This is a genomic window from Streptomyces iranensis (genome assembly GCF_017874715.1).
In the GTDB taxonomy this organism is placed as follows: Bacteria; Actinomycetota; Actinomycetes; order Streptomycetales; family Streptomycetaceae; genus Streptomyces; species Streptomyces iranensis.
In genome coordinates this window covers 1-114,725 of record NZ_JAGGLR010000032.1, presented here as the reverse complement: position 1 = coordinate 114,725, position 114,725 = coordinate 1, and the positions used below count along the sequence as shown (strand labels likewise).

Below are 114,725 nucleotides of genomic sequence, written 5' to 3'. Positions count from 1 at the left end.
AGTGGTGTGGTTCGGCGCCTCAGGATTCGTCAACGCCTTCGGTACCGGGTTCTTCTACCCCTTCGCGCTCCTGTTCTTCGCCCAGCTGTCGGGCCTGTCGCTGAGCACGGTGGGGGCGGTGCTCACCATCACCGCGCTTGCCGCGCTGCCGGGACTGCCTGCCGTCGGTGTGCTCATCGACAGGTTCGGGCCGCGCCGGGTGCTCATCGGGGCGGCTGTGCTGCGCGCCGGCTGCTTCGTGGGCTTTGTCTCGATGCACGGCATTGTGCCGCTTGCTGTGTTCAACATCGCTTTCGCCGTGGGCAACCGTGCCGAACAGGCCGCGGTCCTGCCTCTTGCGGTGGGGCTGGCCGGGGAGGGGCAGGCGGGCCGGTGGCTGGCTCTGTCCCGGGTGGTCTTCAACGCCGGCATCGGGGCAGGCGCTCTGGTGGCGGGGCTGCTGGTGGTGGATTCACCCTCGGGATTCGCCGTGCTCGGCGTGGCCAACGCGGCCAGTTTCGCCCTGACGGCCCTGCTTTACCTGCGGCTTTCCCCCCGGGTACCGCCTACAGAAGCCGCGGCGCGGGAGGCGGGGGGCGCCGTGCGCGGCCGCCCGTGGCGCGATACCCCCTTTCTGTACGTAGCGGGCGCCAATGCTGTCCTGCGGACATCGATTCTGGTGGTGGAGACCGCGCTGCCGGTCTTCGTCCTGCGTGAACTGGCCCTGCCCCCATGGACGGTGAGCCTGCTCTTCATCGTCAACACCGCCTTGCTCACGCTGCTGCAACTGCCCGTCAGCCGCTTCCTGGAACGTTTTTGTCCCGGTCCGGTACTGGCTGTGGGAGGGTGCGCCTTCGCCGCGCTGTATGTGACGGTGGTGGTGGTCGGGTCCGCTCCCGGTCCGGTCCGGCTCTGGGCCCTGCTGGCGGCCATGACCGTGTACACGCTGGGGGAGATGGCGGTCTCGCAGGCCGGTCTGGTGATGCTGACAAGTCTTCCTCCGCAGCCCGAGCTGGGCAGCTACATGGCCTTCAACCAGCTCTTCGCCGGGGTGGGTGCCGCGCTTGCCCCGTTTGTGGCCGCGGTTCTGCTGGAGAGTTTCCCGGCTGTGCTGTGGTGGGCTCTGACCGCGATGAGTGTCCTGGCGGCCCTGCTCATCCTCCGCCTCCCGCGGCGTTTGACCGCACAGCCGGGGGAGACCATCTCCGGGTGAGTGTCACCGGAGGAGCCCGGGGCCACCGGGTTTCTCCCGCCACCGGCTGAATCGGGGGTTCGGCGCCGGCGGACAGCTCCCTTCCCCTCTCCTGCCACCACCCCGCCCCCCCCGGGGGGGCGCCGCGCGACTGTGTTCCGACGCACCAGGAAAACAGGAGGTTCTTCCATGACAGGCAGGCCACGGCACATGCATCTCTTTCTCGTCATCGGCAACGTCGGCCAGCATCATGGCGCGTGGCGCGAGGCGGGCAGCGGCATCGAACTGGCCGACTCGGTCGATTTCCACGCCGAGGTGGCGCAGCGGGCCGAGGCCGCGAAGCTGGATGCCGTCTTCATCGCCGACCACCTGGCGATGCTGGGCCGGGAGGCGCACGCACCGGCGCAGCATCTGGAACCGGTGACCGTGCTCTCCGCCCTGGCCATGGTCACGGAATCGATCGGTCTGGTGGGTTCTGCCAGCACGACGTTCAACGAGCCCTTCAACGTGGCGCGCCAGTTCGCCTCACTGGACCATCTCAGCCGGGGCCGGGCCGGCTGGAACATCGTGACCTCGGCGTTCGGCGAGGAGAACTTCGGCTCCGCCCCCCTCCCCTCGCACGCCTCCCGCTACGAACGCGCCGGGGAATTCGCGGAGGTGACCAAGGCACTGTGGCGCAGCTGGGACGCCGACGCCTTGGCGGCGGACCGGGAATCGGGGGTGTATGCCAGGTCGGAGAGGGTGCATCCGGTCAACTTCCGGGGCAGACACCTGACGGTGGCCGGGCCACTGAACATTCCCCGGCCGCCGCAGGTGCACCCCGTGCTGGTGCAGGCCGGGACGTCCGCCGACGGCATGGCCTTCGCCTCCCGGCATGCCGAGGTCGTCTTCTCGGCGCATCAGGGACTGCCCATGGCCAAGCGCTACTACGACGAGATCAAAAGCGGTGCCAAGCGGCTGGGCCGCGACCCGGACTCGATCAAGGTCCTGTTCGGCCTGAGCCCGATACTCGGTGACACCCACAGCGACGCCCGGGAGCGGCAGCACGCCCTGGCCGGCCTCCTCAACACCGGCTACGCCAAACAGCTGGTGGCCTTCCAGCTCGGCGGGATCGATCTGAGCGCCTACGGTCTGGATGAGAAGCTGCCGCTGGAGGTCCTGCCGGATCCGGGGACGATCAACCGCAGGCAGGGCCGCTTCGATCTCTACCGGCAGTTGATCGAGGACGGGGAGACCCTGCGGCGTCTGACCGAGATCGAGGCCACCGCGGCGGGGCTCCAGGTGGCCGTCGGCGACGTGGAACACATCGCCGACGAGATGATCACTTATTTCGAGGCCGGCGCGGCCGACGGCTTCATCCTCATCCCGCCCTCGCAGCGGGTGGACGGACGCCGTCTGCTCAGCGAGGTCATCCCCCTGCTGCAGGAGCGGGGGTATGCCCGCGCGGCCTACCGGGGCACGACCCTGCGCGAGCATCTCGGCCTCGCCCGGCCCTGAATGCCACCGGTGCCCGGCCCCGCCTCCGCGGCCGGCCGGGCCGGCCGGGCCGCTCTACCCCGGGGCCGGCGCGTAGGTGATGATCTCGACTTCCTCCAGGGTCGCCATTCCTTCCTCGACCAGTTCTGACAATTGAGGAACGAAGCGGCGGATCCGGTCTTCGGTATCGACGATGACCACTGCAAGCGGCAGTGAGTGCGACAGCGAGAGCAGCCGGGAGGTGTGCACGATGCCATCCGCGCCGTAGCCTTCTATGCCGCGCAGCACAAGAGCCCTGGATAATCCGCTCTCCCGGGCCCGCCGCACGATCTCGTAGTACAGGGGCCGGTGGTTCCACACGTCGTCATCCCTGGCGAAAATCGTCAGCTTGAGTCCACGGCTGGCTGATGGCATGACTTGCTCTATCCTTTGCGCTGCGATGAGTCGGCGATCCGGTCCGGCGGCTCAACACGCAAGGCGTTCCGAGTCATGCCCCGACGGGTGGAGATCCAGTCCGGATGGACATCCGGCGAAGTCCACGGCCTTCGTCAATTTATCAACGCCTGGTGATCACCGCAATGCCCCGGGTAACCGCATGGAGTCCGCCGCGCTTTGGCAGCCGGTATCCCTCCGGTGAGCCGGCCGCGCCCCGGGGACATTCCGAACCGGGCCGTATCTCCTGCACGGTCCTCCGCCTGCCCGGCGCGTCATGTTACGCGGCTGCTGGTTTGGCCCGTGAATACCTCTGCGGGCGGCGGCGGTACGCAAGCGTACCGGGCCGGCGCCGCCGCAAAGGTGCGAAAAACGGATAGTGCCGGGTCGTAAATCGGATTGAGGAAGGTGATCCGGCGGGATAGTGTCGCCCCTCAGCGGGGGAATTTGTCATGCCCCGGCCGTCGTAGATCTCATCCCCAACCGAGGGAGACAGCGATGACCACGAATACGCCTACAACCGGTGTCCGTACGCTCGACCAGGACGCATTCGACCGTCATCTCAAGGAATTCTCCGAGAACGCCCCCATCCTCGAGTACTCGCAAGCGTTCCGCCGGGAAGGTTACGTCAAGCTCACCGGTCTGGTCTCGGCGGATCTGTTCGCCGAGGTCGTCAGCGAAGTGGGCGACCTGCTGGACCAGCACGCCCAGCGTATCGACATCGAACTCAAAGAGACCGGGAATTCGCCGCGCAGGATGCACACGGTCAGCGCGGCCGACATCGCCCGCGACTCCCGGCTCATTTCCGCGATTTACGACTCCGCGAGCATCCGCGACACGCTGGGCCGGATCGCCCAGGCCGACGTGCGGCCCTGCCCCTGGGAGGGCGAGAAGTACGTCATCATCCGCCAGGACCAGCCGGGCGACACCCATGGATGGCACTGGGGGGACTTCAGCTACACACTGATCTGGATCATCCAGGCGCCCGGCCCCGAGGTGGGCGGGATGCTGCAGTGCGTGCCGCACACCAACTGGGACAAGCAGAACCCGCGGGTGCACGAGTACCTCCAGAACCACCCCATCCGCACCTACGCCAACGCCACCGGCGACCTGTACTTCCTGCGTTCGGACACCACCCTCCACCGGACGATCCCGCTCAGCAGGCCGGCCACCCGCATCATCCTCAACACCTGCTGGGCCAGCACCGCCGACGTCGAACGTCCCACCACACACGAAACCATGGACGCGATGTTCTCCTCCTGACCGTCGCACGAGGGGGGATACTCCTTGAGCACCACTCCTGAACTGCACAGCGGCACGGACCTGCGGGAACTGGTCATATCCCTGCTGGCCGGGGACGAGGACGCCGCCACGGTCAACGCCCGTGCAACCGACACGGTCTACCGGGCCGAAATCCGCACGGCGGCCGCGGATTTGGCCCATGCGGCCTTCACCCGCGGCGACCGCGCCGCGCTGCACACCGCGCACTGGGTACTGGGCGACATCTACGACCGGTGTTTCAGCCTGCCGCCCATCGACCAGATCGACTCCCTGCTGACCGAGATCCTGGACGACATCCGGAGCACCCTGGAAAACGCCATGCTGGCGGACCTGCGCGGAAAGACGGACACAAGCGCACTGGCCTCCGCACCCCAGGACCCGGAATCCTTCCTGCCCTGGTACCGGAACTTCATCAGCAGCCACGGCGCAAGCAACCATCCATTCTACCGGGACTTCCTCGAAGACCGCGCCTCAGCACAGGACATCAGGTTCTACCTGGCTCAGGAGACGTCGCTGGACCCACGCTTCGACGACATCCTGTCGTTTTTGACGGTGGGCACGGGCGGCTCGGAGAAGATGGAACTCGTCAGCAACCTGTGGGACGAGATGGGGAACGGGAACCCGGCCGACGTGCATACGGCGGTATTTGCGAGAACACTCACGGACGCCGGCGTGTCGAAGGAGTTCATCAACAGCAACATCATGCTGGAGTCACTGGTCTGCGGAAACGTCTCCGCAGCCCTGGCCCTCTCCAGGCGGCACTGCTACAAGGCATTCGGATATTTCGGTGTCACCGAGTATCTGACACCCCGCCGATTCCGTTCCTACATCGTGGGCTGCAAACGGCTGGGAATGCCGAAATCGGCCTATATCTACCACGACCAGCATATTCAGATCGACGCGCGGCACGGGCCGGCCTGGTTCAAGAACATCCTTCTCCCGGCGATTGCCCGCGAACCGCGCTGCGCCTTTGAGATCGCACTGGGCACCCTCATGCGGCTGGAGACCTCCACCTGGTATCTCGATGCGCTGCAGGCGAAACTAGAGCCGGCCGGATGAGCCTGCCGAACCGACAGGACCCGATCGAATGCGGCTAGCCATCATCGGCGGCGGTGCATCCGCGGTGACGCTGATCGATGCCCTCGCGCGCAGCACGCCCAGGGAGAAGATCACGGTCAGCGTCTTCGAACCCCGGGCAGTGCCCGGCCCCGGCCGGCCCTACCAGGAGGACGCGGACAGCGCCCTGATCAACAGACCCGCCGACGCGATGTCCATCCGGCACGGGGATCCGCATGATTTCCTCAGCTGGCTGCGCCAGGCGGGCCGCAGCGGCGAATTTCCCTCGGCCGACTGCGAAGCGCGGTTCCAGCCGCGCTGGCTGTTCGGCGTCTACCTGCGCCGGCGGCTCGCGGCGGCCACTGCCCAACTGGCCGCCGGCGCAGGGTCGGTGGAGGTGCACACCGACACCGTCGAGGATGTCTACCCCGCCGGTGACCGGCTGGTCACCCTCACTTCGACGGGCGCACGGGAAGCACACGACCACGTCGTGCTGTGTCTGGGCACGCCCCGGCCGGCCGACATCTACCAGTTGACGGGCCGGCCCGGCTTCGTCGCCGATCCCTACCCACTGCCCCCCTCCCTGCCCGGCGGTGCGCCGGTGACCGTGCTGGGCAGCAATCTCTCCGCGGTGGACATCGCGGTTGCCCTCCTGCGCCGTGGGCACACCGCGCCGGTCCGGCTGGTCTCCCGCAACGGCCTGCTGCCCAGTGTGCGCTGCCGGCCGGCTGCCATCGGCCCGGCGGAGGCCGGGCAGCTGGCCGAAGCGGTGCGGGCCACGCCCCCGGCGTCGCTGTGGACGACCGTCCGCAGGCTGCTGCACCGGCGGCTGGCCGCGCACGGGGCACCGGAGGAGGAAATGGCCCTGGACCTGGCGGCGGGCGAGCCGGCCGCGGTCCGGCTCGCCCGCCAGCTCGGGCGGACCGACGCCGCGGACTGCTGGCGGGCGGTGCTGCTGCCGCTGCTGGATCCGGTCGGTGAACTGTTCTGGCAGCGGCTTCCGCTGCGTACGAGGGAGGTGTTCCTGCGCCGCCACAACACCGTGCTCGCCACGGTGTTCAACCCGATGCCGCCGGCCACCGCGGCCCTGCTGCTGGAGGGCCTGGGCACCGGCGCCCTGCAGGTGCACCCGGGGCTGAGCGCGGTCAACCCCTCGCCGGGCGGCGGTTTCACGGTGACGGCGGCCGGGAAGGAGCACCGCGCCGGTGTGCTGCTCAACGCCGTCCGGGCCACGCCGTACGACCCCGCCGAACCGGCCGGGCGGCTGCTGGGCCGGCTGGCCGCACGGGGGCTGGCCCGCCCGCATCCATGCGGTGGCGTGTATGTCGACTTCACCACCAACCGGGTCCTGGGGCCGGCCCGCGGTCTGTACGCTCTGGGCCACCCGACCGCGGGCGACATCTATTACGCCAACGCCGGATCACTTCTTGGCATCAGCGCACGGGCCGAACGCATCGTGGCCCGGATCCGGCGCGGCTGGATTACCGGCACCACCGCATTGGCCACGTCTTCAACGCCGACGATCGGGGGACGGCTCGATGGCTGAGTCCTGGTACACCATGCGTGATGAGGTATTCGCCGATGGACTGCGCGGCCGGGTGCCCAGGCTCCCCGCTGATCCGGCCCTGCTGGAGGAGGCGGCAAGGCAGTACCTGCCCGCCGGCCTGTTCTCGTTCGTCGCGGGCGGCGCGGGCGGCGGGCGCACTGTGGCAGCCAACCGGGCCGCCTTCGACCGCTGGGAACTCACCCCCCGCATGATGCCCGCGGCCCGGCCGCTGAGGCTGCGCACCGAACTGTGGGGGACCGGCATGAGCGCGCCGGTTGTGCTGGCTCCGATCGGCCTGGCCGGCCTGGCCCACCCCGATGGCGAGGCCGCCGCGGCCCGGGTGGCCCGGGACCTGGGACTGGCCATGACCCTGTCCAACTCCTCCTCGCTGTCGCTGGAGGAGGTGGCCGGCGCAGCCCCCGGAGCGGGACTGTGGTTCCAGCTGCATCCGCCGAAGGACGAGGAGCTGGGCGCCTCGATGGTCCGGCGGGCGGAGAAGGCGGGCTACCAGGCCATTGTGGTCACCGTCGACTCCTGGGCCCGGGGCTGGCGGCCTGCCGACCTCGACCACGGGTACGACCCGTTCCTGCGCGGGCAGGGCATGGGAACCTTCCTGGCCGATCCGCTGTTCAGACGGTCGCTGCCCGCGGACCTGGCGGTCGGCAGCGAGCCCTGGCTCGCGGCCGCCGCGGCCCGGTGGCGTGAGGTCTTCGGCCACCCCGGCCTGTCCTACGCGTACTTCGACAGGCTGCGCGAGGCCACCGGCCTGCCGGTCCTCATCAAGGGTGTCCTGCATCCCGACGACGCGGAGCAGGCCATCGCACACGGCGTGTCAGGTGTGGTGGTCTCCAACCACGGTGGCCGGCAGCTGGACCGCTCGACGGCCGCCCTGGATGCCCTGCCCGCCGTCGTGCGGCAGGTGGCCGGCCGGGTTCCGGTGCTGTTCGACTCCGGGGTGCGCAGCGGTGCGGACGTCGCCGTCGCGCTGGGCCTGGGTGCCGACGCGGTGCTGCTGGGCCGGCCGTGGCTGTACGGGCTGGCCATCGACGGTGCCGAGGGAGTGCGGCACGTACTGCGCTGCGTACTGGCCGAACTGGAACTGACCATGCTGATGTCCGGCGCCGCGACGGTCGGGGATCTGCGGCACATGGTGGCCCCGGCCCCCGGCCGGGCGGATGAGCGCTGAGCCCGGTCTTCGATCAGCCAAACCTGTGAAGGGGAGAATCAGATGCGATCCCAGAGCAAGGTGCTCGTCATCGGTGGCGGACCCTCCGGGTCCACCGCGGCGACGTTCCTGGCACGCAACGGTGTCGAGGTGACGCTCCTGGAGCGGGAGACCTTTCCGCGCTACCACGTCGGCGAGTCGCTGTCGCTGTCGGTCGTGCGCATGATGGACCTGCTCGGCGTGTCCGAGAAGCTGGACAAATTCGGCTTCCGGCACAAGGACGGCTCCTACTACGAGTGGGGGAAGGAGAAGTGGGACCTGCCGTTCACCGACGTGCCCGGCGGAAAGCACAGCTGGCAGGTCACCAGGGCCGACTTCGACAAGATCCTTCTCGACCATGCCCGGGAAGAGGGAGTGGAGGCGTTCGAGGGTCACCGGATCCGCGACATCCGGTTCTCCGGGGACCGGGCGGTGGCGGCGCGCTGGCAGAACGAGGCCGGAGACGAAGGTGAGATCGGGTTCGACTACGTCATCGACGCCTCCGGCCGGGCCGGCCTGCTCGCCAAGCGCCACTTCGACATGCGGCGGATGCACGACGTCTTCCGCAACGTCGGCGTCTGGACGTACTGGAAGGACGCCAAGGACATCCCCGAAGGCCCCGACGGCGCGGTGACGGTGTGCAGCGTCGCGGAGGGCTGGATCTGGGTGATCCCGCTGCACAACGGGATCACCAGCATCGGCCTGGTGACCGACAAGAAGCGGTTCGGCGAGCAGTGTTCTTCCCCCGCCGACGTTCAGGCGCTCTACGAACGGGCCGTACACGCCCATCCGCTGGTGCGGCGGACCATCGCCGGCGCCGAAAAGGTCTCGAAGATACGCACCGAGACCGACTACTCCTACGTCGCCGACCGGTTCAGCGGACCGGGCCATCTGATCTCCGGGGACGCCGCATGCTTCCTGGACCCGCTGCTGTCCACCGGCGTGCACCTGGCGACATTCAGCGCCATGCTGGCGGCCGCCTCGGTGTCCTCGATGGTGGACGGCACGGTGGCCGAGGAGCGGGCACTGAACTTCTACGACGTGGCCTACCGCTACTCCTACGAACGGCTGCTGGTACTGGTCTCGGTCTTCTACGACAGCTACCGCGGCAAGGACGACTACTTCTACCGCGGCCAGGCCATGACCCGCGCCGAGCAGCAGCGGCTGCACATCCACGAGGCGTTCCTCAGCATCATCGCCGGCGTGGAGGACCTGTCCGACGCGACGACGGTCGACGCCTACCAGGTCATCGAAAAGAGCCTGCACGGCAGGGACCCCGGCACCACGCCGCCCACGCGCATCCACAGCCAGTCGCGGGAATGGACGATCATGCCCAACTCCCCGGCGAACGCCATCGAGGGGATGTACCTGGAGATGGAGCCCAGCGTGCGGCTGCGCGACACCCAGCGTTGACGGACCGGGAGACAACGGGCAGACAAGGAGAAGGCAGTGGCCAACACCGACCGTATCGCGGCGCAACTCAGCCAATCAGCCGATGACGATTCCTATACGGTGACCCCGCGCACCGTGCCGATCCGGTACCGGGAGCGCATCCGCTACGACCACGAGGCGGCGCACGCCATTCTGGACGAGGGCCTCGTGGCACACATCGCGTTCAACAGGGAGGACTACCCCGTGGTCCTCCCCGCGGTGTACGCAAGGCGGGGCGAGACCCTGTACTTCCACGGCTCGCGTGCGGGCCGGTTCGCCCAGCTCGGGGCGGAGAACGCACCGGTGTGCGTGACGGTCACCCTGCTGGACGGCCTGGTCTTCGCCCGCGCCTGGCTGATCCATTCGGCCGCCTACCGCAGTGTCATGGCACACGGCCGGCTGCGCCTGATCACCGATGACGAAGAGCGGATGCGCGCCCTGGCCACCCTGCTGGAGCACATCGCCACCGGCCGCAGCTCCGAGGCCAGGCCGCCGACCCGGCAGGAGTTCGCCAGCGTGGCCGTGGTCGCGCTGGACCTGGAGGAGGTCTCCACCAAGGTGCGCCGGGAGGAGCAGAGCAAGTACGAACCCGCGGACCTCCAGGGCGGCTGCTGGGCCGGGTACGTGCCGCTGCGCCAGGTGGCACTGGACCCCAGGTCCGCACCGGACCTGCCGCAGGACGTGGTGGTACCGCCCATCGTGGAGAAGTACAGCGGGCCCTTCCTGGTGCCGGAGGAGGCCATGGCCGCCGTCCCCGGCCCGCCGACCAAGCCGGGCGCCTAGGGCCGGGCAGCTGCCGTCCGGTCCCGGACCGGGCCCCGGGCGGCAGCCTGTGACCGCACCGGCACCGATCAGCCGCACACGGCACTCCCAAGCCCACCGAGACTCTACGGAGCACCTGCTATGGCCGACTTGATCGCAGCCCTGCACCAGTCCGCCTCCGACACCAGACTCATCGTCTACGACCGCGAGGGCAACAAGCTGACCGGGCAGCGGGTGCCGCTCTCCCCGTCCGCTTCCCCCGACGGCACGCTCGAATACGATCCCGCGGAGATCTGGCGGCACACAGGGGACGCGGTCGGCAGGGCCCTGTCCGAACTGGGCCGCCCCGCCTCCGCGCTGGCAGCGGTCGGTATCGCGGCCCAGCGCGAGACGACCGTGGTGTGGAACAAGCACACCGCCAAGCCCTACGCTCCGGCCATCGCCGGGCCGGACCGGCGCTCCGCCGGGCAGATGGCGGCTCTGCTGCGGGACGGCCAGAGCGAACTGATCCACAAGAAGACCGGTCTGGTGCCCGACGCGCTGTTCTCCGCCGGCAAGCTGAGCTGGCTGCTGCGGCACGTCGACGGCCTGCGCGCGGACGCGGAGGCCGGCGAGGCCCTGTTCGGCACCATGGATTCCTGGCTGGTGTGGAACCTGACCGGACGGCACGTCACCGATGTGACCAGCGCCAGCCGCACCATGCTGCTGAACCTGGACACCGAGGACTGGGACGATGAGCTGCTGGCCCTGTTCGGCATACCGCGGGCGATGCTCCCCCAGGTGGCCCCGTCCTCGACCCCGGACCGCTTCGGGACCACAGCCGGATCCGGGCCGTTCGGCATGGAAGTGCCCGTCACCGGGGTGCTGGGCGAACACCAGGCAGCCCTCTTCGGCCAGCACTGCTTCCTCCCGGGCCAGGCCCGCTACGGCTTCGAGGGCAGCAGCGCGCTGCTGGTCAACACCGGGACCACACGGGCCGATACCGACTCCGGGCTGCTGGGCACCATCGCCTACCGGCTGGCCGGTGAACCGGCGGTGTACGCGCTGGAGGGCTTCGTCCCCTACACCGGCGCCACGGTGCAGTGGCTGGTGGACGGACTGGGCATCATCCGGGGCGTCGGGGAGATCGAGGCCATGTCCCGGCGGGCCGATGACCCCGAAGGGCTGTACTTCGTACCCGCCTTCACCGGACTCGCGCTGCCCCGGCCCGAACGCGGCGCCCGTGGGGCCATCCTGGGCATGGACACCCACCACAACCAGAACCATGTGGCCCGAGCCACGCTCCAGGCCCTCGCCTACCAGCTGCGCGACCTGATCGAGGCCATGCGGGAAGGCACCGGGCACGCCCCGACCCAGCTGCGGGTCGACGGCAACGGCGCCTGGTTCGACATGTGCATGCAAATACACGCGGACGTCCTGGGCATCCAGCTGCGCCGCCCGGCGGACGTCGCCGACACCGCCGCCCTCGGCGCGGCCCACGCCGCCGGCCTGGCCGTCGGCGTGTGGGCGGACCTCGCCGAGGTGGCCGGCACCCGCCGGGAGAACCACCGCTGGTCCGCGCAGTGGATGCCCGAGGACCGGGAACGCGGTTACGCCGGCTGGCGGTCGGCCCTCGAACGCACCGCCGGCTGGGTCGAGGAGGCCACCCTGCCGCAGGGAGACTGGCTGGCCACGCTGACCGCCGCTCAGTGGCGTGCCGACGGATCACGGTGACAGCCGCCCACGCGGGCCCGCTGACCGCGGCCGCTCCCATAGCCCCCCTGGGCGGTCACCCGGCGGTGCTGCTGCTCACGCAGCTGACCGTGCTGGTCCTCGCCGCACACCTGCTGGGGCGGCTGGCCAGGCGGGTGGGCCTGCCGGCGGTGGTCGGCGAACTCGGTGTGGGGGTGCTGCTGGGACCCAGCGTGTTCGGGCAGCTCGCCCCGCGGGCGAGTGACTGGGTCTTCCCCCAGCAGGCGGGGCAGTTCCACCTGCTGGACAGTGTCGCCCTGCTCGGCGTGCTGGTTCTGGTGGGGGTGACCGGCATCAGCCTCGACTTCACCCTGGTGCGCCGGCGCGGCGGGACCGTCGCCTGGATCAGCCTGCTGGGCCTGGTCATCCCCTTCGGCCTGGGAGCCGCGGTGGCGATGAAGCTGCTGCCCGGGGTGCTGCGCCCCGGGCATGCGCAGCCCACGGTGTTCGCACTGTTCCTCGGAGTGGCGCTGTGCGTCAGCGCGATCCCGGTGATCGCCAAGACACTTCTGGACATGGGGCTGATCCACCGCAACGTCGGCCAGCTCATCCTGGCCGCAGGCACCATGGACGACATCGTCGGCTGGCTGCTGCTGTCCGTGGTGTCCGCCATGGCGGCCGATGGCCTGCACACCGGTACCGTGCTCGAGCCGATCCTGCACCTGGCCGGGCTCCTGCTGGTGCTGACCGTGCTGGGCCGGCCCCTGGTGCGCGCGGCGATGCGCCGGGCGCAGCGTTCCAAGTCCTCGGCCGCGGTGGTGGTGACGGCGGTCGCGGTCCTCCTGATGTGTGCGACCGGCACCGCGGCGCTGGGACTCGAACCGGTATTCGGCGCGTTTCTCGGCGGCATACTGATCGGCACCAGCGGCGCCGTCAGCCTCGGCTCGCTCGCACCGCTGAACAATGGGCTGTCCGCAACGCTCGCGCCGGTCTTCTTCGCCACTGCGGGGCTGCGGATGGACATGGGAGCACTGGGACAGCCCGCGGTGCTGGGCGGCGCGCTGCTCATCCTGGGCGTCGCGATCCTCGGCAAGTTCGCCGGCGCGCTGCTCGGCGGGCTGACCGGGCGCCTGAGCCGGTGGGAGATCCTGGCGCTCGGCGCGGGCATGAACGCGCGCGGGGTCGTGCAACTCGTGGTGGCCGCGGTCGGCCTCCGGCTGGGCGTGCTGAACACCGAGTCCTACACAATCATCGTGCTCACCGCGGTGATTACCTCGGTCATGGCACCGCCACTGCTGAGGATTGCCACGCGACGCCTGGAAATCACCGCCCAGGAGGAATCACGGCGCCGGGCGATGGAGCCTCTCCTCAACTAAAACTCTGAGTTCCGGGCCCGCGCATCGCACGATGCCGCCTCACTGTTTCCGAAGGATTCTCATGGTACTTCTTCCGGTATTCCTGAGCGAATCGGCCGAAGTGACTGAACCCCCACCGCGCCGCCACTTCACTCACCGTCTTTTCCGCGGCGCCGGGCCCGGTCAGCTCCGCCCGGACCCGCTTCAGCCGGACCTGGCGCAGGTATCCGCAGGGCGGCAGACCAAAGCGGGTGCGGAACGCCTTCTCCAGCGTGCGCACGCTGACACCGGCGGCCTGGGCGAGATCGGCCACGGTATGGCCGACCTCCGGGTACTCATTGATCAGCCGCACCGCTTTCTCGACCGGACCGACCGGCTGAGACGGCCGGCTGCGGACCAGCGCCGGGCTGTAGGTGTTCGGCTGGGCAACCAGCAATTCGGTCATCAGCGCCCGTTCCAGCTCCGTGGCGACCAGCGGGTGGATCGGTTCCTGCCCGGCGCCCTCGGCCTCGTTGGCCCGTCTCTCCAGGAACATCAGCGACTCGTACCAGCTCATGGCACTGCCGGAGTCGAACCGCATGAGCGGCTCGAAGATGGGCGACTCCGCCGAGGAGTTGTGCAGCAGGCTGTGGACATGGGCGGTCAGCACCGCCTGGTTCAGTTCGACGATCAGCTGCCCGCAGTCCGCGGAGCACCGGGCGCTGACCGGCTCGCTCGGTCCGAGCACCGTGCCCAGGCCGGGGGCGATGCGCATCTGCTGCGTGCCGCACAGCCAGATGTTCCCCGTCAGCGGCACCAGCACCAGGTAACCGGAGCGCGCACCGGCCAGTTCGAACCGCGCACTGGCGCCGAGCGAGAGATAGCTCAGCCGCAGTGAACCCAACTGATAACTGTGGAAGCGAATATCGGGCCGTGTGGTTGCCGCGACCGATAATTCGTGCCGGCCAAGGACGGGGGTGAGCCATTCTTCGGTGGCGGCGACATCTTCGGTGTGCAGGACAGCATGGTTGGCCAACAGTGGTGCTGCGGACATCTGATCTCCCTCGCGCCAGATCATGGCGAATCGGAGCGGAATGGTGGCTTCCGGGAGGGCGAGCGACGGCCAAGGTCCTCGGCGTCACAATTTGATAATAATGACGGACCCGAAGCGGTAACGCAATGATCAATGCGAGCACCTTTTCGGTCATTGTGGCAAGTGAAAAGGAACTGGGCATTCAGGTCTGTCGACCACGCGGTCAGCGACGTGAGGGGCCCGTGATTCCGTCGAACAGACCGGGCCGGGGATGGTGAGGTAGGGGGTGAATCCAAGCTTCCGAATGTCTCGTTCTCGCTGTTCTCCGTGACCGGAAAGTCCGGACAGCGCAGGATCCCGCCGCAGCGTGTCAACTCCTCGATCCGGCCAAGAACCGCCGGATTGCCGCCCCCGGCCCGCCGCGCTCACGAAAGGCCCTGATCGGCAACGACAGAAAGGCCCCGCAATGATCTTGAGGTCATGGAGCGCGCGTGCGCCCATCGGCAACACGGCCGCCTTCCTCGACACATTCAAAAGCAGCATTCTGCCGCATATGGAAGGTTTTCCGGGATATCGCGGCTGCTACCTGCTGCACCGGGAGGAGGACGGCCAGGCCCACATCCAGGTCCTCAGCCTGTGGAACTCGCCCGCGGCGGTCGAAGGGTTCGCCGGCACTGACGCGCTGACAGCAGTGGTGTCACCGGCGGTCGCGGACCTCATGACCGACTACGACACCCAGGTCAGGCACGAGGCCGTGGTCCTTCAGACCGTGACCGGCCACGGCCAGGACCCGGCCACGCCGACACAGGAAGACCCCTCATGACGCTGCAGTCACCCGACCTCATGCACCTGTTCGTCGCGGTGACGGTACTGCTGGTCGTCGCCCACACCGCCGGCCACCTGTTCCTGCTGCTGCGCCAGCCGCCGGTCATCGGCGAGATAGTCGGGGGCCTGCTGCTGGGCCCCACCGTCCTCGGTGTGTTCGCGCCCGATGCGCAAAGGTGGCTCTTCCCCTCAACGGGCCCCGCGGCCGCGGGCCTCGGCGTGCTGTACGAGGCCGGGCTGCTCCTGCTGCTGTTCCTCTCCGGCCGGGAGATGGTCGAACACCGCAGCGGCGGCCGGGGGAAATCCACCGCCGCGATGGCGGTGATCGGTGTCGTCGTGCCGTTCGCGGCCGGTCTGTTCACCGCCCGGTTCCTCGACATCGCCGAACTGTCCGGGCCGCAGGGCACACGGACGAGTGTGGGACTGGTCTTCGGCATCGGCGTGGCCGTGACCAGCATCCCGGTGATCTCCCGGATCATGCTCGACCTCGACATCCTGCGGACCGGATTCGCACGCGTGGTGCTCTCCATCGCCGTCTTCGAAGACCTGGTGCTCTACGTGATGCTGTCCGTGGTGCTCGGCCTGGCACAGGCGAAGTCCGGTTCCGCCTACGGCCTGTGGTCGCTGTTCGACAACAACGACGCCGTGCCCAGCACGATCTACTACGTGGTGGCCAGCCTGGTCTTCTTCGCGGTGTTCCTGCCGCTGGGCCGGTGGTTCTTCCGCATGCTGGCCATCGGCCCGGCAAGCTTCATCGAAAAGCGCAGCCCCACCGGGTTCCGGCTGGTGTTCATGCTGGGGATGGCCCTGGCCTGCGTCGGCCTCGGCATCAACCCGGTCTTCGGAGCCCTGCTGGCCGGCGCGGCCGCCGCCGGCGCGGACATACGGGTGACCGAGCCGGAGCGGCGGGCCTCGGCGGACGCCGCGTGGGAGGCACTGAAGAGGTTCTCACTCGCCTTCTTCATCCCGCTGTACTTCGCCAACGTCGGCGTCCAGCTGGACCTGGCACACCACTTCCCGCTGCTGTTCTTCTGCGCCTTCCTGACCATGGCCTGCCTGGTCAAACTGGTCAGCGTCTGGGCGGCGGCCAGGCTGGCCGGGGAGGACAACAGATCCGCCCGGCACTTCGCGGTCGCCCTCAACGCACGCGGCGGGCCGGGCATCGTGCTGGCCACGGTGACACTCGCGGCCGGAGTGATCAACGAGGACTTCTACACGGTGCTGGCCATGCTCTCGATCGTCACCTCGCAGATCGCCGGCGTGTGGCTGCACGTCTTCCGCAAACAGGTGGTCAACATGGCCCAGCAGACCGCGGCGCCGCCGGCGATGGCGGAACCGGGCGGCGCGGCCCCGTCGGCGAAGCAGAGGTGAGCACCATGGCGGACTTCATCGGAGCGTTCGACCAGAGCACCACCGCAACCCGGTTCGCCGTCGTCGGCGCGGACGGCGCCGAGGCGGGCGCCGCGGCGCGGGAGCACGACCAGCTGCGGCCCGCGGAGAACCGGGTCGAGCACGACCCGGCACAGATCTGGGACCACGCCCGGAGCGTCATGGCCGACGCGCTCGGCCGGGCCGGGCTGGCCGCCACGGACCTGGCCGCCATCGGCATCACCAACCAGATCGAGACCACCGTGGTCTGGGACCGGCGCACCGGCCGGCCCTACCACCACGCCATCGTCTGGCAGGACACCCGTACGGACCAGCTGGCTGCCGCGCTGGCCGCGGACGGCCGGGCCGAAACCATCCACCGCAAGGCCGGCCTGGTGAGCAACCCCCACTTCTCCGCCACGAAGATCCAGTGGCTGCTGGAGCACGTACCCGGGCTGCGCGCGGCGGCCGAGCGGGGCGACGCCCTGTTCGGGGGCACGGACACCTGGCTGATCTGGCAGCTGACCGGCGGGACCGCGGGCGGCCGGCACGTGACCGACGTGACCAACGCCAGCCGCACGATGCTGATGAACCTGACCACCCTGGACTGGGACGAGGAACTGCTGGACCTCTTCGGCGTGCCCCGCGCCATGCTGCCCCGGATCCACTCCTCGGTCAGCCCGGACGGCTTCGGCACCACCGCACAGCACGGCGTGCCGATCAGCGGCGTGCTCGGCGGGCCGCAGGCTGCCATGTTCGGCAACGGCTGCTCGGCCACCGGCGCGGCATGGTGCAACAGCACCCACCGCAACCTGGTCATGCTCAATATCGGAAGCGAACCGGTGCGGTCCCGGCACGGCCTCCACACCACGGTCGCCTACCAGCTGCCGGACACCCCCGCGGTCTACGCCCTGGAGGGGAACATCGCGCACACCGGCGACGCGGCGCGCTGGGTGGTGGAAGACCTCGGCTCGCTCTCCAGCCCGGAGGCGTTCGAGACGGCCGCCTCCTCGGTCACCGCAACCGAAGGCCTGTACTTCGTGCCCGCGTTCACCGGTCTCGGGGTACCTCACCCCGAGCCGGAGGCCCGCGGCGCGCTCATCGGCCTGGCACCGGGGCACACCAAGGCCCACCTCGCCAGAGCGACCCTGGAGTCGACCGGATTCCGGATGCACCAGGTACTCGCCGCCATGACCGACGATTGCGCGGTGGCACCGCTCACGCTGACCGTCGACGGGTCCGCCGCGGCCTGTGACGTCAGCCTGGCGGTCCAGGCCGACGTGACCGGGATACCGGTGAGCCGGGCCGCGAGTGCCGAGCCGCCCACGCGGGGCGCGGCATACGCGGCAGGCCTCGGCGTCGGGTACTGGAAGGACACCGGGGAACTCCCCGTGCACCGGCCCGGCCAGGACCGCTGGAAACCACGCTGGAAGACCGGGCGGCGGCGGGCCGCGCTGGCCGACTGGCGCCGGGCGGTGGCCCGCACCGGCCCCCTGGCCGGAGCGGACAGCCAGGCGTCCTCGTAAGCCGTGGTGCCCGTGCCGGCCCGGCACGGGCACCGACACCACGCGTATCCGCCTCAGCCCAGGGCGTCGAGAGCGGTGAGGACGTCGGCCGGTTCGGCGCGGACGGTGAAGTCGGTGTCGACGAAGGCCCACCGGACCGTACCGGACCGGTCGATGACATAGGTGGCGGGGATCGGCAGAATGCGCGCGTGACCGTCGTTGACCCGCTCCAGGTCGAGCCCCGACCTGGCGTAGTGGGCCGCCAGCTCCTCGGACACCTCAAAGGCCAGACCGTAGCGCCGCGCCGTGGCCGAGCCGACGTCGCTGAGCACGTCGAAGGCCAGTTCCTGCTTCTCGCTGTGGGACAGCGACTCGTCGGGCGTCTGCGGGGACACGGCCACCAGCCGGGCGCCACGGGCCGATATCTCCCCGTGGTGCCGCTGGAGGGAACGGAGCGCCATATTGCAGTACGGGCACCAGGCACCCCGGTAGAAGGTGAGCACCAGGGGCCCGCGGGAGAGCAGCGCCTCCAGCGTCACCGTCCGGCCCGTGGCCGACGGCAGGCTGAAGTGCGGCGCCCGCCCACCGACAGCCAGCGCACGCTTGCCCTGCCCGGACTCGGCCAGCTCCCGGGCCGCCCGCTCCTTGACGGCGCGGGCCCCGGCCGGATCCTGCCTCTGCTGGACTTCGCGGAACGCGCGCAACTCCTCGTTCAGACTCATGGTTGCCCTGACCTTCCCTGACTCGACAGCGGGGGAGACCGGCAGCCGGACCGCGGTCACGGTGGCCGTACCGTATGCGCTCCAACGTAGCGCGCCCCCGCCGGCCCCGACGCGGACGCGGACAGCGTCACATCAGGCGTCTTCTGCGTAACCCCGCCCTGCGGCCGCACCCCCCGGCGCGGGGATCAGCCGCTTCGCGACCGGCGGCCGGCCTCCCCCCGCCAGTGCTGCGCATATCCGCAGAAATTGATAGCCTGTCACCTCCCGCGTGCATAGGGAGGCGATTGCCGGTGGGAAAGGCGTATGGGCTGATGCCGCTCCTCGCGGTCCCCCCGCTCCGGCCCTCCGAGAGATCACGGCGGAAGTCTGGCATACGGTGCCGCGGCCCGGTTCCCGGGCCCCGAGATTCAATAAATGAAACCGCGTCCGCTCCCTGGACGGCACCTCGCCGCATCGCCACCGGGGCCCCGCCGCCATCGCGTTCGGCGTGGAGATGAACTGCTGTCAATCGGCCAATGACAATGTGAACTGCTCAATGGATCCGATGGCCGGGAAGCTGTGGGTCCTGTGCATGCACCGAAGCGAAAACCCTCCCTATCAGCAGGGCCGAAGGAGAATGACGCATGGGCATTCTGGAGTCGATCCGCGGGCCGCAGGACCTGAAGAAGCTCGACGCCGGCGAGCTGGGCAGACTGGCTGCGGAAATTCGTGAATTCCTCATCAACGCCGTCTCCCGCACCGGAGGACATCTGGGGCCGAATCTGGGTGTGGTGGAGCTGACCATCGCGCTGCACCGGGTCTTCGACTCCCCCAAGGACCGCATCGTCTTCGACGTCGGCCACCAGACGTACGTACACAAGCTGCTGACAGGCCGCCAGGACTTCTCCAAGCTCCGCAAGGAAGGCGGCCTCTCGGGATATCCCAGCCGCGCCGAGTCACCGCACGACATCGTCGAGAACCAACATGCCTCCGTGGCGCTCAGCTGGGCCGACGGCATCGCGAAGGCCGACCGGCTGGCCGGCCGGCGCGACCGGTCCGTGGTCGCGGTGGTCGGCGACGGGGCACTGACCGGGGGCATGACATGGGAAGCGCTGAACAACGTCGCCGCCGACAGGAAACTTCCCCTGGTCATCGTGGTCAACGACAACGGCCACTCCTACAATCCCACCATCGGCGGACTCGCCACCCATCTGGCCGCCCTCCGCACCACCGACGGCTATGAACATTTCCTGGAGCGCACCAAGAACGCACTCGACCGCACGCCGTTCGTCGGCCGCTCGGTCTACGACGCGCTGCACGGGGCGAAGAAGGGCCTCAAGGACTTCATCGCGCCCCAGGGCATGTTCGAGGACCTGGGCCTTAAGTACGTGGGGCCGATCGACGGCCACGACGTGGCGGCCGTGGAGAACGCGCTGCGCCGCGCCCAGGGCTTCGGCGGCCCGGTGATCGTTCACTGCATCACCGAGAAGGGACGCGGCTACAGCTTCGCCGAGGAGTCCGACGAGCGCTTCCACCAGGTGAAGGTGATCGACCCCGACACCGGGAAGCCGGTCTCCGTCGCGGGCAAGGACTGGACCACCGTCTTCGGCGAGGAGATGGTACGGCTTGGCACCGAGCGGCAGGACATCGTGGCGATCACCGCCGCGATGCGGCGCTCCACAGGGCTCGCGCCGTTCGCCGAACGGTTCCCCGACCGGTTCTTCGACGTCGGCATCGCCGAACAGCACGCGGCGGCCTCCGCGGCCGGGCTGGCCACGGCCGGACTGCACCCGGTGGTCTCGGTGTACGCGACGTTCATGAACCGCTGCTTCGACCAGCTCCTGATGGACGTGGCCCTGCACCACTGCGGGGTGACCTTCATACTGGACCGCGCCGGCATCACCGGAGACGACGGCGCCTCGCACAACGGCATGTGGGACATGGCCGTCCTGCAGGTGGTGCCGGGGCTGCGGATCGCCGCGCCGCGTGACGCCGATCAGCTGCGCAGCCAGATGCGCGAGGCCGTCGCGGTGGACGACGCGCCCACGGTCGTGCGCTACTCCAAGGGCACGGTCGGTCCCGAGGTGGCCGCCGTCGGCACGGTAGGGGGCATGGACGTCCTCAGGGGCTCCGCGGAGGACGAGGCCGACGTGCTCATCGTCTCCGTCGGAGCGCTGGCTCCCATGTGCCTCGAGATCGCCGATCGGCTGGCCGAACAGGGCATCAGCACCACCGTGCTGGACCCGCGGTGGGTCAAACCGGTGAACGAGGCACTCCCCGCCGTCGCCCGCCGGCACCGGCTCGTGGTGACCGTCGAGGACGGGGTGCGGGCCGGGGGCGTCGGCGCCGCCATCGCGCAGTCCCTGCGGGATAGCGAAGTAGACGTCCCGCTCCGTGACTTCGGCATCCCCGCCCGGTTCCTCGACCACGCCGAGCGCAGCCGCGTGCTGGCACGCGTCGGCCTGACGGCGGCGGACATCGCTCGCCGGGTCTCGGGCGTCTTCGCCGGTCTGGGGCGGGACGAGATGGTCTTCCCCGGCTGAGCCGCGGCGCGGCGCACACCCGGCGCCGGTCTTCCGGACCCCGAGCGGATCCGGAGACCGGCGTCCGCGTTTCCCCCGAGGTGATGTACCGGGACCGGACCCGGCAGAGAACACAGGGACTTTCAGTCACGAAACAGCCAACCCAGTTCCGGTTCACCTGCGCAGCCTTCGAGCGAACAGCTCACAATATGCGTCACGATGTCTTTCACACCCTCCGTGTGCTCGAACTCGACGCCTGTGAGGAACGCCAGCTCGGCGTGGCTCGCGACGTTGACCAACGCCATCAGGCTGTAGCTCCCGCACACGGCCTGGACGTAATTGACGTGGACACTGGTTTCGACTCTCCGGGCCACGGCGCCCGCAGCACTCCCGTCCCGCACGCTGATCAAGACGACTGCGTTTATCACCGGGGGCCCCTTAACATGAACCCTGCATGCGGGTGTCATTAAGGACAGGGCTCGGTTTCAATTCCTGCCGCTGCACGGTACCGGAGTCGATTCCTTCGCGCAGCGTCCGCGGCGTCAGGACTCTCTGTGGTGGCTTTATCGCCCGCCGGGGCACAGAGACGTGTATTCGACGAATTCCGCTGGTCCTTGCCGCACGGATCACCAAATTATTGCGCGGGAGGGCCGGCATCGGATGACAGAATTCGACGGCGCGTTCACACACCGGCACCCGCGGTCATGCTGCCGCGCCTGCCGTCGGAGGACGGCTACGGCCTGACGGCTATGGCCTGACGGCTATGGCCCCGACCGGGCAGGTGACCGCAGGCCGGGGGAGTACTTGTAGCCCATGATGAGCACATCGCGCACTGCGGGGCGGCCGGCGTCCTGCGGCCTGATCGGCCGGACGTCCCAGGGCTCGTCCAGCCGGCTGTCCGCCACCGGGAAGCGGGCGAAGTTGCTGCGCAGCAGCCGGGTCAGCAGCGGGTTGCGCAGGGTGGACCGGCTCAGCGCAGCCACCTCACGCCGGATGCCTCCGGCGTAGTCGTTGGCGCTCTCGGACTGGAAATACGGCTGGTGAGGGCGCAGCCGGAGCTCTCCGGCGCGTGGCAGAAAGAAGAAGCGGTCGTAAGCCCGCCCGCGGAAACGGGAGCCGTTTTTCAGGTATCGGTCGGTCTCCAGGTGCTCCCACTCGTGCGCCAGTTCCTTCACCCGCGGACGCAATTTCCGCATCGATGGGGAACTGCCTGGCCGGCACCAACGCGTACCCGTTGGCGCGCAGTTCCTCCCGGATGTCGCTGTGCAGCATCTCCGGCTCCTCCAGGAAGGGGCTTGGGCACACACCCGCGCCTGCGTATGAGGCTCCCATGAACGGATGGGCGCGGGCACCTGAGATACGGACACGGGAAGCGACCGCGGGTCCGAGGCCTTGAGCCAAGAGGGGGCACGCCCCCCGGCAACGGCCCGTCAGCGGTCTGCGGGCGAGGCCGCCCCGAGCCCCGGGCCGGATCGTCCCAGGGGCACGCAGTACACCAGCGCCGCGGTGAGCAACGATACGAGCATCACGGCACCGCAGAGAGCGGCGAAAGCCTCGGTGTACCCCCTGGCCGGCGTTGCGCCGGCCGCCCGCGCCTGATCGTAGGCCGCCAGGAACGGCAGCATCAGCACCGCCGTGCCCAGAGCATTGCCGAGCCGTTGCATCGCGGTCAGAATCCCGCTGGCGCCCCCGATGTGCCCTTCGCTGACGCCATCGAGCACCGCGTTCAGGCTCGGAGTCACAAAAAGCCCCTGGGCGATGCCGATGACCGCCATGCACGGCAGCAGGGAGCCGGGCAGACCGGCCGGCGCAGCCAGACAGACCCAGAGCACGGCACCGCTGCCGATGCCGTGCAGTACGGCTCCCGCGGTGAGTACCGCGCGTGCCCCGACCCGGCGGATGAACCGGCCCGCGATGAAGGAACTGACCGCGACCGCCGTCGCCAGCGGGGCGAAAGCGAGCCCGGCACGCAGGGGGGAGTCGCCATAACCGTCCTGGAGCAGGATCGTGTAGCCGAGGTACAGCGGCGTCATGGTGGTGGCAAACAGCAGCACCACCGTGGCACCGCCGGTGAAGGCGCGGCCGGCCAGCAGTTCGGCATTCAGCACAGTCGCTGCGCCGCTTCTTGTCCGGCGGATCTGGACGGCTGCGAACACCGTGAGCGCCACCACCGCCACCGGCAGCATTCCCACCAGCCACCCGGGCCACCCGAGTTGCCGCCCCTCGATCAGGGGAACAAGCAAAAGGATCAGCGCCACCACACCGAACAGGGTGCCGCCCCAGTCGATGCCGTCGGCGCGGGGAGACCGGGATTCGGGCACCGCCCGCCGGATGAGCAGCAGCGCGGCGATGCCGATCGGCACATTGATCAAGAACACTGGACGCCAGCTCAGCCCCAGCACGTCGGCCTGCGTCACGGCGCCGCCCAGGATCTGCCCGAACACGCTCGCCAGAGCCTGTACCGCGCCCATCAGCCCGAACGCCCGCGCTCGTTGCCGCGGGTCCACGAAGGACGTCCGGATGATCGCCAGCACCTGCGGGGACAGCATGGCGGCGGCCGTGCCCTGCGCCAGCCGGGCGGCGATCAGCTCTCCAGCGCTGTTGGCCAGGCCGCACGCCAGCGAGGCCGCGGTGAACCCGGCCAGACCCACGACGAACATCCGCCGCCTGCCGTAGATGTCCCCCAGGCGTCCACCGGTGATCAGCCAGACCGCGTAGGTCAGCGTGTAACCGGCGATCACGAACTGGGTGTCCGCGGTATCCGCCTGCAGATCCGCCTGAATGCTCGGCGCCGCCACATTGACGATGAATGTATCCATCATGGCGACGAACGCACCGGTCAGGATGATGCCGAGGCCGAGCCGGGAACATGCTGAACCGGTCTGCGTGGTGCCGGCCACCGCGACGCGACGTGGCTCCAGTGAGATCACCGCCATGCGTTGTCCAGTGTCGCCTCGAGTCTGCCCGGTCCGGGTGGCGACGGGGCGACTCTCGGCCGGACCCGCCACGGGGGCCCGTAGGCGATGACCGGCCGTCGCGCTGGCGGACAGCGCGACGGCCATCTCGATGCCCGTGATGGCTGTGCGCGGCGGGCGGTGCCGCACACAGCGCCGTGGAGTGGATACCGGAGCAGCGGCGTACGGGCTGACGGCGAGCGGTCGGCCCGTGGCCGGGGCGCCGTCCCCTGGGGGCCTGTGTGCCGGGCACGGCTGGGTTCTGCGCAGGTCAGCGCTGATCGGAGTCGGCGGCTCGGGCGACGGGCGGGGCAGGCTGCGCCCCGGGCGGCCGGAGGTGGGGTGCCCCGGCGACCGCACCCTTCTCCCGGCGTTCCTGTACCAGGAGTCCGGCGCAGGCCACGACGGCCAGGACCATGACCGCGACGCTGTAGACCGTGGTGGTGGCGGTGAGCCCGAACTTCTGCACGGCGAGGCCCGCGACCACCGCGGGCACGCTGAAGCCCAGATAGCACACGACGTACATGCCGGCCACGAGTCCGGCGCGCTCGTCAGGACCGGCCAGCGGCGCGATTGTCTGGAAGGCTCCGAGGAAACCGGTGCCGAAGCCGTAACCGGCGATGACGATGCCGATGAAGAAGAGCGCCGGGGAGGGGATGGCGAGGGCGCCGAGGGTGGCGCCGATGCCGAGGAGGAAGGCCGCGAAGCCGAGGGTCATGGTGCGGCGCGGCGGATGTTTGCGGCGCAGCAGCGAGCCCAGGGCCCCCGATCCGGTCTGGGCGAAGATGACCAGGCCGCCGACGAGGTGGCCGCTCATGTGGAGCGTGCGGACTGCGATGGAGGGGCCGAGCGACATGTACAGGCCGCCGACCGCCCACACCGCGAACAGGCAGGGCGCCACGGTCAGGAACAGCGGCCGCACCTGGCGCGGCACCGCCATGCGCGGCACCAGCGAGGCCGCCACCCCCGGCCTCCTCGGCGAGGTCTCCGGCAGCAGCGGGACGACGAGCGCCGCGAGCACGAACACCACCAGGAGCAGCGCGTAGACGAGGGTCTTCGGCGCGGGTGCGTACTCGACGAGGACCCCGGAGCCCAGCGCGCCGAAGGCCAGGCCGACGAGCGGCACGAGGCTGTTGACCAGCGGGCCGAAACGGGGCCGGTCCGGGGGCTGCAGATCAAGCAGGGCGGAACTGGTCGCCCCGGTCGCGGCGCCGGTGGCCAGCCCCTGGACGGCGCGCGCCGCGAGGAGCGGGCCGACGCCGTCGGCGGTGAGGAACAGCAGCATGCTCACCACCTCGACGGCCAAAGACGCCCCCAGGACCTTGCGGCGGCCGACATGGTCGGAGATGCCGCCCACCACGAGCAGCGCCGCGAGCAGCGCGATCGCGTACACCGCGAAGACGGCGGTCAGCATGGTGGCGGAGAAGCCCCACTCGGCCTGGTACACCCCGTACAGCGGGGAGGGCGCGCTCGAGGCGAAGAGCAGCAGGGCCTGGACCGTGGCGATCAGCCAGAAGGTGAACCCCCGGGAGAGCCGCGGAAGCTGACTCATCCCGCTCATGCGGCTCATGCGGACTCCATGCGGCGGGCCGGCCGGGTGAGCACCCGGGAAACCAGCTCATCGGCCGTGCCGAGGTACTCCTCCAGGGCCGGCGCCTGGGCGAAGGTGACCACGCCGGTCGCGGCCCGGCGGGCACGCGCGGCCAGGACACGCTGGGTACCAGCCGTGTCCGGGAGCGGGGCGGGCACGGCGTTGGGGCGCTCGGAGGCGCCGGCGCCCCCGGTCAGCTCCAGGCCGCGCCGTATGGGGGCGGGTAACACCTCCGGGCCTGCGGCGGGTTCGGCGGCCGTCCGCGCGGCGCCCGCCGTGAGCCGCGGCGCCTCGCGCAGCGGTGGCCGCTCGGTGTGCCGGGCGCCGGGCGCCCGCTCGTCCTCGGTCTCCAGCATGGCAGCGACCGGGTTGGGCGGGCCGGAGTCCGTCCCGGCCTCTGTGCCGCGCGTCGGGCAGTGAACAGGCAAGTGAACAGGCAAGTGAACAGGCATGGGGCATCTCTCTTTCCGTGTGTGCCGGGGGCGGGTTACCAGGAGGCTGCGGGGGCAGGGCGGGGGACGGGCGGCGCCGCGTCCACCAGGCGGCCGGGACGCGGGGTGAGGGCCGGGCCGCCGCCGGTCTCCACGTGCCCGCCGGTGCCGGCGGGGATGAGGCAGGGGCGCGGGCCCCGCGCTCGCGCAGGTCCCGCAGGAGCGGGCCGGAGGTGCGCCGGATGCCGGGGCCGGGCAGCCGGGCCCCGATGAGCGGGGGCACCCGCCGCCGGGCGCCGGGGACTTCACGCAGCCGACGGCGGAGCCGTCCGGCGCGGCCGCGATGTGCGGGCCGGGACCGGCCATCTCCACCACGCCTGGTGCGCCGCCCTCGCCGCCCTCGCCGCCTTCGCTGTCCTCCCGGTGGAACATTCCTCCCCGGCCCACCGTCAGCGGGGCGGGGAGGTCGGAGAAGTCGAGCCCGAGCCCGCGCAGCGCCTCCCGTCCGCCGGGCCCGGCAAAGGCCGGGCCGGACTCGGCCGGGTTGCCCGGCGGCAGAGAGCCGAAGCCGTAGGCCCGGGGGCCGGGCCTCTCGGTGCCCGCGGACACCGGCATGTCCGTATGGCCGTGCGCGAGGACGACGCGGTCCGACAGGAGGCTGCTCCGGCCGTCCAGGGTGACCGCTTGCGCCCGCGTCCCGGTCTCCGCGCGCCGCGCCGCGCGGTTGCGGCGCAGCCGGATGGAGAGGTTCTCTGGTGCGGTGCGCACCGGCTCGTCCGGGACCCGCGCGAGGTAGCGCCGCAGCAGGCCGGGGAAGGACCGGCGTGTGGGCCAAGGGACGCCGCCTCCCGCCGGACCCGGCCCGGCAGCCGGCCCGAACGCGCCACCGGCACCGCGGACTTGGCCCGCTCGTACCGGCCCGGCCCGGGTCGGACCGGGCCCTGACACGCGGGGCCCGGGTCGGGGAAGGCGGTGACGTGCGGGGCCACCGTGTTCATGTGGGTCACGGCCGGCTGCCCGGACCCGGCGCCGTTCGCCCACAGGCGCTCGGCCGCGAAGAGACCATGCGGTCCCGCGCCGGTCACGCCGGTGGTTCTGGTCCGTTCCTGGTATTCCACTGCTCTCCCGTCGACTTCCCCGCTCTCGTCCTTCAGCCGGCCGGGCCGGTCGGGAAGTGGCCCTCGCCCTCGCCCTCGGCCACGAACACCGCCGCGAGGGCTCGCGGCCCGGCGGCTTCGGGCTTGGCCGCCGCCTGCGGGCCCGGACACACCGGCCACCGCGCAGTCTCGGACCGGCCCGGCGCGCTCGGCGGCCGACCTCCAGGGACAGGCTGTGCACGGTCGCGTCAGCAGTGTGGATGACGCCGGCCGTCCGGTCCAGGTGACAGATGCGGCCGTCGGGCTTGCGCACCGCCACGCCGCCGGTCAGTCAGTAGCCGTTCAGCGCGAAGCCCTTGGCCGGGGCGGGGCCGTTCCCGCAGCCGGGGGACAGCCTGTACGGTCCATGATCCGAGCGGGCCGGGGCGAGGCGGTGTCCGGTGCGGCCCTCGGCGCGGCGGGTGGGAACGGGGTGGGGAACCATGGAGACAAGGTAGCCCTACGGGGCTTTACCGATGGCGCAGCCCTGCCGGGTGTGTTCGATGAAGCCCTCCCGGGACGGCTCCGGCATCTGCGGCACGTACCCGCTCGGCGACGGCCTGCTTCACCCGGACGGTTCGGGGCGGGCGTGGCGCGCTTCGCGCTGGGGGCGGTTGAGGATCGGGGCGTCCGCGGCGCACGGCGCGGCGCCGTGGCCCGCCGGGAGCGGCCGCCGGCCGGCACGTGGTCGCGGGCCGCGGACAGCGTCTCATCAGGTGTGTTCTGCGTACCGCCGCCCTGCGGCCGTACCCTCGGCGCGGGGATCGGCGGCCTTTCGATCTCCTGCGGCCCGTCCGGAACGATCCCGCTCCATCTGCCCCGCCCCGTACCGAGGTCACCTGATGGCTCACCACGTAGGACGCGGTCCTTGAAGGAGGGCGGCGACGCTGCCGTCGCGCGGGGTGGGGATGGCCGAGCATGAGGCGTCCCCGCCAACGAGGGGGCGAATGATGCGAGCAATACATGTGATGACCATCACTCAGGGTGCATGCGAAGATCTTTGCTGTCATACCTTGCGGTGGCCTTCGCGGCAGGCCAATGATGGGTCGGGGGACACGGGGAAGCCGGCGCCGCGGCAGAGACCACTACCGCCCGCCCTCGCACAACGGCAGACCTATCCAGCCCGGTACTTCTGCACGTCTGCACGACAGCGTCTCTGTACGACAGCGTTTCTGCACGACGGCGTTTTCTGCACAACAACACTTGTGCGCTTGGGCAGTTCAACACTTGGCGTACTGGCAATCCTGACAGCGCGGACGGCTCACGGCGCAGCGGCTTGCACGACTGCTCGTGAGGCAGACGCCCGTCGATCACGGGGAGAATCTGCACGGGTGCACGCGGGACCAGCCCGTGCGCGTGCTTGGATCCGGCACCCGCAAGCCCTCATAGGGCTGTCTCGGGGCCGTTGTCCCTGCCCCCGGACCGGCCGGCGGTCACCGGACGCGTCGCGGGTCATTACGGGGAGGCACGGCAATGACTTCTATACGTTCCGTCCTGATCGGTGGCGGGAGCGTACTCGCCCGCTGCGGCGAGGCACTCATGGCGAAAGGCCACCGGATCGCAGCCGTGGTGACCGGTGACGCCACCGCCCGGTCCTGGGCGGTGAAGGCGGGAATCGCGCACCATGAACTCGCCGAGGCCGTGGCCCTGGCACCACGGTTATCCTGCGACCTCCTGCTGAGCGTCGGCAACTACGCGGTGGTGCCCGAAGCGCTGCTGGGCTGCGCGACGCGGGCTGCCGTCAACTACCACTACGGCCCGCTCCCGGAGTACTCGGGCCTGCACACGCCGTCCTGGGCCATCGCGGACGGGGCCCGGGAGTACGGCATCACCTGGCACCGCATGGCCGCGGTGGTCGACGGCGGCGAGGTGCTCAGGCGGGTACCGGTGGCGATCGAGCCCGAGGACACCGCGCTGTCGCTGGGCCTGAAGTGCGACGAGGCGGCCGTCGCCAGCCTGGCCGAACTGATCGAGGAGATCGCGGAGGGCCGCGAGACCTCGGTCCCCCAGAACTCCGCGACTCGCCGCTATTTCTCGCGGCACACCCAGTTCGCCGGCGAGGGGCTGATCGACTGGAACCTTCCGGCCGAGCGCATCGCCGCCATGGTCCGGGCCACTGACTACGGCCCGTTCGCCAGCCCGCTGGTATGGCCCAAGGCCAACCTCGGCGGGCACTTCCACGCCGTCCGGGCAGCCCGCGCCCGGACCGGCGCCGCGGATGACGCCGCCGCCGCGCCGGGCACGGTCCTGTCCTGCGACGAAGTGTCGGGCCTGCGGGTGGCCACCGGTGCCGGAAGTATCGTCCTGGCCCGGCTGTGCACCCTGGAGGGCGAGGAACGGTCCGCCGGCGCCATCGCGGCGGCCCACCGGATCCGGCCCGGCACGATCCTGGACGTCCCCGGCGAGGACGCGAGGGCACGCCTGACCGAGGCGGGCGTCAGAGCCTCCAAGGCCGCCGGCCGATGGCGTGAACGCCTGATCGGGGGCGGCGACCACCCCTACCGCCTTCCCTATCCGCAGCCCCGCCCGGGGACCCGGGCGCACGCCGGGAGCGGACAACAGCCCGATCCCGTCCTCGTGCGATGCCCCCTCCCGCTCCAGACCGGCGACGACGGCGGCCTCGAAGCCTCCGCGGCCGCCGCCGCCCACCTGGCCGGTGCGCTGGGCATCTTCCTCGGCCGGGCGAGCGGCCGGCGGGAGGTTCACCTCGCCATGGCGGCCCCCCGCGACGGCGTCGACGCCCCACACCGGGACCTGTTCGCTGCCTGGCTGCCCTTACCGTGCCGTATCGACGCCGGCGCGACGATCTCGGAGAACCTGCGGGCGGTGCGGCGGGAGTTCATCCGCGGCCAGGAACGGGGATGGATCCGCCGCGACGCCGTCGGCCGGGACGAAGCGCTTCGGGAACGCTGGAACAGCGGCGCACTGACACCGGACGTGCTGATCTCCTTCGGCCCCCGCGACGCCGCCGGCCACGGCCCCGGCGGCCAGGGCGGCCACCGTCCGAAACTGGAACTCCACATCCAGCAGGACGGCGCCCGGGAAGGTGCGCTCCTCACCTTCCACTACGACGCCACGCGCCTGCCGGCCCGGGACGTCGCCCGGCTGGCCGGCCAGTTCACCGCCTGGTGCGGCCGTCTTCCCGCCGCCGCGGAGCAGCTTCCGGCCGCCGCCGGCCTTCTCACCGCGGACGAACACACCGTCCTCATCGAGGAGTTCAACGACACCGCCCCGGCCGCCGCAGACCTCCCCGGAGGGGGCCTGCACCGACTCCTCGAAGAGGCCGCGCGCGGACATGCCCAGGACACCGCACTGGTCTGCGCCGACACCAGCCTGACCTACGCCGGCCTCAACGCCCGTGCCAATCGGCTCGCCCACGCGCTGACCGCCCGGGGCGTGGGCCGCGGCGACCTGGTCGGCGTGGCCCTGGGCCGCTCGGCCGACCTCGTCGTGGCCCTCCTGGCGGTCATGAAGACAGGCGCCGCCTACGTGCCCGTCGACCCGGGATTCCCCGCCGAACGCATCCGCCAGATGATCGACGACGCCGACCCCGCCCTCATCATCACACCCCCCACCGTGCCCGCCGTCCTCGCCGCCTGGGAGAACCGCTGCGTCAGCGTCCACCTGGATGCCGGACCGGGCGCCGAGGGGAACCTCGCGGTCGAGGCGGGCGCCGGGGACCTGGCCTACGTCCTGTACACATCGGGCTCGACCGGCCGCCCCAAGGGAGTCGAGATCACCCACGGGGCGGTGGGCAACTTCCTGGCCGCCATGCGCGAACGCACCGGGTGCACCGCCGCCGACCGGCTGCTGGCGATCACCACCGTGTCCTTCGACATCTCCGTACTGGAACTGTTCCTGCCACTGCTGTGCGGCGCGACCACCGTCATCGCCCAGGCCCAGGAGACCTGGGACGCCAAGGCCCTGAGCGGGCTGATGGAGCGGCACGCGATCACCATCATGCAGGGCACCCCCTCCACCTGGCAGCTGCTGCTGGACGGAGGCTGGCAGGGCACCCCTGCGCTGAAGAAGATCCTCTGCGGCGGTGAGGCACTCTCCCGCGCCCTGGCCGACCGGCTGCTCGCCGCCGGAGCCGGGGTCTCGGTGTGGAACATGTACGGCCCCACCGAGACCACCGTGTGGTCGACGGCCTGGGAAGTGGCGGCCCAGGCCGAGGAAGGCGGCATCCTCATCGGCACCCCGATCGACCGCACCCAGGTCTACGTCCTGGACGAGAACCTCTCGCCGGTGCCGCTCGGCTTCCCCGGAGAACTGTGCATCGGCGGCGCCGGAGTGGCCCGCGGCTACCGCGGCGACCCCGGACAGACCCGGCTCCGCTTCCCGGACAACCCCTTCCACCCCGGCACCCTCTACCGCACCGGCGACCTGGCCCGCTTCACCGAACCCGGCAAGCTGACGCTGCTGGGACGCAACGACCGCCAGATCAAACTGCGCGGCCACCGCATCGAGCCGGCCGACGTCGAGGCGGCCGTCAGCCGCCACGAGTCGGTCCGCCGCGCCGTGGTGGTCGGCCGTGACGAACACCTGGTCGCCTACTGCGTCCGCGACACGGCCCCGGCCGGCGATCCGCTCCCCGCCCCGGCGGACCAGAACACCGCCCTGGCCGAGTGGGCCGCGGCCTGGGACCGCGCCTACGAAGCCGGCACCGACACCGCTCCCTCCCACTCCGGCACCGACCCCGTCAGCGCCGACGCCACGTTCAACCTGGCAGGCTGGCACAACAGTTACGACGGTCTCCCCTTCTCGACGGGGGAGATGCGCGAATGGCAGCTGAGTTCGGTAAAGCACATCCTCTCCCACGCACCGCAGAACATCTTCGAGATCGGCTCCGGCAGCGGCCTGATGCTGTTCGCCCTGGCACCGCACTGCCGCAGCTACCACGCCGTGGACGCCTCCGCCGCAGCCGTCGGGATGACCCGGCGGCACCTGGCCGCCCTGCCGCACGTGACCTGCGAGCAGCACCCCGCCCACGCGCTCCCCGAGGTGGCCGAGGGCGCCTTCGACACCGTGGTCATCAACTCGGTGGCCCAGTACTTCCCCAGCATCGACTACCTGACCTCGGTACTGCAGTGGGCGACCAGGACGGTCACCAGGGGACGGGTCTTCCTCGGCGACATACGGGACCTGTCACTGCTGGAGGTCTTCCACGCCGACGTGGCGCACTTCCGCGCGCAGGCGGAGGCCGGCGGGATCTCCACCGAGGAACTGGCCCGCCGCACCGAGCACGGGATACGCACCGAGCGCGAACTGGTCCTCAACCACGCCTACTTCACCAACCTGCCACACCTCTTCCCGCAGATCAGCCGCGTCGACATCACCCTGCGCGAGGGCCGCTACGTCAACGAGATGACGCGCTACCGCTACGACGTCACCCTGCACATCGGCCAGGACACCCAACCCGCCACCCCGGCGGCGGAGAAGGACTGGCAGGCCGACGCTCTCGACCTGCCCGCGCTCCGCACCGAACTGGCCACCCCCGCCCACCGCCCGCTGCGCCTGAACGGCATCCCCAACGGCCGGCTGCGCGAGGTGTACGGCCGGGTCGCCGCAGCCCTGCAGACCAGGGACGCCAACACCTCGGCGGCGCCCACCTCCTGGATCGACCCCACCGACCTCGCCGGCGTCGCCGCCGAGGCAGGCCTGGAACTGGCGCTGCTGCCCAGCCGCTCCGGCGGCACCTGGCGGTACGACGCCCTGCTGTGGCAGCCCGGCCAGACCCCCGATCTCGGCTCGCCCCCCACCCAAGCGCCCGACCGCGACGCTCTGGGCGAGTACGCCAACACCCCCGCGGCCGGCGAGCCGCCCAGCACCCCACTGCACCGCCTGCTGCGCCCCTGGCTGGCCGAGCGGCTGCCGGGATACATGGTGCCGGCGTTCTTCGTGGAGCTGGACCAGCTGCCGCTGACCCCGAACGGCAAGATCGACCAGAACGCGCTGCCGGACCCCGTGATGGAGACCGACACCACCGCCAGGCCCGCCACCGAGCTCGAGCGGGACATCATCGCCATCTGGTCGGACGTGCTCGGCCACGACCGGATCGGCGTCAACGACAACTTCTTCGAGATCGGCGGCAACTCGCTGCGGGTCGTCCGGGTCCACACGCGGCTGGAGGAACTGCTGGGACGGCCCCTGGCCGGGGCCAAGCTCTTCGAGCACTTCACCGTCAAGACCCTGGCCGCCTACCTGACCGGCGGCACGCGCACACGCCCAGAAGCCCTGCCCGGCCGCCGCGCCATCCAGGACGAGCCCATCGCCGTCATCGGCATGGCCTGCCGCCTTCCCGGCGGCGCCAACACCCCGCAGGAGTACTGGGAACTGCTGGAGCGCGGCGCAGACGGCATCATCGACGTCCCCAAAGACCGCTGGGACGCCGAGGCCCTCTACAGCGCCGACCCGCAGACACCCGGCACCTCATACTGCAGCCAGGGCGGATTCGTCCATTCCATCGACCTCTTCGACGCCCCCTTCTTCGGTATCTCACCGCGCGAGGCCCGCTCGCTCGACCCCATGCAGCGCATGGTGCTGGAAACCACCTGGGAGGCCTTCGAACGCGCCGGCTACACCATGGACCGGCTGCGCGGCAGCCAGACCGGCACGTTCATCGGCATCGGCAAAAGCTCGGCATGGCGCGAATACGGCCTCACGACAGCCGGCGGGCTGAGCGACCTCGACGGCTATGTGGGCTCCGGTTCCATGGGCGGCACCATGTCCGGCCGGGTGTCCTACATCTTCGGCCTGGAGGGCCCGACCCTCACCGTGGACACGGCATGCTCCTCCTCTCTGGTCACCACCCACCTGGCCTGCAACGCGCTGCGCAACGGCGAATGCGACCTCGCGGTCTCGGCCGGGGTGAGCCTGATGCTCACCCCCGAACTGCACGTCGAGTTCAGCCGCCTGCGCGGCATGTCCGCCGACGGCCGCTGCCGGTCGTTCTCCTCCGACACCGACGGCACCGGCTGGAGCGAGGGCTCCGCCACGGTCGTCCTCAAACGACTCTCCGACGCCCGGCGCGACGGCGACCCCATCCTGGCCCTGCTGCGCGGCACCGCCGTCAACCACGACGGCCACAGCGCCACCCTGACCACACCCAGCGGCCCCGCCCAGCAGCGGGTCATCCGCGCCGCCCTGGCCGCCTGCTCACTCCAGCCGCAGGACATCGACTACCTCGAGGCACACGGCACCGGCACCAAGCTGGGCGACCCCATCGAAGGCACCGCGCTCGCGGAGGTCTTCGGCCGCAGCCACTCCCACCAGGCGCCACTGTGGGTCGGTTCGGCCAAGTCCAACCTCGGCCACACCCAGGCCGCCGCCGGCCTGGCCGGCCTGATGAAGGTCGTACTGGCCATGCGCCACGACACCCTTCCCCAGACCCTGCACATCGCCGAGCCCACCCCCGCCGTGGACTGGAAAGGCGCCGGCATGGCGCTGGTCCAGGAGCAGCGCCCGTGGCCGGCCAAGGACATGCCGCGCCGCGCGGGCGTCAGCTCGTTCGGCATCGGCGGCACCAACGCCCACGTGATCGTCGAGGAGCCACCGCGACCGGCCGCGAAGACCGCCGAGGAGAGCACGCCCGCGCCACCGCCGCCCACGGTGCCCTTCCTGGTGTCCGGCCACAACGACGCCGCCCTGCGCCAGCAGGCGCAGAACCTGCACCTGCACCTGAGCACGAACACCCACGACAGCCTCGGCGACGTGGCCCGCTCCCTGGCCACCACCCGCAGCCACCTCCACCGCCGGCTGGTGCTCCCGGCCGCCGAGAAGACCGAACTCCTGGACCAGCTCGCCTCCTTCGCCCGCACCGGGGAACTGCCCGCAGAATCGGTGCACACCCACAACCACGCCGAGGAACCCCGGCTGGCCCTGCTCTTCACGGGCCAGGGCAGCCAGCTGCCGGGCATGGGCAAGGACCTCTACGACGTCTACCCCGTCTTCCGCGAAGCACTGGAGGAGACCGCCGCCCGCTTCACCGAGCTGGACAAGCCCCTCCTGGAAGTGATGTGGGCCGATCCGGCCGGCGAGGACGCGGCCCTGCTGCACCGCACCGACTTCACCCAGCCCGCCCTGTTCGCCCTGGAAGTCTCACTGTGGCGGCTGTGGGAGAGCTGGGGGGTGCGGCCGCAACTGCTGCTCGGCCACAGCATCGGCGAGGTCGCCGCCGCCCACGTGGCGGGGATATTCGACCTGGACGACGCCTGCCGGCTGGTCGCGGCCCGCGGCCGCCTGGCGCAGGCGATGCCCGCCCGCGGCGCCATGGTGTCGCTGGAAGCCGGCGGCCAGGAGGCACAAACCGCCATCGACACCCTCGGGCTGCACGGCCAACTGGACATCGCCGGACTCAACACCCCCACACAGACCGTGCTGTCCGGTGACACCGACGCCATCGAGGCGATCACCGCCCACTTCACCGAGCAGGACCGCAAGGCCAAGCGGCTGACGGTGTCACACGCCTTCCACTCGCACCACATGGACGGCATGCTCGACCAGTTCCGGACCGTGGCACAGACCGTCCGCTTCCGCCCCGCCGCGATCCCCCTCATCAGCAGCCTCACCGGCGAGCACGCCGCCCCGGGCGAACTGGAACACGCCGACTACTGGGTCCGCCAGGTACGCCACGCGGTCCGCTTCAGCGACGGCATGCGCAACCTGCGCCGCGAGGGCGCGAACACCTTCCTGGAACTCGGCCCGCAGCCCATGCTCTCCGGCCTGGGGGCGTTCTGCCTGGCCGACGAGCAACCGATGTCCTGGGCACCGTCCTGCACCCCGGGCAAGAACGGCGCCCAGGTCATCCAGCGAAGCCTGGCCGAGCTGCACGTGCGGGGCGTCCCCGTCGACTGGGACGGCTACTTCGCACCCTTCGGCGGCCACCGGGTGGACCTGCCCACATACGCCTTCCAGCGGGAGCGGTTCTGGTTCGAGCCGCCGCTCTCCCGCGAGGCCGGCGCCGGCCTGAACCCCACCGGCCACCCACTCCTCGGCGGCGGCGCGCAGATCGCCGGCACCGAACTGTCCCTGTTCACCAACACGGTGGCGACCAACCAGCCCGAGTGGGTGCAGGAGCACCAGGTGATGGACACCGTCCTGCTGCCGGGCACGGCGTTCTTCGAGGTCATACGGGCCGCGGGCGACGCGGCCCACGAAGGCGAATGGGACGTGACGGACGTGGTGTTCGCCTGGCCACTGGTGATCACCCCCGGGGCACGGTTACGGATGCAGGTCACCGTGGGCCCGGCGACCGGCCGGATCCGTCCCGTCAAGGTCTACAGCGCGCCCCAGGGCGAGGACGGCGCATGGCAGCTGCACGTCGAGGGCTCGCTCACCCCCGCCCAGACAGCCGGTGCCGCCACCCCCGCCGCGGAGAGCCTGCCGCCCCGGGACGCCGAGCCCCTCGACGTCTGCGCCCTCTACCGCGAGCTGGACACCATCGGATACGGCTTCGGCCCGAACTTCCGGGGCATAAAAGAGGCTTGGCAGACGGAGGGGACGGTGTGGGCCAGGGTCGCGCTCTCGCAGAACGCGCAGCACTCCGCCGCCGGCTACGTCCTGCACCCGGCCCTGCTGGACTCGGCCATGCAATCGCTGCTGATGACCCAGCGGCTGCGCAACCCCGACAGCGACGACGTCTTCGTACCGTTCGAGGCCGAGCGCCTGTCGGTGCGGGTGAAGGGCCTGGCCGAGATCTGGGTCCGGGCCACCGAATTCGAACTGGGTGACGGCGAGTTCTGGGGCTCGCTCGACATCCACGACAGCGACGGCCGCCACGTCGGCCACCTGCACCGCCTCCACGCACGGCGCATGGACCGGGCCGTGCTGCGCCGCCTGGCCGCCGCCGGAGTGGACCGCTTCCACTTCGACGTCGGCTGGCGCCACGCCGACACCGAGAACCTCGAGCTGGGCGGCTCCTGGGGCATGCTGACCCCCGCCGGGGACGTGCCGTGGGCACGGGAGGCCAAAACCCTCCTGGCCCGTGCCGGCATCCAGGTGATCAAGGTCCAGGACCTGGCCGACGCCGAGGACCTGGACGGCCTGGTCTGCCTGTGGGACTCCGAAGCGGAGGTCCCCGACCAGGCCCACGCGTTCACCGCCACGGCACTGGAGCAGCTCCAGGAAGCCATCGCCACCGAGTTCCGCACCCCCCTGGTCTGGGTCACCCGCCACGCGGTGGGCACCGGCCCTGACGACACGGTCTCCGGGCCGGGCGCCGGCCCGCTGTGGGGCCTGATGCGGACCGCCCGCAACGAGCACCCCGAACTGGGCCTGCGCCTGATCGACATCGGCCAGGAGGAGACAGACCGCAAGGCCCTCCCCGCCGCGCTGATGCTGGAAACCGAACCGGAGTGCGCCATCCGCGACGGCCAGGTGCTGGTCCCGCAGCTGCTGCGGGCCGGCCGGGAAGCCCCGGCCCCCGCCCAGCAGCGGCAACTCCTGCGGCCGGACGGCGCGGTGCTCGTCTCCGGTGGCGTCGGCGGCCTCGGCCGGCACGTGGCCCGATGGCTGGCCGGCACCCACGGCGTACGCGACCTGGTGCTGACCTCCCGCCGCGGAATGCAGACCCCCGGCGCGCAGTCCCTGGTGGACGAGCTGTCCGAGCTGGGCGCCACGGCCACCGTGGTGGCCTGCGACGCGGCGGACCGCGACGCCGCCGCCGCGGTGATGGCACTGTTCAGCGACAAGCGCCCGCTGCGCGGCGTGGTCCACGCGGCAGGTGTACTGGACGACGGCGTCCTGACAGACCTGACACCGCAGCGGCTCGATACGGTCCTCCGGCCCAAGGTGGACGGCCTGTGGCATCTCCACGAGCTGACCCAGGACATGGAGCTGGACTTCTTCGTGATGTTCTCCACCATCTCCAGCCTCATGGGAACACCCGGCCAGGGCAACTACGCCGCCGCCAACGCCTTCCTGGACGCACTCGCCCACCTGCGCCGCGCCAAGGGCCTGCCCGCCACCTCGGTGGCCTTCGGCCCCTGGGAGGGCGACGGCATGGCCGCCGGACTCAACGAGTTCGACCGGGCCCGCTTCGCCCAGCTCGGACTGGACCGGCTCACACCGCAGGAGGGCCTGGAACTCATCGAGCTCGCCGTCAGCAGCGGCCGCGCGCTGACGATGGCAGCCGCACTGGACCTCAGCCGCGCTCAGCACTACTTCGAGGACCACGGCGGCATACCGCCGCTGTTCCGCGCGCTGCTGGACGCCGACGCCGGCAAACGCTCCCAGGCGGACGGCGGAACGGACCTGCGCAAGCTGCTGGGCGAGGCCACGCCCGAGGAGTACCCGGCCGTGCTGCTGAGCACGGTCCGCGCGGAGGTGGCCAAGAACCTGGGCTTCGCCTCGCCGGAGGCCGTGGGAGTCGACCTGCCGCTGCGCGACATCGGCTTCGACTCGCTGACCGCGGTCCTGATGCGCAACCAGCTCGCGAACCTGACCGGACTCGCCCTGCCCGCGAGGATCGCCTTCGAACACCCCAACCTCATCTCACTGAGCGACTTCCTTCTGGAGAAACTGCTGGAGGCAGGGCTCGACGCCGCACCCGGCCCCGGCACCGACACCACCACCGGCACCGGCACGGCAGCCACCCAGACGGCCGATACCGCGGCCACGGACCTGTCCGCGGCCCGGCGGGGCTGCCTGCACCCCGACCTCCGCTTCGAAGGCGCCAACACGGCCCCGGAACCCCCCAGGACCGTCTTCGTCACCGGCGCCACCGGATTCGTCGGCGCACACCTGCTGCACGAGCTGCTCGCCTCCGAAGTGGCCGCCCACTGCCTGGTACGGGCGGACGACACCCACCAGGCCATGGAACGCCTGACCGCCGCCCTCGACGACTACGGCCTGTGGAAGGAGGAATTCACGCCGCTGCTGACCCCGGTGGTGGGCGACCTCACCCAACCGCTGTTCGGCCTGGACCCCAAGCACTTCGACGAACTGGCCGGCCAGGTGGACGCCATCTGCCACTCCGCCGCCCTGCTGGACTGGATGCGGCCGATGGCGGAATACATCGGCCCCAACATGGTCGGCACACACGAGGCGCTGCGCCTGGCCTCGCGCGGTCGCGGCACGGCGTTCCACTTCATCTCCACCTTCGCCACGCTGCCCAGATACCTGGGACACCCGGTCACCGAGGACGCCCCGGAGTACGGCTACCAGACCTCCAAATGGCAGGCGGAGCAGATGGTGGCCGCCGCCCGCTGGCGCGGCGCGAAGGCATCGACGTACCGGCTGCCGTACGTGGGCGCCTCGACCCGCACCGGGCAGTTCCGCCTCGACCGCGGCGACTTCCTGCACAACCTGATCACCGGCTGCCTCGCGATGGGGAGCTTCCCCGCACTGGCCGCCGACCTCACGGCGGTGCTGCCGGTCGACTACCTGTGCCGGACGGTCGCCCAGGCGATGACCAGCGACCTGGCCCGCATCGGCAGGGACTACGACTTCGTCAACTCCGGCGCCCCGGCCTTCGACCGCTTCTTTGAGATGATCGGTGCCGCCGGCGGCGGCGCGGAGATCGTGCCCTTCGACGAATGGCGGCAGCGGGCGCTGGAGTACGCCGCAGAGCACCGGGCGGGCCCCCTGGCCCGGATCGCCGCCCTGGTGGACGGCCTGACGGCGCAGGGCCTGGTGGACATGTTCGCAGCCCTCCCCGTGGGAGACGCCGTCTTCGGCGCGGAGGACTACCCGTCCCCGCCCATCGACGAGGAATTCGTCCGCACCTATGTGCACCGCATCAACACTTCGGACCGAGCGGAGAACACGACGTCATGAGCGAGGCGAACCAGACACCGCAGGCGCCGGCGGACGACGACGCCACCGTCACCGGCACCTACCAGAAGACCGGCACCCTCCTGCACTCCTCGGCGGCCGCGCACGCCGAACAACTCTCCCCGGTGCTGGAGAAGTACCAGGTCGGCAAAGGGGAGATGGAATCGAGGCTGCCTCCGCACCGGAAGCTGAACACCAGCCGCTTCCGCCCCGAAGCACACCCCACCCACGTCGCCCGGATGAACCTGGACGAGGACCTGGCGGACAACCTGGCACGCCAGCTGCGCTGCCAGGCGGTCATCCAGGAGAGCTTCGCCGCCGCCTCGATCGGCAGCTACTTCCCCGTCTCCACCATGTTCGAGAACTGCGTGCTCTTCGTGCCCTCGGCGAAGCGCTTCTACGACCTGAACCAGGACATCGTCCGCGAACACTTCCCCGAGGTCGAGACCGCGGTGGTCAACGCCTTCATCGTGCCGGCCGAGAAGCGACCGTACGGCACCCACGCGGCCAGCTCGATCGCCCTTCAGATCCCGTCACTGGTGAAGAAGCAGCTCGGTTTCCCCACCGAGTACCGCAGCTTCCACACCGCGCTGACCCCGACTCCGCTGAGCCGGCAACCCTTCGTGATCTTCGAAGAGGCCGAACTGGAGGCCCCGAACCTCCCGTTCGTCTACCACAAGATGCTCGAGCACGGCCTCGAGGGCGAGGAGAAAGACGCCGTCGACAAGGCGCTGTACCTCTTCCTGGAAGGGCAGCTGTCCGAGATCGACCTGCCCTCGGTGCGGGACTACCTCATGGCGATGTACTGGGCGAAGACCTATGCCGACACGCCGTCCCCCGGCTACTACTGCGACAGCCGGGTGGGCGACGCCCTGGTCTTCGACAACTACCGGGCACACGCCGACAGCACCCTGCCCCGGACCACCAAGGACCGCCTCACCATCGACCTGCGCTGCTTCAACAAGGTGCTCTACCCCAAGGGCATGACCAGCGGCCTGGACTTCATCGTCGATCCGGACGAGCGCGCCTACCAGACCAGGCGCAAATGGGCCTCGATCGAGTTCCTCCTTGCCACGCTCGGCTACGCAAGCGTCGATGAGTTCCTGCGCCTGGTGTTCGGCGGCACCCGGCGCGCAGCGGACATCGACCCGTTCGGCCTGATGACCGACCTCCAGTTCGGCATCTACAACAAGTCCGAATACCACCTGCTGGACCAGAACCTCGACGACCACTACGAGCGGGTCGAGGCCCTGTACGACCGCATCGAGAAGGAGGGGGAGTACGTCCTGCCGGAGCGCGCCAGGCAGTGCCTCACGGCGCTGAGCGAACAGCCCGGCAACTGAAAGGCTGAAAGGCACCTGCGGAGGGCATGGCTGTCATGGGGCGGTACACCCCGCCCCATGCTGCTGTTCGGCGTCGAGGAAGAGGTCGGAGGACATCCGGGGCCGCAGGATGGGCTCGATCTCGAGGGACTCCACTTCCTCGCCGGCGAGTTGCTTCAACAGGAGGCGAGCGGCCGAGCTGCCCATGTGGCGGGGCCGGCTGTCGACGCTGGTCAATGGGATGGGCAAGTCGCGTGCCATGTCGGTGCCGCGGTCGGGCGAGGCGTCAGGCCAAGGAGGGCCTCGGCGGCCCGGCGGCCCGCCGCCACGTCGAAGCCGTAGTGCAGCAGGTGCGTGTCCGGCAGGTGCACGTTCCGTTCGGCCAGGTAGCCGCGGCAGCCGCCGGCGCGGTCGAGGGCGGTACTGGCCCAGGGGTGCCCTCCGACGATGCCGATATGGCGGTGGCCGCGCTCGTGGAGATGGGCACCGACCATGCGGCCGCCCGCCGTGTCGGCGCAGGTGACGGAGACATGACTCCTACCTCTGCATCGCCCCCGACTGGTTCCGCTACATGCCCGCCAAGACCTCCGGACGCCGGCTGTTCTGGAACCTCTTCGCCGGCGGCGGCCTGACCGCCGCGTTCCTTGCCACCCTGGGCGCCGTACTGGCATCACAGGGCGACATGTCGAATCCGGTCGCCGGAGTGCAGCCGATGGTTCCCGCGTGGCTGTTCATCCTCTTCGCCATCTCCGCCGTCGGCGGCACCATTGCCAACAACATTAACGACTTCGTGGCCATGCTCGTCGTCTGGGCCGGGCCGTTCGGGGGCGTGTGGATCGCCGACGCCGTGATGCGCCGCAACACGTATGACCCGGTCCGGCTGCACGCGGTCAAGGACGGCGAGCGAGGCCCGTACCGGGGATGGCGCGGCTGGAACATGCACGGTTGGGCGGCCATGCTCGGCGGGGTCGCGACCAGCTTGCTCTGCGTCAACACGCTCGGGTGCGCGCCGTCGACGTCGACCCTGCGGACTTGGCTGCCGCGCGAGCGCAGGCCGGCACTGGCCAGGACGCCACCCTCACGCGCGAGCACCCGTCCGACGCCGAAGGACAGCACATGCACCCGCACATCAATTCGCTCTACCGACGTCTCGATCGCATCCGTGCCCTGACCGGACGCGACACCTCGACACTGCAAGGGCGACTTGATCTGTTGCCGGCCTTGGAGGCAGACACATTTCTCGACTTGTAAGGCAATGGTCTAATCCGTCCAGCCTGGGCCCCGCCAAAATCCGCCCCACTACATCTCCGAGCACCCTCTTCTGGTTACGCCTCTGTCTCAATATTGGTGTCTTCGACGATGAAGCGTTCTGCGAATCGTGACAGCTCGTCATGCTGTTCGTTCGGGTCTTCGGCTGTGGCACTGACGACGACACGGGTGACACCTTGGGCGGCGAGTTCTGACAGCTCTTCGTCGGTCATGTTGATTCCGGCCCACCGCGTGTATTCGAGGCGATCCGGGTCCCGACCGCCCTCCTTCGCAGCTGCGCGGACCACTTTCCACTGAGCCGTGCGTTCTTGGAGGGCTAATGCACCTCCCGCAAAGTATCCGTCCCCACGCAGGCCGGCCCTGCGTGCGGCGCGCTGGCTCGACCCACCAACGTGGATGGGCAGCGTCCTCGCCTGGTACGGCTTCGGGGACTGCACCAGATTGTCGAAGGAGAAGAACTCGCCCCGGAAACTGACGCCCTCTTCGCCACCCGACCACAGCAGGCGCAGCGCGTCGATCGCTTCGTCGGCGCGTCGCCCACGGGTGCGGAAGTCGATCCCTGTCGCCGAGGCATCCTGTGGGAGGAGGCCCAACCCGACGGTCAGCAACCGCATCCGGCCCCTGGACAAGACGTCGATGGTCGCCAGCTGTTTGGCCAGCACCACCGGATGCCGATACGGCAGCAGCAGCACTCCAGTGCCCAGCTTGAGCCGCTGGGTCGCGGCAGCGACGTAGGCGAGGGTGTCGAGCGGGTCGAGGAACGGGCGTGAGAGCGACACTTCGAAATTGTGCAGTTTCGCCCCGGGAAACAGGACGAGGCGCTCGGGCAGATAGAGGCCCTCGAACCCGCACGCCTCCGCGTGGCGCGCATAGGCGACGAGCTGATCCGGATCATCGCCCGACTGACCACCGTTGTAGGTAACTGCGAATTTCATACCCGCTCCTTCCGGCGGACGGTCCTTGCCGCCACTGGCCGGGATGCCCGGCGGGACGGCGCCACGCTGACGGCGGCCTGCGGCTCCGCGCAGTCCGGAGGCGCACACACCCGTGCCTCAGCGCCGAGTGCCCGCAACTGCATCGCAAGTCCAACCACGGGTTCGACGGCCCCGCCCGAGCCACACGGCAGCAACAACACGCGCATTTCGGGACTCCCACTTCCGTAGATTCTGGTCTCGGCTGGCGATTCTGCGGCAAGATCGGGGGCTTGCCGCAAGCCCCCCAGTGCGCTATACGTTGAGCATGGCAAGGAATAGTGGTTTCCTTGCCCTTGCCCTTCCTCTTCCGCTGTGGACGGAACAGCCTTGTGGCGAACCAGCGGCGCTTCGCGTGCAGGGCTTCGCACGGTCCCAGAAAAGACTTCCATGGGCCATACGGCGCCCTAACATTTCCCTCGGAATGAGTTCAGCCGTCGCCAGCAGATCAGCGCACATCCGAGGGTGAGGAAGGCTTCGTGGATGTCGTCGCGTACTTCCCAGCGGATACGTAGGCGACGGAACCAGTGCAGGTGGGCGAATGCTCGCTCCACGACCCAGCGTTGGTTGCCGAGTCCGGAGCCGTGTTCGGTGCCCCGGCGGGCGATCAGCGGCTTCACGCCGAGATCCCAGACCAGGCGGCGGTACTTGTCGTGGTCGTAGCCGCGGTCGCCTCGGGCGGCGTCGGGGTCGGCCGCGTTTGCCTCGCACCGGCGGTACCGCTTGAAGTAGTGGGAGCAGTTGGGTGACGTCGTTGCGGTTGCCGCCGGTCAGGGTGGCGGCGGGCGGGATGCCGGTGGCGTCGGTGATCAGGTGGTGTTTGCTGCCCGTCCTGCCCCGGTCGACAGGGCTTCGTCCGGTCTTGGGACCCCCTTTAACGCCCGGATGTGGGAGCTGTCGACGGCCGCCCGGGAGAAGTCCAGGGCATCCACGCTGCGCAGGTCGGCGAGGAGGACCTCGTGCAGCCGGGGCCACACACCGGCCTCGGTCCACTCTGCCAGCCGGCGCCAGCAGGTCTTGCCCGAGCCGAAGCCGATTCTTGCGGACCTTGGGCAGCAGCGGCTCGATCACCGCCCACAGCTCGTCGTCGACTTCCCATGGCTTCGGCCGAGCCACCCAGCACCCCCGAATCAGCAGCCCCGGAGTGATCCAATCACCTTGAAGATCATTTTGTTGGGAGTTCTGACGGGGATAAACATCCATGGCTTCCGATCGCTGATGGGGCTCTACTGGACCGCACAGGGCGAGAAGCCAGGAGCGCGACATGACTACTTCCACGATGACCACCGCCGACAGCGGCACGCGCATGTGGACCCTCCCTCGGCTCCCCCCATCCGTGCCGGCCGCCCGCCGTCTGGTCGATGCCCTGCTGCAGACGTGGAAATGCCCACTCGGCACCGTGGAAATTGCGCAGCTGGTGGTCACCGAGCTGCTCACCAACGCTGTCCGGCATGCGGATGGGCCGCGCATCGTCTGCAACGTCAGCCTGGCACCGGGCGTACTGATGCTGAGCGTGACCGATACCGGCAACCGTGCAGCTGACGACGCCGCGGCCACGCCGGCTACGGAGCCTGCGTCCCTCGAGGAAAGCGGCAGGGGGCCGGCCGTCGTCACCGCCCTCGCCACCGACTGGGGCGCCCGCTGCACGCCGTGTGGCCATGAGGTCTGGGCCCGCCTTGCCGGCTGACCGGGTGCGCGGCCGCCCGCCGCATGGCCGCTGATGTCATCGGCCCCGCCTCACTTCTGTGAGGCGAACCCGGCGGTGAGATGGGCCGACAGCTGCCCGGGTGCGTCTTCCTGGAGGAGGTGGCCCGCCCCTTCGACCCAGTGCAGCTCGGCATGTGGGATGCGCGCGTGGAGCCAGGTGGCGTACTGCGGGGGGAGGATGCGGTCCTCGCGGCCCCAGATGAGGCGTACCGGGAGTGACATGCCGCCCAGCAGGTGCTCGTACGCGGCGGTGTCCGCCTGCCTGATTTGGCGGTACTGGCGGTAGAACGCGGCCTGCCCTGCGGCCCCCCGCCACGGTGCGAGAAACGCGTCGAGGACTTCCGGCCGGAAGCCGATATGTGTGGCGTGCCGCATATGGCTGGCGACCAGGGCTTCGTGTGCGTAGTCCGGAAGCTGCTGGAAGACGTCCGCGTGCTCCAGAATGAGCTGGAAGAGCCCTCGCTCCCACTCACCGCCGCTCACCGCGTCGAAGAGGGTCAGGTCCTGGTAGCTCCTCTCCTCCAGCAGGAGCGTCCGCAGTGCCACGGCCCCGCCGATGTCGTGGGCGACGACGCTGGGGCAGGACAGCTCCCAGTGGTCGAGTAGCCGGGCGAGGTTCCTCGCGTGAGCCGCCAGGCTGAGGTCCTGGCCCTCCCGCTGGTCCGACTGGCCGAAGCCGAGATGGTCGAAGACGAAGACCGTGCGGGTACGGGCGAGCGCTGGAGCGATGTCCCGCCAGAGGAAGGAGGAGTACGGAGTGCCGTGCACCAGCACGACCGGGTCTCCGCTGCCGAGGACCCTCCACCGCACCACCCCTTCGGGCGTCTCGAACTCCTTGTCCAGCGTCCAGTCCACTCTTGTTCTCCGCTTCTCTCGCACGACCGGCAATTTTCACCAAGGGCATGGCCGATACCGCCCTGACAAGGCCCAGTGGCCTCCCGGACTCCTGAATACCACCCTGCTGTGGCTCTGAGCGCCTTCCGAAGCCATCGACAAGTGACTCCGGCGGCAGGCCGGCCGCCTGGAAACGGGCCTCATCACCGTTGCCGGTCGCGCTGGCGGCCGTCAGGTGCGCCGGAAGACCTGAGGCATCATCAGAACGCCGCCGGGCCGTATCGATGATCGGACGGCTCTCCACCGCTTGCCGGAGCTGCCCGCGCTCGTGCAACAGGTTGGCCGTTTCGCCAGGGGTGAGGCCGCCGCTGTCCTCGCCTGTCGCCGAGCCGCTGTCCTGCTCGGGCGGTGTATTCGCTGACTCAGCCCGACCACGCCGAACCTGCGGCTTGAAGGGGGTCGCATGTTCGACGTCTGCCCGGTATGCCCACCGGCACACCGCGAACTGGCGAAGCCTTGCGAGCAGGCGGCTCGGGATCGCGGCTATGGCGGTGCCGTAATGTTCCGCGGGTGCCTCGGTCAGTCAGGTCGATGACGGCCCAGTCGTAGAAGCGGTTGCCCTTGGCGAGCGCGGCTGTCATGGGGTGGTACACCCTTCCCTGTTCCGCTGCCATGGGAACGGCACTTCTGATCCTTCGGTGGCTGCGCGGCAGCACCGTGGCTGGATGCGGCGCGGACGGACGGCCGTGTGGAGCGCAGGCCGCGGGCCCGGCTGGGACTGTCCGACCAGGCGTGGGAGGTGCTGGCGCGGGCGGGTGGGAACGCGGCGGTGCTGTACCGGCGGCAGCGGGCCCTTACAGCGGCGATCGAGCGCGTCCCGGACCGCGCCGCACACCTGAGCGGGCTGGAGGCCCACGCGGAGCAGGTGGAGGAACTGGCCAAGGCACATGCCATCGCCACCGAGGCAGCCGCCGTCCACGCACACGCGGCGGCCGGGGCCGGGGGATCGACGGGCGGACCGCGTGGTGGGCCGGAACATACATTGGCAGTGCCCGATGAGCACCTCAGACCGGGCGATCGTTGCTCGCGGACCCGATGAGAAGGAGATGGCAAAGGTGTGTGCGACCGTGCTGCGCTGGGCCGACTACCACAGGATGACCTGGAAGAACGGCTCCGGCGCCACGCGGGAGGTGGCGGCCGCACCCGTCGGCTCGGGGCTGCCGGACTTCGACTGGCGGGTAAGCATCGCCGACGTCGGCGCCGAAGGGCCGTTCTCCCCCTTTCCCGGAGTCGATCGGGTGATCATGCTGGTCGACGGCCCCGGCATGTGGCTCACCATCGACGGTACGGAACACCGGCTCGGCCCCTTCGCTCCGTTCGCCTTCTCCGGCCACAGCACGGTCTCGTGCCGCCTGTCCCACGGGCCCACCCGGGACGTCAACGTAATGACCCGGCAAGGCCGCGCGACGTCATCCATAGAAGTAGTCGAGATGGTGGAACACCATGACATATCCACCCGCTTTGGTGAAACACTTCTCGTGCTCGCTCTCTCCGGGCAACCGGCCCTGGCCGTAGGGGAGTCGGGCGAGGTGGCACTCCAACGGCTGGACGCCGTACACCAGGACGGACCTGGCGACATCCGGATCCGGGGACGCGGCACCGTCGCCGAGATCCGGATCGGAATCACTCATTGACGGGGTGCCGTCGAGACAGCAGCCCGTCCCGCACGCTGACGGACGGCGGGTACGCGAGGGCGGCCCGCTCCGATTGTGGGAGCAGGTCGAGAACGTCCTCGACGCGTAGGCCATGTGTGCCGTACGTGGAGTGCGGCTGGAAAATGGTGAGTTGGAGGGGCGGCGCATACGCTGATCGCGATGGTGACGAAAAGGGTCCAGAACAAGGCGCTCGCGCTCGTACGCTTCGATGCCACGGTGGCGGGCTGGTGCCGGCTGGCCGGTCCTCTTCCCGAGCCGCCCGCGGGAGCGCGCTCCACCGGGCAGGTGCGGCTGCGGCCGCGACGTAAGCCGCCGTGGATCGCCTTCCTGCGGGTGTGCGGTCTGGTCCTGTTCTCTCCGCTGCTGCTGTACGCCTTCCTGGAGGGCCTGCCCGGCTCTCCCGGGGAGTACCGCGCGGCCAGGGCCCGCCGGGCCGAGAGGCGGCGCCGTCGTGCGCTGGTGCCGGAGCTGGGGCTGGACCGGCCCTTCGACGGCCGCTGGGAGGGCACGGCCGGGCGGCTGCTCCTGGACTGGTACGCGCAGGCACCGGATGAGGAGCGGCTGCTGGTGCTGCACCCCTCGGGAGTCTTCCTTCTGGCCGCTCCCTCACGAGGGTGGAGGCCGGGCCCAGCCGGACGGCTGCGCGTGGTCCGGGAGCTCCGCTCCTGCACGGAGCGCTTCGAAGTGCCGGTGATCTCCGGCCCGGACCTGCCCTGCTTCCGGCTGGAGTTCACCGACGGATCCTGGCTGGGCCTGCGCTTTCTCGGTTCGCAGGATGCCACCGGCCGGGCGCTTGCTGCCTGCCGCTTGGTCGTTGACAGGCCGCGCCCCGCCCCGGACGACAGGACTGGTGGCTACGAGGAAGCGGACGTATGAAACTGCCCTCGGAGATGACCGGACGCGAGTACTTCGCCCGCGTCGGCCGACGCCCGGCATGTTCGTCGGCACGCTTTCCTTTTCACGTGCTGACCGCGTTCCTGACCGGCCACGGCCGGCACGCCGTCCGCCACGGCGGGCCGGGTACTGCACATCGCCCTCCCCAACGGCCGGGACGGCATCTGGAACCTTTCGCCCGAGGACGATCGGCGCGCGACCGAAGTCCTGTCCGGCCTCCTCGATGAGTTCGCTTCCGGGCGCGGGGCGGCGCAGGGCTGAACACCTCTCGGGTCGGCTGACGGCACGCACCCGCCCCTGGCGCCGTCCGCCGGGCACGGGTGCGATCGGCTCTGGCCGCAGTTTCCGTGAAAGCGCAGGTCAGCGACGGAATGTAACGACGTTCTTCGCCTGGGTGCCCGCTCCGTGGCGGTCGGTCGGGGACGTACGGATGCGCGGTCGGCTGTCTGGCGTTGATCGATGGCGCGGCCGGTTCACGCCTTCACGCCTGGAACTCGGTGAGATCGATGGTGCGAACGCGCAGCGGATAGGCATACACCGGGTGCGCCGTCTCCCGCTCGGGCACCATGCCGAGCTTCTCGATGACGTTCTCGGAGGCGTCGTCCCCCACCCGGTTGATGCTGATGACGCGGTCGAGGCCACGGTCCTGGAGCGCGAACTCCAGCGTGGCGTGGGCGGCTTCGGACGCGTATCCCTGGCCCCAGTACTGTGTGCCGAGCCGCCAGCTGATGGCCACGGCGGGCAGTACCTCCGGCAGGAACCCGGGCACGGACAGGCCCGTGAAGCCTGCCAGTTCACCCGAGGCCAGCAGCTCGACGGCGAAGAGTCCGAAGCCTTCCTCCTCCCACTCCTCCTCCCACCGCTCGATGGCCTCCGCCGTGTGGTCCGGGCCGTGCACCGAGCCGTCGTCGATCCAGCGCATGACCCGCGGGTCCGCGTTGATGTCCGCCATCGGCGCGAGGTCGTCGTCATGCCAGCGGCGGAGGAGGAGGCGGGGTGTGCGGATTTCGGTCATGGCGCCCATCCTGCCGAAGGCAACGGCCTCACCGGTAATCCGGCGCTCGCCCGTGCTGCCGCTCCGGCCTGCACCCCGGCGCTCGGGTCCGCCCGGAGGTTCCTGGACCCCCGGCGGACCCGGGCGGGGGCGGGCCGCCCTGGGCCACGAGACGCCCGCTCAGCCCAGCACCCGCCCGAGGAAGCCGCGCAGATAACCCGCGACGACGTCCAGGTGGCTCTCCAGCAGGAAGTGGCCGCCGTTGATCAGGTGCACCTCCGCGTCCTTCGCGTCGCGGGCGAAGGCTTGTGCGCCGGCCGGGCCGAAGATTTCGTCATTGCGGCCCCATACGGCGAGCACCGGGACCTCGCTGGTGCGCAGGAATTCGTGCAGCAGCGGGTAGAGCGGGCGGTTGTTCGGGTAGTCGCGGAACAGTGCCAGCTGGACCTCGTCGTTGCCCTTGCGGGAGACGAGAGCGAAGTCGTGTTCCCAGGTGTCCGGGCTGACCAGGCTCGGGTCGGGCACGCCGTGCAGGTACTGCCAGCGGATGGCGTCGACGCTCAGCGCGGCGCGGACGCCGGGTTCGGTGTCGGGGCCGGGGTCCGCCCCGTAGGCCCAGACGTCGGTCCAGAACGACTCGACGAAACCGTCCTCGTAGCCGTTGCCGTTCTGGGTGACGAGGGCGGAGATCCGTTCGGGGTGCTTGAGCGCGAGGCGCCATCCGATGGGGGCGCCGTAGTCCTGGACGTAGAGGGCGTAGCGGTCCAGGCCCAGTTGGCCGAGCAGCCCGGAGGTGAGTTCGGCGAGGGCGTCGAAGGTGTAGGTGAACTCCCCCGCGAGGGGGGCGTCGGAGTGGCCGAAGCCGAGGTGGTCCGGCGCGATGACGTGGTAGTCGTCGGCCAGCAGCGGGATGAGCTCGCGGAACATGAACGAGCTGGTCGGGTAGCCGTGCAGCAGGACGATCGCGGGGGCGTCGGCGGGGCCGGCTTCCCGGTAGAAGATCTCGTAGCCGTCGACGGTGGCGGTCCGGTGGCGCACCGAGTTCATTCCTAACCCCTTTAACTGTTCGATCCGGTTAGTTCTCGTCATGCAAGCACGGAATGAGCTAACCTGTCAAAAGACTCGATCTGGTTAGAGGAAGAGCGGTACCCCGATGGACACGCTGCTGGACCTGCTCAACAGCAGGCCACTGGTCGACGGCGAGGAACAGGACGCGCTCGGCGACCCGGCCGGAGGCAGACGCTGGGCACGGGAGCACGGCGGCGAAGGCAGCCTCGCGGAACTGGCGCTGCTGCGCGAGACGCGGGACATCCTGCGGGACATGGTGCGCGGAGAACGCTCGCCCGCCGCGTTGAGCCCGCTGCTCGAAGGGGTCCACCAGATCCCGGAGATCACTTCGGATGGTCTTCAGTGGACAGTCAGGACTCCCTCGCACGCCCGGCTGGCCGTCGAGGTGGTGCTCGCCTGGGCCGCCACCGAGAAGCAACTTCCCGGCCGGCTACGCCCCTGCGCCAACGACGAGTGCCAGTTGTTCCTGCTCGACCGCAGCCGCGCCAACCGCGCCCGCTGGTGCTCGATGGCTGTCTGCGGCAACCGCGAAAAGGCACGCCGCCACTACAGACGCACCCGCTGAGCTTGATTCATGGTCCGGCCTCGAACGATGCCCCGGACACGACCGCTCGTCCGGGGATTGCGGGGGGCGTGAACACGGCCTCCGTCCGCTGGTGGACTGTGTCACGGCCCGGTTCGAGGACGTGGCTCCGGCGCGGCCGTTCGAGGCGGTTCTGTCTGGTCTGCGGCGTGCGGCGGGCTCAGGTGTACGGGGATCCGGCGGTGGATGTCCTCGAGCAGGTTCCGCATTGCCATGCGGAAGATCTCGGCCTGCCGGTCACCGAGGAAAGAGGTGTGTCCGAACACCTCCAGGACGACGAGGCCGTGCAGGTGTCCCCACGCGCTCATCAGGAGAGCGGTCGCGGGGGGCGGCAGATACCCCAGACCGTAATGCGGCAGCTGTTCCAGGTGTGCCCGGAGCGGGGACGAGAACACGGGGGTGTCGGCCGCGGCGAGTTGCTCCGCGGTGAACCCATCGAACAGCTCGCGCTCGAAGATCGAGCTCATCCGGCGCGTCGCCTGGGTGGTCGGGCCCTCGGCGGGTGCCGCGTAGTCCCGCAGCGGCGTTCCGTACAGGAGCTGGAAGCGCTCGGGATGGGCGATGGCCCATCGGCGGTAGCCCTCGGCCGCGACCACCAGGCGCGGCAGGGCCGAGTCGTCCGCCGCGGTGTCGACGGCGGCCTGCACGGCGTCGGCCAGGTCGTCGTATGCCTTGGTGACGAGCGCCGTGACGAGGGCATCCCGGTTCGGGAAGTAGTGGTAGAGCGCCTGCACGGTCATTCCGAGGCCGCGGGCGACCGCGCGCAGGGACAGGGCCGCGGGTCCGTGTTCGCTGATGTGGTGCTCGGCGGCGTCCAGGATCTCTTGTGTGGCGGCGGCCCGGCGTCGCCGGCGCAGGGAGGACTGGGCCATTGCGTGTTCCTCCGCGGGGATGCGCGACTGCGGGTATGCGGCGACCGTAGGACGGTTGCCCCTGTGGGTCACCCAGGAGTTGCGGGGTGTGAAGAAAATCTAACACTGCCAAATCTTCTGCTGCCTCACTAACGTCGTTCGCGGCGACGAAGAGTGTGACACCGCACCTGCTTCCGGCCGGGGTGAGGGGACTCCGCGGAGCATGGCGCCGGCCCCCCCTCTGGTCAACTCCGGCCGTTTCGCGTCGTTTTCACCGTATGGACACCTAAGGAGATCGTGCGTGTTTGAACGCATAGCCGAACTGGCGATTCGCCGGTCCCGGCTGGTACTCGTCGTCGCCGCCGTGGCTGTGGCCCTCATGGGTGTCCTGGGCGCCGGCGCGTTCGGCAAGCTGCTGGGAGGTGGCTACGACGACCCGGCCTCCCAGTCCTCCCGGGCCGGGAAGGCCATCGACGAGAAGTTCGGCGGGGAGACGAACCTGGTCCTGCTGGTCCGTGCTTCCCAAGGCCGCATCGACGCCCCGGCCGCCCGGCGCGGTGGCCGGGCCCTGGTGGCCGACCTCAAGAAGGAACAGAACCTCGAGAACGTGATCTCGTTCTGGGACACGGCCGGCCCCGGCCTCCGCTCCGGGGACGGCCGCGAAGCCATGGTGCTCGCCCATGTGAAGGGTGACGGCACCAAGCGGGACGAGAACGCCAGGAGCGTCATCGACGCCTACACCGGACCGTACGAGGACGCACTCACGGTCCGGGCGGGCGGCGGCTCCGCGGTGACCAGCGAGATGGGCACCCAGTCAGGCGAGGATCTCGTCCTGGCCGAGTCCATCGCCGTGCCGCTCACCCTCGTGCTGCTCCTGCTCGTCTTCGGCAGCATGGTCGCGGCCCTGCTGCCGCTGGCGATCGGAATCATCGCCATCGCGGGCACGTTCGCGGAGCTTTTCGTCCTCGGCAGTGTCACCGATGTCTCCGTCTTCGCGGTCAACCTGACCACGGCGCTGGGCCTCGGCCTCGGCATCGACTACGCCCTGCTGATGGTCAGCCGGTTCCGGGAGCAGCTCGCGGCAGGGGCGAGTGTGAATGACGCCGTCCGGCGGACGGTGAGCACCGCGGGCCGCACGGTCGCGTTCTCCGCCGCGACAGTGGCGGCCGCGCTCGCGGCACTGCTGGTGTTCCCGCAGTATTTCCTGCGCTCGTTCGGCTATGCCGGGGTCGGTGTCGTCGTCATCGCGGCCGTCAGCACCCTGTTCGTCATGCCGGCCCTGTTCGTCGTCCTGGGGCACCGGGTCAACAGCGGGCGGCTGCCGTGGGCGAAGGCGAACCGTGGGCGCACCGGCACCCGGGCACCCATGTGGGGACGGCTGGCCGGCACCGTGATGCGGCGGCCCGCGCTCACCGCACTGCCCGTACTCGCGGTCCTGCTGCTCGCGGCAGGCCCGCTCCTTGGCATCACCTTCGGCACACCGGACGAACGCGTGCTGCCCGAGGACGCCGAGAGCCGCCAGGTCTCCTCCGTACTGCGGGAGAAGTTCAACGGCAACGACGACGCGGCCCTCCATGTCGTCATCGACAAACCCGTGAACAAGGCCCCACTGGAGTCCTACGCGCTCGCACTGTCCGGGCTCGGTGGCGTCGTCCGCGTCGAGACCAGCACGGGAACCTACGCCGCCGGACGGTCCACGGCGGCCGCCCCCGGCAACACCGCCCTCGGCCGCCCCGACGCGCAGCGGATCAACGTGGTGAGCGCCCTGTCACCGAAGTCCGGCCAGGCCCAGGGCCTGGTCCAGGAGGTGCGGGCGGTCGCCCCGCCCGCCGGATCACACCCCCTGGTGGGCGGCGCCGACGCCGTACTGGTCGACTCCAAGGACTCCGTCGGCAGCCGGCTGCCGATCGCCGTGGCCCTGGTCGCCGTCACCACCTTCCTCCTGCTCTTCCTGTTCACCGGCAGCGTCGTACAGCCGCTGCGTGCGCTGCTCCTCAACCTGATCAGCCTGGGAGCGACCCTCGGCGTCATGACCTGGATCTTCCAGGACGGCCACCTCTCCTCCCTGCTCGGCTTCACAGCCCAGCCGATGGATGTGTCCATGACCGTGCTGATGTTCTGCATCGCCTTCGGCCTCTCGATGGACTACGAGGTGTTCGTCACCAGCCGGATCAAAGAACTCCACGACCTCGGCGAGGACAACGAGTCCGCGGTGACCAACGGCCTCGGGCACACCGGGCGCATCGTCACCGCGGCGGCCTGTCTGCTCGCGGTGAGCTTCTTCGCCTTCGGGACGGCCGAGCTCAGCTTCATGCAGCTGTTCGGTCTGGGCAGCGGACTGGCCATTCTCATCGACGCCGTCGCCGTACGCGGCATCCTCGTCCCCGCCGCGATGCGCCTGCTCGGCCGCTCGGCCTGGTACGCGCCCGGCTTCCTGCGAAAGCTTCACGGGCGGTTCGGCCTCAGCGAAGGCGGGCCCGCGCCCGAGCCCGCAGCTGCGCCGGGGCTCGTAACCGGGTCGCCGTACGGGAAGAACTCGACGCACGTCTGACCACGCCAGACCCCACCCCACGCAGTGCCCGCCCTCCCCGCACCGGAGGCGGGCACGGTCGCGGGCGGTGCCCTTCGGGCACACCGGGGCTCCCGCGGAACGTATCGCCGCCGCCGCACCGCTGTTCAGCCGGTGACCACGGGGCGCTCGCCCTCGTCCCGCTCGGGCAGGGCGGCCGCGGCGGTGTGCAGGAGGGCGATGGCCTGGGGGAGGAAGGGGTTGGGGTCGGTGGTACGCCGGGTGGCATAGACCCGACGGGTGTGGGCGGAGCCGGTGAGCCGGACGAGGCGGGTGCCGGACGCGTCGGGTGAGGTGGAGGTGTCCACGACGGCGAGTTCCGGTGCGATCGCCACCCCCAGGCCCTGCCGGACCAGTTCGTAGGGCAGGTTGTAGTCGTTGGTACGGAAGAGCACCTCGGGCAGGAAGCCGCCGGCCGCGCAGATATGGCGCAGGCAGTGAGCGGCGTCGGTGTCCTCGTGGTAGCTGATCCAGCGCTCGTCCCGCAGGTCGGCGAGGCGGATGTGCGGCCGTCCGGCGAGGGGGTGTTTTGCGGGGAGGAGGAGGTAGAGCGGCTCTTCCCGTATCAGTGTGTGTTCCAGGCCCTCGGGCCGGCTGTGCGGTACCACGCCGTACTCGAAGATCACGGCGAGATCCAGCCGCCCCTCCAGCACTGCGGGCACGGTGACCTGCGGGTCGCCTTCCTCGTAGCGGACGTCGACCTCGGGCCGGTCGCGGAGGAACCCCGTCAGCACCGTCGGCACCAGCCGGAACCCCGCGGACCAGAAGCTGCCCAGCCGCAGCCGCCCTCGCTCGGCCGCGGCGTAGGCGCGCATCTCGTCCTCCGTCGCCGACAGGTCGGCCAGCAGCCGTCCCGCGCGCAGGGCGAGCTGCAGCCCGGCCGCGGTGGGGCGCACGCTGCGCGGTGAGCGCTCGAAGAGCGGGACGCCCAGGGCGCGCTCGACGGTGGAGATCTGCTGGGAGACGGCGGAGGGGGTGTAGCCGAGGCGCCGGGCGGCGGTACGGAACGAACCTGCGGCGACCACCTCGCATATCGCCTGAAGCTGCGGCGGAGTCAGCATCAAATGAACTTAACACTCCGCATGGAAACGTTCATTCTCCCTGTTCTTGCCCAGGCCGCCGCCATCCCGCAGATTGGGCGTTCACCAGCCCCGCGCCGGTCCTTTGACCAGCGGCCCAGAAGGGAGGCACCGTGCCCGGAAGGCATGCGCGAGCCCGCGCCACCGCACTTCCCCCCGCGCTCGCGACGCTGCTCACGTTGACCGTGACGGCCTGTGGCGGCACCGCGACCGTCAATCAGTCCAAGGTGCCCGACCAGCGCGTCGACCCCGCACTCCGTGCCCTGCTCCCTCGGGACATCCGCGACAAAGGGTCCATCACTTCGGCTGTCGGCAACGACTACCCGCCGCTGTCCCTCCTGGACATCGACAACAAGACCGTCATCGGCGCCGAACCCGACCTCATCCACGCGGTCGGCCAGATCCTCGGCGTCCGCGTGCACCTGGTGCAGGCGAACTTCGACAGCATCATCGGCGGTGTCCGCTCCAAACGCTACGACGTGGCGATCCAGGCCATGCTCGACAAGAAGGAGCGCCAGTCGCAGGTCACGTTCGTCGATTACATGAAGACCAGCAGCTCGATCCTCGCCTCCGGGAAGGCCGCCGGGAACATCCGCTCCCTCACCAGCCTGTGCGGCAGCCAGGTGGCCGTCGAGCAGGGCACCTCGCAGGTGGACGATGTGGCGGCGCAGGCCGAGAAGTGTGCGGCGAACGGCAGGCCGGAGCTGGAGAAACTGGTCTTCCCCGACTCCGTCGGCTGCTTCCAGGCGCTGTCCACGGGCCGCGCCGACGCGTTCGTCGGCGGCACCCCCACCGTCGTCTACCAGGCGCAGATGTCGCACGGCAGGTTCCGCACGGCCGGTGAGCCGTACCGCTACCTGCCCTACGGAATCCTGATCAACAAGGAGGAGCCGACCTTGGTCCGGGCTGTCCGCGGTGCCCTGCAGAAACTCATCGGCAACGGCACCTACGCGAAGATCCTCAAGCAGTGGAACATCAGGTCCGGAGCCCTGAAGAACGCCACGGTGAACGGGGGCGCGGCATGACCGAGACCCTCATCCGGGCGGACTCCGGCGACGCCGCCGAGTCCCTGCGCCCCATCCCGCCGCGCCGCCCGGGGCAGCGCGTCGCCGCGCTCGCCGTGGCCTTCCTGCTGGTCTTCCTCCTGGAGGGCTGGATCACCAATCCCCGTATGCAGTGGGGGACCGTCGGTGAGTTCCTCTTCTCACCGGTGATCATGGAGGGGCTGCGGACCACACTGCTGCTGACGTTCCTCGCCATGGCACTGGGCATCGTCGGCGGTGTCGTCCTCGCCGTCCTGCGGATGTCCGCCAACCCGATACTCTCCCAGCTCAGCTGGTGCTACATCTGGCTCTTCCGCGGCACCCCGCTGCTGGTCCAGCTCCTCTTCTGGTATTTCCTCTCCGCGGTCGTCCCCACCATCGGCCTCGGCATCCCCTGGGGGCCGACGTTCGTGCGGGCCGACACCAACGACCTCATCACCCAGCTCACCGCCGCCGTCCTCGGCCTCGGGCTGCACGAGGCGGCCTACATGGCCGAGATCGTCCGCGCGGGCATCACCTCCGTCGACGACGGCCAGAGCGAGGCCGCCCAGGCGCTGGGCATGTCCCGCGGGCAGACCCTGCGCCGCATCGTGCTGCCGCAGGCACTGCGCATCATCATCCCGCCCACCGGCAATCAGGTGATCTCCATGCTGAAGACCACCTCGCTGGTCTTCGCCATCGCCGTGCCCGAACTGCTGACCTCCATCCAGGGCATCTACTCACGCAACTTCCAGCAGGTTCCGCTGCTGGTCGTCGCCTGCTTCTGGTACCTCGTGGCGACCTCCGTGCTGGGCGTCGGCCAGTACTACCTGGAACGGCGCTTCGGCCGCGGCACCAGCCGCGACCTGCCGCCCACCCCGCTCCAGCGGTTGCGCGCCGCGGCCCGGAACCACGTCAAGGAGAGCGCACGTTGACACCAGCCGTGATCAGAGCCGAGAGCGTGCACAAGAGCTTCGGCCGCACCGACGTCCTCAAGGGCATCGACCTGACCGTCGCCCCCGGGGAGGTGATGTGTCTGGTGGGCCCCTCCGGGTCCGGCAAGTCCACCTTCCTGCGCTGCGTCAACCATCTGGAGACCATCGACCGGGGACGCCTGTACGTCCGTGACGAGCTCGTCGGCTACGAAGAGCGGGACGGCAAACTCCACGAGCTGAGCGAGAAGGCCGTCTCACGACGCCGCCGGGGCATCGGCATGGTCTTCCAGCGCTTCAACCTCTTTCCGCACATGACCGCGCTGGAAAACGTCATCGAGGCCCCCGTCCAGGTCAGGAAGGTGCCGAAGAAACAGGCATGCGAACGCGGCGCGGAACTGCTCGACCGCGTCGGCCTCGCCGACAAGGCGAGCAGCTACCCCGCCCAGCTCTCCGGCGGCCAGCAGCAGCGGGTGGCCATCGCCCGCGCGCTGGCGATGAAGCCCGAACTGATGCTCTTCGACGAGCCCACCTCCGCCCTCGACCCCGAACTCGTCGGAGAGGTGCTGGAGGTGATGCGCGCGCTCGCCGACGACGGCATGACCATGGTCGTCGTCACCCACGAGATGGGCTTCGCCCGCGAGGTCGGCGACTCGCTGGTGTTCATGGACGACGGAGCCGTCGTCGAGACCGGCCCGCCGGCGGACGTGCTGAGCGACCCGCGCCACGAACGCACCCGCGCCTTCCTCAGCAAGGTTCTCTGACCACCTCGCAAGGTTCTCCGACCACCTCGCAACGTTCTCTGACCACCTCGCATCTGGCCACCTCGCAACGCTCGCAAGGTTCTCTGGCCACCTCGCCGGGATCTCCGACCTCCCCGGCAAGGTCTTCCGGCCGCCGGGCACGCTCTCCGACCGCCCCACACCTGACCGCCACCGAAGGAGTCTCTCCATGACCCGTGCCCTCGTCATCGGTGCCGGAGTGATAGGCGCCGCCACCGCCCACCGCCTGGCCGAGGCAGGTGTCGGCGTCACCGTGCTCGACGCCGACGGCCGCACACCGGGCACCTCCAGCGCCACCTTCTCCATCGACGTCACCCATCTGAAGACCCCCCACTCCTACTTCCTGCTCAACCGGCGCAGCGCCGCGCTCCACCGGGAGCTGGAGCACGAGATCCACGCGGGCACAGGAGCCGTCGGCTGGCGCCACCCCGCGCCGCTCGTCCAGTGGGGCCACACCGAGGAGGAACAGCGCATCCTGCGCGCGCGTGCCGAACGCCTCGCGGGCTGGGGGCACCCCTGCCGCACCGCCGACCCCGGCGAGCTGCGCACTCTCGCACCTGCCGTCGACCCCGCCTCCTGCCGCGCCACCGAACTCGTCGTGCACGACGACGCCGCCTGGTACGACGCCCCCCTCCTCGCGCGCACCCTCCTCGACCGGGCCGCGGCCCTGGGCGCCGACATCCGCTACGACAGTCCCGTCACCGCCCTGCTGCTGGACGGTGAGCGGGTACGCGGCGCCGAGGCACGGGGCCGGCGCTTCGAGGCCGACCACATCGTCAACTGTGCGGGCCCCGACGCCGGGCGCATCGCCGAACTGGCCGGGGTGAGGCTGCCGTTGCTCCAGATCCCCGGTCTGGTGGGCGAGTCCGTCCCGCTCGCCGAGCCGCTGCGCGCCATCGTCGCGACCCCCGGCGTCGATCTGCGCCCCGCCCCGGGCAACCGGGTCTGCGCCATCTCCTGGCCGGTCGACGCCCTCCTCGCCCCGACCGCGTCAGCTGATGTGCCGCCCGAAGCGGACCTCCTCAGCCGGTGCGCCGCGATCCTGCCCGCCTTCCGCTCCCTGGGGGGTACCCGGATCGGTGTCCGCCCCGTTCCCGAAGACGGCCTTCCCCTGGTCGGCCCGCATCTCCAGGCTCCCGGCCTCTACACCATCACCACCCACAGCGGCGTCACCCTCGCCCCGCTCCTCGCCGCCCTCGCCGCCGAGGAGATCACCACTTCCATGCCCGAACCCACCCTGGCTCCCTACCGGCCCGACCGCGACACCTCACACCCCATCCGCGACGAAAGCCTGGCAGTGATGAGCGGGCACCGCGCTGACGCCGGTTGAGTTCGCACACCTGTGATGACGCTGGGGTGAGGAAGCGCTGCAAAGGGCCGGGCACCCCTGTGAAGACACGCCCCTGAGGCCCAGCACAACCGTGCCCTGGCCCGGGTGCGATGAGCGGGCCATGGCACGGGACACGCGGGGCACTCACGACAAGAGCTGCCTCCTGGACAACCGACAGGCCGAGGCGGGGGAGCGGACCGGGCAAGGTTTCCGACGCCGCGAGTGACGCGGCCGGCTCCGTGGGTGACACCGCGGACTCCGCGGGTGACGCGGCCGGCTCCGTCAAGGACGGTGCCGTCGGCTTGTTCGACTGATGCCACCGGCACATAGTCGGGGGGCGGTTCGGCTACTCCTTCGACCGGCCCGCCCGCCACCTGCGCGAGTATCTGTCCGCGCTGGTGCCGCTGTTGCGCGGGGAGAGCGTGCGCCTGGGAGGGCGAGACGCTCACGGGTCGTCGGCGAGGTGAGCCCGCCCGCCGCCGAGCCGCCGCCGAGCCGCCGTCGGTGCTGGCCGGGGCGTTGGGACCGGCGATGCTGGGGGTGGCGGGCGCACTGGCCGAGGGCACCATCGCGGTCTGGGCGGGCCCGAAAGCGCTCGCGGACCACATCGTGCCCGCGCTCACTCGGGCGGCGACGGGAGCCGCGGTCGGCCCGCGCCACGCGTGGTCGCCTTCACACAGGTGTGTGTGACCGCCGAGCCCGAGGCCGCCGTGGGAAGTGAAATGGCGGCGTCCCGGACGGTCACGTTCTCCGGGTCTTGCGTGCAGTTGACGGCCGGGTGTCACCGTGGAGCCGCTCGCGGTGACGTGCCACGGCGTCGTTGTTGGCGCAGCGCACGCAGCAGTAGGCGCGTCGGCCGTTGCGGGAGGTGTCGACGAATGCCAGACCGCAGTCGTGGCGCGCGCAGCGCCCCAGCCGTTCGGCGCCGGCGGAGCACACGACGTAGGCGAGTCCGGCTGCGGTGACGGCTCGGATGTGCGCGGCTGCGTCGGCGTCAGTGGTGCTGTAGTGCAGGTGGGGACGCCCGTCATGCAGGGAGATCCGGGGGCTGCTGGAGGCGTCGGCGAGAAGTGTATTGACGGCCTGGCACCGCTCTTCGAGGTCCTGCCGCCCGAAGCACGCGGCCAAGCGCCGGCTCCATGTCCAGATCGTCTCGGCCTGCGCGGCGGTGAGTGTGCGGTGCACCACGCCGTGCGTGGCGAGTAGTGGTTCCAGGTGCTCAGGGGGTGGTGGCGCGGTCAGGTTGACCAGGTCCGCAGCCAGCCGGGCGGCCTCCCCGCCGTAATGGTTGAAATGCATAGGGCAATTACACCATCGTGTGGGGTCCGAGCTGTAGTGGCGCGCGGCGGCAGGCCGGGCGGCCAGCACGGCCGTGACCACGGAGAGGACCCGGAGGAGCACGACGGTGAAGACCCCCCGCGCACCGTGGCAGGGCGCCGCGACGGCTCCGGCGTTGATGCTGACTCAGATCGTCAGCCTTCAAGCGGGTTCGGCCGTGGCCAAGGATGCCTATGGGACAGTCGGTCCCACGGCGCTGGCCGGTATGCGGCTGTTTTTCTCGGCCGCGATCCTGTGGGTACTGGTCCGGCCGCGACTGCGGAAGATCACGGCTGTGCAGTGGCGGGCGGCGATCTCACTCGGTCTGGTCTTCGCGGCCATGAACCTGGCGTACTTCCAGGCCATCAGCCGCCTGCCGATCGGGGTGGCCGCTACCTTGGAACTGCTCGGGCCGCTCACCTTGTCGATCGTTCTCTCCCGTCGGCTCGAGCACCTCGCGGTGGCGTTGCTTGCGCTTGTGGGCGTAACTCTGCTGGCCACCCCGGGAGCCTCGCTCTCCGCCGCCGGGCTGCTGCTGGGGGGCGCCGCCGCGCTGTGCCGGGCCGGGTATGTGGCCATGAGCCGGCGGGTCGGGCACCTGTTCCCCGACTGGACGGGCCTGACCCTGGGGCTGGCCGGCGGCGCCTGCGTGCTGACTCCGGTCACCGCCGTCACGGACGGTGGCACGGTGGCGGCCCACCCTGCCGTCCTCGGCACCGGGCTCGTGGTGGCCCTCCTGTCCTCCCTGATCCCGTACTCGCTGGATATGGCGGTCCTGCGGCGCATCGATGTGCGCGCCTTCGGAGTGCTGCTCGCACTGAGCCCCGCCGTGGCGGCGGGGGTCGGTTTCGTTTTGCTGCGCGAACAGCTCACAGCACGTCAACTGTGCGCCATGGCACTGGTAGTCCTGGCCGGCGCCTGGTCGGTGCGCCGCGCCGCTCGGCGTGTCGGACCTGCGGACCGCCCCGGCGCTCGTCCCGCGTGAGCCCCGCCCGACGTAATGGTTGAAGTGCCTTAGACGGTGACGCCATGTTGGTGGCATGACTCCCGCATCCGCGCTCACGCCGTCGGACGACCGCTGCCCCGTCTGCCACGAGCCGACTCCGGCGGAAACGCAGTTGTGGACGCTGAGGTCCCACCACCGCACGTCTGAAGGTGAGGTCGAATACTGCGTCGGGAGCTGCGGCTGTCTCGTCATCCTGGTCAACGGCGAGATGGTCAAGAGCTTCCCCGTCGAGCGTCGGTAGTCCGTCGCTGGGACTCCACCAGTAGGGCAGAGCGGGTCAGCCTGCGATAGTGCCCTGAACGGCGGCCCTGGCTTGGGGGAGGGCGAGGCGGTAGGGGTCGGTGCCGGTCTGGATCAGGTTGCCGCGCGGGGTTCCCGTTCCTGCTGTGCTTCGACCGCTGGCCGGCGGGCCCTGGTGCGGGCCTCCTCGAGGAGGCCCTCCGTTCCGCAGGCACCGGCATCGCTCTGCGCTGGACGAGGCCCTGCGCGCGATCCGGTCAGACCCGGGCGACGAGCTTCACCTCGACCAGCGGCTCGGGGAAGGCCAGGCCAACCGACGGAATTCGCTGAGCTGCTGTAATGCGTCTTCCGGGGTGTGGTCGCCCCGTGCGTGGGTCGGCAAGTTGAAGCCGCCGGAGGAGAGCCCGGTCCAGGCGGCACGTGTGCCTGATCGCCGGGTCTGTAGTGCCGGCCGACCTCGGGGCGAAGCGGCCGGGCCGTTCTCGACCGCCGGGTTCAAAGACAGGATCTGGTGTGCCCGCCGCATGGCCGACAGCGCCAACCACGTCAGCCGGTACGTCCCCGAGGGTCACCGATTCGGTCATCTCGCCATGCCCCCGGGCTGGAGTACACCGGATTCGCCGACGATCACCGTCCACGATGGCAAACTGTGGTTGGCCACCCGTGGAAACGACCGCGATCCGTGGTTCCTGAACACCACCGGCGACACCTGGGAACACCCGGCCACCATCCCGGCCGGCGCCATGGGAGGCGAGCCGGCCCTCGCCTCTCACAACGGCAAGCTCTACGCGATGTACCGCCGCTGGCACCCACCCGCGGCGCCGAGCTCACCGAAGCCCGCTCGACCGCCCTGCTCCAGCTCGCCAACGAGCTGCCCGCAGCAGCCCTCACCCGCACCCTCGGCATCGACATCACCGTCGCCGTCCAATGGCAGCGAGCCGGCGCCGGAGACTGGGCCGCCTACGCCGCCGAGGTCAGCGGCCGCACCTCAACGAAGGAGGACAGCAGATGACCAGCCACAGCTCTCGCGCGGACGGTGAGGTCTGGGACCCCTTCGGCACATTGCACCGCGCGTTGTGGATCGGAGGCGGCCAATGGGCCGGCAAGTCGACCGTCGCCCGGCGGCTGGCCGTTCAATACGGCGTCACCGCCTACCACTACGACTACCACGACGCCCGCGGTCACAACGATCGCAGGATCGCCCGCCGCGCCGCTCTCGCCGAGCCCACTACCGAGCCTGACCTGGACAGGATGTGGGTCCACACCACCCCGGAAGCGATGGCCACCGAGACCCTGGCCGGCTTCCCGGACCGGTTCCAATGGGCTCTCGACGACCTGCGCGCGCTCGTGTCCGGCCACCCGATCATCGCCGAAGGCTGGGGACTTCGACCCGAACTTGTCGCACCCATCGTCGACTCACCGCGCCGGATGATCGTGATGGTGCCCACGGCCGAGTTCCGCGACCAGCAGGTCCGCGAACTACCCCGAGCAGCCTCGCTCGGACATCCCGTCAGCGACCCCGCCCAAGCACAGTCCAATCGGCTGGCTCGCGACCGACTCATCGCCGAGGAAGCCGTCCGCCGGGCCCACCAGCTCGGCATCCGCGTGATCGCAATCGATGGGTCCCGCGACACCGCTGCGGTTGCGGAGATCGTCGCCGATCACTTCGGCCCCTACCTCCCAGAGCAAGATCGCAAGTCTTGATCACCAGAGGCAGTGCCGGGTAGGAGCGGCGGCTCCCCCCGCCGCTCCCCCTCAGAGCCGTGCGAGCCACTCGTCGCGGCACACGGCTCATGCAAGCCCCACAGGACCAAGCCTCACAGGACCAAGCCGCACAGGGTCAAGCCCCACAGGACCAAGCCCCACAGGACCAAGCCGCACAGGGGCAAGCCCCACAGGGCGATTCAGGAGAGCTGTGCTGGGCGGGCAGGCGCTCAAGAGTGGAAGCACTTCCGGCCCGCACCGCCCGCGGGTATGAAGCACAGCCGCAAATCGGTCCGGTCCGGGCCGCCGACCATCGGCGTGAAGCGGTAGACGCCCGCATCCGCCGTGTTTCTGACGACGATTCGATGGGGCCGGGTGCCGGGGGCCGAGACCTCGATCGCGTCCCCGACCTTCGAATGCCAGATCCGGCCCCACGCGGCGGCGCATACGCTGCTATACCGAATCTCCACACTCGCACCGGTCCCGGTGCGGTGCTGCGGCCCGAGCGAGTCCACCCGGCCAGGTAGTCCGCAGGACATGCGGTCGGGATCCTTCCCCTCACACGACTTCCCCTGGCATCCGGGGGCGGGATCCAGCGCCGGCGACGTCAGGCTCGTAGGCTGTCCAGTGCCGGGGCCCCGCACGGACAGCGCCGTTATCGCCGCGACGGCGGCCACCGCGACCATCCCCGTGCCGACGGTGAACAGCCGCCGGCGCCGGGCCCACCCGGGGGCGCCCACGGCACCCCCGGGATCTGCGGGGGTCGGGGTGGGCGGGGGCGGGACAGCGGGGCGGGTGTGCCGGGCGCGTCCGCTCCACTCGGCGTCCGCCAGTTCCCACAGCGCCAGCAGCCGCCCGGCGGGCTCCCCCGTCATCGCGCACAGTGCCTCGACGGCCTGCCTGGGTGCTGGTTTCTTCCCGTTGAGATAGCGCTCCCACGACGACTTGCTGTACGGGGTGCGCTCGGCCAGTGCCGCCAGGCTCAGGCCCGTACGGGCCCTCATTTCGCGGAGCCCCTCGGCCAGCGCCACGCATTCCGGTGCGGGGCCGGTCATCCGCGCAGCACCCGCCAGGTGTGCGGGCCCACGATGCCGTCCGCCGGCAGCCCGGCCTTCTTCTGCAGGCGCGCCACGGCCGCTATGGTCTGCTGGCCGTAGATCCCGTCGGCGGTGCCCGGATCCATCTTGTGATACCGCAGCAGGCACTGGGCCTCCACCACGTCCCAGCCCGGTCCGGCCAGGACGGCGGTGCGCGTCGTGCTGTATCCCGCCCCCACTTCCCCGCCCGCCGGGCCGGTCCTGCGGACCTTGCAGGGGTAGGACTTGCCCAGCTTGAAGATGTACTGCCCGGGTCCCTCGGTGGCGGTGGCGGTGTCGCTGCCCGGCTGTGCGCTGGTCGTGCCTACCGTCGTCTTCGCCTTGTCGCCCCCTCCGTCGTCATCGCCCCAGGGCGCGGCGATCAGCATTCCGGCCCCCACCCCCACGAGCGCGGCGGCCACGACGGTGGCGAAGGCGAAGGGCCTGCGCTCTCCCGGCGGCGGGGCGGCTGCCGCCGCGGGCCGCTCCCTCCAGGCCCCAGGCTTCTCGGCCGTACCGGAATCCTCGGCCGCGTCGGAACGCTCGGCAGCCGCCTTGTTCCGTACTCCCTGCCCGCCGCTGTCCTTGGCGCCGGCTGATGAAGACGGCGCGACCCGTTGCCGCCAGGCTTCCTCGGCCACCTCGTACAGCACCAGCAGCCGGGTCGGCTCCGCCCCGGTGACCCGTGCCAGCTCCCCGACCGCGTGCCGTGGCGGCAGCGCCTTCCCGTTGAGGTAGCGCTCCCACGATGAGCGGCTGTATCCGGTCTTGGCCTCAAGCGAGGCCAGACTCAGCCCGCTGCGGTCCTTCAGTCTCCGTAACTGCACCACGAGCTGCCGGGCTCTCTGGTCCAGCGAATCCGGCAGTTCTTTCCAACGCGCCATGCTCCACCCCATACGCGTCAGGGATCCCCCGAGGCTTTCGCCTCCTTATGCTCTGTTGGTACACCTCGCGCAGGCTCCGGGTTCCGGCCGAGGTGCCACGCCCGTGCCTTTCGGCCATGCCCCACGGGGGCGGGCGTCCCTGCGATGCCGCACCCCGCCTGACATCCCGGCAGGTCAACGCGTGGGACGTCCCACGCTGTCCCAGCCAGGCTCACTTCACTGGCCCCGGTCCGAAATGGCCAGCAATCTCTGTGGTGCAAGCCGGGCGGCGCGGTCCACCCCGCGCCGCCCTCAACGCCTACGGGGAAGGAACACCATGCGTAACAGGAAGGTCAGCGCACGAGTTGCTCTGCTGGCGGCGACAGCCGCCTTGGGCGTGGGCTCGCTGCTTATGCCCACGGCCGGCGCCAGCCCGGCCGCCGCCGACGCTCCCGCGAGCAGTGTGGGTGCCGAACGGGCGAAGGCCGGTTGGTGCACCCTCACTGCTGGGTGGGGAGGCAAGTTCTATTGCGGCAGTTCGTACATGCACACGTTGCCGAACGGCCGCTCGCAGGCGTTCGTCATCGGGACCAACAGGCAGGCGTACACCAAGTGGCAGACGGCGAGTGGGCTCAGCGGCTGGAAATCCATGGGCGGCCAGTGCATCGAGCCGGGGAACGACTCGATCGATTTGTACTGGAAGAACCCCCGAGATGGATGGAATTTCACCATCCAATGCAAGGGAACCGATCATTACAGGTGGCTGAACACCCGCCATTCGAACGGCTCTTGGAGTGGCTGGTACAGCGTGCGGTAATGCGCTGACACCCCGGTTACCCATACGTGTCCCGGCCGGCTCACCGGCCGGGACACGCCAACGGGAGCCGGGTCCGGGCCAGGCGCGCTGGGGCGACCGGCGGGCGATGCCGTCCCCGTCGGCATCAGGACGTCGGGAGATGGCGGGCGTCGCAGCTGGCGCACGGTTCGCTGCCCGGCCGGGCGAGCTCGCGCAGTGCCTGGTCGAGCGTGAGGTCCGCGTCGCTGGTCGGTATCCAGCATGACTCGTAGGTGGATGCCCCGGCGCCCGGGGCCGCCGGCGGGCGCGGGCAGGTGCTGCACGCTCCACCGGCCTGCCGGGGCGGCGGGGGAGGAGCGGGGTGGCCGCCGGCCTGGCCGGTGTTTCCGCCGGGTCGGCACGGAGGAGTAACGCAGGAGTAGTCGGCGGCCTCGATGGCGCTGATCAGGCGAGCGGGGACGCGCATCACGATCGTGTCGGGCTCGACCGTGATGCGGTTCGGCAGCTCCACCTCGGCCCACCCCCGGCACCGCGGCGGTCGGGGCGGCCGATGATTTGGGCTGTGACACTCTGACCGTCAGCCGGCTCGACCCACGCCGGAGGCCCGGGGGCGTCCGGGTCCGGAGCGTCAGGGCTGAAGGCGTCCACAGCTACGCGGCGGATGCGTCGGCGTCGTGGGTGTGCTTGAGCTGCATCCGCGCGGTGACGAGGTCCGGACCCTCGAAGGCTGCCCAGAAGGCGTGGGTGACGACGGTGATGGTCAGCTCCCGCTGCCGGTCCCGCAGCCGCCGTACCTCCGCCTGGTCCTCCTCGGACCAGCCGTCGGTCGCGGGGCGCTTCCGCGAGCGCCAGATGCCGGGGTCACTGAATCCAGGGTGCGGCTCAACGGACCACGGAAGGCCCTCGAGGAGCGCGGTGAGGGCGACGGCGACCTGGTGAAGTTCTTCCTGCGCGGCGAGCAGGTCCGGGGGAAAGCCGTAGGCTCTGGCCATAACCGGGATGATGCGTCTGTTCGATTCTTGGGGGCGATGAGCCGCCGCCCGCAGTGTCGTCGGGTCTCGGCGGGGTTGGGGGTCTCCAGGCCGGTGCTGGTGGCGCGGCTGCTGGAGCTGGATGCGGCCGGGGCGCTGACGACGGCGCATGTGCGTGCGGACGCCCACGTCGGTGGGGTGACTGTGCGGACTGGCTTCGTTCACTTCAAGTAGCAACGTTTGTTTGCCGGTTTGGGCAGCAGTTGGAGATTTTGAGGGTCGTTGCTGTTCACGAGAAATGACGGCAGTTGGACCAGGCGGCAGCATGTCGGCGTGCCACCACTGAGATCATCGGTGACATGAAAGTACTTGTGATCGGGGCGACCGGAACGGTCGGTACTGCTGTCGCCAGCGCCTTAGAGGCTTCTCATCATGTCGTGAAGGCTTCGCGTAGAGGCCCGGTGAAGGCGGATCTGGAAGATCCTTCCTCCCTGGATGCGCTCTTCGACGAGCTGCCAGACCTCGACGCGGTGGTGTGCTGTGCCGCCAGCGGCCCGCTGGTGGACTTGGTGTCAGCGGCAGATGACGAGATCGCTGCCGGAGTGCGGGGCAAGCTCTTGGGACAGGTTGCTCTGGCCCGGCGTGCCGTGCGTCATCTGCGGGACGGCGGCTCCGTCACCCTGACGGGGGGCACCTTCTCCGCGCCGCTGACCGGTGGGTCGCTGGGAGCCCTCATCAACACTGGCCTGGAGGGTTTCGTCCGCAACGCGGCTGGTGAGCTGTCGCGGAATCTGCGGATCAATCTAATCAGCCCTGGATGGATCAAGGAGACCTTGGAAAACATGGGCATGGACTCGGCCGACGGTACTCCCGTCTCCGAGGTAGCCCGTGTGTATGTGGAGGCCGTGGAAGGCACCGCACAGGGCCAGACCATACGTCCGTAACTGCCCGATGGGGATGGCCCGCCGGCCGTGCGGGCGGCGGGCCATCGAGACGGGGCCTGGGTGTCAGCCGGCCTTGGCTGGTTCCTCTCCAATCAACGGCCCGCCACGGACACCGGAGGGGACCCATACTCGTGGTCGGCCCGCCGCGGAAGTGGCCGATCGCCTCGCCCGGCCACTCTTGGCGGGCCCAGGTCCCGTCGGCGGAAGCGTTCATGGGCTGCGTTTCGGGTCAGTCCTCGCGGTGCCGCGCTGGACCGGAGCCGAAGGCCGTGTTGCCGGTGACGACGCGTGCGTGGTCGAGCAGTTGGTCTTCGATGTCCTGAGCGGTCACGCTGCCGACCAGCAGATCCATTGCGTATCCGTCTTCCAGTGCCACGAACGAGCGTCCCAGTGTCGAGGCGTCACCGCTCAGCACGAAGTCGCCGCTGTCTCGCCCGAGTTCGAGCACCTGACGGTACAGGTCGGCTTGTTGCTCGACGAAGTCGCGCTGCCGTTGGGCTGCGTTCTCGTGACGCAGCGCTACCGGAAACAACTCGAAGAGCAACCGGGTGCTCTGCTCGCCTTCTCCGGGCCAGGGCACTCCGCTGCGGATGCAGGCACGCAAGCGTGCCACAGGACCGTCTGCCGTAGCGATGGCCTCCTGACGGCTGACGAAGTAGGTCGCAGCACTGCGCTCGAACACTGCGGCGAACAGTTCCTGGATGTCGGAGTAGTAGTAGAGCACCGAGGCGGGTGTGACGCCGGCGGCCCTGGCGACGTCCCGCAGCTTGGTCGCGGTGGCCCCGAGCTCCACCACGGTTGCGGCGGTCGCGCTGATCAGCTGGGCGCGGCGTTCCGCCTGGTTCCTCGGTCGTGCCATGGCCGACATGCTCGCACACCGTCAGACGCCGGCCGGAGGTCGGCGTGCGACAACCCATTGACCGGCCCTCATTCATTAACTAAATTTTGTTTAACAAATCCCCGAATCAGACCTGGTGACCCATGTCCCGTCCCCTCCCTCTCGTCCTGGCCCAGGCGGCCCAGCGCCCCGCCGCCGATCTGGACGGCCTCGCCGCCGACGTACGAAGGCGCACGGCAGGACTCCCCGCCGCGCCGTTGGTCGTCTACCCCGAGCTTCATCTGGGCGGCGCGGCCGGCCACGCCGACCCCGCCGAGGTGCCGGAAGCTCTCGCCGAGCCTCTCGGCGGTTCGCGTGACCGCGCCCTCGCCGAGATCGCCGGTGATCTCGGCATCTGGCTCGCACCGGGCAGCCTCTACGAACGCGGCACCGACGGGCGCGTCTACAACACCGCCCCCGTCTACTCCCCGCACGGTGAACGCATCGCGGCCTACCGCAAGATCTTCCCGTGGCGGCCCTACGAGACCGTGACGCCCGGCGCCGAGTTCACCGTCCTCGATCTTGACGGGATAGGCCGGGTCGGACTGTCGATCTGCTACGACGCATGGTTTCCCGAGACCACCCGTCATCTCGCCTGGATGGGTGCCGAGCTCGTCCTCAACTTCGTGCAGACCTCCGGCAGCGACCGGGCCCAGGAACTTGTGCTGTCCCGGGCCAACGCCATCGTCAATCAGCTCTTCGTCGCCGGCGTCAACTGTGCCGCGCCGGTCGGCACCGGTCGCAGCCTGCTCATCGACCCCCAGGGCGCCGTCCGTTCCGAGGCGGCGGGCGATAGTGACACCACCCTCACCGACGTGATCGACCTCGACGAGGTCACCAACGTCCGCCGACTGGGCACCGCCGCTCTCAACCGGCCCTGGCAGCAGTTCCGCCCCGACGACCGCCCCCTGGCCCTGCCGCTGTATCAGGGCCGGATCGACCCGGCGACCTGGACCGGCGCCACCGCCCCCACCCTTCTCGGCCACTCCACCGAGGTCCGTCGTACGCTCACAGAAGCGAGAATGCCGTGACAGATCAGCCAACCCGTATGCGCGGAGATCTCGGGCTCCTGTCCGTGGTCGCCTTCGGCGTGGCTTACATGGCTCCTGCCGTCGTCACTTCGATCTTCGGCGTGATCGCCGCCACCAGCAGAGGCGCCGCGCCCACCGCATACGTGATCGCCACCGGCGCGATGCTGCTGACCGGTCTCAGTTACGCGAAGATGGCCAGGCTCCACCCCAGCTCGGGCTCCGTCTACACCTACGCCCGCAAGGAACTCGACTCGCGTATCGGCTTCCTCGCCGGATGGGCCCTCCTGCTCGACTATCTCTTCCTGCCGATGGTCGCCTGGCTCCTGCAAGCCGTCTACCTCCACGCCCAGTTCCCGGCCGTACCGGAATGGGCCTGGCTGGTCATCAACGTCTCCCTCGCCACCGGCATCAACGTCATCGGGCTCAAGACAGCCGATCGCATCAACCGAGTCCTGCTCGTAGGCGTCACCGCTACCCTCGTCATACTCGCCGTGCTCTGTGTCCACTACGGATCCGGCCACGGCGGCACCCCCGCGGCCACACACGCCTTCTGGAACAACACCACCAGCCTGTCCGCGGTCACCGCAGCCGCCGCCGTCGCCGCCTACGCCTTCCTCGGATTCGACGCCGTGAGCACCCTCAGCGAAGAGGTGCACGATCCGCGGCGCACCATCCCGCGCAGTATCGTCCTGACCGTGCTGACCGGCGGCGCGATCTTCATCGTGATCTCCTTCCTGATGCAGTGGGCCCACCCGGGCGGAGCCTTCCCCGACGAGAACTCCGCCGGATACCTCGTCTCCACCACCGTCGGAGGACAGACCTTCGCCGACGTCGCCAACATCATCAGCATGCTCGGCGGCTTCGCCTCATGCGTCGCCATCCAGGCCAGCACCAGCCGCCTGATGTTCGTGATGGGCCGTGACGGCGCCCTCCCGCGTCAGATCTTCGGACGCCTGCACCGCAAGCTGCTCACCCCCGTCACCAACGTGCTGATCATCGGGCTCGTTGGCCTTCTCGCCATGAACCTCTCCCTGGCCGATGCCACCTCCTTCATCAACTTCGGAGCGTTCCTCAGCTTCACACTCGTGAACCTGTGCGTGATCGCCTACGCGGTGAGACAGTGGCGCTCGGGGACCCGACACTCGCGCGTGCGCTACTTTCTGCTACCTGTCGCCGGCGCCGCTGTCGACGTCTACCTGATCACCCAGCTCGGCAGCACCGCCGTCGAACTCGGCCTCGGCTGGCTGGCCATCGGCATCGCCTGGCTCGCAGTGGTCACCACAGGCTTCCGCCGCCCCGCCCCAGAACTGCAACTTAAGCCCGCTGCTGAAGACGGACCCGCACGAGCAGAATCGGCAGGCTCTGTTCGGCCAACGCCTTGAAACACTGCCGGTGAAGGGGCCAAGAGCGAAAGGACGGGCCTGCGGCTACCGTCGGCACAGGAAGCAGAAGGGCTTCGCAAGGCGCTCGACGGTGCCGACGATGTCGTGATCGTCGGCGGGGGATTGATCGGCCCGGAAGTCGCGGCGGCGGTCAGAGCCCGGGGGATACGGGCCACCGTGATCGAGTCCTGCCCGGGTCATGGCACGCGCTCTTTCCGGTCGGATGCCGCACCACTTCACCCAGGCGCACCTTCACCGCGGAGTCGTTGTGCGGCCGCTTGTCCGGGTGGCACGCAGCCACCCGGACACCGGGGCGGTTCCCTCCGCTGAAGCCCCTCGTCAGCTGCAGCTCGCCGCCAGGGCGGAATCGATGTAACCGCTCAGGGGGCCCTCTACGGGTCAGTTGGATCCCAACCCAAGCGATGGGCTCGGGCGGAAAGGGCATCGGCCGTTCACGCACCATAGGCAGACGGGTCCGCTCGGTGTCCATGCCTGCGAGCAAGTCCGGCATGACATCGGCGGCGAACCGAGAAGCGCCTACGCCAAGGCCGGTAAATCCAGCAGCGTGGGCGACGCGTCCGCCATGTGTCGGGCCGTAGGAGGAGTGCCTCGCCCGCGGCGATGGTGCGGATGCCCGCCGGCAGGGCGTCGGTGGTGACGTGCTTGCCGAGGAGGCCGCCGGCTCCCAGGCGCAGGGCCCGAGCTGCGTACAGGACGAGGACCCGGGTGCTGGCGAGGGGGGGGCGGCGCAGATGGCGGCGGTGGCGGCCGGCCCGTCGGTGCCCGGCATGCGGATGTCCATCAGGACGGCGTCGGGGCGCAGAGCATGGGCGAGGTCCACGGTTTCCTGGCCGGTGGCGGCCTCTCCGGCCATCTCCAGGTCCTCGCAGGAGTCGGTCAGCAAGCTGGAGGCGCCCCGCAGGAGGGCGTGGTCGTCGGCGAGCAGAACACGGATGGTCAGCGGGATTCCTGGGGGCAGTCGGCCGGGGAGTCCGTCCGGGTGGGGGTGGAGCGGGAGGGTTGCGATGACGTCGAAGCCACCCTCGGGGCGGGACCGGCTCGCAGCTCGCCGCCGGCGGAGTGGGCGCGCTCGCGCATGCTCATGAGGCCGTATCCGCCGCCGGCCAAGGGCGGTGGCACGGTCGGTTCTGCGTCTCTGCCATGGTCGCCGACGAACCGGCATAGAGCCGTGCGGGCCGTCCGAGACCCGGTCTCGGACGGCCCGGTGCGCTGCTGAGCACGACCCTCTGGACGCGGGCCGGTTCACTGGAAGCCGCCGCAGCATCGGGGGCTACGTTCTGCGGTCGGCGGGTGAGGGCCGCGCCCTCCACGTCCACATGCGGCAGGATGCGGTCGGGCCCCTTCGGCAGCCACCATGCCTTGTCGCCGAGCAGGGCGAGCATGGCCGGAACGATGGCCATGCGGACGACGACGGCGTCCAAGACCACGGCGGCGGCCAGGCCGGAGCCGATCATCTTGATCGTTGATGCGTTCTCGAAGATGAACCCGGAGGGCACCGCGATCATGATGAGCGCGGCGGTCATCACCACCCGTGCGCTGTGCCGGAAGTCGGACACCACGGCTTGCCGGGCGTCCTCGCCGTGGACGTAGGCCTCCCGCATACACCTAGGAGCCGGTCACTGCGGGGTAGTCCGTGTATCCCTCCACGCCACCGGCGAAGTACGTGTCGCGGTTGCCGGCGGCGAGAGGGTGGCCGTGAGTGAACCGGTCGACGAGGTCTGGGTTCGCGATGAAGGGGGCGCCGAAGGAGACCGCGTCGGCCAGTTGCCGTTCGAGGAGCCCGTTGCCGCTCGCTTGCGTGAAGCCGAGGTTGGCGATGACGGCGCCGTGGTAGTGGGCGCGGTAGCGGGTGAATGCGGTGAGGGTGTCGTCAGTTCCCGTGCCGGGTTCCGGGCCGAGGAGGTGGAGGTAGGCCAGGTTGCTGTCGCTGAGGCGCTTGAGGAGCTGGTCGTACTCGGCCAGCGTCTCGGCATCTGCAGTGAAGGGCCCGTGATTCCAGTAGGGGGAGAGTTTGATTCCGATGTGGTCGCTGCCCCACACGCTGCTGACGGCGTCCACGATGTCGAAGAGGAACTGAGCCCGCTTCTCACTGCTGCCGCCGTAGGCGTCGGTGCGCTGGTTGAGGCGTGGGTTGAGGAACTGGGCCACGAGATGGGACACCTGGGCGTGGATCTCCAGGCCGTCGAACCCGGCGCGCAGGGCGTTGGCGGCCGCCTGCCGGTAGGAGTCGATCGTGGTGGCGATCTCCGCGGCGCTCAGGGCGCGTGGCGTGAGGGAGTCCTTCGGGCCGTCGGGGGTGAAGGACATCTCGTGGGGATTGATCGCCGAAGGGCCGGCGGGGAGCCTGCCGCCGTGGTGGTCCGGGTGGGAGGCGGCGCCGGCGTGGCCGACTTGCGAGACGATCATCCCTCCCGCGGAGTGCACGGCTTCGGTGACCTTGGCCCAGCCGGCGGTCTGGGCGTCCGTGTAGATGCCGGGGACGTTGATGAAGCCGATCGCGTCCGTGCTGACCCAGGTCCCTTCGCTGATGATCAGGCCGGCGCCGGCGCGCTGCGTGTAGTAAGTGGCGTGCAGGGCGGTGGGGGCCAGTTCCTCGTTGCCGGCCCGGGAGCGCGTCATGGGAGCCATGACGACGCGGTTGGGCAGCTTGAGCGCGCCCAGTTGAACAGGCTGCAGGAGGGGCTGGGTGCCGGGTACTGAGGTCTGGTCGGACATGAACATCTCTTTCGTGACGCAAGGCGCTCCTCGCGGACACGAGGAGCACGAGCGGGTTGGTGGGATCAGTCCTGCTTGAGGGCGTGGAGGGCGGACAGAGGGCCGCCGAGCTGGATGAGGCGTCCTCCCTCGCGCAGCGTTCCGAGGTCGACAGGGGCGAAGCCGAACTCGGAGGTCAGGACTTGCACCGTGTTCTTGGCGTCGGCGTCGTCGCCGGCGAGGAACAGCACCTGCCGCCCCGCCTCGTGGCGGGGATCTCGTGCGATGAACTGCGCGTAGAGGGCGTTGAATGCCTTGACCACGCGCGCGCCGGGAAGCAGGGAGGCCACGTATTCGCTGCCGGTGAGGTCGCCCAGGTCGGCGATCTTCGGGTTCGGGGGAGAGGAGGAGAACTGATTGGTGGCGTCGATGACGACGGTCCCGTCCAGGCGGGGGAGCCCGGCGACGGCGTCAGGGATCTGCGGCCAGCGGACCGAGAGCACGACGAGGTCCGCAGCGGCGGCCTCCGCAGGGGTTGCGGCCGTCGCGAGCGCGCCGAGGTCCTTGACCAGCGGGGCCAGGGAGGCAGGTCCTCGGCTGTTGCTGAGCACGACCTCGTGGCCGTGACGGATCGCGTGCCGGGCGATGGCCTGGGCGACTGCGCCGGCTCCGAGCATTCCGATCTTCATCAGGCGGCCCCGTGTCCGGAGTCGGCCGTCCGCGGGGTGGTGAGCAGGACGGTTCCGCTCTTGGCCGGTCGGCGGGCGTGCTCGATGGCCGCCTTGAAGTCGGCGAGGTCGTAGCTGGCCGCCACTTCAAGCAGGTCCGGCGTGCTCTGCGACAGGTCCTGGGCGAAGGCGACATCCCGGGCCCGCTCCTTGGGGGTGCGGCTCATCCAGCGCAGTATCGACACCCCCCGCACCGTCAGCGCCCGCGCCATGAGAGGCAGCGCCTCCAACGGTGTCGTGCCGGAACCCAGCTGTCCGTAGGAGATCAGAGTGCCGCCGTCGGCGAGCAGTCCGGCGAGGTCCTGGGTCATGGCATCGCCGACACAGTCGAGGACCACCTGGACGCCGCGCTCGCCGGCATGCCGGCGGACTTGTCCCTGCCAGTCGTCGTCGCATGTCGCGATCGCGGGCTGGGAGGGGTACAGCGTCCGCATCCTCTCGGCGCCGGAGGTGCTGCGCACGAGATTGATCAACTGCAGGTCGTGCCGGACCGCGGCCGCGCCGACCAACCTGCCGATGGACGAGCCGGCGGCGGTCTGGAGCACGGGATTCGTCTGCCCGCGCAGGGCCTTCTCCATCGCGCGGTACAGCATGCACAGCGTCAGCGGGTTGACCAGCATCAGGGCTGCAGTCTCGTCGCTGACCCCCGCCGGCACCGGCACCGCCAGATCGGCCGGAACCACGACGAAGTCGCTCCATGTTCCCGGCGCCGGGAAAACCGCCACCCGCTGCCCCGGGCGCAGTGTGCGGACGTCCGCTCCGAGGCTCTCGACGACGCCCATCCCCTCCACTCCGGGAGTCCGGGCCCCCGACTGCTGTTCCGGCTGCCCCGGCAGACCCTCCACACCGACCAGGTCCCCCGGATGGATGGGCCGGACCAGCATGCGGACCAGAACCTCTCCGACGCCGGGAGCCGGCCGGTGGCGCTCCTCCCTCAGCGTCAGTACCTGTGCGGCTTCCCCTTGGCGGGTGTACTCCACGGTGCGCATAGGCGCCTCCACACACTTTTTGATGTTGGACAACATTAAAAATAATTATGAGAGGTAACATTGAAAACGTCAAACACTGCCGACGCAGGAGGGCGGCCATGCCGCGGATCACCAGGGAAGACAAGGCCAGGAACCGGCAGAACATCGTCGAGGCGGCAGGACGCATGTTCCGCTCGCAGGGCGTCGATTCCGTAGGGATCGCCGAACTGATGAAGGAAGCAGGCCTGACCCACGGCGGCTTCTACAACCACTTCGCATCCAAAGGCGATCTGGCCGCCGAGGCATGCGGCGCCTCGTTTAAAGCCTCTCTGGGCGCCCTGGACCAGGCCCTTGAGGAAGGCGCCGATCTCACCGGCCCACCGCTGAAGCGAGTGGTGGACAACTACCTCTCGGCCGCCCACCGCGACGCCCCGGACGGCGGCTGTCCCTCCGCCTCCCTGGTCACCGACGCCGGACGGCACAGCGACACGGTCCAGCGCGCCTACGCGAGCGGCGTGGAGGGATACCTCACCGGCTTCGCCCAGGAGTTCGCCCGCGAGCACGAAGGGGAGATCACCTCACAGGAGGCGCGGGACCGTGCGGTGCTGCTCCTCAGCCGACTCGTAGGGGCAATGGCCCTCGCCCGCGCCGTGAGCCACGCCCAGCCCGAACTGTCCGACGAGATTCTGCGGACCTGCCGCGCCCACGCTCTCGGCTGACCGACTGACCGACTGACCGACTGACCGACTGACCGGCTGTCAGCTGGAGGGAGTGCTCACGCCTGTGTGCTCCCGGGACGGCATCTCAGACCGCAGCCACGTGCGCCGTGCTGGCCGAGGTGACACTCCTACGGCATGCGCAGCCTCGTCCACCTGCCGGCCCTGGCCACTCGCGCCGGCAGGCCCAAAGGGGAGTGGGGTGCGAGGTTCCGGTCGCACGCACGATGACGTCCGCACCCGGCTCGGTTGGGGAAACCCGATGTCGTGTAGAACGTCAAACTCCCGCCCGCACTCGCCCAGATCCCCGACGCCCACCGCCACGGCACCGGCATCCTCATCCGCACCGACAGCGCCGGAAGTGCCAAGGCGTTCCTCACCCACGTCCGCGACCTGCGCAAATGAGGAATTCATACCTACGTCTCGGTCGGATACGCCATCACCGAGCCCGTCCGCCACGCTATCCGTGTCCTGCCCGACCGCCTCTGGCATCCCGCCCTGAACCAGGACGGAACGCTGCGTGACGGCGCCGAGGTCGCCGAACTGACGGCATGATCGACCTGGACGGCTACCCGGCCGACACCCGCATCATCGTGCGCCGCGAACGCCCGCACCCCGGAGCCCAGCTGTCCCTGTTCGACCAGGACGAGGGCCTGCGGCATCAGGTGTTCCTCACCGACACCCCTTACCCCGGTGGCGGGTCCGCCCAGTTCCTGGAGGTCCGTCACCGTGGGCATGCCACCGCCGAAGACCACATCCGGTGCGGCAAGACCACCGGCTTCGGCCGCTTCCCCTCCCGCGACTCCAACGTCAATACCGTCTGGCTCGAACTCAGCCTCACAGCGATCGACCTTCTGGCCTGGATGCGCGTCCTGCTGCTGGACGGCGAACTCGCCGCTGCCGAGCCGAAGAAACTCCGCTACCGGCTACTGCACGTCGCCGCACTCCTCACCCGCGGCGGCCGCCGTCTGCGCTTGCGGATCTCGGCGACCTGGCCCTGGAAACACGAACTCACCACGGCCTTCCACCGCCTCGCCGCACTGCCCCGCCCGTCGGCTGCCGGCAAGTCCCTGCCCGCCCACAACCCGAAGGACCCCTACCGAGCCCGTGTACTGCAGCCAGGGCCGCAACGCCCCGCGCGAAGGCGGACAACCTCACTGACGACCCCGACGACCGCCCCGCGTGGGCATCCCGGAAGTCAGGCGGCGCTGAACTCGTGGGTGGGGGCCACCGCGCCACTCCACCCACTGCGGGTCGTACATCGCCCGGCCGCCGACGCCGAACTTCCCCACCTCGGTGGAGAGCGCAACGCCGGTGTCGACTCCGCCCAGCCGGTGATGTCGAGCAGCAGGCCGCCGACCAGTTCCACGTAGCGCTACGGGCACACCGGGCCGGACGATGAGTTCGGGAGGTAGGTCGATCGTTCCTCGGCCGTGAGGTCGCGGCCGACGGCCTGGCAAACCTTCTCGGAGCGCTGCGGCCTGGTCGGGCGAGCCCACGTCCCATAGGTGCACTTCTTTGGCTGAGCTGCTGGCCAGGGTGTGTCCGTCTGGGCTGAACGCTACGGAATCCACCTCGCCGTTGTGGTCGGTGAGGGTGGCCCGGGTGCGGCCGGTCCTGGTGTCCCACAGTCGCACCGTACCGTCGTCGCTCCCGGTAGCCAGGTTCCGCCCGTCCGGGCTGAACACCGCCGATCTCACGAAGCCTTTGTGGCCGGTCAGAGTGGCGCGGATACCGCCGGTGGCCGGATTGTGCAGCGATACGGTGCCGGCAGAGCTGAAAACTGCCGCGCCCACGTAACCCCGGTGGCCGGTCAGAGTTACGTGGTACGGCTGGTCCTGGTGTCCCACAGCCACACCTTGGCAGAGGACCCGCTGCCGGAGGCCAGAGTACGTCCGTCAGGGGCGAAAGCCAGTGGATCGAGGCTCCCTGTATCGGAGCGGGTGGTGCGGGTGCGGCCGGACCGGCCCGTTATCGCTGCCCGTGGCCAAGGTGTCTCCATCCCGGCTGAATGCCATGTGGACCACGGCCTCGCGAGTAAGGGTGCGGCCGGTCCTCATGTCCCACAGCCGGGCGGTGCCGTCCTCGACGGTCCCACCCTGACTTTCGACCACCAGAAAGGTGCCTCGCTCTCTGCAGCGGATACGACGTAGACACTCGCATCCTCGCAGGGCAAAGGCACCTTTCTGCTATCGGGGCGTCAGGCCACCCAATTCCGCTGAATACCCATGGTTAGACCTTGACTAGGCGGCAGGCATGGTCCGCATCAGCCCCCGTGACGCCATGAGCTACGAGCAAAGCGATACAGAAAGGACTAGGGCCTGTAGGAAGTGGTTCGTAGCCACAAGCCTCATGGACGGCGTCCCCAATTACGTAGCCGTGGACTTGGAGGTAGTCCACGCAGTCAAAACCGCTGGCCTGCGCTGTACCAGACGTGACCAACGGCACGACTCCCGCCGCCGCGACCACACTCAGCGCCGCCAACGCGCGTCTCAACTTCATTGCTGTTCCCCTCAGCTACAGAATTGATCTTTTTGCGTGCACAAGCAATCACGAGATACTAGAGCTGAGCGTTGCCGCGGGTTCAAACACTTTCTCCTGTTCCATTCTGGACGTTGCGACGGCTCACCTGCAGAGGCTTGTGCGAGTCGAGATATGAACCCCATCCAATCCGGGCTTCGCTTTGTTGTTCACGATTCTCCAGTGGGATCGGAGGCCGCGCACGAGTGGTCTGTAATAGATCGGCAATGACATATGTCATGCGTACCGGCGCATGATGGCGGGCCCGGGCCCGCATGCCCCGCGGCCGGGGCGCCCAGCCGCTCTACGAGGTGACGATCGAACTCGCCACGCCCACAGCTCGTTTAGCCGAGACATCACCGCCACAGCGGTTTCCTCATCCTGGGCCGTGATGTCCAGGACCACCAGGCCCGGCTCGCGAACGTGCACCTCGTCAATCACATGGCCGAGGCGCGGCTCATCGCCTACTCGCTGGTTACGAGTCGGTCAGTTTCGGCTTGCGAGGGGCCCGTACACCCGGCACCCCACCGGTGCTGTCCGTGGCACGGGGCGTACGCCGCTGTACGGGCTGTGTCCGAGGGGGGAGGCGCCGTTGCGGCTGTGCTTCTTCCCGCTACCAGGACCGCGCAGCGGCGGGAGGGTCTTCGGGTCGATGCCATTGGCCTTGAGCCGCTCCGGATGGACGCCGTTGCGGGGCCGGTCAAAGCAGTGTTCGCCCTGCATCGCCTGGCATTTGGGACAGCGGCCTTTGCGGCGCAGATCAGCCCGACGCTGCGGAACGCGGATGGGGTTCCTCCGGTCTCGGACTCCTTGAGGGGGGCTAGGGGCCGGCGGCGCCTGCACAGTCGCCCTCCTGCTCTCCTTTGCCCCACGGTTGGCTGTGCCCACCCGCATCTACCTCGCCTCAGGGGCAGCGGGTGCCACAGCCCTGCTCACGATGGCTGGAGCCGACCAACTCGTGCTCGCGATCGCAGCAGCAGCCACTTTGGGATGCACCCTCGGCGCGGTTGCCGGCGCCGTACTGCCTCAGCTCCAGAACAACACCCCACCAAGCCACATGGGCCGGGTCATGAGCATGTTCTATTTCCTGACCGCAGGACTCGCCCCGCTCTCCCTCGCGGCCATGGCCGCTCTCATTGAGTTCACTAACACTGCTACCGGCTTCAAGGCTGCCGCCGTAGCCGCAGGTGGCGCAGCAGCCATCGGGTACCTCGGTACTCGCGCTGCGCAACGCAGCACACTCCACTGCCCCGACCCCGCCGTTATGGCAACAGACTCCTCCCGTGCCCCGACGAACTGACCCTGAGACAGCAGTACCGATCAATCGCCGATGCACTACCCGCCCCAGGCAAGCGCTCCGCGCGAACCTGGCCGAGGCTATCGCTGCAACGACACGAGGGGACAGGTCCACCGGCCCGTCTCCTTGTAAAGGAACTTTTAGAAAGATATCTTTAGTCGCATGCTGGTACCCAGGACACCGCAGCACTCAGTTCACCTCGCCGACCCTCGCGCTCTGCGCGCCTACACCCACCCCACTCGGATGAAACTGGTCGGGCTGCTGCGCGTCGAAGGACCGTTCACCGCCACCCGCGCCGCGGAGCTCACCGGCGAGTCCGTGGCCAGCTGCTCCTACCACTTGCGGATGCTCGAAAAGTACGGCTTGGTCGAGGAGGCCGAGGGCGGCCAAGGCCGTGAAAAGCCCTGGCGGGCCACGGCCCGTTACACCGACTGGCAGGATGCCGACAGCGAAGCAGCCGAAGCGCTCAGCATGGCTGTAGTAGAGCGGTACTTCGAGCTGATGGCGCACGCAATCGAGACCCGGCAGCAGCTGCCGCGCGAGTGGCGCGAGGCAGAGCAATTCGGCGACGACATCGTCTACCTGACGGCCGCCGAACTCGCCCAGCTGAGAGAACGGCTCTCGGCGCTGCTGGAGCCCTATGGTGAGCGATTCAACGACGCGTCACGGCGCCCAGAAGGGGCGGAGCCGGTGACCATGCTGCACATCGCGTTCCGCAACCGCCGGGGGGAGACCGCACCATGAACCATCACCCGGACGTCCATCGCTACCTCCATGCCGCCCGCGCTACCGATTTGCATGCTCAGGCACACGCCTGGAAGGTGCGCTGGACCGCTGGCGCCAACCATTCGGGCCGAAGCAGCATGCGGGTGGTCCGGGCCCGCTTTGGCTGGCTACTGGTCGAGACGGGCCTGCGGCTCCTGCAGCCGCCAGCGCCACCACGCCCAACAGAGGGCTGACGGGCCTCGGACCAAAAGCCCAGACCTGTCGGTTAGGGCGATGGCTGCACGTTGCAAGTCACGGCCGCTCCTGAGCGGTGACCACCCGCGGGTTGGCCGCCCGACAGACGGTCCCTCGATGCTCAACTCGCGGCTCTGGTCGAAGCGGAGGTGACCCGCGTCTCCTCCGAGAAGATCTTCACCCGCGCCACCAAGTGTCCGAACTGGAGGCCGGCGTCAAACGCGCCGGGGGATCCGCTCCTCCGGAGCCGCCATCACCCTCATCGTCCACAAACACAAACATCTCGGCCTCGCCGTTCGAAGACCATGGTGAATGCGGCATCGTCATCCGGGCTGTCGCCAAGGCCGGGCGATGCCCGGCCACGACTGCCTACGTTTCGCACGTCCTTGACAACTGCGGATATCCGCCCCGGATGATCCGCAGCACCCGCCTCGTCGACCTGGTCAACACCATGGACCCCAAGCTCGTCGCAGCCGCCTTCGGAATGGACCCGCAGGCTTACCCTGATCTACCTCGCCGACCACGTCGATCCGGGACGCTTGCCCGGCCCGGGAACACTGGAAGCCCGTCCCTCTTGATCCAACTGATGCCAGACTCGACCACCATGAGCGACTGGCTTCTGCAGCAAGGGTATGGAGTTCGATTCGAGTGGGGCCCCACCGGTGCACAGCAGCTGGCTCCGGACACCGCCTGCCTGTCGGTGGTCGACGTGCTGTCGTTCACGACGTCGGTGACGGTCGCCGTCGAGGTGGGAACCCAGGTCTTTCCCTAGGCCTGGCGTGACGAGACGGCGTCCGCCTTTGCCCATGACAAGGTCGCGCCACTGGCGTGGGCCGACGAGCCGCCACCGCAGACTCACCGTGGTCGCTGTCTCCGGCAGCACTCCAGCAAGCCCCGTTCACTCCGCGACTTGTGCTGCCCTCACCCAACGGATCTGCCATTGCCGCAGCGGCAGCCGGTTCGACGGTCGTCGCGGGCTGCCTGCGTAACGCAACAGCTGTCGGCCGATGGCTGGCCCGGCACGGCTACGGGACTCAGGAACGTCCAGTTTCGGTGATCGCCGCAGGAGAGCGGAAGCCTGCGACCTGCGCTGGAGGACTTGACGGGCGCCGGGGCGATCATCGCCGAACTGCAGTCACGAGGCGGTGGCCCGCTGTCCCCCGAGGCGGCTGATGCACGGTCTTCCTTCACGCAAACTCCCGACGTGGCTGGTGCCGTGGCCGCATGTTCATCGGGCATCGAACTGTCCCGGAGCGGGTTCGCCGACGACGTGGCCATCGCTACCGAGCTCGACACCAGCGTGATCGTGCCCGTCCTCACCGACGGAGCCTTCAGCCACAGAACCGACGCCACGGGGTCACTCCCGAACCTATGAAGTTTCGGCAGTACCTTGCACGAGTTCGCCGGAACATGTGCGCTTTCCCGAACGACTCGTTGGAGGCGATGGCGACGCTGTTCTTCTCCTCGCGCTCGGTCAGCACCTGGAACAGCAACTCGGCGCCGTGCCGGGCCAGTTCCATGTATCCGAGTTCGTCGATGCGCAAAAGATCGACGCGGCCGTAGCGGGCGATGGTCTTCGTGAGCTTTGCTTCTCATCCGCAGCCTCAACCAGCTCGTTCACCAGCTTCGTGGCCAGGGTGTAGCGGACCCGGTAGCCTTTCATCGCCGCCTCGGTTCCCAAAGCGGTCAGCATGTGGGACTTGCCGGTGCCGGAGTCACCGATCAGGCAGAGCGGCTGCCCCTTCTTGATCTACTCGCAGCCGGCGAGCGTGTTGATGGTCGCCGCATCGGCGTTGGGGTTGGCGTCGAAGTCGAAGGTCCGCAGCGACTTCTCCCGCGGGAACCCGGCCGCCTTGATCCTGCGTTCCGAGCGGCGGCGGGCCCGGTCGTCGCACTCGGCCATCAGCAGCTCGGCGAGGAAGCCGCGGTAGGTCAGCTGGTCCTTCGCCGCCCGGCCGGCGATGTCGGCGAACTCCTTGCGGATCGAGGGCAGCCGCAGCAGAGGGCAGGCGGTGTCCACTCATGCAGACACCTCGCGGTCCCCGACGGCTGTCCCGCTCCGGTATCCGACGGGCAGGGGAGAGCGGGTTCGTCCTCGGCCTGGGCGGCCTTGCGGGCCTCCAGCGCGACCGCGTCCGCGGTCAGGGCCCCGGCCCGCAGGGCCGCGGCCAGCCCGGCGACCGCAAGGCGTCGGCCAGCCGGTTCTGAACCAGCATGACACGCAGGTCGGTGACCCCTGGGCCGGTGGCCGTCCAGTCGGTGCAGCAAGTCGTGCCCGGGTGCACGCGATCGGCCGGACCACCCGGCTGCGGCAGCGGTCGGCCGGCCAGGGCGAAGAGATAGTCGCGCTCGTCGCGGCCCAGCCGCAGTGCGCGGATCAGAGCGGCCAGTATCTGCTTCAGCCTGAAGGAACTGTTCCACGACGTCGCTTACCAAGTCGACTACTACCTGCGCGATTACACCTGGGGCGAGAAAGAGGTACGCACACTGCTCCGGGACTTATGCACGTCCTTTTCGCACTGGTCGAACGACCCGGCGCTCATCCGCCGACCGGGCAACGCGCCGCAGTACTTCCAACAGCAGCGGCAGCACGGACAGCGTCACGACGGTCATCACGCATATTCGTGACTTGCCGTCCAGCACTGGGAACAGCACCGCATCGGCGGCCTCCTGCGGCCAGACAGATTGGACAGGCCGACACGGACGGGGGCGAGACTTCGGTGACCAGGTCGGCTGGGAATACGTTCAGTTCAGCGTACCGAGCCTTCATCACTCAACTCGACGCCCTGATCGCGGCCCTGTCCCCGGCGGTATTTCAGGACATGAACATCCTGTCGGTTGCCTACCGGTTCCGGCGACGGCCCGACTGTAGTTCCTCGCATGCTGAGTGAGCGGGGCGGTTCCCCAGGAAGAGCGACCGTTCACTTTGAGTGAAGGACCTATCGACCGCTTGGCAAACCTTCTTGATGGAGGAAGCCGGGTCGGGAAGAGCAACGGTCCACAGGCGCACCGTCATGTGGTCGCTGGCGGTGGCCAGGGTGTGGCCGTTTGGGCTGAACGCCACCGCTCCTACTGCCTCGGTGTGTTCGGTGAGGGTGGTGCGTCGTTTACCGGTCGTCACGTCCCATAGGCGCACTGTTTTGTCGTCGCCGGCGGTGGCCACAGTGTGGCTGTCCGGGCTGAACGCCATCGACCTTACGGTGCCGGTGTGTTCGGTGAGGGTGGTGCGTCGTTTACCGGTCGCCACGTCCCATAGGCGCACTGTTTTGTCGTCGCTGCCGGTGGCCAGGGTGTGGCCGTCCGGACTGAAGGCCACCGACCTTACGGTGCCGGTGTGTTCGGTCAGGGTGGTGCGTCGTCTACCGATCGCCACATCCCACAACCGAACCTTGCCGTCCTCCCCTCCGGTGGCCAAGGTGTGGCCGTCCGGGCTGAACGCCACTGCTGCCACTGCCTCGGTGTGTTCGGTCAGGGTGGTACGTCGTTTGCCGGTCGCCACATCCCACAACCCGATCTCCCCGAATTCCTCACCGGCGGCCAGGGTGTGGCCGTCCGGGCTGAACGCCATCGACCTTACGGTGCCGGTGTGTTCGGTGAGGGTGGTGCGTCGTTTGCCGGTCGTCACATCCCACAACCGAACCTTGCCGTCCTCCCCTCCGGTGGCCAGGGTGTGGCCGTCCGGACTGAATGCCACCGTCCCTACGGTACCGGTGTGCCCGGACAGGGTGATGCGTGACCTTCCCGTCCTCACATCCCACAACCGGACCTTCCTATCCCGCCACCAGGTGGCCCTATCCCACCACCAAGTGGCCAGGGTGTGGCTGTCCGGGCTGAACGCCACTGCCCCCACAGTGTCGCCGGTCAGAGTGGTGCGTATCCTTCCTGCCGTCAGGTCCCATAGGCGTACTGTCTTGTCGTCGCCGGCGGTGGCCAGGGTGCGCCCGTCCGGGGTGAATGCCACCGACCTTACGGTGCCGGTGTGTCCGGTGAGGGTGGTGCGTCGTCTGCCGGTCGCCACATCCCACAACCGAACCTTGCTGTCCTCCCCTCCGGTGGCCAGGGTGTGGCTGTCCGGGCTGAACGCCACTGCCCCCACGATGTCGCCGGTCAGGGAAGTGCGCGTCCTTCCTGACGGTACGTCCCATAGGCGTACCGTCTTGTCGCTGGCGGTGGCCAGGGTGCGCCCGTCCGGGCTGAACGCCACCAACCCCACGGACTTGGTGTGTCCGGTCAGAGCGCTGCGCGTCCTTCCCGCTGTCAGGTCCCATAGGCGCACTGTCTTGTCGTCGCCGGCAGCGGCCAGGGTGTGGCCGTCTGGGCTGAATGCCACCGACCCTACGGTGCCGGTGTGTCCGGTCAGGGTGGTGCGTCGTTTGCCGGTCGCCACATCCCACAACCCGATCTCCCCGAATTCCCCACCGGTGGCCAGGGTGCGCCCGTCTGGGCTGAATGCCACCGACCCCACGGCCTCGGTGTGTCCGGTGAGGGTGGTGCGTCGTTTGCCGGTCGCCACATCCCACAACCGGACCTTCCCATCCAGCCCTTGGGTGGCCAAGATGCGAGCATTCGCGCTGAGCGCCACCACTCCCTCACCCCCGGTGTTTTCAGTCAGGGCAGTGTGCGGCCTGCCCGTCACCATGTCCCACAACCAGACCTTCCCATCCTCCCCTCCGCTGGCCAGGGCGCGGCCGTCTGAGCTGAATGCCACCGACTCCACGGCCTCGGTGTGTCCTGTCAGCCGGCGCTGGAGGGGAAGGGCTGCCGCGGTGAAAAGGCTTGCGGCGGCCTCCTTGGTGGGACTGGTCCGGTATGCCTGAATCGCCAAGAGCGAGGCCAAGTCAGGGTTGGATTCCAGGAGGCTGGCCGATTGCGCGGCCAGCTGTCGAGAGAGCGCGATCTGCTGGGCGGTGAACGATTGGCGTCGTTGCTGCTCGCTGGTCCGGTATTGCTTCCAGGCGATCAGTCCGGCGGTCAGGGCGAGTATGAGCAGGATCGACAAGGTGGCGGCGAACTGTCGCAGATGCCGGGTGGTGCGGGCGGCTGCTTCTTCTTCGCGGCGGCGGGCGGTGGAGCTGCTGCTGAGGAAGTCACGTTCCACCGAGGTGAGGTCGCTGTCGGCGTCAGCTGCGGGGAAGGCCTCTTCGGCTGTGGCAAGCAAGGTGCCCCGGTACAGGGCACCGCTGTCCCGGCCCAGCTCGGCCCAGGCCGTGGCCGCCTCGGTCAGCTTGCGGTGGACGCGCAGACGTTCGCGGTCCTGTTCGATCCATCCGCGCAGCCGGGGCCAGCCGGTGATCAGCGCTTCGTGAGCGAGGTCGACGTTGCCGCCGTCGAGAGTGAGCAGCCGGGCACGGGCCAGGCGTTCAACGACCAGGGCGGTCTGTTCGGGGTGGCGGGTGCTGTCGAGCTCGGCGCGCCGGACGGGCCGGCGGGTGTCCGGGGTTCCGTCGCCGGGGCTGATCAGGCGGAGCAGGATGCTGCGGGCCACATCCGCCTGTTGCGAGGTGAAGCGGGTGTGGATGTCCTCGGCGGTCTTGGCGATCGCGCCGTCCAGGCCGCCCGCGGCCTGATAGCCCTCCAGCGTCAGTTTGCCGCCACGGCGACGGAACCAGGTCTCCAACAACACATGCGACAGCAGTGGCAATCCGCCGGGCGCACCGGCGACCTCATCGACCAGGCAGGCGGTCAGCGCCTGCTCCACGGTCAGCCCGCGGGCTGCGGCCGGCTTCACCACCGCTTCCCGCAGTTCGGCCGGTGTCATGGGACCGACCAGCATGGTGGTATCGCGCAGGGCTTCGGCCAGGTCGCGCTGCTCGGCGCAGCGGCCGTAGAAATCGGCCCGGACCGCGATCAGCACGCGTAGCCGGTTTTCCGCCAGGCGGGCCGCGAGGAGCAGATTGATCAAGCGGACGCGTTCCTCGGGATCGTGGCAGAGAGTGAAGATTTCCTCGAACTGGTCGACGATCACGAGCGTGTCGGCAGCGCTGTCGGTATCCGCCGGAGTGAGGAGACGGGCGTGGGTGCCGAAAGGGTGCTCTCCGGGAGACAGGATCCGGATCGCCGCCAGCTGCGGCCCCCTCGCCTCGTTGTGGCGGAGGGCGGGGATCAGCCCGGCGCGCAGCAGGGAGGACTTGCCGCTGCCGGACGGGCCGAACACTGCCGCGAACCGCTCCCGGCGCACAAGGTTCAGCAGGTCACCGGTGAGTCGCTCACGGCCGAAGAACCTGTCACCGTCACCTGTCTCGAACCGGGCCAGCCCCCGGTACGGCGGATCCATGCCATTGGCGCCGCCCTCTTCGACGGCGGCCTCCTCCACCGCCTCACGCCATCGGGCCTCCCACTCCTCCCCGTCACCCCCGCAGGCCCGCACATAGGCCAGCACCACCGGCAGCGTCGGCAAGCGATCGCCGCCCGCTGCCTGCGACAACGTCGTGATCGAGAACCCCGCCCGCTGCGCCATGGCCCTGTAGGTGAGGCCGACCGCCTCCGCCCGAAGCTTCCGCAGCTCGGACGCGAAGCGCTGCACCGGCCCCGCACCCGGATCCACCGGCACTTCACGACGCCCCGCCATACTCCCCCACCTCTCAACCAGTCCCACAGACCAGGCCGACGGTCACAGTAGGCGCGCCCATGATGCGCGACGAGATCACCGCAAGCCATTGTTTGGCCGCCGAACAGGACTGCCAAACATTTGAGGCGACCGCTGAAATCGATGATGCAAGCGCCGGGGAGCACCAGCATCCCCGGCACAAGATCAGAAGCTGTTTCCGAGCCCGCTCACGAAGGAGCTGAAAGAAACATGGACGCGATTCGCTACGAGGCACCCGCGCTGTTCGAGATCGGTGGATTCTCCGAGAAGACCCGCTGGGTCAGGGTCGGGTGGGTCCCGGACCTCCTCAGCACGTTCGGCGGCTGATGTCCTGACCGCGGCCCGGTCGTGGTGGCCCTGTTGCGGCTGCTGGCGAGCGGGCCGCGGCGCGGAATCGGCACCCCGTACCGAAGAACCGAGGGAAGGAGGTGAAGGAGCATGGACACGACTCGTTACGAGGCACCCGCGCTGTTCGAGATCGGTGGATTCTCCGAGAAGACCCGCTGGGTCAGCATGGGATGGCTTCCGGATCTCTTCACCACGTTCGGCGGCTGATGCCCTGACCGCGGTTCGGTCGTCGGTTCCCTGCTCAGGCCACCGACGACCGGGCCGCGGCACCGACCCACAGCTTCGACACAGACCACCGACACAGTTGGGAGCCGTCCATGGAGTTCGTCGTTCTGCCAGACCACCCCGCTGCGGACGAGGTGCGTGCCCGGCTCCCCGAGCAGTACCGGAAGAACACGCTCTTTCACCACTCCGGGCGCCCTTGGTTGGTGGGGAACTGGTCCGCGGGCGCCACCGTCTGCGTTGAGGCCGGTCTGTCGAAGATCGTGCTCTTCGGCGCTGCGCGCACTACGGAACCTGAACTCTTGGTCCAACTCGGGAAGGTCCGCACGGCGCGGGGGCTCGACAGGATCGTGGAACGCACCGCGGGCTGTTTCCACCTGATCGCTTCCATCGACGGTTTCGTCAGGGCGCAAGGCAGCCTCTCCGGTGCCCGGGAGCTCTTCTCCACATCGTTCGCCGGTATCACGGTGGCATCGAACCGGGTATCCGCACTGGGCGAGCTGCGGCGGCTGACCCTGGCCGAGGAGCAGCTCGCGATGCAGCTGCTCGCCTTCACACCGCCGTGGCCCCTGAGCGAGCGCAGTGTGTGGCGGGAGGTCGACTCCCTTCCCTTCGCACATTACCTGTCGCTTCGTCCCGACGGGACCGCCGATCCGGTCCGGTGGTGGACTCCTCCGGCGCCGGAGCTCCCGGTCGGTGTGGCCGCTCCCGAGCTCCGGAAGGCGCTGGCCGAGGCGGTCGCGGCACGAGCGGGGGCATCGCCGGCCGTCGGTGCCGATCTCTCCGGCGGAATGGACTCGACGAGCCTTTGTTTTCTCGCCGCCGAGCAGGGGGGCCAGCTGGTGACCATACGGCGCCAGCTCATGGACCCGGTGAACTGCGACGACTCCGTCGCCGGCCGAGCCGCAGCGGACCTGCCCGGCGCCGAGCACATCGTGCTCGACAAGGACACGGCATCGCCGTACTACGACTCGCCGGACCGCGACGATCTCGCGATGGACGAACCACCGCCCTTCATCGCCATGACGAGCCATATGGAAGACGTTGCCCGGATCATGGCCTCTCATGGGGTCACCAGGCACCTCCAGGGCCACGGCAGCGATGAACTGGCAGCTACCGGAACGACTTATGCCAACGCCATGGCCCAGCGGAGTCTGCTCGGATCCCTGGGCATGGTCCGCGCGATGCGCGCCCGGCGGCGCTGGTCCCTTGCCACGACCCTGCGCGTCGTCCGGGCCTTTCCCAGCTACGGCGAGTGGCTGCGCCGATCCGCCGATGAACTGCTCTGTCCGCCGGACATCGAGGCGGAAGTGGGTTGGGAGCCGGCCCCGCGGCTTCCTCCGTGGGTTTCCCGGGAAGCCGCCGCACTGGTCCAGGACACGATGCGCCGTACGGCGGCGACGGATCCCCAGCCGATGTCGTCGATCTCCACGCATCACGAGATACTGCGCTGTATCCGCGTGAACGGTTGGATCGTTCGCTTCGCGAACACGCTCGGGGAGCGTTTCGGCGTGAGCTTCGAAGCTCCGTTCCTCGATGACCGAGTCGTGGAGACGGCGCTGTCCGTCCGGCTGGCGGACCGGTACGTGGCTGGCCGTCACAAACCCGTCCTGGTGGCCGCCCTGCGTGGAACGGTGCCGGATTACGTCCTCGACCGGACCACCAAGAGCCACTTCACCATGGACACCTACGCCGGCCGGAAGCAAAACCTCGCAAAGATGCGGGAGATGTGTGAGGAGTCGCGCCTTGCCGAGCTGGGGCTGATCGGTCGCGAAGGCTTCCGCCGCGTGCTCTCCGGCATCATGCCGGACCCCATGCACTTGGGGCCGCTCGAAAAGACGATGGCCTGCGAGGCATGGCTCCGTTCCCTCCCGGCGAAGGCCGACCCACAAGCGCACTGACCACAACGGACCAGGAGGCTCTGGATGACAGGCGTAGTAGCCCTCTCTCCCTTCGTCACGATGATCGAGTCCGAGGACGGATTAGTGTTCCTCAACAAACGGACCGGGAAGTACTGGCAGTTGAACGGCACGGGGTCGGAGGTCGTCCGTCTGCTGCTGAGCGGTGAGACCGTGGAGTCCGCGGCAAGCCGGCTACAGGAGAAGTACCCGGACGCCTCCGATCAGACCGTCTCCGACGTGCACACGCTGGTGCGCCAGCTCCAGGCCGCGAAGTTGCTTGCCCGATGAGTGTTTCGATGGTCAACGAGCGGGCGGTTTCACCTCCACCCCTGTGGATCCGCCCACTGGCCAAAGTGGCTGTCCTGCTGGCCAAGGGCATCGCGAAACTGTCGCCCGAGCGTCAGTTCGCACTGCTCGGAGCCTTCCGCCGCGGCGCGCGCGCCAGTCGCGCGGACGAAGCCCACCGGGCCCGCAATGCCGTCATCTTCGTCAGCGTGATGTGCACAGGACCGTGGTGTCTGCAGCGGTCGATAGCCACCGCGCTGTTGTGCCGCATCTGTGGCACCTGGCCCGAATGGTGCGTGGGAGTGCGCACGGAGCCCTTCACCGCTCACGCCTGGGTCCAGGTGGACGGCATACCGATAGACGAGGACACGGAGCAGCTCGAGCGCTTCCACACAATGGTCGTCATCCGACCGCGATCGTGTGAGGAGCCGTCGAGATGACGAGGTCATACGGGTTCGACCTGCTCACGGCCGAGAGCTCGAACATCGAAACAGCCTGGGGGGACCGGATGATTCCGCTGTCCATCACACCGTCCTTTCTCGCCTCCCTCGACCGCATCACGATCGACCGTCTGCTGGAGGAGAGGTCGCTCCAGCCACCGAACATCACCTTCGCCCGGTACGGCAGACAGATTCCGGACCGGGAAGTGACCACCGGAGGAAAACCGACGGCGAACTCGGACGCCGGACTCCTGGACCGGACGAAGGCCCGCGCCCTGGTGGCCGACGGGGCCACCGTGATGGTCTACCAGGCCCACCAGATGATCGACTCGCTCAGAGCGATCGCCGCACACATCTCATCGGCGTTGCACGCCTCTTGCGGCACGACCGTGTTCCACACACCGGCCCACAACCCTGGACTCGGCTGGCACCGGGACGGCCAGCACGTGATCGCCGTGCAGATCGCCGGCTCAAAGGAATGGCGGGTGGAGAAGAACGCCCCGTCGCACTGGTGGACCTCCGGTGCCCTCGTCACCGACGGCCCCGACACCGACCTCGCCCATGTCACCCTCCGCCGCGGTGAGGCGCTCTACATGCCACCCGGGGTCGCCCACACTGCACGGGCGACCGACGAGTCGAGCACCCATGTGTCCTTCGTCATCCAGGAGCCAGAGACGAAGGACCTCACGCTCGCCATCTTCGAACGCGCTTCCAGATGCGTCAGATCCCGGCTCGAGCGCGGGCCGATCACACAACGCGCGGCGCGGGCGAGGGCCGTGGCGCGCGAGCTCGCCTCGGCCATCCACGAACTCGACGTCGACGAGCTGCTCAGGATGGTGGAGGAAGACGCTATGGAGGCCGAGCTGCCATCCTGCACGTGACGGCCGGGGAGCCCGACAACCCCGTCCCGGGAGCCACTCAGGGTACTTCGGAGGCGCTGTCCGTCTGGAATGGCAGCGCCACCTCGCCATCGAGCGCGTGGGCCTCTATCGACGGGAACAGGACTGACTGTGCGTCGTGCTCAACGCCTCTTCGACCGAGCGAAGGCAGCCTCCCGAGACAGCCTGAACCTCCGGATCATTCTTCGGCCAGGAGCCCGGTCCGAGGGGACTGGGACTCTTGTGCCGGCTCGCGGGAGCAGCAGGAGACTGGCCTCCAGATGCCCGCACAGCAGACCACGAGGCCGGTCTCGCCGAGGTCGCGGTGAGCGACACGCGAAGGAGTATTTCTGCGGCTCAGCAGAAGCCACTCAGCGCGGCTGCGGCCTTTGGTTTTCTGAGCGTGGCCGTCCTCTCTCACTGGAGCATCAGGGACTCTGTACATATCGGTACAGCTCACTTCGCCTTTGCGGAGACGGTCGGGGCGTGGCGAGGTCGTGCCTGGATAGCTGCGGTCGGCGATGGTCGTGGTCGTGCCGGCTGTGGCCGATAGGGTGTTCAGTATGGGTGACGATACGCACCGGGTGGTCGCGGCCTGGGGGCGGATCGAGACGTGGCTGCGTGAGCATGCTGCTGCTTCGGCCGGTTTGTTGCGTCCTCCGGCTGGTGAAGCCGACATCGCGGCGGCGGAGGTGGCCATTGGAGTGGAGTTCCCGGCGTCGCTCGCGGCCTGGTACGGGGTCCATGATGGTTTCGACGAGGGCCATGGTGCTGGGATTTTGCCGTCCGGCATGACGATGTTGCCGCTGGCTGACGTGGTGGATGAGTACCGGATGCGTACGCGGGACTGGGAGCGGGAGGCCGGCATTCTGCCGTTCGCGCGGACGGCCGGGGATACCTGGTCTGGCTGGTATGTGGACGCGCGGAGAGGCGAGCCCTCCTACGGCGACCTGGGGCACTGGTCTGTTGACGGTGGAGACGATCTGTACCCGTTGGGGCAGGGGGGTTGGCCGCTGGTGGACTGGTTGGAGGAGATTGCTGCGGCGCTTCAGGAGGGCCGGTGTCTGCACCGGCCGGATGGAATGGACGGCAGGCACGACTGGCCGGTCCTGACCGGCAGCCAGGGGCTGACCTGGATTGACCCCAGGGATCCGCGGCTGTTCCCCGACGGGATGATCAAACTCGGCGGGACTGCTGCAGGGGTTCGGTGACACCTGACATGGCTTGCCGAGAGGCGGCCTGGAAGGATGTTGCAGTGCCCAAGCCGTATCCGAAGGAGTTCCGCGAGGACGTCGTGCGGGTCGCGCGCAATCGCGAGCCCGGCGTCACGCTGGAACAGATCGCCGCTGACTTCGGCGTCCGCCCGATCACGCTGTCGAAGTGGCTGCCCGGCGCCGACACCGGCGAGGGCGTCAGGCCCGCAACAACATCGGGTGAGTCGGTCGAACTGTGCGAGGCCCGCAAGCGGATCCGGTTGCTGGAGCAGGAGAACGAGGTACTCAGGAGGGCAGCGGCGTATCTGTCGCAGGCGAACCTGCCGGCGAAATGATGTACCCGCTCGTCCGCGAGCTGGCCGCCGCCGCTGCCCCTGTGCGGGTGCCGGTGGCGGTGACGTGCCGGGTGCGGCCGGGGCAAGAACAGCAAGGCCGGGCCGCCCGTCCACTTCGCCGCCACCCGCTCCCTGACCGAGGCCGCCCAAGCCGTCCAGCGGCACGACGAGCGGATCATCTGGGGAGTCGGCGCCCATCCCGGACTCGCCCGCAGCCATACCGGCTTCGACCTCGACACCTTCACCCAGCTGATCGACCGCACCCCACTGGTCAGCGAGATCGGGCTCGACGGCAAGAGCCGTATTCCGATGGACCGCCAACAGGCCACCTTCCGCCGCGTCCTCGACATCCTCGCCCGCACCCCGCGGATCGCCAGCATCCACAGCTACGCCGCCTGTGAGCAGGTTCTTAACGAACTAGAACGGGCTCCGGCACCCGGCATGGTCCTCCACTGGTGGCTCGGCACCCCCGCTCTGACTGCCCGTGCCGTCAGCCTCGGCTGCTACTTCTCCCTCAACGCCTCCGCCGTGCGCAAGACCGCGCTGCTTGAGGCCGTCCCCCTCGACCGTGTTCTGGCCGAGACCGACCACCCTTTCGGCGACCGCAGCTCCGACCAACCGCTGCCCGGTAACGTCGCCCTCGTGGAGCAGACACTCGCACGCCACCACCACACCACACCCGAGAATATCCGCCAGACCGTGTGGCACAATCTGGCCGCGCTCGTGCGCGACACCCGTTGCGCAGCGCAACTCAGCCGACGCGTACGATCTCATCTCGCCTCACTTCCGCCTCGATGAGCTCAAGGTGTGAACGCCTGTGCCAGGCGGGGGTCGGTGCAGGTACTGACGCTCTCTGCCGATCACGGGTGTCACCAGTGACGAAAGCCCCGGTCAACATTGCGCAGACCATCACTCACCACCACCAAAGGCGGCCCCCAAGTCCTGGCCGACGCTGGCATCCGCGCCACCCCCGCCACGATCCGCGCCTGGACCCGCGGCACCCAGCGCCCGCGCCCGGCCAACCTGGAAGCGATCGACACCGCCTACTGGAACCTACGAGCCCACAATGTGCTCACCAGCCCCGGCGCCCTCAAGCAACACCTCAACCGCAACGGCCGCAGCACCCGCATCGAGATCCACCCCGTCAATCAGACCGCCGTCGACGAGCCACGCCGCCGCGACAACCTGAGGATCCAACACCGGCAGATCCGCTACATTTGGGACGATGCCCTCGTCGCCAGCGACCTGGACACCATGGAAGACCTCTGGGACGACATCATCGCCGAACTCGACTCCGACTGGGGCGCCTACACCTGCGCCTCCTACATCGGCATCGGCGCCTGACACGACAGCCCGCAGCCATCCTGACTGGCCCAAAACGGCGCTCGGCGCCCCGAAAGACTGACGGTCTGCGGGGAGTGTCAGTCGAACATCGTCGTCCGAGCGTCAGTGGCGCAGGCGCGGCGATATGTAGGCGGCGATCGCGATGGCCGTTTCGCCGCAGCGCAGATAGTGCGCCATACGGTGAAAGTCGACCGGAGCAATGACCGCTTCGACATGCCAGTCGACGTCGAAGTACCCGCCCAGCATGGCGGGCACGGCTACGACATCACCCCGGTCAGCGATATTCACCCAGCGTTTCAGCCGTGGCGGGCGGGCCGCGTGGCGTATGGTTGGTTCGGGTTCGAGTGCCTCGTAGACGCCCGGCATGCCCAATGGGGAACCCAAGGTCACAAGCAATTCCACGTTCAGTGGGGGCCGGACAGCATGCAGTGCTTCGTAGGTGACTACTGAGCCAAGCGAGTGCGCGAGCACCACCGCTGGGCGCACCTCCTCGATCAGGTCAGTGACCACTGCGCGCGCTCGGCGCCGACGTTCTGGGCGGGTCAGGTACGAGTAGACCTCGGCGGCGAAAGCAGCACCGACGCGGCCCAACACCTTTGAGCTGCCGCCACGACGCAGCGCCAGTCGGCTGACTCCCTGGCGCAGCCAGAGGGTGAGCAGCCCCTGCTCTTCCTCATCGCGCACGCCGTTGGCGCGCAGCCAGTGCGCCATGAGCTCTGCCTCCTCAGGGGAGAGGCTCTCCAATTCCCTCTCACCGGCCTGAGGCTCGAGATCGGCAAGGAGATCGGCGTAGTACGCCACACGCATTACTGGTGTGGCGACGCCCTGTCCGGCGTGGTGCAGGCCGTATGCGAGAGCTTCCGACCATTCGATTTCGAGGGATGCAGCTGCTTCCAGGGTCGTGAGGTCCTCTCGGATATTTCCTATACCATGCACAGCAACGATACTGGACATAAGTACCTTCTTTGTCGACATCTCAAGCGTATCGTTTCCAATAGGCGAGAGGAGGCGAATATGACTCATGTCGTGGTAATCGGAGTGAGCGACTATAATGGGCCATCCGCTGCGCAACGAGGGGAATGGGACCCGGCTGCGCCCTACGGGTTCAAGCCACTGCTGTCGGTGCGGCGTGCCGTGACCAACCTCCTTAGTGAATTGCGGAATGTTCAGGACTGTCACATTCATGGTGACCTCCTAAATCCCACAAGTGACGAGATCATGGCCCTCTGGCACGACGCCAGGTCCCAGAGGAGGCCAGCGCTTGTGATGTACTTCGCTGGCCATGCGAGAACCCAGCAGAATAAGCACCTGCTGTACCTGGCTGGCACGAATACCGACCCAGACCGGCTCCGCGACACCGGTGTCGAACTGATGGGCATGCTCAACGATATCGACGATCGGCCTTACGGGCCGAACGTGCTATTCCTGCTGGATACCTGCGGAGCAGGCAATGCTGTCAACTACCAGATGCTGCAAGGGCTAAAGGTCGGAGACCGGCGGTCGTGGGTAATCGCGGCGGCTGCGGAGGACGAGCGAGCGTTTGGCGCCCGGTTCACCAAGGCGTGTGGCAATGCGTTGTCCCGGGTCCGGCGAGGGCTGCTGGACCTGTCTGCGTCGGTGGAATTTGTGCCGGTAGAGACCCTGGCCGCCGAGGTCGACCGCGAGCTAGCGCGGCTGTGTGAACATGATGACCGGCCGGTCCAGACCGTTTTGTGTACCCCGGTGGCGGAGGTACGCCGCGCAACCCCGCCCTTCTTCGTCAACCCGGCTCACCGGACACTGCCTACTGCGCTGTTCCGCTCCCGTGTTCAGGCAGGCCTCAGGGAATTCGCGGATGCCGCTGTTGAAGGTCTGGACCCCGTCCACTTCCTCACCCGCGCCGAAGGATCACCTCAGGCCGACTATGAACAGACTGCTGTGCGCTGCTTCTTTTCCGGTCGTGAGCCTGAGCTGCGCCGTATCAAGGACTGGTTCCACGCGCCCAACGACCAGTCCAATCAGTTGCTGCTCGTGACGGGCGCGCCTGGCATGGGTAAATCCGCGCTGCTCGGCGTTGTTGCGTGCCTCGCCCATCCGCAATTGCGGCAGATCGCTGGTACCGTGCGCAGCGCCATCCCCCATGACTTGCGTCCGGATGAGAATCCCAATCTGGCATGCGTCCACGCACGCCAACGCACAGCCAGCCAGGTCTGGTCCTCTATCGTTGACCAGATGCCCTTGGAGGACTGGATGCGCAGAGTGTGGAGCGATCCATCCTCGGTGGAGGCCAAGGTGTTCGACACCTTGGATCTGCCCTTCACTGTACTGATTGATGCCCTGGACGAATCGGTCCAGCCGAAACAGTTGCTGCATAATGTACTGCTGCCCATGCTGGACATGGAGGCCTACCAGTGGACGGTAGGCGGCGGCGAACGACATTTTGACCGAGTCCCGGTGTTCCGTCTCTTGCTCGGGACCCGCCCGCAGTGGGAGCGATTCGACCCGCTACGTGAGCACGCCGAGCAACGGGGCTCCCTGCTGAACTTGGACCAGTGCGACCCCGAACTGCTCCGCAATGACCTCGCCCTCTACTTGGAAGACTTGCTGGAAGATGGTCCCGTGTATTCCGGTGCGGCCATGCGTACGCTACGGAAGGAATTGGCAAGCACTGTCTCCGACCGGCTGTCCACGATGACCAGCCACGGACCATTTCTGCTGGGTGGTCTCTTCGCGCACTCCCTCAACCAGCTGTCCACACCACTCAACGTTGACGAGGCTTTGGAGAGACTGCCGCTGACGCTACCGGGGCTCTTGCAGCTCAAGATCGATGCCGATCGGAACCTCTCCGCGCCCTGGGCCCGAGAGGTTCTCACCGCTATCGGCCACGCCAAGGGCGAGGGCATGCCCCTGGAACTGATCGTCGCGATCGGCTCCGGGCTCTTCCGCGCCCACTTCCCGGATCCCCAGCCCTCCGAACCCACCTTCGAGGACGTACGGGATCTCCTGCGCAGAACGTCCTTTTACTACCGCCACGCTGTGGACGAGGATGGACGCCAGCTTTACCGCTTCTTCCACCAGAGCCTCAGCGACTACTTCACAGGTATGGGCGAAGCTTCACCGTCACAGCAGGCACTGGATACCGCGAAGGTCTGTGCCAGTCTGCTATTCGACACCATCCAGACCCGAAGTGTCGAGGGCACGGCGGTTCGGGACTGGAGCCTGGCTTTGCCCTACGTGCGTCGCCACGCATGGGAGCACGCACAGGACGCCGACGACGCCGAGCATCTGCTGGAAGATCTAGACTTCGTCACGTCCGCCGGCCTCCTGCACGACTTCCCTCCTCGTGAAGGCTCAACGCTGGCTGTACAGCTACTCAGGGCAATGCGCCCAATCTCGGCTAACGGGTCCAACACGCCCGCGAGTCGTCGCTGCCGCCTATGCCTTGCCGCGGTGCACCTCGGACGTCCTGACATCGTTGAGAGTGTCCTTCTCGCCGCACCCCTCGACGAGACACCTCAGGTGATGCCACGGTGGACGGACGGGCCGCTCTTCACGCATGAGGAAGGAGCGCCGGTCGCGAGGCCGTACCACCTCACCGTGCGCGGCACTCCCGCCGTACTGTTCCAGCGGAACGATCAACTCGTCCTGCGGGAACTGCCGACGGGGGAAAATCAGAGGACTGTACCGGTCGGCAGGGCTTCGCTCGTAGCTGCCGCCGATGGCCGGGGTGGTGCTCTCGCGATGACTGCGCTTCCCGAAGGCTCGCTCACTGTGTGGGACCTTGAAACTGGTCAGGAACGGGTCGTGCAGCCCCTGGATGTCCCAGCAGTCGCTGCGCAGATGTGGCAGGACGGCTCGGACACGATTTTCGGCATCGCTGACGGTGAATCACGCGTCACCACATACTCGCTGGGGCCCGGCGACACGTCGCTGACGCTGCGTGACATCACTGAGCGGTCATCCCGGACACCAGAGAGCGGGGAGGCAGGCGATAGCTACAAAGCCGCTTTGGCTGATCCGTCCAACGAACGAGAGTTGTTGTATTTGACCCAGTCTGGGCTGAAGATCTGGGACAGGGTCACGGAGAAATTCATTGGCGACATCGACATACCGCCTGACGAAGACGGCGTGATCCGTGCCGCAACCTGTTGCGACGTGAGCCTGTTGAGCGGAAAAGACTTCTGGTCGTCGCGGACGATGGATGCCGTATCAACCTGCTCACTCACTCCGGCAGGGCGTTGGGAGCCCCCTGGCGACTGCTGCGACCGGCTACCGTGCTGGTGGCTTCAACCAACGGGCTAACAGCGGTGGCTGATCAGACGATCATTACCTTCGGCTGGGCTCGGGAGACCGGCGAAATGGGCGCTTGAGGCGTTATAGCGCCCTGGGGAACTGCTGTCGTGGTTAAGCGCCGACGGACTCGGGGCCCGGATCAGCCCGCTGACGTCCGGCACAGGCAATTCGGGCATCTTACGTGGCGCAACGTGTTGGTCCCCGAACAGAGCTTCGTCCCCGAGAAACTCCCTCGAAAAGAGGGGGCGTTGACTCCGGCAAGCTCACCTTTCACCTCAAACTGAGCACCTAGTTCAGGTCGTGCATCCGTCGCTATCGGACGAACCGATCGTGGCCCTGCCTATCACAAGTGCGGTAAGGACGGCAGCAGCTGGCGCGTGGTGGCGGGCTGGCAGGTCCCCCAGAGTGTCTGAAGCGTGCCTAACTTCCCCGACGGCGTCCTTGCAAGGCTTCTTCTCAGCCAGCGCCCAGCAGATCGCGGCGTGCGGTGACCAGGGCCCGCCACCGGGCGCGGGCGGCTGCTTCACCGGCCAGCCATCGCGACGGGGTGTAGCAGGTGGGCAGCGGCAGGTCGGCCATGAGGTGCGCGATGTAGGTGTAGTAGGCGTCTGTGCCGTCGCTGGGCTGCCCGCTGAGCCGGGCGATTGTGGCGCTCAGCGCTTCGCGGTTGTCGAGGACGGCTTGGTGGAAGGCGAGCTCGCCCGGGACCTCACCGCGGCCGGCCTGCTGCGCCACCGCATCCAGCACCAGGCATGACCCTGCACCAGCTCGCTGAACGGGCCATCCTTCCCGAACCCCTGATCACCGGCTGGCTCGGCGGCGCCCCCGTCACCGCCTCCCAGCTCCTGCGCTGCGCCCCGGCCCTGCAGGTGTCCGAGGACGTCCTGCTCGCCGCGCTGGAGAGCAAACGGGACACTGCCTGCTGGCCGCTGCCTGTTCCGCCGCCGGACCGGCAGGGCCGCCCCGAGCGGGCCGTGTGATCGTCGCGGTCGGCCGGACGGGACGCACCACAGCCGCTCTCGCTGGGGCTCTTGACACGACTGGTGCGCGGGAGATCCGCAGGGTCGAACACGGCCGGGCAGTCCATCAACCGGTAGTGGCTCGGGACTCCTATCTGTGTCCCACGGTGCAAACTGCGCGGCGTGTCGCGGACGATGGCCCCGGTAGTGCCGGGTTCGACCTGCGGAAACGATCCCAGGGGTCCCGGGATCCCGAGACCGGCATCCGACACAGCGTCTTCTCCCGGAGCGGGCCGGACGGTCTCGTGCCGTCCGGCCCGGCCGAGTATCTGGTTCGGCTCAGTCCAGGTGCATGGGCCACATGAGGGCGCTTGTGTCGGTGTCGGCGGCGCAGTCGTCGCATACCAGGGCGGGGCGGTCGCGCTGGTCACGGCGCAGACGCTGCGCTCCGTATACGTCGCACAGGGCGCAGGGGATGCCGCGGTCGGGGTGGTGCGGCTGATTGAGCGGGACCTCAGCCATGCGGAGACCGGGCAGGTGATGGTCTGCATGTGGTTGTCAGTGACCTTCATCATGGTGTCAGACCGGTGTGAGCAGGGAAGGGGTACTGACACCCTCTGCCGATCACGGGTGTCACCAGTGACGAAAGCCCCGGTCAACATTGCGCAGACCATCAAGGGTGTGGCGCAGCCGCCGCTCCCGCGCGGTCAGCGCCCAGGCTGGGCGGACTGCCACCAGGTAGAACACCAACAGAGCGACACGCAGTTCGTCGCGTCCCCGTGCGCGTCTGCGGGCCTGCCACACCGAACACGCGGGCGTCCGAGAACAACGCACGGCGGCCCGCGCCCCGGACGCCGCTCCAACTGCAGCCGCAGCCAATGTGCGTTGACGACTTCAGGCAGCGCGGACAGCAAGTTGGCCGCGGTCCCCAGTTCGCGGCGGTTGCCCAGCCGGCGGCTGTGCCGGGCACAACACCTGCCAGATCACCTCGCGCCGGCCAGGTACGCGCCCTGCAGAGCCCCTGGCGGTCCGGCAGCACGCAGGAGGAGGGTGGCCAGCTGCACCCGGGACAGGGCAGGCTCTGGACGGTTTCGGGTTAACGTGATTTTTCAGGGGGCCTGAGCAGGGACGAACGATGTATTCGCGTTTCCGTACGGTGAACACGTCGGCCTGAACGGGCGCTGATCTGACTGGCCGCGAGAGTGTCGGCACGGGCACCATGAGGTCTCGATGGCGGGGCAGGATCCCGCACCAATCCCACCCCGAAACACCCGAGTTGGCGTACCCCTACCTGCCTGGAGTTGCTCATGTCCGCCCTGCCCCTGCCCGCCGCCAGCCCTGAGCCGTCGGCGTCTTGTGCCACCCACCTCCCCGTCCGCACCCAGCCGAGTCGGCTGTGCATCCCCGAGGTCGTGGTCATCGTCGTGGTCGTCCTGGCGTCAGCCGCACTGGCCGCTGGCAACCGGCCCGTTCCGGCCGCGCTGGTCGTAGTGGCCGCCGCCGTGGCCGACCTGATCACCGGCCGCCGCCCCAGCGATCCCGGCAGGCCCTCCCGCCGCCGAAGCCGGTGACGATGGGTCGCCCCACCAAGCCCGTCGCCGCCAGCGCCCGACCCCGACTGCGAGCCCTGGCTACGTACCTGCGCCAGCTCAAGGACGAGGCCCACACCACCTACGCCACCCTGTCCGAGCGCACTGGCCCACCGAACACGCCGGGGTACCGCGGAGCCTCCACCCTCAGCCAGGCCGCCCGCGGCACCCACCTGCCCCCGCTCGCCACCGCCCTCGCCTATGCCCGCGCTGCCGGCGACCCTGGCGGCGCGGCCACGCAGAGGCGGGTAGCGACAGCCCAGAGCCTGTGGAAGGCGGCCGCGATCGAGAAAGCCCGCCCGCACCTGGCTGGCCGCAGTCGACGGACCCGGCAGGTCCGCACCCCGGCCTCCCTGGGCCAGGAACTGACGCGGCTGCGCCTGCGGGCCGGCCAGCCCTCCTTCAGCGCGATCGAGCAGGCGACCGACGCCGGCGGGTACCGGGTGCCGCGTTCGACAGTCCACCTGATTCTGAGCGGGAAGGTCCTGCCCAGCCGCGAGCATCTGGCCGCGCTCCTGACCGCCTTCGACGTGAGCGTCGCGGGCGCCGCCGAGTGGCACGCGGTCCGGGACCGCATCGAGCACCGCCTGCGGCCGCCCGCGCCGCCCCTACGACAGGGAGGGTACGTGTGCGCGGACGCCGACCCGGCCGTGCAGGAGTACCTGGAACGCCGCGAGCGTGACGAGGAGATCAAGCGCCGCGCTGGGCAGATCCATCCGGACGAGACGTACGAGGACTACGAGGAACGGATGCGTGAGAGGTGTGAAGTGCCGTTCCAGTGCCAGTGGCGGAGTGCCGTTGCTCTGACATCGCCGACCTTCGAGAATCGGCTCTCTGGCCTGGTGCAAGTGCCTCCGATCGACTGGCATTCAGTGGCATCAGGTGCTGGTAGGTCGTGGCATCAGGCCAGGACAGCTTTGCGGTACTTCCTATAGGCCACCTGTTGCTACTCCGCTGCCGGGTGAGGACCGTGGCGACATCACGGCTTTCAGTCTCGGGTGGTGCTGGCCGCGAAAGAACCCTCACTGAGTGCCGCCTGTTCACAGACCAGCGGGGCGGGAGCGGGGCCCTCATGGTGTGAGCGCTGCCCCTGTGCTCCGCGGACGAGCGGCGGTCACCCAACGGCGTAGGGATACCGGCTGCAGCAGACGGTGAAGTCACCTGCCGTGACCTGCCGGGCGTAGGTCTCAGCGCCTGCGAGGATGTCGGGCCTTGCGGTCGGCTCACCCGCTGCCGTGCCCTCGGGCCGTGACGGCGGTAGGTCTCTCAGAAGGTCACGTCCACCACAACGCCTGCGCCCGCGACGACGTCAAGTCCTTCCCGGCGTCGATGAAGTGCCCAAGGACCGGAACAAGGCTGCCACGGAGGCAGTGGTGTCAGCAGGAGACGCGACCACAGGAGTAGGGCGGGGCAGTACGGCGGGGGCCCGTCTGGGCGAGGACAGCGTCTGTTCCTCCTCGGCGTCGAGCAGAGGGGACAGACGCTCGCGGGTGTCGGTGAAGTTCCATCCGACGACATCCTCGATCGAGTCGATTTGCTCGGCTACGTCATCCGGGTCGTAGTCATCGAGGTGACGTGCCAGATAGGCGTCGACCTCGGCAGGCGAGTACGTGTCGACGCTCGGCCCCAGACCAAGACCGGCCAGGGAGTTGGCGTACTGGACCAGCGCCTCGGCCAGATCTGCTTCGTAGCCGGTGCTCTGGTGGTGGGCGATCCGCGGTTCGTGGCTGGCCCAGGCGTGACTGATCACGGCGCGGATCTGAGAGATCGGATCGAGGAGTGAGTGGCTCGCCGACCAGAGGGGACTGGCGCTCTCGATCGCCGCAGCGAGCTCCGTAACCAATTCCGCCAGCGGCTCAATGGATGTCATGCCCAATCCGTCCACGAGCCGCGTGACACGCGAGAGGGCGGCGCCGAACCAGTCAGCCGGCAGCGCTGCCCCAGGGGCTGCATGGCGGTCACCGTGAAAGCGCACGCTCAGCGTCAGAGCTTCGACGAGCGAGGTCAGTTCCCGAAAGCTCCCGCTGGCGAGATCTGCCGCATCGCATGCGTAGAGGTCCCACAGGTCCCGCAGCCGGGCCAGCAACTCCCGTGCACACGTGTCGAGAACACTGCGGAACAGGTCTTCGCCGCTGGAGAACAGTCGCAGGTTGACTTCCAGCTCGATGGCCTCACCCCGCCTGCACACAGGAATCAGATCATCAAATTTCACCGAATTCCTGATGATGGCAGTCATTGCGCCAGGGCTTATGGACAAATACCGGATGAGGAAGTCCCGTTGGCTGGGATCGGCCACGGTCAGACCCTGGCTTCCGGCATGGGACGCCTTCGTGATCCACGATCCGTTGAGCCGCTCGACGGCGGCATCGACGTGAAACTCCGGTGACGGAAAGCTCCCCAGCCGTCGGACGACCTCCTGCCACAGCACCAATTGCGAATCCATTAGCGACAGGGCCAGCAGCAACTGCTGATCGACCGGCGGAAGCGCACGGAAACTCGCCCCCCAGATCTCGTGAGGGTTCTCCAGAGCCTCCTCCAGGTTGTTGATCAGCTCCTGGGCACTTTTCGCCCCATTGCGCCGAACGACGATCTCGATGAGACGAGGGGAGTAGTTCTGGTGGCTGGCCACCCGTTGCCACCAAGAGCCGATGGAAAGGTCCTGCCGAGTCTGCGGATCGGTCACGGCGAGGTGGACGTGGTTGAACAGCATCCGGCAGCGAACGTCGTAGGGGAGGCGCTCCACCGGAACGTGACAGTGCGCGAGTCGTTCGACCGTGCGTCGGGAGGCGTCACTGAGCCGCACCGTGTCCTGCAAGACCTGCACCCGACTCGTCATGATCAAGACCTTGGATGCAGTGCCACTGCTCTGCCGCTCCACTACCGACTCGATGAACTCGGACATGTCCGTGTCGTGGTGACGTGAACCGTGGTCCTGATGGTGCGTCTGGCCCCAGGCGTCGTCGAAGAAGAACACCGTGGGAGTGTCGTCCTCGAGCCACGCCCACCACTGATCGACGGTCCGCGGGTCCACGACCACCCGAAAGCCGCGGTGCCACCACAGCAGCAACAGGTACTCGGCGATTGTCGTCTTGCCCGCACCGGGCGCCCCGCTCAGCAGCACACAGCCGTACTCCTCGAGTGCCAACTCGGCGACCTCGCAGGTCTTGTGATGCACGAAGCGGAGGTAGTTGCGCTCGATGCGCTGGATCCTGGACTCACCGCGCAGGAAGACTCCGTCCTGCATCATGGCGCGTACCGCCTGTGTCGAGGAGACCCACAGTTTGAAATGACGTCGCTCGACCTCGGGGTGCAAGGCGAGCACGGCATTGAGCCAGCCCCGCCCGTACACCTTCACCGTATCGGCGACCCCCGCCAATGCCTCCTGCGTCTCCCTCTCGGTGCCAGGGGTCAGTTCAGCGGACGTGACGAAGACGTACCGGACAGGTGCAAGACCCATGCCTGCCGCCTTGCCCGCCTCGATCCTGGCGGCCCGGAGAAGTGAGCCCTTGTCCGCAGAGGGCGTGTGCTTGCATTGCGCCACCACCCAGCCCTTCTCCGTGGCCGCCTTCAGGTCGATGCCCCCGTCTGCACCCACCCGGTAGGTGGAATAGATCAAGTGATCCTGCGCGGACAGCAAGTCACGGACGAACACTTCGAAGTCGTAGGGTGACAGGCTCGCAAAGTCATAGTCCGGAGCAGCGATCCCGCTCACCTCTCAAGATCCTTAGCGCATCGACGGGGCCAGCCGCCCGTAGAAGGTCGAACCACACAGTGCCCCACGGACCGTGGGTACTGCCAGGTGCCCCCGGCAGACCGTCCGCTGCGACGTGATGAGCACCGATCACACGGCACCTCATGCCGGCAGGGCTTTACAGAAGCGTTCCCCACCTCTGCGCGTGCACAGAATCCGGCCGCCGTGCCCTGTTGGGTTCAACGGGAGGTGTGTTGGTTGAGCAGAGACCCCGCACCCGGATACGCGCAGGTAACCGTACGCGTAGAGGTGAGAATGAGACAACTGCGTTAATCGGCGCGCGAGTTCGCATCCGCGCTTGAGCAGTCGTTGTCAGACCTCGCCGCTACAGTGCCCCGGCCCCCTGGCGGACACGCGTCACCCGCCCGAGTCGCTAACGAAGCACGGCGACAGAATCCGGCGCCCCCAAGGGCGGCCCATACAAATCCTTACGGAAAAACGTAAGGAACCCCGGAAAGCCCGGACGCACGGCCAGTACCCGCACGCCTCTCCGCTCCTGATGCCTCAAGCTGTACTTTCCTTGCTTGTGACCGCGTGCCGCTCCGTAGGCCAACTGGCGCCGCTGTACGCCTGACGCAACCTCGCCCAGCCGAAACGTAAGGCTCAGCAGTGGCGAATCGGCACTCCTGGCGACCGAATACCGATGCCGCGTACCTGTCATATTCACGACAAGTCAGCAATAACAGATCGGCTGTGCCAGCCCTGCTTCCGTAACGACCTGAACTGATCCACCAGACCAGCCAGCGGCTTAAGTTGCAGCTCACCGGCGCTTGCACAGCAGCGCCCGACACCCGCCCCTGCGCACATCACCCCCACAAGGGCCAGCGCGCACGAACCGTTGCACTCGCCGTACCAGACCGCCGCGGCGACGGCTTTTCCAACCTGGCACGCCACATCCACCGCCTGCGGCTGGACCGCCCGGGTTGTCACCGCGCTCACCAACGAGATGAAGGAAATGGCAATGGGACATGGAGAGTTGGGTGCCCAGGGCGTTGAGGGAGGGCGTGCCCTGGCCGAGAGCCTGGACAGGCGAGTCTTCGATGATGTCGCGTGGAGACGCAGCGACGAGGAGCTTCTCCAACAGGCGCTGGGCTATCTGGTGAAGAAGAAGTCCGCGGCCGACGCGCTCCACGCCCATGGCATCACCGCCGATGTCGACACCGTCGCCGCGTGGCGGGCGAAGGTCCGCACCCCCGGCCCCGAGGAGCAACAGCGCCTGCAGCAGGTCTTCAAGGACCTGCGTCGCCGCAACATCGCCCCCTACCTGACTCGCGTGCTCAACGCGGACGGCGGCACCAGGATCGAGATCCACCCCGTCGACCAGGAGTCCGTTGAGGCCCGCCACCGGCGCGACCTGCGGGTCCGGTGGAAAAACATCTGGCGTTGGAACGCGATCATCGCAGCTTGGGCGCGGCAGGACTCCCTGGAGATGGAGCACCTGTGGCAGGGCCTCATGAGTGAGATGGAGTCCGACCACCGTTCCTACTACTTCGTGCGACACATCGGCATCCTCGGCTGACCGCATTCCCGCTCGATCTCACCTCCAGCATCCATCGCATCCCTGAAGGGAGTACACCGGTGCCCCGGACATCGACTGACGCCTCGTCCGACGACCCAGAGCACGCCCCACGGCGCCGACGGGAGAAGAAGAAGCTGTTGGCGGCCGCGGTTCGCTCCCTGATGGAGCTGCGTCAGCGCAGTGACATGACCAGCGCCGACGTGAAGACCGTCGCCCGCACCCTGGGCGTCCACGAGCGCACCGTGTGGCGACGTCTGGAGAAGGCCCAGGCCCTGGGCACCGCCGACCTCCCCGAACGCCCCCGGTTCACCATCACCGAGGAAATCCGCATCAAGCTCGCCTACCACCACGGGAACATCAAGGCCGTCCACCTCGAGATGCTCGACGAAGCCGCCGATGCGCGGGATGTCCCGAGCCTGTCCACTCTGCACCGCACTGTGAAACGGGATCTTCCCCCGGGCGACCTGGCAGGCCTGCGCGAAGGCATCCTCGCCTCCCGCGCGCATGACCCCCACCTGCGCCGCCCGCCCACCTGCCGTAACGAGGAATGGGAAGGCGATCACAAGCAGGTTCCCATCCTGGTCTGGGCAGACGGACGCCTCGTCAAGCCCTGGGTCACCTGGTTCTGCGACTGCCATACCGGCATGACCATGGGGTGGGCCGTCACGCCCCATTACCCGCACCGTGCATCGATCCTGGCCGCCCTACGCGCCTGCATCCTCACCGACGAAGTGCACGGCCCAGCAGGCGGACTGCCCCGACGCATCCGCATCGACCGAGGCAGGGACTTCCTCTCCCGGGCCGTTACCGAAGCTATGGGCTGCTTCAGTGTCCAGGTGGACGTCCTGCCGCCGTACACCCCCCACCGCAAAGGCAGCATCGAAAACCTCAACCTGGCAGCGACCAGCATGTTTTTCTCCACCCTGCCCCGCTACACCAAGGCCCAGAAACTGGACACCAAACGGCGGGTCGGGGACAAGGACCCCGCCCTGTCCGTTGAGGCATTCGTCGACCTGTTCGCGAAATGGGTACGCACCCGCAACGCCGAACACCGCATGCAGGGCTACGGCGACGTCACCCCTCTGGAGAGCTGGCTCAGCGACGACACCCCGCTGCGCGAGCCGCCGCTGGAGGACCTGCACGTCTTCCTCCTCGAGGAGGAGCGCTCAACCCGCGTCATCCACGGCCACGGCATCCGCTGGCAGAACCGCGACTACGTCGGCGCGTGGATGACCGGCCGCACCGGCACCCAGGTCCGTATCCGCTACCAGCCCCACCACCCCCGCGCCATCGAGGTCTTCGACGCCCACACAGACCAGCACCTCGGCACCGCGCACCTCGCCGACGAGGCCAGCGAGGACGAAATCCGTGCCGTATACGAGGCCCGCGACGAACGAGTACGCCGCCTGCGCCGCGACCTGGCCGACGCCAAGCGCCGCCGCCGTCGCCGCTTCCAGGCCGTCACCCAGGCCGAGCCCGCACGCACCGCCGGAACCATGACCCGCGCCCAGGCCGCCGCCGAACTCGCTTCCACACGCCGATCGCGGGCCAAGGACGACGGCATACCCGCCGGATACATGCCCCGCCGCGTCACCCCTGGCGCCCGCTGGGCGATGCCCGCACCTGCCAGCACCGAGGAGAACAGCACGGCCCGATGACCCCCACCCCCTCGGCTGAGGTCCGCACCATCAGCCCGCACGGGCACATCCACCGGCGAGGCCGCACCTACAGTGCCCTCTTTGCGCTCGCCCACATCGGTGCCCGCGTCACCATCGAACCCGGCTCTCATACCGAGGAGATCGAAGTCCACGACCCCGCAACCGGCCGACACCTCGGGACCGCCCGCCAACTGGTCAACCCGACCATGCCTGCCCCCGCCCACCCCTCATCTCCGCAAGGAGCAGCCATCATGACCAACACCACCACCGCCTCTGCCCCCGACGACAGCGGCGTAGACCCCGACTTCTACCTCGACCTTCCCGACGCCCGCATCGTCGCCACCGAAGCACTGCTGGAGGCCGGCGAGAACATCGCCGACACCATCGACGCCCGCGCCATGTCTTGCATCTACGGCGACGCCGGACTCGGCAAGACCTTCTCCGTGCGGGCCGCACTGAAGGAAGTCGCCGCCGACCTCGTCCTGCTCCTGCAGTTCCGCTCCCGCCCCACCCCGCGTGACATTCGCATGGAGCTCTTCGACGTCCTGCACCTGGAAGGCAAGCCCCCCGCCCATCCCAGCGAGTTCGACCGGCTCCTCAAGCGCGCCCTGGCCCGCCGCCCCTACATCCTGGTCTGCGACGAAGCCCAGCAATTCAGCCGCGAATGCTTCGAGTTCGTCCGCCACTTGTACGACACCGGCAAGGGAAAGAGCCGACCCGCCGTCCTCTTCGTCGGCGGCGAGGAGTGCTACAAGACTCTGTACAACGAGCCCGCTCTCGCCTCCCGGATCTATATCTGGCAGGAATTCACGCCCATGGAGCCCGCGGAGGTCGCCAAGAACATCCCCCTGTTCCACCCCATCTGGGCCAACGCCTCACCCGAGCTGATCGACTTCATCGATCAGGAAGCTGGCGGCGGCACCTTCCGCATGTGGTCCAAGATCACCCACCATGTACTCGAGGGCATGAAGCGCCGCGGCCTGAGCGAAGTCGACGAGACCCTCGCCCGCTGGGCCATCCGCCGATCCCGACCCGCCCGCCCCGTCCGCCGCGACGACGACCGATGAACACCACCGCCCTCTCCCGCCGGACAACCCGCACCACCCCGGTCGCCACCGCCCACGGAACCGTCCGTTTCGCCCGCCACCACCTCGGCCTCACCGGCGCCCGCACCGTCCACACCCCCCAGGTCACCGCCGCGGCCACCGCCCTGCAGACCACCGTCACCGAGCACGGCATGATGTGCCTGACCGCACCCGCAGGGGCAGGTAAAACCTTCACCCTGCACACCATGCTCGACCAGCACCCCGCCTGGCACGCCATCCGGATCCTGCCCCAGCCCCAGGCCCGCCCCGGCGACCTCCGCCACAGCCTCCACCACGCCCTGGGCCTGCCAGGACAGCCCCCCAAGGACCCCGGCACCAGCGACGACCTCATCCGCCACGCCCTGCACCACCCGCCCCGGCTGCTGGCCATCGACGAAGCCCACCAGCTCTCCGCCTCCTGCCTGGAGTACCTCCGCTACCTCTACGACGACCCCCACACCAGCATCGCCATGGTGCTGGCCGCCAGCAGCCACCGCCTCCGCACCCTGCGCACCACGCCCATGCTCGCCTCACGCGTGACCTGCTGGCACGAACTCCACCCCCTCGACGCCACCCAGATCACCACCGTGATCCCTGCCTTCCACTCCCACTGGAAGACCACCGACCCCGACCTGCTGGTACACCTCGACCAGATGTGGGCCCACGGCAACTTCCGCCGCTGGGCCACTCTCACCCACCGCACCACCACCCGACCCGCCCACACCGAACCCGACGCACTCCTGCGCCACCTCACCCCCCGCCCGGAGGCGCCATGACCCCCCACCCGCCCCCCTCGGCCGGACCGGACGGCTCACGCCACGACAGCGAGTGGAACCCGACCTGGCCACCACGCCAGAACACCACGCTTCCCACCCCCACCATCATCGTCACCACGCGCGACGAACAGGACTACATGCGCCTGGCATTCGCTGCACACCAGCCCCGCCACGGACGCATCACCGTCCACCCCACCCCGCTCGCAGGAAACGGCCCCTACCTGGCCCACGACCTGATCCGCGCCCTCGGCAAACACCTGCCCCTCCCCGATGACGACCACGGCCTGCCCGCATGGGCCACCAACACCGACCGCAGCTGGCGCATCACGGCAGCCTGGATCCTCACTCTGGGCATCCGCCACCTGACCGTCTGCCGCGCCCACCGGCTCAGCACAGGGCAGTGGGAGCAACTGCTCGCACTCAGCGCCCGCACCGGCATCCGCCTGACCCTGCTGTGCAACGGTCCCATCCCACTGACGACCCTCAGCCTGCTGGAGACCACCGACCACCGACTCCTGGACAGCCGACGCGCCGCAGCCGCCCACTGGCGCCCCCCGACCCGCCCGCGACAACTCGCCGACTACCCGTGGTGGCAACACCGCGCACCCTTCCCGCCGCACGACGACGAACTGCAGTTCCGTATGCCACCCCAGCCCCTGGAACCCGCCACCCTCACCTTCACGCCCTCATCCCTACCCCCCTGTCCCACCCCGCCCCTGCCCCTGCCTGGCCCGCACCAAGACCACATCCACCCCCACATCGCCCAGATCGCCGACCGCGTCCACACCCGTGTCGCCCACCCCGTCCACGCAGCATGTGTCGCCGTGGCAGCACTGACCGGATACAACAGCCAACAGATCAAAGCCCTCCACACCCAGGTGAGCAACGGCCTTCCAGCGCTTCCGGCCTGGACAACGCTGCTGATGGATGCCGCCCGCCGCCTCGCGGCTCTGCGGGGCCACCCAGACGCCCCCAACCCGCTGTCCATCCCACCCTGGGAACACGCCGACATCGAGCAGGCTCTCCGCGCCTGCCGGCTCCTGCCCACCCCACCCACCCGCCGATCCCGACCCTCCACCTCCGTCTCGCGGACGAAGACCGTCCGCCAGCTGCGCGGGCGCCTTACCGTCTGAAGGAACACAGATGCTCGACCGACTCCACACCGACTCCGTTGCAGAAGCCCTCGACATCGCCGATGCCCACCATTGGACTCGTCAGCCTCCGCGCTCGGACCGGGCCCGCTTACGCTTCCTCATGTCCCGAAGCACGGACCTCGCCACCCTTGCCAGCCGCCTCAACACCACCCCCCAGGCCCTGCAGCGCATCCTCACCAACCAAGTGCGGAACGAGGCGCTGAGCCAGGCCATCCTCAAAGACGTCATCCGGCTGTGGCAGCCCCGCATCCGTCGGCGGGCCCACCGAGTTCTCGCCGAGCAGCAGCACAGTCTATGGGTGCAATTCCGCGGATGGTTCGGCTTCAACGCGGCAGCAGGATCCTCCGACGACGGCCGCGTGCGCTCCCTGTCGGAGGCCCTGCATCACCCTTATCCGGCACGTCTCCTCGAGGCCCGACACAGCGGCGCCAGTGAGCGAGAACTGCGCAGCATCGTCGCCGATGGGATAGGCGAGTCGTACTTCAGAGTCTCGACAGGCCGCAAGGGTCTGCACCTGGTACGACTTACCGACGTCGACTACATCGAGTTCTCCTACTGAACAGGCCGAGTGTCCACGAAAGGCAGTGAGGTCAAATCCGGCTTGAGCAGTCAACTCAAGGCTCGAGGCAGGGTTTGACCCGCCGCCTCTCCGAGGGGGCAGTCTTCGGGCGGGTGCCCGGAACTGGCGGATGGAGACGGCATGAAAACACTGGTCGTGCAGGAGCAGGCGCCGGACTGCGGCCCCACCAGGCCGATAGGGTCCAAAGGGTAATCACTGAGGCTGCGCTGCGTGGGTATCTCCTCGAGGAAGTCCTGGCCTGGCTGCTCAGGTCGAGCGGATACGAGGTCCTCACCGCCAAAGACGATCAGGACAAGAAACCCTGGAGAGTACTGGAAGAGCGCAACCACGGCCTGGTCGTGCGCGGCCGCGGCGCCTGGCACCAGGCCGACACCTTGGGCGAGTTCCGATACGTGCCGCCTTTCTCCCTGCCGGTCCGCCTCTTCGTCGAGGCCAAGTTCACACAGAACAGAGTGCGCCTGCCCACGATCCGCAACGGCCACGGAGTCGTACACGACGTCAACGAAAACGTGATGACCACAGTGGCCGCCGCTTCCGGCAGCCCGCGCAGGCCCAGAACACGCTACCGCTACAGCTACGCGATCTTCTCGACCTCCGGATTTACCCAAGACGCACAGGAGTTCGCGCTCGCCCACCAGATATCCCTGGTGGACCTGTCCATGCCGGACTTTGCGAAACTGCGCACCCTCGTGTCCGACACGGCCGAAGCCGTCCACGCCGCTATCGGTGGTTTGTTAAGGCGGGAGTGGGAGGTGGTGGCTGAGTGGTCGGCCGGTACTGACTGCGTTGATCAGGTTTTGTAACTCTGCTGGAGGGGGCGTGCTGGACCAGGCTTTCCACCAGTGTTGCAGCATGAGGGTGGGGGTCAGCCAGCTGCGGACGGTGCGTAGGGCCTGGGGCCAGCGTGCCGGGTGGTGCGATCGGGTGCCCCCTCTCTGGCCGGACCGGCCGGGCCGGGCGGTTGGCGGGAGTCGGTGGCGGTCCGGCTTCCCAGCAGAAGGAGAACGCGCAGTTGACCAGGGTCTGGTGGCGGCGGATGGCGCGGTCGGTGCGGACTTGGAAGTCGGCCCAGCCCAGTTCGTCCTTGACTTGCTTGTGGCTCTGCTCGATCCAGTTGCGGATGCCGTAGATCCGCACGATCTCGGCAAGGTCGGCGGCCGGGTGGGCGGTGTCGGCCTCGCGTGGTGAGCCGGGGCGGGGCAGGTTGGTGGCCAGGTACCAGGTGGATTTCTCCGGCAGGGTGTCCGGGTCGGTGGTGGCCACCACCAGCCGGGTGGTGCCGTCCGGTCCCCACCAGCCCAGGGACGCGTCGGCGGCCCACCAGGTGGTGGTGTGCCCGTCGCGGAAGGTGCGGGTCACCGCCGTCCAGTCGCCCGGCCGGTCGGGGCCGTGCCAGGCCAGCCCACGGGCGGCGTCCACCGGGGTGTGGGCATCGGGGCCGTGCGCCCACACGCCCCGGCGCCGTTTGAGGGCCATTACGAACGGCAGTCCGGCGGTGGCCAGTTCGCCGCGGAAACCGTCCTGGTCGCCGTAGGCACAGTCGGCCGCGACCGCGCGGAAGTCCACTGCGGCCTGGGTGGCACGGCGGGCGA

General features: G+C 69.0%; 97 protein-coding genes and 7 pseudogenes. 65 read left to right on the top strand and 39 right to left on the bottom strand.

Translation table 11 applies throughout. The annotated features are described in order from the left end of the window. Positions 1-4 precede the first annotated feature (4 nt). Both J2Z30_RS43300 and J2Z30_RS43295 read left to right on the top strand, forming a co-directional pair. A complete protein-coding gene (locus J2Z30_RS43300; protein ID WP_308280253.1) occupies positions 5-1,192 on the top strand; it encodes an MFS transporter in 1,188 nt (395 codons plus the stop codon). Between the two features lie 168 nt (positions 1,193-1,360). Further along, the gene (locus J2Z30_RS43295; RefSeq protein WP_052702216.1) at positions 1,361-2,668 is read left to right on the top strand and encodes an NtaA/DmoA family FMN-dependent monooxygenase; all 1,308 of its coding nucleotides are present in this window, start codon (positions 1,361-1,363) and stop codon (positions 2,666-2,668) included. Positions 2,669-2,722: 54 nt separating this feature from the next. Here J2Z30_RS43295 and J2Z30_RS43290 read toward each other — a convergent pair whose 3' ends face one another. After that, on the bottom strand, positions 2,723-3,061 hold the full coding sequence (locus J2Z30_RS43290; RefSeq protein ID WP_044582716.1) for a DUF190 domain-containing protein: 339 nt from the start codon (positions 3,059-3,061) through the stop codon (positions 2,723-2,725). 516 nt (positions 3,062-3,577) lie between these two features. Between J2Z30_RS43290 and J2Z30_RS43285 the strand changes: the two genes are divergently transcribed. The 8 genes from J2Z30_RS43285 to J2Z30_RS43250 all read left to right on the top strand — a co-directional run bounded on the left by J2Z30_RS43285 (position 3,578) and on the right by J2Z30_RS43250 (position 13,406). Beyond that, positions 3,578-4,342, top strand: a complete 765-nt coding sequence (locus J2Z30_RS43285; RefSeq protein ID WP_044582715.1) for a HalD/BesD family halogenase — start codon at positions 3,578-3,580, stop codon at positions 4,340-4,342. A 24-nt stretch (positions 4,343-4,366) separates the two neighbouring features. Beyond that, a complete protein-coding gene (locus tag J2Z30_RS43280) occupies positions 4,367-5,419 on the top strand; it encodes an iron-containing redox enzyme family protein (RefSeq protein WP_052702214.1) in 1,053 nt (350 codons plus the stop codon). A 28-nt stretch (positions 5,420-5,447) separates the two neighbouring features. Further along, the gene (locus J2Z30_RS43275; RefSeq protein WP_052702212.1) at positions 5,448-6,962 is read left to right on the top strand and encodes an FAD/NAD(P)-binding protein; all 1,515 of its coding nucleotides are present in this window, start codon (positions 5,448-5,450) and stop codon (positions 6,960-6,962) included. Further along, on the top strand, positions 6,955-8,148 hold the full coding sequence (locus J2Z30_RS43270) for an alpha-hydroxy-acid oxidizing protein (protein ID WP_044582714.1): 1,194 nt from the start codon (positions 6,955-6,957) through the stop codon (positions 8,146-8,148). The genes J2Z30_RS43275 and J2Z30_RS43270 overlap by 8 nt, the downstream gene beginning before the upstream one ends. Before the next feature lie 42 nt (positions 8,149-8,190). Beyond that, positions 8,191-9,579, top strand: coding sequence for an NAD(P)/FAD-dependent oxidoreductase (locus J2Z30_RS43265; RefSeq protein WP_044582713.1), 1,389 nt, complete (start codon positions 8,191-8,193; stop codon positions 9,577-9,579). A 36-nt stretch (positions 9,580-9,615) separates the two neighbouring features. Next, complete coding sequence (locus J2Z30_RS43260) at positions 9,616-10,380, top strand: pyridoxamine 5'-phosphate oxidase family protein (RefSeq protein ID WP_063791158.1); 765 nt, start codon at positions 9,616-9,618, stop codon at positions 10,378-10,380. 120 nt (positions 10,381-10,500) lie between these two features. Further along, a complete protein-coding gene (locus tag J2Z30_RS43255; protein ID WP_052702209.1) occupies positions 10,501-12,072 on the top strand; it encodes an FGGY family carbohydrate kinase in 1,572 nt (523 codons plus the stop codon). After that, positions 12,069-13,406 (top strand): cation:proton antiporter, encoded by a 1,338-nt coding sequence (locus J2Z30_RS43250; protein ID WP_044582740.1) that lies wholly within the window; start codon positions 12,069-12,071, stop codon positions 13,404-13,406. Before J2Z30_RS43255 ends, J2Z30_RS43250 begins: the two co-directional genes overlap by 4 nt. Here the strand turns inward: J2Z30_RS43250 and J2Z30_RS43245 are convergent. Further along, positions 13,399-14,418: an AraC family transcriptional regulator gene (locus tag J2Z30_RS43245; RefSeq protein WP_209469088.1), complete on the bottom strand. Its 1,020-nt coding sequence runs from the start codon at positions 14,416-14,418 to the stop codon at positions 13,399-13,401. The two genes, J2Z30_RS43250 and J2Z30_RS43245, sit on opposite strands and share 8 nt — an antisense overlap. 532 nt (positions 14,419-14,950) lie before the next feature. Here J2Z30_RS43245 and J2Z30_RS43240 point away from each other — a divergent pair. The 3 genes from J2Z30_RS43240 to J2Z30_RS43230 are packed head-to-tail and all read left to right on the top strand — an operon-like array spanning position 14,951 to position 18,116. After that, positions 14,951-15,220 carry a hypothetical protein gene (locus J2Z30_RS43240; RefSeq protein WP_345665189.1) on the top strand — a complete coding sequence of 90 codons (270 nt, stop codon included), beginning with the start codon at positions 14,951-14,953 and terminating at the stop codon, positions 15,218-15,220. Further along, positions 15,217-16,593: a cation:proton antiporter gene (locus J2Z30_RS43235; protein ID WP_044582711.1), complete on the top strand. Its 1,377-nt coding sequence runs from the start codon at positions 15,217-15,219 to the stop codon at positions 16,591-16,593. The genes J2Z30_RS43240 and J2Z30_RS43235 overlap by 4 nt, the downstream gene beginning before the upstream one ends. 5 nt (positions 16,594-16,598) lie before the next feature. Continuing rightward, positions 16,599-18,116 carry an FGGY family carbohydrate kinase gene (locus tag J2Z30_RS43230; protein WP_044582738.1) on the top strand — a complete coding sequence of 506 codons (1,518 nt, stop codon included), beginning with the start codon at positions 16,599-16,601 and terminating at the stop codon, positions 18,114-18,116. A 53-nt stretch (positions 18,117-18,169) separates the two neighbouring features. Here J2Z30_RS43230 and J2Z30_RS43225 read toward each other — a convergent pair whose 3' ends face one another. Then, positions 18,170-18,817, bottom strand: a complete 648-nt coding sequence (locus tag J2Z30_RS43225; protein ID WP_044582710.1) for a peroxiredoxin-like family protein — start codon at positions 18,815-18,817, stop codon at positions 18,170-18,172. 623 nt (positions 18,818-19,440) lie between these two features. Between J2Z30_RS43225 and dxs the strand changes: the two genes are divergently transcribed. Then, positions 19,441-21,339: a 1-deoxy-D-xylulose-5-phosphate synthase gene (dxs, locus tag J2Z30_RS43220; RefSeq protein ID WP_044582709.1), complete on the top strand. Its 1,899-nt coding sequence runs from the start codon at positions 19,441-19,443 to the stop codon at positions 21,337-21,339. 122 nt (positions 21,340-21,461) lie between these two features. Here dxs and J2Z30_RS43215 read toward each other — a convergent pair whose 3' ends face one another. The 7 genes and pseudogenes from J2Z30_RS43215 to J2Z30_RS50380 all read right to left on the bottom strand — a co-directional run. Further along, the gene (locus J2Z30_RS43215; protein WP_044582708.1) at positions 21,462-21,746 is read right to left on the bottom strand and encodes an Lrp/AsnC ligand binding domain-containing protein; all 285 of its coding nucleotides are present in this window, start codon (positions 21,744-21,746) and stop codon (positions 21,462-21,464) included. Between the two features lie 333 nt (positions 21,747-22,079). After that, positions 22,080-22,514 (bottom strand): 2OG-Fe dioxygenase family protein, encoded by a 435-nt coding sequence (locus J2Z30_RS43210; protein WP_245389098.1) that lies wholly within the window; start codon positions 22,512-22,514, stop codon positions 22,080-22,082. Positions 22,515-22,748: 234 nt separating this feature from the next. Then, positions 22,749-24,254 carry an MFS transporter gene (locus tag J2Z30_RS43205; RefSeq protein ID WP_044582707.1) on the bottom strand — a complete coding sequence of 502 codons (1,506 nt, stop codon included), beginning with the start codon at positions 24,252-24,254 and terminating at the stop codon, positions 22,749-22,751. Between the two features lie 289 nt (positions 24,255-24,543). Continuing rightward, positions 24,544-25,842: an MFS transporter gene (locus J2Z30_RS43200; protein WP_245389097.1), complete on the bottom strand. Its 1,299-nt coding sequence runs from the start codon at positions 25,840-25,842 to the stop codon at positions 24,544-24,546. Then, positions 25,839-27,242, bottom strand: a complete 1,404-nt coding sequence (locus J2Z30_RS52280; RefSeq protein WP_107073616.1) for an FAD/NAD(P)-binding protein — start codon at positions 27,240-27,242, stop codon at positions 25,839-25,841. The genes J2Z30_RS43200 and J2Z30_RS52280 overlap by 4 nt, the downstream gene beginning before the upstream one ends. A 480-nt stretch (positions 27,243-27,722) precedes the next feature. Then, positions 27,723-27,875: a hypothetical protein gene (locus J2Z30_RS43190; RefSeq protein WP_209469086.1), complete on the bottom strand. Its 153-nt coding sequence runs from the start codon at positions 27,873-27,875 to the stop codon at positions 27,723-27,725. 200 nt (positions 27,876-28,075) lie between these two features. Continuing rightward, positions 28,076-28,234 (bottom strand): annotated as a pseudogene (locus J2Z30_RS50380) (IS5/IS1182 family transposase); the annotation flags it as partial. Positions 28,235-28,903: 669 nt separating this feature from the next. On the opposite strand from J2Z30_RS50380, the gene J2Z30_RS43185 reads away from it, so the two are divergent. Then, complete coding sequence (locus J2Z30_RS43185) at positions 28,904-40,207, top strand: type I polyketide synthase (protein ID WP_044582704.1); 11,304 nt, start codon at positions 28,904-28,906, stop codon at positions 40,205-40,207. Then, complete coding sequence (locus J2Z30_RS43180; protein WP_044582703.1) at positions 40,204-41,547, top strand: hypothetical protein; 1,344 nt, start codon at positions 40,204-40,206, stop codon at positions 41,545-41,547. The genes J2Z30_RS43185 and J2Z30_RS43180 overlap by 4 nt, the downstream gene beginning before the upstream one ends. Positions 41,548-41,759: 212 nt before the next feature. On the opposite strand, the gene J2Z30_RS43175 is transcribed toward J2Z30_RS43180, so the two are convergent. Next, the gene (locus J2Z30_RS43175; RefSeq protein ID WP_044582702.1) at positions 41,760-42,020 is read right to left on the bottom strand and encodes a type 1 periplasmic-binding domain-containing protein; all 261 of its coding nucleotides are present in this window, start codon (positions 42,018-42,020) and stop codon (positions 41,760-41,762) included. Between the two features lie 77 nt (positions 42,021-42,097). Between J2Z30_RS43175 and J2Z30_RS43170 the strand changes: the two genes are divergently transcribed. Together J2Z30_RS43170 and J2Z30_RS51970 are read left to right on the top strand one after the other, a co-directional pair. Next, complete coding sequence (locus J2Z30_RS43170; RefSeq protein WP_044582701.1) at positions 42,098-42,697, top strand: purine-cytosine permease family protein; 600 nt, start codon at positions 42,098-42,100, stop codon at positions 42,695-42,697. Then, positions 42,643-42,777 (top strand): helix-turn-helix domain-containing protein, encoded by a 135-nt coding sequence (locus J2Z30_RS51970; protein ID WP_209469085.1) that lies wholly within the window; start codon positions 42,643-42,645, stop codon positions 42,775-42,777. Before J2Z30_RS43170 ends, J2Z30_RS51970 begins: the two co-directional genes overlap by 55 nt. Before the next feature lie 74 nt (positions 42,778-42,851). Here J2Z30_RS51970 and J2Z30_RS43160 read toward each other — a convergent pair whose 3' ends face one another. Both J2Z30_RS43160 and J2Z30_RS43155 read right to left on the bottom strand, forming a co-directional pair. After that, positions 42,852-43,730, bottom strand: a complete 879-nt coding sequence (locus J2Z30_RS43160) for an LLM class F420-dependent oxidoreductase (protein ID WP_044582700.1) — start codon at positions 43,728-43,730, stop codon at positions 42,852-42,854. 443 nt (positions 43,731-44,173) lie between these two features. Next, a pseudogene (locus J2Z30_RS43155) lies at positions 44,174-44,846 on the bottom strand (IS5 family transposase). A gap of 184 nt (positions 44,847-45,030) precedes the next feature. Between J2Z30_RS43155 and J2Z30_RS43150 the strand changes: the two are divergent. Continuing rightward, positions 45,031-45,453, top strand: coding sequence for an ATP-binding protein (locus J2Z30_RS43150; RefSeq protein ID WP_044582699.1), 423 nt, complete (start codon positions 45,031-45,033; stop codon positions 45,451-45,453). A gap of 50 nt (positions 45,454-45,503) precedes the next feature. Here the strand turns inward: J2Z30_RS43150 and J2Z30_RS43145 are convergent, their stop codons facing one another. Then, entirely contained in the window at positions 45,504-46,328 is an 825-nt protein-coding gene (locus J2Z30_RS43145) for an alpha/beta fold hydrolase (protein WP_044582698.1), read from the bottom strand. 727 nt (positions 46,329-47,055) lie between these two features. Here J2Z30_RS43145 and J2Z30_RS43140 point away from each other — a divergent pair. The 3 genes from J2Z30_RS43140 to J2Z30_RS43130 all read left to right on the top strand — a co-directional run bounded on the left by J2Z30_RS43140 (position 47,056) and on the right by J2Z30_RS43130 (position 48,898). Beyond that, complete coding sequence (locus tag J2Z30_RS43140; RefSeq protein ID WP_052702202.1) at positions 47,056-47,406, top strand: hypothetical protein; 351 nt, start codon at positions 47,056-47,058, stop codon at positions 47,404-47,406. Between the two features lie 7 nt (positions 47,407-47,413). Beyond that, entirely contained in the window at positions 47,414-48,001 is a 588-nt protein-coding gene (locus J2Z30_RS43135; protein WP_044582697.1) for a HutD/Ves family protein, read from the top strand. 180 nt (positions 48,002-48,181) lie between these two features. Beyond that, complete coding sequence (locus J2Z30_RS43130; RefSeq protein WP_044582696.1) at positions 48,182-48,898, top strand: hypothetical protein; 717 nt, start codon at positions 48,182-48,184, stop codon at positions 48,896-48,898. Positions 48,899-49,397: 499 nt separating this feature from the next. On the opposite strand, the gene J2Z30_RS43125 is transcribed toward J2Z30_RS43130, so the two are convergent. Both J2Z30_RS43125 and J2Z30_RS43120 read right to left on the bottom strand, forming a co-directional pair. Further along, positions 49,398-49,931, bottom strand: coding sequence for a GNAT family N-acetyltransferase (locus J2Z30_RS43125; protein ID WP_044582695.1), 534 nt, complete (start codon positions 49,929-49,931; stop codon positions 49,398-49,400). Positions 49,932-50,090: 159 nt separating this feature from the next. Next, positions 50,091-50,957 carry an alpha/beta fold hydrolase gene (locus J2Z30_RS43120; protein WP_044582694.1) on the bottom strand — a complete coding sequence of 289 codons (867 nt, stop codon included), beginning with the start codon at positions 50,955-50,957 and terminating at the stop codon, positions 50,091-50,093. 106 nt (positions 50,958-51,063) lie between these two features. Between J2Z30_RS43120 and J2Z30_RS43115 the strand changes: the two genes are divergently transcribed. After that, entirely contained in the window at positions 51,064-51,543 is a 480-nt protein-coding gene (locus J2Z30_RS43115) for a CGNR zinc finger domain-containing protein (RefSeq protein ID WP_044582693.1), read from the top strand. Between the two features lie 101 nt (positions 51,544-51,644). Here the strand turns inward: J2Z30_RS43115 and J2Z30_RS43110 are convergent, their stop codons facing one another. Then, complete coding sequence (locus J2Z30_RS43110) at positions 51,645-52,433, bottom strand: TetR/AcrR family transcriptional regulator (RefSeq protein ID WP_078957459.1); 789 nt, start codon at positions 52,431-52,433, stop codon at positions 51,645-51,647. 280 nt (positions 52,434-52,713) lie between these two features. Here J2Z30_RS43110 and J2Z30_RS43105 point away from each other — a divergent pair, with 280 nt between their 5' ends. Beyond that, positions 52,714-54,963, top strand: coding sequence for an MMPL family transporter (locus J2Z30_RS43105; RefSeq protein WP_044582692.1), 2,250 nt, complete (start codon positions 52,714-52,716; stop codon positions 54,961-54,963). Between the two features lie 125 nt (positions 54,964-55,088). Here the strand turns inward: J2Z30_RS43105 and J2Z30_RS43100 are convergent, their stop codons facing one another. Then, the gene (locus tag J2Z30_RS43100; protein WP_044582691.1) at positions 55,089-56,042 is read right to left on the bottom strand and encodes a LysR family transcriptional regulator; all 954 of its coding nucleotides are present in this window, start codon (positions 56,040-56,042) and stop codon (positions 55,089-55,091) included. Positions 56,043-56,173: 131 nt separating this feature from the next. On the opposite strand from J2Z30_RS43100, the gene J2Z30_RS43095 reads away from it, so the two are divergent. The 4 genes from J2Z30_RS43095 to J2Z30_RS43080 all read left to right on the top strand — a co-directional run bounded on the left by J2Z30_RS43095 (position 56,174) and on the right by J2Z30_RS43080 (position 60,126). After that, the gene (locus tag J2Z30_RS43095) at positions 56,174-57,085 is read left to right on the top strand and encodes an ABC transporter substrate-binding protein (RefSeq protein WP_052702200.1); all 912 of its coding nucleotides are present in this window, start codon (positions 56,174-56,176) and stop codon (positions 57,083-57,085) included. Beyond that, on the top strand, positions 57,082-58,017 hold the full coding sequence (locus tag J2Z30_RS43090) for an amino acid ABC transporter permease (RefSeq protein WP_044582690.1): 936 nt from the start codon (positions 57,082-57,084) through the stop codon (positions 58,015-58,017). Before J2Z30_RS43095 ends, J2Z30_RS43090 begins: the two co-directional genes overlap by 4 nt. Next, positions 58,014-58,778: an amino acid ABC transporter ATP-binding protein gene (locus J2Z30_RS43085; RefSeq protein WP_044582689.1), complete on the top strand. Its 765-nt coding sequence runs from the start codon at positions 58,014-58,016 to the stop codon at positions 58,776-58,778. Before J2Z30_RS43090 ends, J2Z30_RS43085 begins: the two co-directional genes overlap by 4 nt. Positions 58,779-58,965: 187 nt before the next feature. Next, positions 58,966-60,126, top strand: a complete 1,161-nt coding sequence (locus J2Z30_RS43080) for an NAD(P)/FAD-dependent oxidoreductase (protein ID WP_044582688.1) — start codon at positions 58,966-58,968, stop codon at positions 60,124-60,126. Between the two features lie 741 nt (positions 60,127-60,867). On the opposite strand, the gene J2Z30_RS43075 is transcribed toward J2Z30_RS43080, so the two are convergent. Then, positions 60,868-61,425 carry a CGNR zinc finger domain-containing protein gene (locus tag J2Z30_RS43075; protein ID WP_044582687.1) on the bottom strand — a complete coding sequence of 186 codons (558 nt, stop codon included), beginning with the start codon at positions 61,423-61,425 and terminating at the stop codon, positions 60,868-60,870. A gap of 106 nt (positions 61,426-61,531) precedes the next feature. On the opposite strand from J2Z30_RS43075, the gene J2Z30_RS51180 reads away from it, so the two are divergent. The 4 genes from J2Z30_RS51180 to J2Z30_RS43055 all read left to right on the top strand — a co-directional run bounded on the left by J2Z30_RS51180 (position 61,532) and on the right by J2Z30_RS43055 (position 64,393). Next, positions 61,532-62,428, top strand: coding sequence for an EamA family transporter (locus J2Z30_RS51180; RefSeq protein ID WP_209469084.1), 897 nt, complete (start codon positions 61,532-61,534; stop codon positions 62,426-62,428). 55 nt (positions 62,429-62,483) lie between these two features. After that, entirely contained in the window at positions 62,484-62,690 is a 207-nt protein-coding gene (locus J2Z30_RS43065; RefSeq protein WP_044582685.1) for a hypothetical protein, read from the top strand. 681 nt (positions 62,691-63,371) lie between these two features. Next, positions 63,372-63,701: a hypothetical protein gene (locus J2Z30_RS43060; RefSeq protein WP_052702198.1), complete on the top strand. Its 330-nt coding sequence runs from the start codon at positions 63,372-63,374 to the stop codon at positions 63,699-63,701. Then, a complete protein-coding gene (locus J2Z30_RS43055; protein ID WP_044582684.1) occupies positions 63,698-64,393 on the top strand; it encodes a hypothetical protein in 696 nt (231 codons plus the stop codon). The genes J2Z30_RS43060 and J2Z30_RS43055 overlap by 4 nt, the downstream gene beginning before the upstream one ends. Positions 64,394-64,623: 230 nt before the next feature. Here J2Z30_RS43055 and J2Z30_RS51175 read toward each other — a convergent pair whose 3' ends face one another. Both J2Z30_RS51175 and J2Z30_RS43045 read right to left on the bottom strand, forming a co-directional pair. Further along, entirely contained in the window at positions 64,624-65,448 is an 825-nt protein-coding gene (locus J2Z30_RS51175; protein WP_044582683.1) for a helix-turn-helix domain-containing protein, read from the bottom strand. Further along, positions 65,445-66,353 carry a peptidoglycan-binding protein gene (locus J2Z30_RS43045; protein WP_044582733.1) on the bottom strand — a complete coding sequence of 303 codons (909 nt, stop codon included), beginning with the start codon at positions 66,351-66,353 and terminating at the stop codon, positions 65,445-65,447. The genes J2Z30_RS51175 and J2Z30_RS43045 overlap by 4 nt, the downstream gene beginning before the upstream one ends. Before the next feature lie 316 nt (positions 66,354-66,669). Here J2Z30_RS43045 and J2Z30_RS43040 point away from each other — a divergent pair, with 316 nt between their 5' ends. Beyond that, positions 66,670-67,149, top strand: a complete 480-nt coding sequence (locus J2Z30_RS43040) for a PLL family lectin (RefSeq protein WP_209469083.1) — start codon at positions 66,670-66,672, stop codon at positions 67,147-67,149. 124 nt (positions 67,150-67,273) lie between these two features. Here J2Z30_RS43040 and J2Z30_RS43035 read toward each other — a convergent pair whose 3' ends face one another. Next, complete coding sequence (locus J2Z30_RS43035; protein WP_044582681.1) at positions 67,274-67,639, bottom strand: hypothetical protein; 366 nt, start codon at positions 67,637-67,639, stop codon at positions 67,274-67,276. A gap of 139 nt (positions 67,640-67,778) precedes the next feature. Then, entirely contained in the window at positions 67,779-68,120 is a 342-nt protein-coding gene (locus J2Z30_RS43030; protein WP_044582680.1) for a DUF8825 domain-containing protein, read from the bottom strand. Positions 68,121-68,156: 36 nt separating this feature from the next. Here J2Z30_RS43030 and J2Z30_RS43025 point away from each other — a divergent pair, with 36 nt between their 5' ends. Both J2Z30_RS43025 and J2Z30_RS43020 read left to right on the top strand, forming a co-directional pair. Beyond that, positions 68,157-68,333: a hypothetical protein gene (locus J2Z30_RS43025; RefSeq protein ID WP_209469094.1), complete on the top strand. Its 177-nt coding sequence runs from the start codon at positions 68,157-68,159 to the stop codon at positions 68,331-68,333. 125 nt (positions 68,334-68,458) lie between these two features. Next, positions 68,459-69,043, top strand: coding sequence for a short chain dehydrogenase (locus J2Z30_RS43020; RefSeq protein ID WP_044582679.1), 585 nt, complete (start codon positions 68,459-68,461; stop codon positions 69,041-69,043). Between the two features lie 229 nt (positions 69,044-69,272). Here the strand turns inward: J2Z30_RS43020 and J2Z30_RS43015 are convergent, their stop codons facing one another. Continuing rightward, positions 69,273-69,902 (bottom strand): TetR/AcrR family transcriptional regulator, encoded by a 630-nt coding sequence (locus J2Z30_RS43015; protein ID WP_044582732.1) that lies wholly within the window; start codon positions 69,900-69,902, stop codon positions 69,273-69,275. A 122-nt stretch (positions 69,903-70,024) separates the two neighbouring features. On the opposite strand from J2Z30_RS43015, the gene J2Z30_RS43010 reads away from it, so the two are divergent. From J2Z30_RS43010 to J2Z30_RS51965, 3 genes are read left to right on the top strand one after another with little or no spacing between them, the layout of a single operon-like run. Beyond that, positions 70,025-70,951 (top strand): carbon-nitrogen hydrolase family protein, encoded by a 927-nt coding sequence (locus J2Z30_RS43010; RefSeq protein WP_078957457.1) that lies wholly within the window; start codon positions 70,025-70,027, stop codon positions 70,949-70,951. A 17-nt stretch (positions 70,952-70,968) separates the two neighbouring features. Further along, the gene (locus J2Z30_RS43005; protein WP_245389096.1) at positions 70,969-72,333 is read left to right on the top strand and encodes an APC family permease; all 1,365 of its coding nucleotides are present in this window, start codon (positions 70,969-70,971) and stop codon (positions 72,331-72,333) included. Between the two features lie 39 nt (positions 72,334-72,372). Further along, positions 72,373-72,663, top strand: coding sequence for an FAD-dependent oxidoreductase (locus J2Z30_RS51965; RefSeq protein ID WP_078957456.1), 291 nt, complete (start codon positions 72,373-72,375; stop codon positions 72,661-72,663). A gap of 61 nt (positions 72,664-72,724) precedes the next feature. On the opposite strand, the pseudogene J2Z30_RS50355 reads toward J2Z30_RS51965, so the two are convergent. The 6 genes and pseudogenes from J2Z30_RS50355 to J2Z30_RS42975 all read right to left on the bottom strand — a co-directional run. Then, positions 72,725-72,931: pseudogene (locus tag J2Z30_RS50355) on the bottom strand (FAD-dependent oxidoreductase); the annotation flags it as partial. Position 72,932: 1 nt separating this feature from the next. Then, positions 72,933-73,294 (bottom strand): annotated as a pseudogene (locus J2Z30_RS42995) (response regulator); the annotation flags it as partial. A gap of 292 nt (positions 73,295-73,586) precedes the next feature. Continuing rightward, a pseudogene (locus J2Z30_RS50350) lies at positions 73,587-73,955 on the bottom strand (MMPL family transporter); the annotation flags it as partial. 4 nt (positions 73,956-73,959) lie between these two features. Further along, positions 73,960-75,069, bottom strand: a complete 1,110-nt coding sequence (locus J2Z30_RS42985; protein ID WP_044582730.1) for an alkene reductase — start codon at positions 75,067-75,069, stop codon at positions 73,960-73,962. Positions 75,070-75,134: 65 nt separating this feature from the next. Beyond that, positions 75,135-75,737: an NADPH-dependent F420 reductase gene (locus J2Z30_RS42980; RefSeq protein ID WP_044582675.1), complete on the bottom strand. Its 603-nt coding sequence runs from the start codon at positions 75,735-75,737 to the stop codon at positions 75,135-75,137. Further along, positions 75,737-76,765 (bottom strand): zinc-binding dehydrogenase, encoded by a 1,029-nt coding sequence (locus J2Z30_RS42975; protein WP_044582674.1) that lies wholly within the window; start codon positions 76,763-76,765, stop codon positions 75,737-75,739. The genes J2Z30_RS42980 and J2Z30_RS42975 overlap by 1 nt, the downstream gene beginning before the upstream one ends. Positions 76,766-76,863: 98 nt before the next feature. Here J2Z30_RS42975 and J2Z30_RS42970 point away from each other — a divergent pair, with 98 nt between their 5' ends. Together J2Z30_RS42970 and J2Z30_RS50345 are read left to right on the top strand one after the other, a co-directional pair. Beyond that, positions 76,864-77,463: a TetR/AcrR family transcriptional regulator gene (locus J2Z30_RS42970; RefSeq protein ID WP_044582672.1), complete on the top strand. Its 600-nt coding sequence runs from the start codon at positions 76,864-76,866 to the stop codon at positions 77,461-77,463. 279 nt (positions 77,464-77,742) lie between these two features. Next, a pseudogene (locus J2Z30_RS50345) lies at positions 77,743-78,515 on the top strand (transposase); the annotation flags it as partial. Positions 78,516-78,614: 99 nt separating this feature from the next. Here the strand turns inward: J2Z30_RS50345 and J2Z30_RS51960 are convergent. Together J2Z30_RS51960 and J2Z30_RS50340 are read right to left on the bottom strand one after the other, a co-directional pair. Then, entirely contained in the window at positions 78,615-79,148 is a 534-nt protein-coding gene (locus tag J2Z30_RS51960) for a WD40 repeat domain-containing protein (protein ID WP_372453403.1), read from the bottom strand. Positions 79,149-80,217: 1,069 nt separating this feature from the next. After that, complete coding sequence (locus J2Z30_RS50340) at positions 80,218-80,409, bottom strand: DUF6207 family protein (RefSeq protein ID WP_308280259.1); 192 nt, start codon at positions 80,407-80,409, stop codon at positions 80,218-80,220. Positions 80,410-81,439: 1,030 nt separating this feature from the next. Between J2Z30_RS50340 and J2Z30_RS42960 the strand changes: the two genes are divergently transcribed. From J2Z30_RS42960 to J2Z30_RS50325, 3 genes are all read left to right on the top strand, one after another. Next, positions 81,440-82,021, top strand: coding sequence for a helix-turn-helix domain-containing protein (locus tag J2Z30_RS42960; RefSeq protein ID WP_044582671.1), 582 nt, complete (start codon positions 81,440-81,442; stop codon positions 82,019-82,021). Between the two features lie 628 nt (positions 82,022-82,649). Then, complete coding sequence (locus J2Z30_RS50330) at positions 82,650-83,009, top strand: hypothetical protein (RefSeq protein WP_245389095.1); 360 nt, start codon at positions 82,650-82,652, stop codon at positions 83,007-83,009. Between the two features lie 306 nt (positions 83,010-83,315). Continuing rightward, on the top strand, positions 83,316-83,612 hold the full coding sequence (locus tag J2Z30_RS50325) for a 2-phosphosulfolactate phosphatase (RefSeq protein WP_308280258.1): 297 nt from the start codon (positions 83,316-83,318) through the stop codon (positions 83,610-83,612). A 46-nt stretch (positions 83,613-83,658) separates the two neighbouring features. On the opposite strand, the pseudogene J2Z30_RS42950 reads toward J2Z30_RS50325, so the two are convergent. After that, positions 83,659-84,257: pseudogene (locus tag J2Z30_RS42950) on the bottom strand (ATP-binding protein); the annotation flags it as partial. Positions 84,258-84,259: 2 nt separating this feature from the next. Here J2Z30_RS42950 and J2Z30_RS42945 point away from each other — a divergent pair. Next, the gene (locus J2Z30_RS42945; protein WP_209469081.1) at positions 84,260-84,445 is read left to right on the top strand and encodes a hypothetical protein; all 186 of its coding nucleotides are present in this window, start codon (positions 84,260-84,262) and stop codon (positions 84,443-84,445) included. A 634-nt stretch (positions 84,446-85,079) separates the two neighbouring features. On the opposite strand, the gene J2Z30_RS42940 is transcribed toward J2Z30_RS42945, so the two are convergent. Next, positions 85,080-88,805, bottom strand: a complete 3,726-nt coding sequence (locus J2Z30_RS42940; protein WP_044582670.1) for an nSTAND1 domain-containing NTPase — start codon at positions 88,803-88,805, stop codon at positions 85,080-85,082. 228 nt (positions 88,806-89,033) lie between these two features. On the opposite strand from J2Z30_RS42940, the gene J2Z30_RS42935 reads away from it, so the two are divergent. From J2Z30_RS42935 to J2Z30_RS42890, 10 genes are all read left to right on the top strand, one after another. Beyond that, entirely contained in the window at positions 89,034-89,150 is a 117-nt protein-coding gene (locus J2Z30_RS42935; RefSeq protein WP_209469080.1) for a lasso RiPP family leader peptide-containing protein, read from the top strand. A gap of 111 nt (positions 89,151-89,261) precedes the next feature. Next, complete coding sequence (locus tag J2Z30_RS42930; protein ID WP_107073611.1) at positions 89,262-89,378, top strand: lasso RiPP family leader peptide-containing protein; 117 nt, start codon at positions 89,262-89,264, stop codon at positions 89,376-89,378. Positions 89,379-89,488: 110 nt separating this feature from the next. Then, the gene (locus J2Z30_RS42925; protein WP_044582669.1) at positions 89,489-91,294 is read left to right on the top strand and encodes an asparagine synthase-related protein; all 1,806 of its coding nucleotides are present in this window, start codon (positions 89,489-89,491) and stop codon (positions 91,292-91,294) included. Positions 91,295-91,318: 24 nt separating this feature from the next. Beyond that, positions 91,319-91,582 carry a lasso peptide biosynthesis PqqD family chaperone gene (locus tag J2Z30_RS42920; protein WP_044582668.1) on the top strand — a complete coding sequence of 88 codons (264 nt, stop codon included), beginning with the start codon at positions 91,319-91,321 and terminating at the stop codon, positions 91,580-91,582. Between the two features lie 8 nt (positions 91,583-91,590). Beyond that, positions 91,591-92,019 carry a lasso peptide biosynthesis B2 protein gene (locus tag J2Z30_RS42915; protein WP_078957452.1) on the top strand — a complete coding sequence of 143 codons (429 nt, stop codon included), beginning with the start codon at positions 91,591-91,593 and terminating at the stop codon, positions 92,017-92,019. Next, positions 92,016-92,900, top strand: coding sequence for a JmjC domain-containing protein (locus tag J2Z30_RS42910; protein ID WP_044582666.1), 885 nt, complete (start codon positions 92,016-92,018; stop codon positions 92,898-92,900). The genes J2Z30_RS42915 and J2Z30_RS42910 overlap by 4 nt, the downstream gene beginning before the upstream one ends. Before the next feature lie 560 nt (positions 92,901-93,460). Next, positions 93,461-94,108, top strand: a complete 648-nt coding sequence (locus J2Z30_RS42905; RefSeq protein WP_044582729.1) for an SMI1/KNR4 family protein — start codon at positions 93,461-93,463, stop codon at positions 94,106-94,108. A gap of 44 nt (positions 94,109-94,152) precedes the next feature. Beyond that, a complete protein-coding gene (locus tag J2Z30_RS42900) occupies positions 94,153-94,446 on the top strand; it encodes a transposase (protein ID WP_044582664.1) in 294 nt (97 codons plus the stop codon). A gap of 132 nt (positions 94,447-94,578) precedes the next feature. Then, positions 94,579-95,244, top strand: a complete 666-nt coding sequence (locus tag J2Z30_RS42895; RefSeq protein WP_078957451.1) for a TatD family hydrolase — start codon at positions 94,579-94,581, stop codon at positions 95,242-95,244. A gap of 99 nt (positions 95,245-95,343) precedes the next feature. Continuing rightward, positions 95,344-95,790, top strand: coding sequence for a hypothetical protein (locus J2Z30_RS42890; RefSeq protein WP_209469079.1), 447 nt, complete (start codon positions 95,344-95,346; stop codon positions 95,788-95,790). A gap of 102 nt (positions 95,791-95,892) precedes the next feature. Here the strand turns inward: J2Z30_RS42890 and J2Z30_RS42885 are convergent, their stop codons facing one another. Further along, entirely contained in the window at positions 95,893-96,744 is an 852-nt protein-coding gene (locus tag J2Z30_RS42885) for a serine peptidase (protein ID WP_245389093.1), read from the bottom strand. Positions 96,745-96,804: 60 nt separating this feature from the next. Between J2Z30_RS42885 and J2Z30_RS42880 the strand changes: the two genes are divergently transcribed. Then, positions 96,805-100,071, top strand: a complete 3,267-nt coding sequence (locus tag J2Z30_RS42880; RefSeq protein ID WP_209469078.1) for an ATP-binding protein — start codon at positions 96,805-96,807, stop codon at positions 100,069-100,071. Between the two features lie 447 nt (positions 100,072-100,518). Here the strand turns inward: J2Z30_RS42880 and J2Z30_RS42875 are convergent, their stop codons facing one another. Next, positions 100,519-100,809: a hypothetical protein gene (locus J2Z30_RS42875; RefSeq protein WP_044582658.1), complete on the bottom strand. Its 291-nt coding sequence runs from the start codon at positions 100,807-100,809 to the stop codon at positions 100,519-100,521. 5 nt (positions 100,810-100,814) lie between these two features. Here J2Z30_RS42875 and J2Z30_RS42870 point away from each other — a divergent pair, with 5 nt between their 5' ends. Next, positions 100,815-101,042, top strand: coding sequence for a hypothetical protein (locus J2Z30_RS42870; RefSeq protein ID WP_245389092.1), 228 nt, complete (start codon positions 100,815-100,817; stop codon positions 101,040-101,042). Between the two features lie 318 nt (positions 101,043-101,360). Here the strand turns inward: J2Z30_RS42870 and J2Z30_RS42865 are convergent, their stop codons facing one another. After that, entirely contained in the window at positions 101,361-101,543 is a 183-nt protein-coding gene (locus J2Z30_RS42865) for a hypothetical protein (protein ID WP_044582657.1), read from the bottom strand. Between the two features lie 785 nt (positions 101,544-102,328). On the opposite strand from J2Z30_RS42865, the gene J2Z30_RS42860 reads away from it, so the two are divergent. Together J2Z30_RS42860 and J2Z30_RS42855 are read left to right on the top strand one after the other, a co-directional pair. After that, positions 102,329-102,592, top strand: a complete 264-nt coding sequence (locus J2Z30_RS42860; RefSeq protein WP_044582656.1) for a hypothetical protein — start codon at positions 102,329-102,331, stop codon at positions 102,590-102,592. A gap of 2 nt (positions 102,593-102,594) precedes the next feature. Continuing rightward, complete coding sequence (locus J2Z30_RS42855) at positions 102,595-103,545, top strand: helix-turn-helix domain-containing protein (RefSeq protein ID WP_044582654.1); 951 nt, start codon at positions 102,595-102,597, stop codon at positions 103,543-103,545. A gap of 374 nt (positions 103,546-103,919) precedes the next feature. On the opposite strand, the gene J2Z30_RS42850 is transcribed toward J2Z30_RS42855, so the two are convergent. After that, complete coding sequence (locus J2Z30_RS42850) at positions 103,920-106,322, bottom strand: nSTAND3 domain-containing NTPase (RefSeq protein WP_044582653.1); 2,403 nt, start codon at positions 106,320-106,322, stop codon at positions 103,920-103,922. Positions 106,323-107,322: 1,000 nt separating this feature from the next. Here J2Z30_RS42850 and J2Z30_RS42845 point away from each other — a divergent pair. The 7 genes from J2Z30_RS42845 (at position 107,323) to J2Z30_RS42815 (ending at position 113,936) form a co-directional block, all read left to right on the top strand. After that, positions 107,323-107,880 carry a hypothetical protein gene (locus J2Z30_RS42845; protein WP_052702191.1) on the top strand — a complete coding sequence of 186 codons (558 nt, stop codon included), beginning with the start codon at positions 107,323-107,325 and terminating at the stop codon, positions 107,878-107,880. Between the two features lie 59 nt (positions 107,881-107,939). Further along, entirely contained in the window at positions 107,940-109,538 is a 1,599-nt protein-coding gene (locus J2Z30_RS42840) for a TnsB C-terminal domain-containing protein (protein ID WP_209469077.1), read from the top strand. Between the two features lie 251 nt (positions 109,539-109,789). Further along, on the top strand, positions 109,790-110,605 hold the full coding sequence (locus J2Z30_RS42835) for an AAA family ATPase (RefSeq protein ID WP_044582724.1): 816 nt from the start codon (positions 109,790-109,792) through the stop codon (positions 110,603-110,605). Continuing rightward, positions 110,602-111,399 carry an AAA family ATPase gene (locus tag J2Z30_RS42830; protein ID WP_052702187.1) on the top strand — a complete coding sequence of 266 codons (798 nt, stop codon included), beginning with the start codon at positions 110,602-110,604 and terminating at the stop codon, positions 111,397-111,399. Before J2Z30_RS42835 ends, J2Z30_RS42830 begins: the two co-directional genes overlap by 4 nt. Next, on the top strand, positions 111,396-112,532 hold the full coding sequence (locus J2Z30_RS42825; RefSeq protein ID WP_044582650.1) for a hypothetical protein: 1,137 nt from the start codon (positions 111,396-111,398) through the stop codon (positions 112,530-112,532). The genes J2Z30_RS42830 and J2Z30_RS42825 overlap by 4 nt, the downstream gene beginning before the upstream one ends. 10 nt (positions 112,533-112,542) lie before the next feature. Next, positions 112,543-113,112, top strand: a complete 570-nt coding sequence (gene tpg / locus J2Z30_RS42820; protein WP_044582649.1) for a telomere-protecting terminal protein Tpg — start codon at positions 112,543-112,545, stop codon at positions 113,110-113,112. A gap of 113 nt (positions 113,113-113,225) precedes the next feature. Then, entirely contained in the window at positions 113,226-113,936 is a 711-nt protein-coding gene (locus J2Z30_RS42815) for a restriction endonuclease (protein WP_245389091.1), read from the top strand. On the opposite strand, the gene J2Z30_RS42810 is transcribed toward J2Z30_RS42815, so the two are convergent. Continuing rightward, a partial coding sequence (locus tag J2Z30_RS42810) for an IS701 family transposase (protein WP_209469076.1) occupies positions 113,854-114,725 on the bottom strand: 872 nt, incomplete at its 5' end. The two genes, J2Z30_RS42815 and J2Z30_RS42810, sit on opposite strands and share 83 nt — an antisense overlap.

Bases quoted from the DNA above. Each gene is read 5' to 3' on its own strand.
- J2Z30_RS43295 (WP_052702216.1), top strand. From the start codon at position 1,361: ATGACAGGCAGGCCACGGCACATGCATCTCTTTCTCGTCATCGGCAAC.
- J2Z30_RS43290 (WP_044582716.1), bottom strand. From the start codon at position 3,061: ATGCCATCAGCCAGCCGTGGACTCAAGCTGACGATTTTCGCCAGGGAT.
- J2Z30_RS43285 (WP_044582715.1), top strand. From the start codon at position 3,578: ATGACCACGAATACGCCTACAACCGGTGTCCGTACGCTCGACCAGGAC.
- J2Z30_RS43275 (WP_052702212.1), top strand. From the start codon at position 5,448: ATGCGGCTAGCCATCATCGGCGGCGGTGCATCCGCGGTGACGCTGATC.
- J2Z30_RS43270 (WP_044582714.1), top strand. From the start codon at position 6,955: ATGGCTGAGTCCTGGTACACCATGCGTGATGAGGTATTCGCCGATGGA.
- J2Z30_RS43265 (WP_044582713.1), top strand. From the start codon at position 8,191: ATGCGATCCCAGAGCAAGGTGCTCGTCATCGGTGGCGGACCCTCCGGG.
- J2Z30_RS43255 (WP_052702209.1), top strand. From the start codon at position 10,501: ATGGCCGACTTGATCGCAGCCCTGCACCAGTCCGCCTCCGACACCAGA.
- J2Z30_RS43245 (WP_209469088.1), bottom strand. From the start codon at position 14,418: ATGTCCGCAGCACCACTGTTGGCCAACCATGCTGTCCTGCACACCGAA.
- J2Z30_RS43240 (WP_345665189.1), top strand. From the start codon at position 14,951: ATGGAAGGTTTTCCGGGATATCGCGGCTGCTACCTGCTGCACCGGGAG.
- J2Z30_RS43235 (WP_044582711.1), top strand. From the start codon at position 15,217: ATGACGCTGCAGTCACCCGACCTCATGCACCTGTTCGTCGCGGTGACG.
- J2Z30_RS43230 (WP_044582738.1), top strand. From the start codon at position 16,599: ATGGCGGACTTCATCGGAGCGTTCGACCAGAGCACCACCGCAACCCGG.
- J2Z30_RS43225 (WP_044582710.1), bottom strand. From the start codon at position 18,817: ATGAGTCTGAACGAGGAGTTGCGCGCGTTCCGCGAAGTCCAGCAGAGG.
- dxs (WP_044582709.1), top strand. From the start codon at position 19,441: ATGGGCATTCTGGAGTCGATCCGCGGGCCGCAGGACCTGAAGAAGCTC.
- J2Z30_RS43210 (WP_245389098.1), bottom strand. From the start codon at position 22,514: ATGCGGAAATTGCGTCCGCGGGTGAAGGAACTGGCGCACGAGTGGGAG.
- J2Z30_RS43205 (WP_044582707.1), bottom strand. From the start codon at position 24,254: ATGGCGGTGATCTCACTGGAGCCACGTCGCGTCGCGGTGGCCGGCACC.
- J2Z30_RS43200 (WP_245389097.1), bottom strand. From the start codon at position 25,842: ATGAGCCGCATGAGCGGGATGAGTCAGCTTCCGCGGCTCTCCCGGGGG.
- J2Z30_RS43190 (WP_209469086.1), bottom strand. From the start codon at position 27,875: ATGGTTCCCCACCCCGTTCCCACCCGCCGCGCCGAGGGCCGCACCGGA.
- J2Z30_RS43185 (WP_044582704.1), top strand. From the start codon at position 28,904: ATGACTTCTATACGTTCCGTCCTGATCGGTGGCGGGAGCGTACTCGCC.
- J2Z30_RS43180 (WP_044582703.1), top strand. From the start codon at position 40,204: ATGAGCGAGGCGAACCAGACACCGCAGGCGCCGGCGGACGACGACGCC.
- J2Z30_RS43175 (WP_044582702.1), bottom strand. From the start codon at position 42,020: ATGGTCGGTGCCCATCTCCACGAGCGCGGCCACCGCCATATCGGCATC.
- J2Z30_RS43170 (WP_044582701.1), top strand. From the start codon at position 42,098: ATGCCCGCCAAGACCTCCGGACGCCGGCTGTTCTGGAACCTCTTCGCC.
- J2Z30_RS51970 (WP_209469085.1), top strand. From the start codon at position 42,643: ATGCACCCGCACATCAATTCGCTCTACCGACGTCTCGATCGCATCCGT.
- J2Z30_RS43160 (WP_044582700.1), bottom strand. From the start codon at position 43,730: ATGAAATTCGCAGTTACCTACAACGGTGGTCAGTCGGGCGATGATCCG.
- J2Z30_RS43150 (WP_044582699.1), top strand. From the start codon at position 45,031: ATGACTACTTCCACGATGACCACCGCCGACAGCGGCACGCGCATGTGG.
- J2Z30_RS43135 (WP_044582697.1), top strand. From the start codon at position 47,414: ATGGCAAAGGTGTGTGCGACCGTGCTGCGCTGGGCCGACTACCACAGG.
- J2Z30_RS43130 (WP_044582696.1), top strand. From the start codon at position 48,182: ATGGTGACGAAAAGGGTCCAGAACAAGGCGCTCGCGCTCGTACGCTTC.
- J2Z30_RS43125 (WP_044582695.1), bottom strand. From the start codon at position 49,931: ATGACCGAAATCCGCACACCCCGCCTCCTCCTCCGCCGCTGGCATGAC.
- J2Z30_RS43120 (WP_044582694.1), bottom strand. From the start codon at position 50,957: ATGAACTCGGTGCGCCACCGGACCGCCACCGTCGACGGCTACGAGATC.
- J2Z30_RS43115 (WP_044582693.1), top strand. From the start codon at position 51,064: ATGGACACGCTGCTGGACCTGCTCAACAGCAGGCCACTGGTCGACGGC.
- J2Z30_RS43110 (WP_078957459.1), bottom strand. From the start codon at position 52,433: ATGGCCCAGTCCTCCCTGCGCCGGCGACGCCGGGCCGCCGCCACACAA.
- J2Z30_RS43100 (WP_044582691.1), bottom strand. From the start codon at position 56,042: ATGCTGACTCCGCCGCAGCTTCAGGCGATATGCGAGGTGGTCGCCGCA.
- J2Z30_RS43090 (WP_044582690.1), top strand. From the start codon at position 57,082: ATGACCGAGACCCTCATCCGGGCGGACTCCGGCGACGCCGCCGAGTCC.
- J2Z30_RS43080 (WP_044582688.1), top strand. From the start codon at position 58,966: ATGACCCGTGCCCTCGTCATCGGTGCCGGAGTGATAGGCGCCGCCACC.
- J2Z30_RS43075 (WP_044582687.1), bottom strand. From the start codon at position 61,425: ATGCATTTCAACCATTACGGCGGGGAGGCCGCCCGGCTGGCTGCGGAC.
- J2Z30_RS43065 (WP_044582685.1), top strand. From the start codon at position 62,484: ATGACTCCCGCATCCGCGCTCACGCCGTCGGACGACCGCTGCCCCGTC.
- J2Z30_RS43055 (WP_044582684.1), top strand. From the start codon at position 63,698: ATGACCAGCCACAGCTCTCGCGCGGACGGTGAGGTCTGGGACCCCTTC.
- J2Z30_RS51175 (WP_044582683.1), bottom strand. From the start codon at position 65,448: ATGACCGGCCCCGCACCGGAATGCGTGGCGCTGGCCGAGGGGCTCCGC.
- J2Z30_RS43045 (WP_044582733.1), bottom strand. From the start codon at position 66,353: ATGGCGCGTTGGAAAGAACTGCCGGATTCGCTGGACCAGAGAGCCCGG.
- J2Z30_RS43040 (WP_209469083.1), top strand. From the start codon at position 66,670: ATGCGTAACAGGAAGGTCAGCGCACGAGTTGCTCTGCTGGCGGCGACA.
- J2Z30_RS43030 (WP_044582680.1), bottom strand. From the start codon at position 68,120: ATGGCCAGAGCCTACGGCTTTCCCCCGGACCTGCTCGCCGCGCAGGAA.
- J2Z30_RS43025 (WP_209469094.1), top strand. From the start codon at position 68,157: ATGAGCCGCCGCCCGCAGTGTCGTCGGGTCTCGGCGGGGTTGGGGGTC.
- J2Z30_RS43020 (WP_044582679.1), top strand. From the start codon at position 68,459: ATGAAAGTACTTGTGATCGGGGCGACCGGAACGGTCGGTACTGCTGTC.
- J2Z30_RS43015 (WP_044582732.1), bottom strand. From the start codon at position 69,902: ATGGCACGACCGAGGAACCAGGCGGAACGCCGCGCCCAGCTGATCAGC.
- J2Z30_RS43010 (WP_078957457.1), top strand. From the start codon at position 70,025: ATGTCCCGTCCCCTCCCTCTCGTCCTGGCCCAGGCGGCCCAGCGCCCC.
- J2Z30_RS43005 (WP_245389096.1), top strand. From the start codon at position 70,969: ATGCGCGGAGATCTCGGGCTCCTGTCCGTGGTCGCCTTCGGCGTGGCT.
- J2Z30_RS42985 (WP_044582730.1), bottom strand. From the start codon at position 75,069: ATGTCCGACCAGACCTCAGTACCCGGCACCCAGCCCCTCCTGCAGCCT.
- J2Z30_RS42980 (WP_044582675.1), bottom strand. From the start codon at position 75,737: ATGAAGATCGGAATGCTCGGAGCCGGCGCAGTCGCCCAGGCCATCGCC.
- J2Z30_RS42975 (WP_044582674.1), bottom strand. From the start codon at position 76,765: ATGCGCACCGTGGAGTACACCCGCCAAGGGGAAGCCGCACAGGTACTG.
- J2Z30_RS42970 (WP_044582672.1), top strand. From the start codon at position 76,864: ATGCCGCGGATCACCAGGGAAGACAAGGCCAGGAACCGGCAGAACATC.
- J2Z30_RS42960 (WP_044582671.1), top strand. From the start codon at position 81,440: ATGCTGGTACCCAGGACACCGCAGCACTCAGTTCACCTCGCCGACCCT.
- J2Z30_RS50330 (WP_245389095.1), top strand. From the start codon at position 82,650: ATGATCCGCAGCACCCGCCTCGTCGACCTGGTCAACACCATGGACCCC.
- J2Z30_RS42945 (WP_209469081.1), top strand. From the start codon at position 84,260: ATGCAGACACCTCGCGGTCCCCGACGGCTGTCCCGCTCCGGTATCCGA.
- J2Z30_RS42940 (WP_044582670.1), bottom strand. From the start codon at position 88,805: ATGGCGGGGCGTCGTGAAGTGCCGGTGGATCCGGGTGCGGGGCCGGTG.
- J2Z30_RS42935 (WP_209469080.1), top strand. From the start codon at position 89,034: ATGGACGCGATTCGCTACGAGGCACCCGCGCTGTTCGAGATCGGTGGA.
- J2Z30_RS42930 (WP_107073611.1), top strand. From the start codon at position 89,262: ATGGACACGACTCGTTACGAGGCACCCGCGCTGTTCGAGATCGGTGGA.
- J2Z30_RS42925 (WP_044582669.1), top strand. From the start codon at position 89,489: ATGGAGTTCGTCGTTCTGCCAGACCACCCCGCTGCGGACGAGGTGCGT.
- J2Z30_RS42920 (WP_044582668.1), top strand. From the start codon at position 91,319: ATGACAGGCGTAGTAGCCCTCTCTCCCTTCGTCACGATGATCGAGTCC.
- J2Z30_RS42915 (WP_078957452.1), top strand. From the start codon at position 91,591: ATGGTCAACGAGCGGGCGGTTTCACCTCCACCCCTGTGGATCCGCCCA.
- J2Z30_RS42910 (WP_044582666.1), top strand. From the start codon at position 92,016: ATGACGAGGTCATACGGGTTCGACCTGCTCACGGCCGAGAGCTCGAAC.
- J2Z30_RS42905 (WP_044582729.1), top strand. From the start codon at position 93,461: ATGGGTGACGATACGCACCGGGTGGTCGCGGCCTGGGGGCGGATCGAG.
- J2Z30_RS42885 (WP_245389093.1), bottom strand. From the start codon at position 96,744: ATGTCCAGTATCGTTGCTGTGCATGGTATAGGAAATATCCGAGAGGAC.
- J2Z30_RS42880 (WP_209469078.1), top strand. From the start codon at position 96,805: ATGACTCATGTCGTGGTAATCGGAGTGAGCGACTATAATGGGCCATCC.
- J2Z30_RS42870 (WP_245389092.1), top strand. From the start codon at position 100,815: ATGACCCTGCACCAGCTCGCTGAACGGGCCATCCTTCCCGAACCCCTG.
- J2Z30_RS42865 (WP_044582657.1), bottom strand. From the start codon at position 101,543: ATGGCTGAGGTCCCGCTCAATCAGCCGCACCACCCCGACCGCGGCATC.
- J2Z30_RS42860 (WP_044582656.1), top strand. From the start codon at position 102,329: ATGTCCGCCCTGCCCCTGCCCGCCGCCAGCCCTGAGCCGTCGGCGTCT.
- J2Z30_RS42855 (WP_044582654.1), top strand. From the start codon at position 102,595: ATGGGTCGCCCCACCAAGCCCGTCGCCGCCAGCGCCCGACCCCGACTG.
- J2Z30_RS42845 (WP_052702191.1), top strand. From the start codon at position 107,323: ATGGGACATGGAGAGTTGGGTGCCCAGGGCGTTGAGGGAGGGCGTGCC.
- J2Z30_RS42835 (WP_044582724.1), top strand. From the start codon at position 109,790: ATGACCAACACCACCACCGCCTCTGCCCCCGACGACAGCGGCGTAGAC.
- J2Z30_RS42830 (WP_052702187.1), top strand. From the start codon at position 110,602: ATGAACACCACCGCCCTCTCCCGCCGGACAACCCGCACCACCCCGGTC.
- J2Z30_RS42825 (WP_044582650.1), top strand. From the start codon at position 111,396: ATGACCCCCCACCCGCCCCCCTCGGCCGGACCGGACGGCTCACGCCAC.
- tpg (WP_044582649.1), top strand. From the start codon at position 112,543: ATGCTCGACCGACTCCACACCGACTCCGTTGCAGAAGCCCTCGACATC.